At 66.1% G+C, this 115,343-nt stretch carries 98 protein-coding genes and 1 pseudogene (1 of these 99 cut by a window edge); 47 read left to right on the forward strand and 52 right to left on the reverse strand.

Going from position 1 to position 115,343, the window contains the following annotated elements; genetic code table 11:
- Positions 1-592 carry the start of an NAD-dependent succinate-semialdehyde dehydrogenase gene (locus RM463_RS04755; protein ID WP_311429194.1) on the reverse strand. It extends 854 nt beyond the left edge of the window, so only the first 592 of its 1,446 coding nucleotides appear in the window; the start codon lies at positions 590-592; the stop codon falls past the left edge of the window.
- A gap of 280 nt (positions 593-872) precedes the next feature.
- Between RM463_RS04755 and RM463_RS04760 the strand changes: the two genes are divergently transcribed.
- From RM463_RS04760 to RM463_RS04775, 4 genes are all read left to right on the forward strand, one after another.
- Complete coding sequence (locus RM463_RS04760) at positions 873-2,684, forward strand: DUF1266 domain-containing protein (protein WP_311429195.1); 1,812 nt, start codon at positions 873-875, stop codon at positions 2,682-2,684.
- 33 nt (positions 2,685-2,717) lie between these two features.
- On the forward strand, positions 2,718-3,338 hold the full coding sequence (locus RM463_RS04765; protein ID WP_311429196.1) for a DUF1266 domain-containing protein: 621 nt from the start codon (positions 2,718-2,720) through the stop codon (positions 3,336-3,338).
- Between the two features lie 230 nt (positions 3,339-3,568).
- Entirely contained in the window at positions 3,569-4,195 is a 627-nt protein-coding gene (locus tag RM463_RS04770) for an NlpC/P60 family protein (protein WP_311429197.1), read from the forward strand.
- Positions 4,196-4,224: 29 nt separating this feature from the next.
- Positions 4,225-5,418, forward strand: coding sequence for an MFS transporter (locus tag RM463_RS04775; protein ID WP_311429198.1), 1,194 nt, complete (start codon positions 4,225-4,227; stop codon positions 5,416-5,418).
- Between the two features lie 104 nt (positions 5,419-5,522).
- Here RM463_RS04775 and RM463_RS04780 read toward each other — a convergent pair whose 3' ends face one another.
- Positions 5,523-6,005: a peptidylprolyl isomerase gene (locus tag RM463_RS04780; protein ID WP_132044915.1), complete on the reverse strand. Its 483-nt coding sequence runs from the start codon at positions 6,003-6,005 to the stop codon at positions 5,523-5,525.
- A gap of 221 nt (positions 6,006-6,226) precedes the next feature.
- Here RM463_RS04780 and RM463_RS04785 point away from each other — a divergent pair, with 221 nt between their 5' ends.
- A complete protein-coding gene (locus RM463_RS04785) occupies positions 6,227-6,508 on the forward strand; it encodes a hypothetical protein (protein WP_311429199.1) in 282 nt (93 codons plus the stop codon).
- A gap of 150 nt (positions 6,509-6,658) precedes the next feature.
- Here RM463_RS04785 and RM463_RS04790 read toward each other — a convergent pair whose 3' ends face one another.
- The 10 genes from RM463_RS04790 to RM463_RS04835 form a co-directional block, all read right to left on the reverse strand.
- Positions 6,659-7,126 (reverse strand): glycine zipper 2TM domain-containing protein, encoded by a 468-nt coding sequence (locus RM463_RS04790; RefSeq protein ID WP_311429588.1) that lies wholly within the window; start codon positions 7,124-7,126, stop codon positions 6,659-6,661.
- 471 nt (positions 7,127-7,597) lie between these two features.
- On the reverse strand, positions 7,598-9,190 hold the full coding sequence (locus RM463_RS04795) for an isocitrate lyase (RefSeq protein WP_311429200.1): 1,593 nt from the start codon (positions 9,188-9,190) through the stop codon (positions 7,598-7,600).
- A 333-nt stretch (positions 9,191-9,523) separates the two neighbouring features.
- On the reverse strand, positions 9,524-9,964 hold the full coding sequence (locus RM463_RS04800; protein WP_311429201.1) for a GNAT family N-acetyltransferase: 441 nt from the start codon (positions 9,962-9,964) through the stop codon (positions 9,524-9,526).
- Between the two features lie 52 nt (positions 9,965-10,016).
- Positions 10,017-11,207: a cupin domain-containing protein gene (locus tag RM463_RS04805; RefSeq protein ID WP_311429202.1), complete on the reverse strand. Its 1,191-nt coding sequence runs from the start codon at positions 11,205-11,207 to the stop codon at positions 10,017-10,019.
- Positions 11,204-12,568, reverse strand: coding sequence for an adenylosuccinate lyase (gene purB, locus RM463_RS04810; RefSeq protein WP_311429589.1), 1,365 nt, complete (start codon positions 12,566-12,568; stop codon positions 11,204-11,206). The genes RM463_RS04805 and purB overlap by 4 nt, the downstream gene beginning before the upstream one ends.
- Before the next feature lie 68 nt (positions 12,569-12,636).
- Positions 12,637-13,278, reverse strand: coding sequence for a high frequency lysogenization protein HflD (gene hflD / locus RM463_RS04815; protein WP_195687925.1), 642 nt, complete (start codon positions 13,276-13,278; stop codon positions 12,637-12,639).
- Positions 13,275-14,405, reverse strand: coding sequence for a tRNA 2-thiouridine(34) synthase MnmA (gene mnmA, locus RM463_RS04820; protein WP_311429203.1), 1,131 nt, complete (start codon positions 14,403-14,405; stop codon positions 13,275-13,277). Before mnmA ends, hflD begins: the two co-directional genes overlap by 4 nt.
- A 283-nt stretch (positions 14,406-14,688) precedes the next feature.
- Positions 14,689-15,138 carry an NUDIX hydrolase gene (locus RM463_RS04825; protein WP_311429204.1) on the reverse strand — a complete coding sequence of 150 codons (450 nt, stop codon included), beginning with the start codon at positions 15,136-15,138 and terminating at the stop codon, positions 14,689-14,691.
- Positions 15,135-15,791 carry a pseudouridine synthase gene (locus tag RM463_RS04830; RefSeq protein WP_311429205.1) on the reverse strand — a complete coding sequence of 219 codons (657 nt, stop codon included), beginning with the start codon at positions 15,789-15,791 and terminating at the stop codon, positions 15,135-15,137. Before RM463_RS04830 ends, RM463_RS04825 begins: the two co-directional genes overlap by 4 nt.
- 166 nt (positions 15,792-15,957) lie before the next feature.
- Complete coding sequence (locus RM463_RS04835) at positions 15,958-18,195, reverse strand: NADP-dependent isocitrate dehydrogenase (RefSeq protein WP_311429206.1); 2,238 nt, start codon at positions 18,193-18,195, stop codon at positions 15,958-15,960.
- Between the two features lie 235 nt (positions 18,196-18,430).
- Between RM463_RS04835 and icd the strand changes: the two genes are divergently transcribed.
- From icd to clpA, 3 genes are all read left to right on the forward strand, one after another.
- A complete protein-coding gene (gene icd, locus RM463_RS04840) occupies positions 18,431-19,687 on the forward strand; it encodes an NADP-dependent isocitrate dehydrogenase (RefSeq protein WP_311429207.1) in 1,257 nt (418 codons plus the stop codon).
- A 173-nt stretch (positions 19,688-19,860) separates the two neighbouring features.
- Positions 19,861-20,211: an ATP-dependent Clp protease adapter ClpS gene (clpS, locus tag RM463_RS04845; RefSeq protein ID WP_195687939.1), complete on the forward strand. Its 351-nt coding sequence runs from the start codon at positions 19,861-19,863 to the stop codon at positions 20,209-20,211.
- A 144-nt stretch (positions 20,212-20,355) separates the two neighbouring features.
- The gene (gene clpA, locus RM463_RS04850; protein WP_311429208.1) at positions 20,356-22,629 is read left to right on the forward strand and encodes an ATP-dependent Clp protease ATP-binding subunit ClpA; all 2,274 of its coding nucleotides are present in this window, start codon (positions 20,356-20,358) and stop codon (positions 22,627-22,629) included.
- A 115-nt stretch (positions 22,630-22,744) separates the two neighbouring features.
- On the opposite strand, the gene infA is transcribed toward clpA, so the two are convergent.
- From infA to aat, 3 genes are all read right to left on the reverse strand, one after another.
- Positions 22,745-22,963 (reverse strand): translation initiation factor IF-1, encoded by a 219-nt coding sequence (gene infA, locus RM463_RS04855; protein WP_027961652.1) that lies wholly within the window; start codon positions 22,961-22,963, stop codon positions 22,745-22,747.
- Between the two features lie 120 nt (positions 22,964-23,083).
- Positions 23,084-23,821, reverse strand: coding sequence for an arginyltransferase (locus RM463_RS04860; RefSeq protein ID WP_195687932.1), 738 nt, complete (start codon positions 23,819-23,821; stop codon positions 23,084-23,086).
- Between the two features lie 25 nt (positions 23,822-23,846).
- Positions 23,847-24,590: a leucyl/phenylalanyl-tRNA--protein transferase gene (aat, locus tag RM463_RS04865; RefSeq protein ID WP_311429209.1), complete on the reverse strand. Its 744-nt coding sequence runs from the start codon at positions 24,588-24,590 to the stop codon at positions 23,847-23,849.
- 164 nt (positions 24,591-24,754) lie between these two features.
- On the opposite strand from aat, the gene RM463_RS04870 reads away from it, so the two are divergent.
- Positions 24,755-28,042: a DNA translocase FtsK 4TM domain-containing protein gene (locus RM463_RS04870; RefSeq protein ID WP_311429210.1), complete on the forward strand. Its 3,288-nt coding sequence runs from the start codon at positions 24,755-24,757 to the stop codon at positions 28,040-28,042.
- A 132-nt stretch (positions 28,043-28,174) separates the two neighbouring features.
- Entirely contained in the window at positions 28,175-28,804 is a 630-nt protein-coding gene (gene lolA, locus RM463_RS04875) for an outer membrane lipoprotein chaperone LolA (protein ID WP_311429211.1), read from the forward strand.
- 134 nt (positions 28,805-28,938) lie between these two features.
- On the opposite strand, the gene RM463_RS04880 is transcribed toward lolA, so the two are convergent.
- Complete coding sequence (locus RM463_RS04880; RefSeq protein WP_311429212.1) at positions 28,939-30,279, reverse strand: replication-associated recombination protein A; 1,341 nt, start codon at positions 30,277-30,279, stop codon at positions 28,939-28,941.
- Between the two features lie 166 nt (positions 30,280-30,445).
- On the opposite strand from RM463_RS04880, the gene RM463_RS04885 reads away from it, so the two are divergent.
- The 4 genes from RM463_RS04885 (at position 30,446) to RM463_RS04900 (ending at position 38,157) form a co-directional block, all read left to right on the forward strand.
- Positions 30,446-30,991 (forward strand): hemerythrin domain-containing protein, encoded by a 546-nt coding sequence (locus RM463_RS04885; protein WP_195689711.1) that lies wholly within the window; start codon positions 30,446-30,448, stop codon positions 30,989-30,991.
- A gap of 191 nt (positions 30,992-31,182) precedes the next feature.
- The gene (gene murI, locus RM463_RS04890; protein ID WP_311429213.1) at positions 31,183-31,959 is read left to right on the forward strand and encodes a glutamate racemase; all 777 of its coding nucleotides are present in this window, start codon (positions 31,183-31,185) and stop codon (positions 31,957-31,959) included.
- Between the two features lie 63 nt (positions 31,960-32,022).
- Complete coding sequence (trmA, locus tag RM463_RS04895; protein ID WP_311429214.1) at positions 32,023-33,150, forward strand: tRNA (uridine(54)-C5)-methyltransferase TrmA; 1,128 nt, start codon at positions 32,023-32,025, stop codon at positions 33,148-33,150.
- 168 nt (positions 33,151-33,318) lie between these two features.
- Positions 33,319-38,157 (forward strand): NAD-glutamate dehydrogenase, encoded by a 4,839-nt coding sequence (locus RM463_RS04900; RefSeq protein WP_311429215.1) that lies wholly within the window; start codon positions 33,319-33,321, stop codon positions 38,155-38,157.
- Positions 38,158-38,257: 100 nt separating this feature from the next.
- Here RM463_RS04900 and mgtE read toward each other — a convergent pair whose 3' ends face one another.
- A complete protein-coding gene (gene mgtE, locus RM463_RS04905; RefSeq protein ID WP_311429216.1) occupies positions 38,258-39,610 on the reverse strand; it encodes a magnesium transporter in 1,353 nt (450 codons plus the stop codon).
- A gap of 173 nt (positions 39,611-39,783) precedes the next feature.
- Here mgtE and RM463_RS04910 point away from each other — a divergent pair, with 173 nt between their 5' ends.
- Positions 39,784-40,800, forward strand: a complete 1,017-nt coding sequence (locus RM463_RS04910) for a quinone-dependent dihydroorotate dehydrogenase (protein ID WP_311429217.1) — start codon at positions 39,784-39,786, stop codon at positions 40,798-40,800.
- Positions 40,801-40,929: 129 nt separating this feature from the next.
- Here the strand turns inward: RM463_RS04910 and rmf are convergent, their stop codons facing one another.
- Complete coding sequence (gene rmf / locus RM463_RS04915; protein ID WP_132042248.1) at positions 40,930-41,136, reverse strand: ribosome modulation factor; 207 nt, start codon at positions 41,134-41,136, stop codon at positions 40,930-40,932.
- Between the two features lie 243 nt (positions 41,137-41,379).
- Between rmf and rlmKL the strand changes: the two genes are divergently transcribed.
- Positions 41,380-43,578, forward strand: a complete 2,199-nt coding sequence (gene rlmKL, locus RM463_RS04920; protein WP_311429218.1) for a bifunctional 23S rRNA (guanine(2069)-N(7))-methyltransferase RlmK/23S rRNA (guanine(2445)-N(2))-methyltransferase RlmL — start codon at positions 41,380-41,382, stop codon at positions 43,576-43,578.
- Positions 43,575-43,922, forward strand: a complete 348-nt coding sequence (locus tag RM463_RS04925; protein WP_311429219.1) for a glutaredoxin family protein — start codon at positions 43,575-43,577, stop codon at positions 43,920-43,922. The genes rlmKL and RM463_RS04925 overlap by 4 nt, the downstream gene beginning before the upstream one ends.
- 99 nt (positions 43,923-44,021) lie before the next feature.
- Here RM463_RS04925 and RM463_RS04930 read toward each other — a convergent pair whose 3' ends face one another.
- Entirely contained in the window at positions 44,022-44,300 is a 279-nt protein-coding gene (locus RM463_RS04930; protein WP_195689488.1) for a hypothetical protein, read from the reverse strand.
- A gap of 91 nt (positions 44,301-44,391) precedes the next feature.
- Between RM463_RS04930 and pdxB the strand changes: the two genes are divergently transcribed.
- Positions 44,392-45,576, forward strand: coding sequence for a 4-phosphoerythronate dehydrogenase PdxB (gene pdxB, locus RM463_RS04935; protein ID WP_311429220.1), 1,185 nt, complete (start codon positions 44,392-44,394; stop codon positions 45,574-45,576).
- A gap of 229 nt (positions 45,577-45,805) precedes the next feature.
- Here pdxB and htpX read toward each other — a convergent pair whose 3' ends face one another.
- The 11 genes from htpX to RM463_RS04990 form a co-directional block, all read right to left on the reverse strand.
- Complete coding sequence (htpX, locus tag RM463_RS04940; protein WP_311429221.1) at positions 45,806-46,711, reverse strand: protease HtpX; 906 nt, start codon at positions 46,709-46,711, stop codon at positions 45,806-45,808.
- 126 nt (positions 46,712-46,837) lie between these two features.
- Positions 46,838-48,067 carry a pyridoxal phosphate-dependent aminotransferase gene (locus RM463_RS04945; protein ID WP_311429222.1) on the reverse strand — a complete coding sequence of 410 codons (1,230 nt, stop codon included), beginning with the start codon at positions 48,065-48,067 and terminating at the stop codon, positions 46,838-46,840.
- Between the two features lie 35 nt (positions 48,068-48,102).
- Positions 48,103-49,065, reverse strand: a complete 963-nt coding sequence (gene ylqF / locus RM463_RS04950; RefSeq protein ID WP_311429223.1) for a ribosome biogenesis GTPase YlqF — start codon at positions 49,063-49,065, stop codon at positions 48,103-48,105.
- Positions 49,066-49,149: 84 nt separating this feature from the next.
- Positions 49,150-49,551 carry a peptide-methionine (R)-S-oxide reductase MsrB gene (gene msrB, locus RM463_RS04955; RefSeq protein ID WP_311429224.1) on the reverse strand — a complete coding sequence of 134 codons (402 nt, stop codon included), beginning with the start codon at positions 49,549-49,551 and terminating at the stop codon, positions 49,150-49,152.
- Positions 49,552-49,712: 161 nt separating this feature from the next.
- A complete protein-coding gene (gene ychF / locus RM463_RS04960) occupies positions 49,713-50,804 on the reverse strand; it encodes a redox-regulated ATPase YchF (RefSeq protein WP_195689482.1) in 1,092 nt (363 codons plus the stop codon).
- A 151-nt stretch (positions 50,805-50,955) separates the two neighbouring features.
- A complete protein-coding gene (gene pth / locus RM463_RS04965) occupies positions 50,956-51,546 on the reverse strand; it encodes an aminoacyl-tRNA hydrolase (protein WP_161422487.1) in 591 nt (196 codons plus the stop codon).
- Between the two features lie 87 nt (positions 51,547-51,633).
- Positions 51,634-52,281, reverse strand: a complete 648-nt coding sequence (locus RM463_RS04970; protein ID WP_161422488.1) for a 50S ribosomal protein L25/general stress protein Ctc — start codon at positions 52,279-52,281, stop codon at positions 51,634-51,636.
- 129 nt (positions 52,282-52,410) lie between these two features.
- Positions 52,411-53,352 carry a ribose-phosphate pyrophosphokinase gene (locus RM463_RS04975; RefSeq protein WP_195689480.1) on the reverse strand — a complete coding sequence of 314 codons (942 nt, stop codon included), beginning with the start codon at positions 53,350-53,352 and terminating at the stop codon, positions 52,411-52,413.
- A gap of 53 nt (positions 53,353-53,405) precedes the next feature.
- A complete protein-coding gene (gene ispE / locus RM463_RS04980; protein WP_311429225.1) occupies positions 53,406-54,275 on the reverse strand; it encodes a 4-(cytidine 5'-diphospho)-2-C-methyl-D-erythritol kinase in 870 nt (289 codons plus the stop codon).
- Positions 54,268-54,885, reverse strand: coding sequence for a lipoprotein insertase outer membrane protein LolB (gene lolB, locus RM463_RS04985; RefSeq protein WP_311429226.1), 618 nt, complete (start codon positions 54,883-54,885; stop codon positions 54,268-54,270). Before lolB ends, ispE begins: the two co-directional genes overlap by 8 nt.
- Positions 54,886-54,898: 13 nt before the next feature.
- On the reverse strand, positions 54,899-56,665 hold the full coding sequence (locus tag RM463_RS04990) for a tetratricopeptide repeat protein (protein WP_311429227.1): 1,767 nt from the start codon (positions 56,663-56,665) through the stop codon (positions 54,899-54,901).
- Positions 56,666-56,874: 209 nt separating this feature from the next.
- Here RM463_RS04990 and hemA point away from each other — a divergent pair, with 209 nt between their 5' ends.
- The 13 genes from hemA to RM463_RS05055 all read left to right on the forward strand — a co-directional run bounded on the left by hemA (position 56,875) and on the right by RM463_RS05055 (position 71,189).
- A complete protein-coding gene (gene hemA / locus RM463_RS04995) occupies positions 56,875-58,146 on the forward strand; it encodes a glutamyl-tRNA reductase (RefSeq protein ID WP_311429228.1) in 1,272 nt (423 codons plus the stop codon).
- A gap of 9 nt (positions 58,147-58,155) precedes the next feature.
- Positions 58,156-59,247 (forward strand): peptide chain release factor 1, encoded by a 1,092-nt coding sequence (prfA, locus tag RM463_RS05000; RefSeq protein ID WP_311429229.1) that lies wholly within the window; start codon positions 58,156-58,158, stop codon positions 59,245-59,247.
- Between the two features lie 16 nt (positions 59,248-59,263).
- Entirely contained in the window at positions 59,264-60,115 is an 852-nt protein-coding gene (gene prmC / locus RM463_RS05005; protein WP_311429590.1) for a peptide chain release factor N(5)-glutamine methyltransferase, read from the forward strand.
- Between the two features lie 197 nt (positions 60,116-60,312).
- Entirely contained in the window at positions 60,313-60,813 is a 501-nt protein-coding gene (locus tag RM463_RS05010) for an Lrp/AsnC ligand binding domain-containing protein (RefSeq protein WP_311429230.1), read from the forward strand.
- An 8-nt stretch (positions 60,814-60,821) separates the two neighbouring features.
- The gene (locus tag RM463_RS05015) at positions 60,822-61,583 is read left to right on the forward strand and encodes a molybdopterin-synthase adenylyltransferase MoeB (protein ID WP_311429231.1); all 762 of its coding nucleotides are present in this window, start codon (positions 60,822-60,824) and stop codon (positions 61,581-61,583) included.
- 302 nt (positions 61,584-61,885) lie between these two features.
- Entirely contained in the window at positions 61,886-63,172 is a 1,287-nt protein-coding gene (locus RM463_RS05020; RefSeq protein ID WP_311429232.1) for an FAD-binding oxidoreductase, read from the forward strand.
- A gap of 83 nt (positions 63,173-63,255) precedes the next feature.
- Entirely contained in the window at positions 63,256-64,365 is a 1,110-nt protein-coding gene (locus RM463_RS05025; protein WP_311429233.1) for an ABC transporter ATP-binding protein, read from the forward strand.
- A 10-nt stretch (positions 64,366-64,375) separates the two neighbouring features.
- Positions 64,376-65,299, forward strand: a complete 924-nt coding sequence (locus tag RM463_RS05030) for an ABC transporter permease (RefSeq protein ID WP_195689472.1) — start codon at positions 64,376-64,378, stop codon at positions 65,297-65,299.
- Entirely contained in the window at positions 65,296-66,093 is a 798-nt protein-coding gene (locus RM463_RS05035) for an ABC transporter permease (RefSeq protein ID WP_311429234.1), read from the forward strand. The genes RM463_RS05030 and RM463_RS05035 overlap by 4 nt, the downstream gene beginning before the upstream one ends.
- A gap of 39 nt (positions 66,094-66,132) precedes the next feature.
- The gene (locus RM463_RS05040; protein WP_311429235.1) at positions 66,133-67,197 is read left to right on the forward strand and encodes a spermidine/putrescine ABC transporter substrate-binding protein; all 1,065 of its coding nucleotides are present in this window, start codon (positions 66,133-66,135) and stop codon (positions 67,195-67,197) included.
- A 52-nt stretch (positions 67,198-67,249) separates the two neighbouring features.
- Positions 67,250-68,617, forward strand: coding sequence for a glutamine synthetase family protein (locus RM463_RS05045; protein WP_195689469.1), 1,368 nt, complete (start codon positions 67,250-67,252; stop codon positions 68,615-68,617).
- A gap of 52 nt (positions 68,618-68,669) precedes the next feature.
- A complete protein-coding gene (locus tag RM463_RS05050) occupies positions 68,670-69,746 on the forward strand; it encodes a spermidine/putrescine ABC transporter substrate-binding protein (protein WP_311429236.1) in 1,077 nt (358 codons plus the stop codon).
- A gap of 150 nt (positions 69,747-69,896) precedes the next feature.
- Complete coding sequence (locus tag RM463_RS05055) at positions 69,897-71,189, forward strand: FAD-binding oxidoreductase (protein WP_311429237.1); 1,293 nt, start codon at positions 69,897-69,899, stop codon at positions 71,187-71,189.
- A gap of 146 nt (positions 71,190-71,335) precedes the next feature.
- Here the strand turns inward: RM463_RS05055 and RM463_RS05060 are convergent, their stop codons facing one another.
- A complete protein-coding gene (locus tag RM463_RS05060; protein ID WP_311429238.1) occupies positions 71,336-73,075 on the reverse strand; it encodes a formate--tetrahydrofolate ligase in 1,740 nt (579 codons plus the stop codon).
- A 196-nt stretch (positions 73,076-73,271) separates the two neighbouring features.
- On the opposite strand from RM463_RS05060, the gene RM463_RS05065 reads away from it, so the two are divergent.
- Complete coding sequence (locus tag RM463_RS05065) at positions 73,272-74,294, forward strand: GlxA family transcriptional regulator (RefSeq protein ID WP_311429239.1); 1,023 nt, start codon at positions 73,272-73,274, stop codon at positions 74,292-74,294.
- Between the two features lie 5 nt (positions 74,295-74,299).
- Here RM463_RS05065 and RM463_RS05070 read toward each other — a convergent pair whose 3' ends face one another.
- Positions 74,300-75,745, reverse strand: a complete 1,446-nt coding sequence (locus tag RM463_RS05070) for a glycine cleavage T C-terminal barrel domain-containing protein (RefSeq protein ID WP_409230095.1) — start codon at positions 75,743-75,745, stop codon at positions 74,300-74,302.
- Positions 75,734-76,867: pseudogene (locus RM463_RS17505) on the reverse strand (NAD(P)/FAD-dependent oxidoreductase); the annotation flags it as partial. The gene RM463_RS05070 and the pseudogene RM463_RS17505, both read right to left, overlap by 12 nt.
- Positions 76,868-77,103: 236 nt before the next feature.
- Between RM463_RS17505 and RM463_RS05080 the strand changes: the two are divergent.
- The 3 genes from RM463_RS05080 to RM463_RS05090 all read left to right on the forward strand — a co-directional run bounded on the left by RM463_RS05080 (position 77,104) and on the right by RM463_RS05090 (position 80,086).
- On the forward strand, positions 77,104-78,300 hold the full coding sequence (locus RM463_RS05080) for a glycine cleavage T C-terminal barrel domain-containing protein (RefSeq protein WP_311429242.1): 1,197 nt from the start codon (positions 77,104-77,106) through the stop codon (positions 78,298-78,300).
- Positions 78,301-78,306: 6 nt separating this feature from the next.
- Positions 78,307-79,173, forward strand: a complete 867-nt coding sequence (locus RM463_RS05085; RefSeq protein WP_311429243.1) for a methylenetetrahydrofolate reductase — start codon at positions 78,307-78,309, stop codon at positions 79,171-79,173.
- Between the two features lie 214 nt (positions 79,174-79,387).
- Positions 79,388-80,086 (forward strand): glycine zipper 2TM domain-containing protein, encoded by a 699-nt coding sequence (locus RM463_RS05090; protein ID WP_311429244.1) that lies wholly within the window; start codon positions 79,388-79,390, stop codon positions 80,084-80,086.
- A gap of 136 nt (positions 80,087-80,222) precedes the next feature.
- On the opposite strand, the gene RM463_RS05095 is transcribed toward RM463_RS05090, so the two are convergent.
- Together RM463_RS05095 and RM463_RS05100 are read right to left on the reverse strand one after the other, a co-directional pair.
- On the reverse strand, positions 80,223-81,716 hold the full coding sequence (locus RM463_RS05095; protein WP_311429245.1) for a Na+/H+ antiporter NhaC family protein: 1,494 nt from the start codon (positions 81,714-81,716) through the stop codon (positions 80,223-80,225).
- Positions 81,717-81,794: 78 nt separating this feature from the next.
- Positions 81,795-83,171, reverse strand: coding sequence for a glutamine synthetase family protein (locus tag RM463_RS05100; protein ID WP_311429246.1), 1,377 nt, complete (start codon positions 83,169-83,171; stop codon positions 81,795-81,797).
- A 268-nt stretch (positions 83,172-83,439) separates the two neighbouring features.
- On the opposite strand from RM463_RS05100, the gene RM463_RS05105 reads away from it, so the two are divergent.
- Both RM463_RS05105 and RM463_RS05110 read left to right on the forward strand, forming a co-directional pair.
- Positions 83,440-84,753, forward strand: a complete 1,314-nt coding sequence (locus RM463_RS05105) for an FAD-binding oxidoreductase (protein WP_311429247.1) — start codon at positions 83,440-83,442, stop codon at positions 84,751-84,753.
- 94 nt (positions 84,754-84,847) lie between these two features.
- Positions 84,848-85,591 carry a gamma-glutamyl-gamma-aminobutyrate hydrolase family protein gene (locus RM463_RS05110; protein ID WP_311429248.1) on the forward strand — a complete coding sequence of 248 codons (744 nt, stop codon included), beginning with the start codon at positions 84,848-84,850 and terminating at the stop codon, positions 85,589-85,591.
- A 139-nt stretch (positions 85,592-85,730) separates the two neighbouring features.
- On the opposite strand, the gene RM463_RS05115 is transcribed toward RM463_RS05110, so the two are convergent.
- Entirely contained in the window at positions 85,731-87,677 is a 1,947-nt protein-coding gene (locus RM463_RS05115) for a Na+/H+ antiporter NhaC family protein (protein WP_311429249.1), read from the reverse strand.
- 266 nt (positions 87,678-87,943) lie between these two features.
- Between RM463_RS05115 and RM463_RS05120 the strand changes: the two genes are divergently transcribed.
- Together RM463_RS05120 and RM463_RS05125 are read left to right on the forward strand one after the other, a co-directional pair.
- A complete protein-coding gene (locus RM463_RS05120; protein ID WP_311429250.1) occupies positions 87,944-89,344 on the forward strand; it encodes an aspartate aminotransferase family protein in 1,401 nt (466 codons plus the stop codon).
- An 11-nt stretch (positions 89,345-89,355) separates the two neighbouring features.
- A complete protein-coding gene (locus tag RM463_RS05125) occupies positions 89,356-90,858 on the forward strand; it encodes an aldehyde dehydrogenase (protein ID WP_409228423.1) in 1,503 nt (500 codons plus the stop codon).
- Between the two features lie 121 nt (positions 90,859-90,979).
- Here RM463_RS05125 and RM463_RS05130 read toward each other — a convergent pair whose 3' ends face one another.
- The 4 genes from RM463_RS05130 to gatC are packed head-to-tail and all read right to left on the reverse strand — an operon-like array spanning position 90,980 to position 94,796.
- The gene (locus RM463_RS05130; RefSeq protein WP_132042287.1) at positions 90,980-91,531 is read right to left on the reverse strand and encodes a cupin domain-containing protein; all 552 of its coding nucleotides are present in this window, start codon (positions 91,529-91,531) and stop codon (positions 90,980-90,982) included.
- 36 nt (positions 91,532-91,567) lie between these two features.
- Positions 91,568-93,022, reverse strand: coding sequence for an Asp-tRNA(Asn)/Glu-tRNA(Gln) amidotransferase subunit GatB (gene gatB / locus RM463_RS05135; RefSeq protein ID WP_311429251.1), 1,455 nt, complete (start codon positions 93,020-93,022; stop codon positions 91,568-91,570).
- Complete coding sequence (gene gatA / locus RM463_RS05140) at positions 93,022-94,482, reverse strand: Asp-tRNA(Asn)/Glu-tRNA(Gln) amidotransferase subunit GatA (RefSeq protein WP_311429252.1); 1,461 nt, start codon at positions 94,480-94,482, stop codon at positions 93,022-93,024. The genes gatB and gatA overlap by 1 nt, the downstream gene beginning before the upstream one ends.
- A 26-nt stretch (positions 94,483-94,508) precedes the next feature.
- Positions 94,509-94,796 (reverse strand): Asp-tRNA(Asn)/Glu-tRNA(Gln) amidotransferase subunit GatC, encoded by a 288-nt coding sequence (gatC, locus tag RM463_RS05145; RefSeq protein ID WP_195689453.1) that lies wholly within the window; start codon positions 94,794-94,796, stop codon positions 94,509-94,511.
- 173 nt (positions 94,797-94,969) lie between these two features.
- Between gatC and RM463_RS05150 the strand changes: the two genes are divergently transcribed.
- The 7 genes from RM463_RS05150 (at position 94,970) to tldD (ending at position 104,983) form a co-directional block, all read left to right on the forward strand.
- Complete coding sequence (locus RM463_RS05150) at positions 94,970-96,007, forward strand: rod shape-determining protein (RefSeq protein WP_311429253.1); 1,038 nt, start codon at positions 94,970-94,972, stop codon at positions 96,005-96,007.
- A 75-nt stretch (positions 96,008-96,082) separates the two neighbouring features.
- Positions 96,083-96,973: a rod shape-determining protein MreC gene (mreC, locus tag RM463_RS05155; protein WP_409228360.1), complete on the forward strand. Its 891-nt coding sequence runs from the start codon at positions 96,083-96,085 to the stop codon at positions 96,971-96,973.
- Complete coding sequence (mreD, locus tag RM463_RS05160; RefSeq protein ID WP_299230453.1) at positions 96,973-97,467, forward strand: rod shape-determining protein MreD; 495 nt, start codon at positions 96,973-96,975, stop codon at positions 97,465-97,467. Before mreC ends, mreD begins: the two co-directional genes overlap by 1 nt.
- Positions 97,468-97,480: 13 nt before the next feature.
- Positions 97,481-98,080, forward strand: a complete 600-nt coding sequence (locus RM463_RS05165) for a Maf family protein (protein WP_311429254.1) — start codon at positions 97,481-97,483, stop codon at positions 98,078-98,080.
- A gap of 153 nt (positions 98,081-98,233) precedes the next feature.
- A complete protein-coding gene (gene rng / locus RM463_RS05170; RefSeq protein ID WP_195689450.1) occupies positions 98,234-99,697 on the forward strand; it encodes a ribonuclease G in 1,464 nt (487 codons plus the stop codon).
- Between the two features lie 4 nt (positions 99,698-99,701).
- Positions 99,702-103,532: an AsmA-like C-terminal region-containing protein gene (locus RM463_RS05175; RefSeq protein ID WP_311429255.1), complete on the forward strand. Its 3,831-nt coding sequence runs from the start codon at positions 99,702-99,704 to the stop codon at positions 103,530-103,532.
- Complete coding sequence (gene tldD, locus RM463_RS05180; protein WP_311429256.1) at positions 103,529-104,983, forward strand: metalloprotease TldD; 1,455 nt, start codon at positions 103,529-103,531, stop codon at positions 104,981-104,983. The genes RM463_RS05175 and tldD overlap by 4 nt, the downstream gene beginning before the upstream one ends.
- 117 nt (positions 104,984-105,100) lie before the next feature.
- Here the strand turns inward: tldD and yjgA are convergent, their stop codons facing one another.
- Positions 105,101-105,637, reverse strand: coding sequence for a ribosome biogenesis factor YjgA (gene yjgA, locus RM463_RS05185; protein WP_311429257.1), 537 nt, complete (start codon positions 105,635-105,637; stop codon positions 105,101-105,103).
- Positions 105,638-105,749: 112 nt separating this feature from the next.
- On the opposite strand from yjgA, the gene pmbA reads away from it, so the two are divergent.
- Positions 105,750-107,090: a metalloprotease PmbA gene (pmbA, locus tag RM463_RS05190; protein WP_311429258.1), complete on the forward strand. Its 1,341-nt coding sequence runs from the start codon at positions 105,750-105,752 to the stop codon at positions 107,088-107,090.
- Positions 107,091-107,107: 17 nt separating this feature from the next.
- Here pmbA and RM463_RS05195 read toward each other — a convergent pair whose 3' ends face one another.
- From RM463_RS05195 to RM463_RS05245, 11 genes are all read right to left on the reverse strand, one after another.
- Complete coding sequence (locus tag RM463_RS05195) at positions 107,108-107,377, reverse strand: HPr family phosphocarrier protein (protein WP_311429259.1); 270 nt, start codon at positions 107,375-107,377, stop codon at positions 107,108-107,110.
- Between the two features lie 2 nt (positions 107,378-107,379).
- Entirely contained in the window at positions 107,380-108,285 is a 906-nt protein-coding gene (gene rapZ, locus RM463_RS05200) for an RNase adapter RapZ (protein WP_195689444.1), read from the reverse strand.
- 40 nt (positions 108,286-108,325) lie between these two features.
- A complete protein-coding gene (ptsN, locus tag RM463_RS05205) occupies positions 108,326-108,793 on the reverse strand; it encodes a PTS IIA-like nitrogen regulatory protein PtsN (protein ID WP_311429260.1) in 468 nt (155 codons plus the stop codon).
- A 7-nt stretch (positions 108,794-108,800) separates the two neighbouring features.
- A complete protein-coding gene (gene hpf / locus RM463_RS05210; RefSeq protein WP_195689442.1) occupies positions 108,801-109,109 on the reverse strand; it encodes a ribosome hibernation-promoting factor, HPF/YfiA family in 309 nt (102 codons plus the stop codon).
- Between the two features lie 146 nt (positions 109,110-109,255).
- Complete coding sequence (locus tag RM463_RS05215; protein ID WP_195689441.1) at positions 109,256-110,662, reverse strand: RNA polymerase factor sigma-54; 1,407 nt, start codon at positions 110,660-110,662, stop codon at positions 109,256-109,258.
- 164 nt (positions 110,663-110,826) lie between these two features.
- Positions 110,827-111,552, reverse strand: coding sequence for an LPS export ABC transporter ATP-binding protein (gene lptB, locus RM463_RS05220; protein WP_195689440.1), 726 nt, complete (start codon positions 111,550-111,552; stop codon positions 110,827-110,829).
- Positions 111,549-112,094, reverse strand: a complete 546-nt coding sequence (lptA, locus tag RM463_RS05225) for a lipopolysaccharide transport periplasmic protein LptA (protein ID WP_311429261.1) — start codon at positions 112,092-112,094, stop codon at positions 111,549-111,551. The genes lptB and lptA overlap by 4 nt, the downstream gene beginning before the upstream one ends.
- Positions 112,091-112,675, reverse strand: coding sequence for an LPS export ABC transporter periplasmic protein LptC (lptC, locus tag RM463_RS05230; protein ID WP_311429262.1), 585 nt, complete (start codon positions 112,673-112,675; stop codon positions 112,091-112,093). The genes lptA and lptC overlap by 4 nt, the downstream gene beginning before the upstream one ends.
- 4 nt (positions 112,676-112,679) lie before the next feature.
- On the reverse strand, positions 112,680-113,237 hold the full coding sequence (locus RM463_RS05235; RefSeq protein WP_195689437.1) for an HAD family hydrolase: 558 nt from the start codon (positions 113,235-113,237) through the stop codon (positions 112,680-112,682).
- Positions 113,238-113,258: 21 nt separating this feature from the next.
- On the reverse strand, positions 113,259-114,248 hold the full coding sequence (locus RM463_RS05240) for a KpsF/GutQ family sugar-phosphate isomerase (protein WP_311429263.1): 990 nt from the start codon (positions 114,246-114,248) through the stop codon (positions 113,259-113,261).
- 32 nt (positions 114,249-114,280) lie between these two features.
- On the reverse strand, positions 114,281-115,237 hold the full coding sequence (locus RM463_RS05245; protein ID WP_195689435.1) for a calcium/sodium antiporter: 957 nt from the start codon (positions 115,235-115,237) through the stop codon (positions 114,281-114,283).
- Positions 115,238-115,343: the final 106 nt, after the last annotated feature.

The following is a 115,343-nucleotide window of genomic DNA, read 5'->3' on the forward strand; positions in this document are numbered from 1 at the left end:
AGCCGGCCAGCTCGGCCAGGCGCACCACGGCCAGGGCGGTAAGCGGCGTCGCCTCGGCGGGCTTGATGACCACCGGACAGCCGGCGGCCAGGGCCGGGGCACACTTGCGGGTGATCATCGCCAGCGGGAAGTTCCAGGGCGTGATGGCGGCGACCACGCCAATGGGCTCGCGGAACACCAGGATACGCTTGTCGACACCGTGGCTGGGCAGGGTCTCGCCGGCCACGCGCTTGGCCTCCTCGGCATAGAACTCCACGAAGGAGGCGCCGTAGGCCACCTCGCCGCGGGCCTCGGCCAGGGGCTTGCCCTGCTCCAGTGTCATCAGCCGTGCCAGGACCTCCTGGTGGTCCATGATGGCGTCGTACCAGGCGCGCAGCAGATTGGCCCGCTCCTTGGCGGTGCGCTTCTTCCAGGCCGGCCAGGCTGCATCGGCGGCGGCCACGGCCTCACGGGTGGCGTCGGCGCCAAGGTCGGGCACCTCGGCCAGCACCTCGCCACTGGCCGGGTCGGTGACCGCGTAGGATGCTTCACCGTCGCGCCACTCGCCGGCGATAAAGGCCTTAGGAATCAGGATATCGGGCAGCTCTGCCATGGGTCCTCCAGAGGGGTATGTCGACTTATTTTACGCAGTGTGCATTATTTAAAACGCTTCGCCAAGCCTGTCGTGCCCCGGCATCGGGCACCGAGAGGACCGGGGAAGGGGAAAAATGGCACCAGCCATCGGCGTTGGAGACGCTTTCCGTTACACTATGGCGCCTAAAATCATGGCGCCTTAAATCATGGTGCCATGGACCTTATGGCGTCCAATGGCGGGCACGCCGTTTCACTCCGCCGCCGCGTGCGGCCCTTGCGACCCGATTTCGAGGTGAGCCTTGATCGATCTCCTGAACGCCTGGTGGGCCCAGCAGCTGGTGCTGTGTGACTGGGCCTTCGATCCCGACCCGTTCAGCGTGGCACCCGAGGACGCCCGTGCGCGCCTGTCGACCCTGGCGGTGCCGGATCGCGGCGAGCTCGGCTGGCGGCTGCTGGAGTCCCTGGACATCGGCGGTGCCGATGCCGACCCGGCAAGGCTGCTGGCGGCACTGGAACTGGCGGCACTGGCCGGTGCCGCGGGGTGGCTGGAGCGGAGTCAGGCGCGAGCCTGGGCGCACTGGTTGACCGGTGAGATCGTCGCCCACCATCGTGACCTGGATGCCTGGCTGGAGGCGCTGCGTCGAGCGCGCAGTGCCGATGGTTGGGTGCGTGGTGACGATGGTTTCGCGGAGGCCTGTGACGCCCTGGCGGCTCTCGAGCACGAGGGGGATGGCATCACTTGGGAGCGCCTCGGCGAGTGGCTGGCGGTACATGATCGTCCCGAGGTGCTCTGGCCGTGCGACGGTGGTGCCATGGCATGGCGGCTGCGCGCCGGCCTTGCCCCGGTGCTGACACTGCCTGCCGGTGAGCATGACTGGGCGGGCGTGGCCGAGTGGCTCGCCGAGGACTGGCAGGTGCACGGTCGGGACGACCTGATTCGGGTCCTGCTGTGGCTGGGTGCCCAGGGGGATCGACAGGGCTGGGACCTCGATGCCACGCGGCTGCTGGCTCTCGATCCCGATGCACGCCGTGCCTGGTGCGATGGGCTGGAGGCGGGGGAGCGACGCTATGGTCGAACCCTGCTGATGTTCCTGGAGCAGGGAGAGCCGCTGGAGTGGGCCGCCTGGGACTGGTTGCGACTGGTCGACCTGGCCTGGGCGGGGGCTTGTCTAGGCTGGCTGCAGGACGGGGAGGCGGAGGCCTTCGCCCTGCATGCCGCCGACCTGGTGCAGCATCGCTACAGCGACTGGTCGGCGCTGGCCAGGGGCTTCCAGCGTGGTCGCAGCCTGTTCGAGGGGCGCGATCTGCTGGGTGCCTTCGAGGCCGACTGGCGGCTTCTGCTGCAGTCGCCGTTGAGTCCCTGGCGAGTGCCCTTGCAGGGGCTGGTGGATGACACCCTGATGGCATCTGCCCGGGAGGCGATGCGTGGCTGGCGTGCCGATGCCCGGCACTGGGTGCTGGCGCTGGCCTCGGTGCGTGAACCGGAGCTTGCCGTGCGTCAGGGGGTGTCACTGCCCGTCACATCGGCGCGGCGTGCCGATGCGCGCAGCTACCTGGCCGAACATCTCGACCTCTACCCCGACGAGGGGGTCGAGGCGCTGGTGCGCTACTGGCTGCCGGCCGAGGCCCACCACCTGAATCAGCTCGCCGCCGATGCCTCCCACGGGGCACTGCCGCCTGCCGAGACCCCCTTCGGACGACCGGAGCCGGGTGCCCTTGCCCAGCGTAATGCCCTGCGCCAGGCCAGCCGACATGCTGCCACCGTTCATATGGCCGAGAAGTACGCCTTCTATCTGCAGATGGCCTTCGACAGTGAAGCCTTCGACGCCGAGGGCCTGGCGGCACTGGCCGAGGCGCTGCGAGGCTCGCTGTGTCGTTTCTATCCGGATGCCCGGCGCCTGCTGGAGGCCTGGATCTGCTGGGACTCGCTGCTGCCGGAGGAGGGGCAGCCGACACTCGCCCTGGAGATTCGCTGGCACCTGGAGGACCCCGGCAGCCTGTTCCACTGGCTCGACTGGCGGGTCGACGAGTGGCACGAGCCGGGCCCGCGCCCGAGGCTGTCGCAGTTTACCGCGCTGTCGCTGGTGGGACCGCTCAACAGCCCACCCTAGAGCCTGCCCCATCGTGAGAGCGAGCGTGAGGCGGTGGCCATTCGCGAGTGGGTCGATGGTCACTATGCGCTGCACTCCGCCGAGGAGCTGGTCGAGTTCCTGGACTTCCTGCTGGAGAGTGGCGATCGCCAGGAGTATCAGATCAACTATGCCCCATACACCCTCAACGCGGCACGCCTCGCCTCGGAGATCGCCACCCTGGAGAGTGGCGAGTGCAGCGAGGAGGAGCGTACCCATCTGCTGCGTCTGCAGCGGGTTCGCGATAACGAGGATGGCTGCAATGACACCGACCTGATCGCCTGGGATCTGGCCCAGGCGGTGGATCTGGCGGTCGCCGGCCGCCAGTTGGGGTGGCTGGAGGCGGCGGACTTCGGCCGGGTGCTGGAGCGTGCCCATGCTCTCGCGGCGTCTCACTACTCGGGTTGGGAGGCCTACGCCCGGGGATTCTATGCGGGCTTCTCGTTCTTCATGGGAGAGACGCCGGAACGGGAGAGCTTCCTGGCCGGCCTGCGCCAGGCGCTGGTGGCCTGGCTCAGCGCTGCCCCCCCGCTGGCGGGTCCCTGGGCCAGCCTGGAGTTCCCCGGTGCACGGCCACGCCACTGGGCGCCGATGCATATCGATACGCTGCCGGGAGACTCACGCCTGCTGCACTAAAGCGTGAAGCGTGACGCGGGACCGAGGTCGCCAGCTGGGCGTTGCTGGTTTATAGTCGTGGCATCGAATACAGGGCTCTACCTGTCGGGAGCCCCTTTATCACAGTGAGTCGCTGACAGGCTGCTATGGCAGTGCTACCGATACTGGCCGGTGGTACTGCCATAGTGTTGTTTTCCCCTACCGGCCCATGGAAGCCGGCGCAAGCGGCTCAGGGAAGAGGTTGTTATCCTATGGCTGTCACTCCCTATCGTGCCTTGCTGGTTGTCGTGTCATTGGCCGTGCTGACCGGCTGTGCCTCGACGTCTTCGCTGAACGCTTCTCGCGATGCTGGCGACCCCTATTTCGCCCGGGACCTGCCGGGACTGCCTGGCGGGTGGGATCCCATGATGTCACCGGTGGACAACCCGATCCTCGAGGCGCGCCGACTCGGCAATCCGCCTCCCGCCCTGGTTCGTCAGGCCCTGCTGGCTCAGCATGAGCGTTGGGAGGGCACGCCCTACCGCCTGGGTGGCTCCTCCCGGCATGGGGTCGACTGCTCGGCGCTGGTGCAGAATGTCTTCGCCGAGACCTTTCGGCTCTCCCTGCCGCGCACCACCGGTGAGCAGGCGCATGAGGGTCGCCCCGTCTCGCGTGACGAACTGGCCCCGGGGGATCTGGTGTTCTTCCGACCGCCTGGCATCTATCGTCACGTCGGCATCTATATTGGCGATGGCCGCTTCCTGCATGCTTCTTCGTCCCGGGGCGTGATGATCTCGAAGCTGAATAACAGCTACTGGCGTCGTTACTACTGGCAGGCACGGCGTGCCTTGGCGCCGAGCCATCTGGCCCAGCGACTGCTGTCCGACGTCGACGCCTGAGGGGCGGCGCCCGGCGTTCAGGAAACCTCATGATTCAGATACGCAGTGCCGCCTGGTGGCGTGCGACTCTGGCATTGAGCCTGGGCTCTCTGCTGGTCTTCATCAATCTCTATGCCCCTCAGCCACTGCTGCCTGACCTGCGCGAGGCTCATGGTGTCTCGACCATGGTGGTAGGGCTTGTGATGTCGGTGGCGACGCTGTCGCTGGCGGCCTCGCTGCTGGTCTTCGGCCCGCTATCGGATGCCATCGGCCGTGCCGGCATCATGCGGGTCACTCTGCTGGCGGCGGGAGGGCTCTCTCTGGCCCTGGCCCTGGCACCCAGCTTCGAGATCCTGCTGGTACTGCGTCTGTTGCAGGGCTTCGTGCTGGGCGGGCTGCCAGCGGTCGCCATCGCCTGGATGGGGGATGAGTTCGAGCCGGAGGCGATGCTGGCCGCCGTGGGGCTCTATATCGGCGCCAATACCCTGGGCGGCATCAGTGGTCGCGTGGTCGGGGGTGGCATGGCCGAGCTGGGAGGCAGCGCCGCCGCTTTCCTGGCGGTGGGGCTGATCACGTTGGTGGGGGTGGCGGTGTTCTGGAGGCTGTTGCCCCCGGCGCGGGGATTCACGCCGCGGCGCTTCGAATTGAGCGGTGCCCTCGCGGATCTTCGTGCCCATCTGGGCAATCCGCTCCTGCTTTCGGCCTATCTGCTGGGTGGACTCAACTTCCTGATCTTCATCAATCAGTACAGCTACATCACCTTCCGGATGGCCGCGCCCCCCTTCAATCTGGGGTCGACCCTGCTGGGACTGATATTTCTGACCTATCTGGGCGGCACCCTGGGCTCATCGCTCTCCGGACGGCTGGTGCGCCACCTCTCCCAGCCGGCCTGCATGATGGTGGGTATCGCCATCTTCATGGCGGGGACCCTGGTCACCCTGGCCGACAGCCTGCTGCTGATCCTGCTGGGGTTGACCCTCAATGCCTTTGGGTTCTTCGTCGCCCACTCCATGGCCTCCAGCTGGGTGGGGCGCCATGCCCGGCAGGCTCGGGGCAGCGCCTCGGCGCTCTATCTGGTGTTCTACTATACCGGGGCCAGCCTGGGGGTCTTCTGGCTGGAGCCGTTCTGGAACCTGTACGGCTGGAGGGGGGTGGTGCTGGGCTCCTGGCTGGTGCTAGGCGTGACGCTGACCATCGCCGGTTTCCTGTGGCGACGGCGACTGGATGGAGAGGCCGGCCTCTGACATGCCGTTCGCCAGGTAAATTCGCCATGAGCATGTAAATTCGCCATGAAAAAGGGGCAGCCGATCGGCTGCCCCTTGTGATGCGATAACGGTCGTGGATGAGCTTAGTGCTCGTGGCCGCCCTCGCCGTGCACGTGGCCGTGCTCGACTTCCTCTTCGCTGGCTTCACGCACCGAGGCGACCTCGACGTCGAAGTTCAGGGTCTGGCCGGCCAGAGGATGGTTGCCGTCGACGGTGACGGTGTCGCCGCTGACCTGGGTCACGGTGACCATCAGCGGACCGCCCTCGGTCTGGGCCTGGAACTGCATGCCGGGCTCGATGCTCTCGACACCCTGGAAGGCATCACGCGGTACTTCCTGCACCAGCTGCTCCTGCTTCTCGCCGTAGCCCTCTGCGGGTGTCACGGTGGCATTGAGCTTGTCGCCGGCGGCGCGGCCTTCGAGCTCCTTTTCGAGGCCCGGAATGATGTTGCCGGCGCCGTGGAGATAGGTCAGCGGCTCGCGGCCTTCCGAGCTGTCCAGCACTTCACCTGCGTCGTTGGTCAGGGTGTAGTGGAACGCGACAACGGAATTCTGCGCAATTTGCATTATTGAAGAACCTTTCGGTGAGTGCATGTCAGCGGCATGGTAACGCGACAGGCTCGATGCTGTCAGGGGCAATGGGGCATTTTCAGGATTGGCGGCTTCATCCTGAGTCGTGTTCACGCGTGTCGGGGCGCCCCTTGGATGCTTGCGTCACCACGGTGGCGAGGCTAACCTAGCGGCCACCCGAATCCCCCATGTAACTCAATCGATACCCGGAGACCTCCATGGCTCAAGTCGTGATCTGGTTGATTGCCTTTGCTGCGATCCTCTTTCTTTCCCTCAAGCGCTGGCCCTCGCTGAGCGCATCGCTCGACGGCATGCTGCCCCAGCCGATGAAGACCGGCGGTGACAACGGCGTGGTCTGGAGCCTGGCCCTGGCCGTGCTCGGTGCGACCGCCCTGGTGCGCCCCGTGGATGTTCTGATGACCGTCATCCTGCTGGTTCTGCTGGCAGTGATTGGCGTCAAGCTGGGCAGCTGGGCGATGAACAAGGTGGACTTCCACTAAGCGGCCGAGCCAGCCGGCTACACTGGCGACTCGCCAGCTTGCCGGTTGCCCCACGAGCTGGTTGCCCCACGAGAAAGGCCCGCGGTATTGATCCGCGGGCCTTTCTCGTCAGGAGATGTCGATCAGGTCAGAGCCACTGACCAAGAGTCATCAGTAGGGGGCGACGCTGACATTGCGTCCGCTGCCGATCAGACGCACGCGCTGGCCGACCTGAAAGGCCTGGTCGGCCTTCTGCACCACCACGATGTTCATGCCGTCGTCGCGACGAATCTCCATCTCCCAGGCGGTGACCCGGTTGGCAGACTCCTCGATCTTGCTGCCCGCTACGCTGCCGGCGATGGCGCCAGCCGCGGTGGCCAGGGTGCGACCGGAGCCGCCGCCGACCTGGTTGCCCAGCAGGCCACCGATCACGGCACCGCCGCCGGTGCCGAGGATGCCGCCTGCACGGCTGTCGGCCTGCACCTGGACCTGGCGCAGGGCCTGGATGGTGCCGAAGCGCACGGTCTGCTCGGCACCGACCTGATTGCTGCTGTAGACGTTGCCGCCCATGGAGGCGGTGTTGGCGCAACCGGTCAGCGTCAGCGCACCGATGGCAAGTACGGGGAGAAGACGTTTCATGGGAATCATGCTGGACCTCCTGGGGCATTGAGCGGGAATCCACCGTTCGAGACACCCCGTGGTGTAAGGGAACAGTGTTCTATTAGGCCGAAGTCTACCTCGCGTTGCCATACATGGCCAGTGCCGAGCAGGGCTATCGCAGATAGCCTGGCTGCTCGATAGCTCGGGGCTGATCTGGCGACAAGCCTATAAGGGGGCGCTATGAACCCCTCCATGGGCGCTACCGACGCCTTCCCTGGCGTAGGCCCCCCTCTTCGGCTTATCCCCAGAGCCCCTTGGTTCGGTAACTGCGATAGCCCTGCAGTGCCAATCGGGTGCTTGCTGTCAATTCTAGCCCGCCAGAGGATGTGTCGTGTAGTTCCCGGCTGGGGTGACGGCGGCTTGTGGCAGAGCGTCCGGACATGAAAAAGGGGAGGCGTATCGCCTCCCCTGGATTTTCTTCTGTATCAGCCGTTCAGCCGTTAAATTGGGCTAGAACTGGTTCATGGTGTTGTCCTTGCCACCGGCCTTGAGGGCCGCGTCGCCGTGGAAGAACTCCTTGTGGTCATCACCGATGTTGGAGCCTGCCATGTCCTGGTGCCTGACGGTGGCGATGCCCTCGCGGATCTCGCGGCGCTGCACGCCCTCCACGTAGGCCAGCATGCCCTCATCGCCGAAGTAGCCCTTGGCCAGGCTGTCGGTGGAGAGTGCCGCGGTGTGGTAGGTCGGCAGGGTGATGAGGTGGTGGAAGATCCCGGCGTCGCGAGAGGCATCGCGCTGGAAGTTGCGGGTCCACTCGTCGGCCAGCTTGGCGAGTTCGGTGTCGTCGTACTCCGGGCTCATCAGCTTGGCGCGGTCGTAGGCGGAGACGTCCTTGCCCTCTTCCTGCCACGCATCGAACACCTGCTGGCGGAAATTCAGTGTCCAGTTGAAGGACGGCGAGTTGTTATAGACCAGCTTGGCATCGGGCACCGCTTGGCGAATACGGTTCACCATGCCGGCAATTTGGCCGACATGGGGCTTCTCGGTCTCGATCCAGATCAGGTCGGCACCGTTCTGCAGGCTGGTGATGCAGTCCAGCACGACACGGTCTTCGCCGGTACCCGGCTTGAACTGGTAGAGGCCGGAGGCCAGGCGCTTGACCTTGACCAGCCTGCCATTCTGCTTGATGACGACATCGCCGTTGTTGATGTCCTCTGCCTTCTCGATAACGTCGCCATCGAGGAAGCTGTTGTACTGATCGCCCAGGTCGCCCGGTTCGTTGGTCACGGCGATCTTCTGGGTCAGGCCGGCGCCCAGGGAGTCGGTGCGCGCCACGATGACCCCGTCGTCGACGCCGAGCTCCAGGAAGGCATAGCGAACGGCGTTGATCTTGGCCAGGAAGTCCTCATGGGGCACGGTGACCTTGCCGTCCTGGTGGCCGCACTGCTTCTCGTCGGAGACCTGGTTCTCGATCTGGATACAGCAGGCGCCCGCCTCGATCATCTGCTTGGCCAGCAGGTAGGTGGCCTCGGCATTGCCGAAACCGGCGTCGATATCGGCGATGATCGGCACCACATGGGTCTCGTGGTTGTCGATCGCCTTTTCCAGCTCGTTCACCTTGGCGCTGTCACCGGCCTGCTTGGCCTCTTCAAGCGCCCGGAACAGGTGGTTGAGTTCCCAGGCATCGGCCTGGCGCAGGAAGGTGTAGAGCTCCTCGATCAGACCCGAAACCGAGGTCTTCTCGTGCATGGACTGGTCGGGCAGCGGGCCGAACTCGGAGCGCAGGGCGGCGACCATCCAGCCGGAGAGATAGAGATAGCGGCCCTTGGTGGTGCCGAAATGCTTCTTGATGGAGATCATCTTCTGCTGACCGATGAAGCCGTGCCAGCAGCCCAGCGACTGGGTGTACTTGGCGCTGTCGGCGTCGTAGGCCGCCATGTCGTCGCGCATGATCGTCGCGGTGTACCTGGCGATGTCCAGGCCGGTCTTGAAGCGGTTCTGGGCACGCATGCGGGCGGCGTTCTCGGGGCTGATATCCGCCCACTTGCCCTGCATGGCTTCACGAAGCTGGGACAGTGCCTTGATATCTTCCTGGTATGACATGGGGCCATCCTCTCTCAGGGGTGATCGCTGGGGATCGGTCGCTTGCCGATGTTCGATGATGCTGCACCTGCGAAGACATTGCAGAGTCATCGTTCGAAGGCAGTCTGTCTCTGCTGCCTTGGTCCAAGGCTGAGCAAACTGGAGCGAGTGCGAGGGGGCGGCGATGAAGTGCCCCGTCAACAAACGCTCGTTGATTCGCCTTGGTCAGCACTATGGCCCATGACGATGCGCTGCAACAATCGCCCCTTTGGGTAAGGAAGCGTTGTAACCCGACTACACGGCGCCCCCTTGCGGGGGCTTTCCTGTAGTGGTTTTTCGTGTGAAGAGGACGACTCAGCGGTCGCGGAGGGAGAGGCGCATGTTGCGGTGGGGGATGCCGGCGTCGAGAAACTCCGGTCCGTGGGCCTCGAAACCCAGCCGAGTGTAGAAGGCGAGGGCGTGGGTCTGGGCGGCCAGTTCCACGGCGGGCTGGCCTTGACGGCGTGCCGCCTCAATGGCGGCGCGCATCAGCGCGACGCCGACCCCCAGGCCACGGGCGTTCGCAAGCACCGCCACCCGGCCGATATGGGCATCGGGCAGCAGCCGGGCGGTGCCCACGGGCAGATCGTTCCACAAGGCCAGGAAGTGACGGCACTCCTCATCGCGGCCATCCCACTCCTCCTGCCGGGAGACGCCCTGCTCCTCAATAAAGACCACACGGCGAATCTCGGACGCCTCGGGCCCGAGCGTCTCCCAGCTTCCTTCGCGTACCTTCACGACTTCCCGTTGCGTCATGACATCTCCTGGCGAGCCATGGATGGCCTTGTGCCTTGTGGCTCCTTGAGCATTACTCCTCGAGCTCGCTTGCCCAGGCCAGGCTTCCGGCATCGAGGAGGGCGGCGAGGAGTATGGCGGCGCCTTCGTGAGCCAGGACCTCGGCATCCAGCGGCGCCTCCGAGGCGACCAGGCGGGCCAATGGAAGTTCACACTCGGCGCCGTCGCCGTCGGCGAACAGCGTGGCACGACCCTCGCCGAGGTCCCGCCAGGCCAGGCGTGATCCCGGGCTGCGCAGCAGCTCCTCGCCCTGCTGTAGTGCGGCGACAAGCTCGGCCGGGTCGGTGGGCTCCTCATTGGGCACCAGCTGATCGACATACTTCGGTTGGGTCATGACACGACCGAACCACTGGGCGATACGCGCGGGATCGTCCAGGGTGTCGAGGAGGAGATGGCGCATGCGCTCGATGGCGGCATCGTCGAGCTCGCCGGGATCATTGGGTGGCGTCATGCCGGCGTCGGAGTAGCGCAGCGAATCGGGGAGCTTGTCACCCAGGAAGTCGGCGAAGGAGGCCAGCGACTCGTCGGCCGAGGGGGCGCGGAAGCCCACCGAGAGGGTCAGGCAGTCGTCGGACTGGCTGACGCCATGGTGGGCCCAGCCCGGTGGCAGGTAGAGCATGTCGCCGGGCTCCAGCACCCAGTCATCGCCTGGTTCCACCGTGAAGTTCTCGAGAATGCGCAGATCGATGCCGGGGATGATGGAGGCATCGTCGGCGACCCGACCGCCCAGCTGCCAGCGGCGACGCCCCATGCCCTGAAGCAGGAAGACATCATACTGGTCGACGTGGGGGCCGACGCTACCGCCCGGCGGTGCGTAGCTGATCATGATGTCGTCGAGGCGCCAGCGGGGAAGGAAGGTGAAGCGCTCAAGCAGCTCCGCTACCTCGGGCACATAGTGGTCCACCGCCTGCACCAGCAGGCTCCAGTCGCGGTCGGGGAGAGCCGCGAAGGTCGCATCACTGAAGGGGCCATGAGTGACCCGCCAGGGGTGTGCCTGGCCCTGCTCGTCGCGGCCATGCTCCTCGACCAGACGGGCCTCGATGCCCTCCTCGCAGGCGAGCCCGGCCAGCTCGTCGGGCGAGAGCGGGCACTGAAAGTCGGGGAAGGCGCCGCGAATCAGCACCGGCTTCTGCTGCCAGTAGTCGCGCAGGAATTCGGCGCGGGTCAGATCGCCGAGCATGGTGAGCGGGGTCTCGGGGCTCATAGGCTTCTCGCCTGCTCGGCGGCATTGCCGATATAGGTGCCCGGGGTCAGCGCCTTGAGCTCGGCCTTCACGGGGGCGGGCAGCTCCAGTGTATCGATGAAGGCGGCGAAGCCGGCCTGGTCGATGCGCTTGCCGCGGGTCAGCTCCTTGAGCTTCTCGTAGGGCTTTTCGATGCCGTAGCGGCGCATCACCGTCTGGATCGGCTCGGCGAGCACCTCCCAGCTGGCATCGAGATCCTCGGCGAGGCGCGTCGGGTTGGCCTCGAGCTTGCCGATACCCTTGAGCGATGCCTCGTAGGCGATCAGGCCGTAGGCCAGGCCAACGCCAAGGTTCCTGAGTACCGTGGAGTCGGTGAGGTCGCGCTGCCAGCGCGAGATGGGCAGCTTCTGGGCCAGGTGGCCGAGAATCGCATTGGCGAGCCCGAGGTTACCTTCGGAGTTCTCGAAGTCGATGGGGTTGACCTTGTGGGGCATGGTCGAGGAGCCGATCTCGCCCTCGACGGTCTTCTGCTTGAAGTAGCCCAACGAGATATAGCCCCAGATGTCGCGATCGAAGTCGACAAGAATGGTGTTGAAGCGACACACCGCATCGAACAGCTCGGCGATGTAGTCGTGGGGTTCGATCTGGGTGGTGAAGGGGTTGAAGGTCAGCCCCAGGCCCTCGACGAAGGTGCGGGCGTTGGCCTGCCAGTCCACCTCGGGGTAGGTGGTCAGATGGGCGTTGTAGTTGCCCACCGCGCCGTTGATCTTGCCGAGGATCTCGACGCCTTCGATCTGCTTCAGCTGGCGGCGCAGGCGGTAGGCGACGTTGGCCATCTCCTTGCCCAGGGTGGTGGGGCTTGCCGTCTGGCCGTGGGTACGCGAGAGCATCGGCAGGTCGGCATGCTCATGCGCCAGGCGGGCGATCTGGTCGGCCACCTCGTGCATGGTCGGCAGCAGGGTCTCGAGGCCGTCGCTCAGCATCACCCCATGGGAGAGGTTGTTGATATCCTCGCTGGTACAGGCGAAGTGAACGAACTCGCTGACGGCGTGCAGCTCCGGCACCTCGGCGATACGCTCCTTCAGGAAGTACTCCACCGCCTTCACGTCGTGATTGGTGGTGCGCTCGATGGTCTTGATGCGCTCGGCATCCTCAACGGAGAAGTCGCGGATCAGCGCTTCGAGGAAGGCGGTGGCCTGGGCGGAGAGCGGCGGAACCTCGGTGATGCCGGGCTGTTCGGCCAGGCGCTGCAGCCAGCGGATCTCGACGATGACCCGAGCGCGGATCAGGCCGAACTCGCTGAAGTGTTCGCGCAGGCGCTCGGCCTTGGTGCCGTAACGGCCGTCGACGGGGGAGAGGGCGGTGAGAGCGGACAGGGGCAGCTGGGACTGGGCTTGCATGGGCATATTCCGATTCGTGAAGGCGTTGAGCATCGTAGGGGGTAGGCGGCTCAGGCGAGCCGGTCCAGGGATTTCTTCAGGGCGCCGCGCTGAACGATCAGCTTCCAGCGGCGGCCGCCCTGCTGGTGCCACAGCAGGGCGAAGCGGATGCCGGCCAGCAGGCAGGCGCGCACCCGCTCCGGCATCATGCGACTCTGCAGCAGCGAGGGGTCGCCCTGGACAACGATACGGGTCTTGAAGGTGGAGAGGGTCTCCTGGTAGGCCTCGCCGAGGCTGGCGATGACGTTCTCGTGGGTGTCGCCGAAGTGCTCGGCCTGGCCCTGGATACGGGTCAGCTTCTCGCCGAGGGCATCCATCATCGCCGTGTTCTGGCGCAGCTTGTTCATCAGCAGCAGCAGTGTGAAGCCATAGCGCAGAACCACCGGGTTGGCCTGCTTGCGGCCGACCACCCCTTCGAGCGCCTCGAGGCCACGACGCAGGTTGTTGGGGTGGCCGCCGTAGATCGCCTCGAAGCTGTCGGGGTTGGTGTCCAGGGTGGCGCGGATCAGGGTGTCCCAGGCGCGGGGGTCGACCTGACCGGTGCGTGCCAGCTCGTCGACCTGGCCGGCCGCCTGGAAGACCCCGGCCAGGGCCAGGGCCTGACGTGTCGTCGGGTCATTCGGAACGCGGTGGATCGGGGTGGAGGCGCTCATGAGGCCACCTCCGCGGCATTCCAGGCATCACGAATGACGCCACCACCGAGGCAGATCTCGCCATCGTAGAGGACCAGCGACTGCCCCGGCGTCACCGCGCGCTGGGGGTCATCGAATACCACCTCCACGCTGCCATCCTCCCGGCTCTGGAAGGTGCAGGGCACGTCGGCCTGACGATAGCGGGTCTTGGCGGTGAGCCGGCCCCTGGTTGCCGGTGCCACGCCGGCTACCCACTCCATGGGTTCGGTGGCCAGGGTGTCGGTGTAGAGCAGCGGATGATGCTTGCCCTGAACGGCTATCAGCACGTTGCGCTCAAGGTCCTTGGCGGCCACGTACCAGGGCGCGTCGGGGTGATTGGCCAGTCCGCCGATGCCAAGCCCCTGGCGCTGGCCGAGGGTGTAGTACATCAGGCCCATATGCTCGCCGATCACCTCGCCCTCCGGGGTCTCGATTACCCCAGGCTGCGCCGGCAGGTACTGCTGGAGGAAGTCGCGAAAGCGGCGTTCGCCGATAAAGCAGATGCCGGTCGAATCCTTCTTGCGTGCCGTGATCAGGTCGTGGCGCTCGGCGATGGCGCGCACCTCGGGCTTCGCAAGCTCACCCACCGGGAACAGGGTGCGGGCGATGGCGGCCTCGGGCACGGCGTGCAGGAAGTAGCTCTGATCCTTGTTGGGATCGAGCCCCTTGAGCAGCCGCGGCCGGTCGTCGCCGTCGAGATGACCGCGAACCTGCCCCTCACGAACATAGTGGCCGGTGGCGATCTTCTCGGCGCCCAGCATCTCGGCGTACTCCAGGAACACCTTGAACTTGATCTCGCGGTTGCAGAGGATGTCCGGATTGGGTGTCCGCCCGGCCTGGTACTCGGCCAGGAAGTGCTCGAAGACGTTGTCCCAGTACTCGGCGGCGAAGTTGGCGGTGTGCAGGAGGATGCCGAGTTTCTGGCACACGGCCTCGGCGTCCGCCAGGTCCTCCTTGGCGGTGCAGTATTCGGTACCGTCGTCCTCGTCCCAGTTCTTCATGAACAGGCCTTCGACCTGGTAGCCCTGCTCGAGCAGCAGCAGAGCCGATACGGAGGAGTCGACGCCGCCGGACATGCCGACGATCACCTTGTCTGGGGTGGCGGTCATGGGCGCCCTCGAAATCGGTGAGACATAAATGGGGCGAGATTATACCTGAATCGAGCGGGAAGCTCGAAGAGAGGCACTCGGCGCCAGGGATATCGCAGTCACCGAAAGCAAGGGGCGCTGGGGACAAGCCGAAGAGGAGGTCCGAGGACCAGGGACGGCCGAGGTAGCGTACAGGGAGGTATTTACAGCGCCTCCTCGTCGGTCCGGCGCCCCGGGGCTTGTCGCCAGATCAGCCCCGGCTACGGAGCTACCAAGCTAACTGCGATAGCCCTGACTCCGCGGGTCAGCGCTCGTGAATGACGTCCATCGGATAGAACTTGCCGGCCAGGGCGTCACGGATGCGCCGCAGTACCAGGGGGCTTCTGAGTCTTCCCTCGCGCTCCAGCGCCTCGATCTGCTCCAGGGTCAGCCAGTGCACGGCGAGGATGGCGGGGTCGGGCTCATGGCCCATGTATGCCAGTGCCATGCCCAGGAAGGCATGGCTGTGAAAGGTGAGGCCATCCGGGGTCTCGAGGATGTACATGCCCAGGTAGTCGCTGATGCCGACCCGCCAGGCGGTCTCTTCCTCCACCTCGCGCAGGGCGGCATCGCGAATGCGTTCACCGGGTTCCAGGTGGCCGGCGGGCTGGTTGAACAGCGTTTGAGGCCCGCCGCGATCCTCTTCCACCATCAGGAAGGCGCCGGCGCGTTCCACCACGCAGGCCACGGTCACATAGGGGTGCCAGCGGCTCATCGTCTGCCTCCTCGCTTGTCGCCGGGTCGCCGCCCGGGAGGTCCACCGCGTGGGTCGCGGGTTCGCCCATGGCGGTGTCGTTTTGCCGCTGCGGCTGGGGCATGTAACGTCTCGCGGCGCCACTCTCCCGGCGCCAGGTCATCGAGTCGCCAGGGACCGATGGCTACCCGAACCAGGCGCAGGGTGGGGTGGCCGACATGGGCCGTCATCCGGCGTACCTGCCGGTTGCGCCCCTCGTGGATGGTCAGTTCCAGCCAGGTCGTGACGGGGTGGCGCCTGGGGTCCAGCGGTGGATCGCGTTCGGCGAGTCCGCTCTCTGTCAGGCGACGAACCTTGGCGGGCAGCGTCATGCCGTCGCCGAGCTCGACGCCCTGGCGTAGCGCCTGCAGGGCCACATCACCGGGGTCACCCTCTACCTGCACGCGGTAGACCTTGGCCTGCTTGTGGCGTGGATGACTGATGCGGTGGATCAGCTCCCCATCGTCGCTGAGCAGCAGCAATCCCTCCGAATCGTGGTCGAGGCGGCCGGCGGGATAGATCCCGGGCACGTTGATCACGTCGGCCAGGGTGGCGCGACGCTCCCCCGACGGTGGAGCACGGTCGGTGAACTGCGAGAGCATGCGGTAGGGCTTGTGGAGCAGGTACAGGTTCATGGCAGCTCCTCTGAGGCCGAGTGCCTGATGCCGTGGTGACTGCTGCCATAACGCGACGGCTCCCCTCCACCGGAGGGCGGAAGGGAGCCGAAGCGTCATCCGCCCCATCCCTATAGGTTCGTACCGATAGATAGGATAGGGCGGCGAGTCACCGTGTGGCGGTGGCTCAGCCCTTGGCGACCATCGCCAGGGCCTCGTTCAGCGTCTTGCTGGGACGCATGACGGAGCGCGCCAGGTCGGCATCGGGGTGGTAGTAGCCCTTGATATCGACCGGCTGACCCTGCACACCGTTGAGCTCCTCGAGGATGGTCTCCTCGTTGGCCTTGAGGGTCTCGGCCAGGCGGCCGAAGAGCTCCTTGAGGCCGGCGTCCTGGTCCTGGGCGGCCAGGGCCTCGGCCCAGTACAGCGCCAGGTAGAAGTGGCTGCCGCGGTTGTCCAGTTCGCCCACCTTGCGCGAGGGTGACTTGTTGCTCTCGAGGAATTCACCGGTCGCCTTGTCCAGGGCATCGGCCAGCAGCGTCGCACGCTCGTTGCCGAACTGCTTGGCGAGGTGCTCCAGGGAGGCACACAGGGCAAGGAACTCGCCGAGGCTGTCCCAGCGCAGGTGGTTCTCCTCGAGGAGCTGCTGTACATGCTTCGGTGCGGAGCCGCCGGCGCCGGTCTCGAACAGGCCGCCACCCTCCATCAGAGGAACGATGGAGAGCATCTTGGCGCTGGTGCCGAGCTCGAGGATCGGGAAGAGGTCGGTCAGGTAGTCGCGCAGGATGTTGCCGGTCACCGAGATGGTGTCGAGGCCGCGAATGAGGCGCTCGAGGGTGTAGCGCATGGCGCGGACCTGGGACATGATCTGGATATCCAGACCCTCGGTGTCGTGCTCCGCGAGGTAGGTCCTGACCTTCTTGATCAGCTCGTTCTCGTGGGGACGATAGGGGTCGAGCCAGAAGACCGCCGGCATGCCGGAGTCACGGCAGCGCTCCACGGCGAGCTTGACCCAGTCACGGATCGGCGCATCCTTGACCTGGCACATGCGCCAGATGTCACCTTCTTCCACCTGCTGTGACAGCAGCACTTCGCCGGTCTCCAGGTCGGTGATGTTGGCGACGCCCGCCGCCGGGACCTCGAAGGTCTTGTCGTGGGAGCCATACTCCTCCGCCTTCTGGGCCATCAGGCCGACGTTGGGTACGGTGCCCATGGTGGCGGGGTCAAAGGCGCCATGCCACTTGCAGAAGTTGATCATCTCCTGGTAGATGCGGGCGAAGGTGGACTCAGGCATGACCGCCTTGACGTCCTTGAGGCGGCCGTCGGCGCCGTACATCTTGCCGCCGGCGCGGATCATGGCGGGCATCGAGGCATCGACGATCACGTCGCTGGGCGAGTGGAAGTTGGTGATGCCGCGTGCCGAGTCGACCATCGCAAGCTCGGGGCGCTCGTCGTGACAGGCGTGAAGGTCGCGGATGATCTCGTCGCGCTGGGCCTCGGGCAGGGTCTCGATCCTGTCGTAGAGGTTGGCCATGCCGTTGTTGACGTCGACGCCCAGCTTGTCGAACAGCTCACCGTGCTTCTCGAAGGCTTCCTTGTAGAACATCCGCACGCAGTGGCCGAACACGATGGGGTGCGAGACCTTCATCATGGTCGCCTTGACGTGCAGCGAGAACATCACGCCGGTCTTGCGCGCGTCCTCGATCTCCCGCTCGTAGAACGCGAGCAGCGCCTTCTTGCTCATGAACATGCTGTCGATGACCTCGCCCTCGAGCAGCGAGACGTGGGGCTTGAGCACGATGGTCTCGCCGCTCTCGGTGATCAGCTCCATCTTCACATCACGCGCACGGTCCAGCGTCATCGACTTCTCGCCATCGTAGAAGTCGCCTCCATGCATGTGCGAGACGTGGCTGCGCGAGGCCTGGCTCCACTCCCCCATATGGTGGGGGTACTTGCGGGCATACTCCTTGACCGCCTTGGGGGCACGACGGTCCGAGTTGCCCTCGCGCAGCACCGGGTTGACGGCACTGCCCATGACCCTGGCGTAGCGTGCCTTGATGTCCTGCTCTTCTTCGGTGCCGGGCTCGTCCGGGTAGTCCGGAAGGGCGTAGCCCTGGCTCTGCAGCTCCTTGATGGTGGCTCGGAGCTGGGGCATGGAGGCGCTGATGTTGGGCAGCTTGATGATGTTGGCTTCAGGAGTCTTGGCCAGGGCACCCAGTTCGGCCAGGTGATCCTCTACACGCTGGTCCTCTGCCAGGTAGTCGGGGAACTGGGAGAGAACGCGGGCGGCCAGGGAGATGTCGCGGGTTTCCACTTCGATGCCGGCGGCGTCCGTGTAGGCGTCGATGATCGGCAGCAGCGAGTGGGTCGCCAGCGCAGGCGCCTCGTCGGTGAACGTGTAGATAATCTTGGGCGTTTGGGACATAGGGCGTAGATCTCTCAGGTCACTGCGTTGGCGGGAAATGGGGGCATGCATTACAGGGCGCCCTCCAGTGAGGCCGGTACTCTATCATGATTGTCGACAAGTGTCCTGGCAGGCCCCAGGCCGTGCTTCGTCAACTCCCGGGGAGGGGGGGCTGACCGCACAGGCCCTATACGCCTTCCGGGAGGCTCGATGCTATACTGCGCTCTCCACTGAACCGACCAAGCGGGGAGTTCTCATGGAGTTTCAGAAGATTGTCTTGCCTGACGGTGGCCAGAAGATCACCGCCAATGCCGACAACAGCCTGAATGTACCGAACGAGCCGATCATCCCGTACATCGAGGGTGACGGCATCGGCGCCGACGTCACGCCGGCGATGATGATCGCCATCGATGCCGCCGTGCAGAAGGCCTACAGCGGTGAACGCAAGATTCACTGGATGGAGGTCTATGCCGGCGAGAAGGCCACCCGTGTCTATGATGCCGATACCTGGCTGCCGGAAGAGACGCTGGAAGCCGTCAAGGAGTATATCGTCTCCATCAAGGGGCCGCTGACGACTCCAGTGGGGGGCGGTATCCGCTCGTTGAACGTGGCGCTGCGCCAGAAGCTCGACCTCTACGTCTGTCAGCGACCGGTTCGCTGGTTCGAAGGGGTGCCGAGCCCGGTGAAGAAGCCGGGCGATGTCGACATGGTCATCTTCCGCGAGAATTCCGAGGACATCTACGCCGGCATCGAGTGGAAGGCCGGGTCGCCCGAGGCCGACAAGGTGATCAGGTTCCTGCGTGAGGAGATGGGGGTCACCAATATCCGTTTCCCGGAGGAGTGCGGCATCGGGGTCAAGCCGGTCTCTGTCGAAGGCACCAAGCGTCTGGTGCGTCAGGCCCTGCAGTACACCATCGACAATGATCGCGAGTCACTGACGCTGGTGCACAAGGGCAATATCATGAAATTCACCGAGGGCTCCTTCAAGGACTGGGGGTATGAGCTGGCCAGGGAGGAGTTCGGCGCCGAGCTGCTCGACGGCGGCCCCTGGATGACCATGAAGAACCCGAAGACCGGCAGGGATATCGTCATCAAGGACGTGATCGCCGATGCCATGCTGCAGCAGATCCTGCTGCGCCCTGCCGAGTACGATGTGATCGCGACCCTTAACCTCAACGGCGACTACCTCTCCGACGCCCTGGCGGCGGAGGTGGGCGGTATCGGCATCGCGCCGGGCGCCAACATCTCCGACACCACTGCCATGTTCGAGGCGACCCACGGCACCGCGCCGAAGTATGCCGGCCTGGACAAGGTCAACCCCGGATCGCTGATCCTCTCCGCGGAGATGATGTTGCGGCATATGGGCTGGGTCGAGGCCGCCGACCTGGTGCTCAAGGGCATGGAGAAGGCGATCGCCAGAGGTGAGGTGACCTATGATTTCCATCGTCTGATGGATGATGCCAAGCTTCTCAAGTGCTCCGAGTTCGGTCAGGCGGTCGCCGATAACATGTAAGGCGACCCTGCAAGGCTGGCCCCCGTCCGCCGCCTGGTGGGCGGGGGCTTTGCGTTGTGCCTGACGGCTCCAGGAGGCCGATGAACCCCGCCGGCGCGGCGACGTCCAATCGTCAGGACGTCCTGTCAGGTCCGGCACAGTCGAGACAAATGATGCCCCCTATGTTTGCGCAGATGTTGGCAGTAGGAGTGCACGGCGGCATGACCCGGCCGCCGGGTACCGACGAGGGTGGCGATCTGGCGGTGCAGACCGCCGATCCGCAACTGGCGACACCGCCGATGTACAAGGTGGTGTTGCACAACGATGATTTCACCCCCATGGAGTTCGTGGTGGAGGTACTGCAGTCGTTCTTCCATCTGGATAGTGAGAGCGCAGTGCAGGTGATGCTGACGGTCCATACTCAGGGCAAGGCCACCTGCGGCATCTTTACACGCGATATTGCCGAAACCAAAAGTCATCAAGTCAATCAATATGCTAGAGAGTGTCAGCATCCGCTGCTGTCGGATATAGAAGCGGCGGACTGACCACCCCGGACATGGTTGCGACGGGTGTGATACCGCCTGCCGTTGGTGAGCAAGCTTGCAACGGTGGCGATTGTGCCCGATGTTGATGATGCCGGACCGACAAAGATCCGACGCAATGCCCTGGGCGGCAAGAAGGGGACTGCCATGCTGAGCAAAGAACTTGAACTGACCCTGAACACGGCCTTCACCGTGGCGCGCTCGAAGCGCCACGAGTTCATGACCGTGGAGCACCTGCTGCTGGCGCTGCTCGACAACGCCTCGGCGGCCGACGTGCTGCGCGCCTGCGGGGCCAATCTCGACAAGCTGCGGTCCGACCTGCAGGACTTTATCAACTCCACGACGCCACTGATTCCCGAGGATCATGCCGACCGTGAGACCCAGCCGACGCTGGGCTTCCAGCGCGTGCTGCAGCGGGCGGTGTTCCACGTGCAATCCTCCGGCAAGAGCGAGGTGACCGGCGCCAACGTGCTGGTGGCGATCTTTTCCGAGCAGGAGAGCCAGGCGGTCTACTTCCTCAAGCAGCAGAATGTGGCGCGTGTCGACGCCGTCAATTATATCGCTCACGGCATCTCGAAGGTGTCCGGCCATGACCAGACCCCGTCGTCTTCCTCGCCGGAGTCCGAGGAGGCCGAGGAGGGTGGCGAGTCCGCTTCCAACCCATTGACCGACTATGCCACCAACCTCAATGAACAGGCCCGAATGGGCAAGATCGACCCGCTGATCGGTCGCGAGCACGAGCTGGAGAGGGTGGTCCAGATCCTTGCTCGGCGTCGCAAGAACAACCCGCTGCTGGTGGGGGAGGCGGGGGTAGGCAAGACCGCCATCGCCGAGGGGCTGGCCAAGCGAATCGTCGAGGAGGACGTGCCCGAGGTGATCGGTGACGCCGTGGTCTACTCCCTGGACATGGGAGCGCTGCTGGCTGGCACCAAGTATCGCGGCGATTTCGAGAAGCGCCTCAAGGCACTGCTCGCCGAGCTGCGCAAGCAGCCCAACGCCGTTCTCTTCATCGACGAGATTCACACCGTGATCGGTGCCGGTGCCGCCTCGGGCGGGGTGATGGATGCCTCCAACCTGCTCAAGCCGATGCTCTCCTCCGGTGAACTGCGATGCATCGGCTCCACCACCTTCCAGGAGTACCGTGGCATCTTCGAGAAGGATCGTGCCCTGGCCCGCCGCTTCCAGAAGGTGGATGTGCCGGCGCCCTCGGTGGAGGACACCATCCGCATCCTCAAGGGGCTGCGTTCGCGCTTCGAGGAGCATCACCAGCTCAAGTATACCGATGGTGCCCTGGAGAGTGCCGCGCGGCTGGCGGATCGCTATATCAATGACCGCCATCTGCCCGACAAGGCCATCGACGTGATCGACGAGGCGGGGGCTCATCAGCGCCTGCTGCCCCAGGAGGTGAGTGTCGACTGCATCGATACCGATCAGATCGAGGCGGTGGTGGCCTCCATTGCGCGGATTCCGCCGAAGAGTGTCTCCAGTTCCGACCGCAAGCTGCTGGCCAATATCGATCGTGACCTGAAGATGCTGGTGTTCGGCCAGGATGAGGCGATCGACAGCCTCGCCGCGGCGATCAAGCTGTCGCGGGCGGGTCTCAAGTCGCCCGACAAGCCGGTAGGCAGCTTCCTGTTCGCCGGGCCCACCGGCGTGGGCAAGACCGAGGTCGCTCGCCAGCTCTCGCATATCATGGGGATCGAGCTGGTGCGTTTCGACATGTCGGAGTACATGGAGCGCCACACCGTGTCACGGCTGATCGGCGCCCCGCCGGGCTATGTCGGTTACGACCAGGGTGGCTTGCTGACCGAGGCGATCACCAAGCAGCCGCACTGCGTGCTGCTGCTCGATGAGATCGAGAAGGCGCACCCCGAGGTCTTCAACCTTCTGCTCCAGGTGATGGACCATGGTCGGCTGACCGACAACAACGGCCGCGAGGCGGATTTCCGTCACGTTATCCTGATCATGACCTCCAACGCCGGGGTCGAGCAGGCTACCCGGCGCTCCATCGGCTTCCAGACCCAGGATCACTCGACCGACGCCATGGAGGTGATCCGCAAGACCTTCTCGCCGGAGTTCCGCAACCGTCTGGATGGCATCATCCAGTTCCACGCCCTGCCCACCTCAGTGGTGCGCAGTGTGGTCGACAAGTTCCTGGTGGAACTTCAGGCCCAGCTGGACGAGAAGCGTGTCCAGCTCGATGTGGACGAGGAGGCACGGGTGTGGCTGGCGGAGCGGGGCTACGACCCGGATATGGGGGCTCGTCCCATGGCACGCCTGATCCAGGAGAGGCTCAAGAAGCCACTGGCGGAGATGATCCTGTTTGGTGAGCTGTCCGAGCACGGTGGGCTGGTCCACGTCAGCGTGGAGCAGGGGGAGTTGCACCTCGATACCGAGTCGGAAATGGCCGACGCGCCATAGGCAGGATAGACAGGCGGGCTACAGCCCGCCGTTCGTCCACAACGCAGCGCCCTGTCGAGAGACGGGGCGTTGTCATGTCGGCGGCAGGGGAGGTCGAGTCGCTCGACCGCCGGTATCAGCGGGAGCGGTAGACGATGCGACCCTTGGTCAGGTCATAGGGAGTCAGCTCGACCTTGACCTTGTCGCCGGTGAGGATGCGGATGTAGTTCTTGCGCATCTTGCCGGAGATATGAGCGGTGACCACATGCCCGTTCTCGAGCTCGACGCGGAAGGTGGTGTTGGGAAGGGTATCGACGATCACGCCTTCCATCTCGATATGGTCTTCACGTGCCATATAGGCGATTCCTCGCTGTTGGTGGATCATGTCCCAGTGCCCCGGAGGGGCCATGGGAAAAGAATAGCGCGATATTGTGCCGCATGCCGGCCGGCAAGGCAAAGAAAGGGTCGTTAACCCTCAGCTGGGGATCAGCCGCTGCCAGCGACGCCCCTCCAGGCGTTCCAGCGGCTGGAAGGTTTGCTTGTAGGCCATCTTGCGGCACTCGCGAATCCAGTAACCCAGGTAGAGGTGGGGGAGTTCACGACGTCGGGCCAGTTCGACAAGGCACAGGACCGCATGGGTCCCCAGGGAGCGCCGCTCCAGCTCGGGGGCGGGGTCGAAGAAGGTATAGATCGCCGAGAGGCCATGCTCGAGCTGGTCGAAGGCCGCTACTGCTATCAGCCGCCCCGCCAGGCGGAACTCCAGCAGTCTGGCATAGGGCTGGTCGAGGGTCAGGAAGGTGCGATACTGCTCGTGGCTCGGCGGAAACATGTCGCCATCGGCATGACGCGTGCGGATGTAGTCGGCGTAGAGGGCATAGTGCTCGGGGTCGTAGATGGCCGGTCGCAGGTGGAGGCTCAGGTCATCATTGCGCCGCATCAGCCGCCGCTGGGTTCGGTTGGGCGCGAATTCCTCCACCGGAATGCGGACCGAGATGCAGGCGCTGCAGCCCTCGCAATGGGGGCGATAGAGGTGGCGCCCGCTGCGCCGGAAGCCGAGCAGTGCCAGTGCGTCGTATACGCCCTGGCCGGGGGACTCCTGTGGGTCCAGAAACAGCGTGGTTGCCTCGCGCCCCTCCAGATAGCTGCAGGCATGGGGCACGGTAAGGAAGAAACGCAGGTCCCGGGTCGGTTGTTGAGGGGTGTTGCTGCTCACGGCGGCTCTCCCAGGCGCTGGGCGGTCAGTCGGAATCGCTGGCAGGCCCGTCGAGTGCGGCGAAGGACCAGCAGGCGGGCATCCAGTGATCTGGCGAGGCAACATCGCTGTCGGGACTGCCCAGCCACTCTTCAAGATAGCCGATGAATGTTGCCCGAGCGATCTCACGGGCACCCAGTCTGGCCAGGTGGCGAGTATGCATCTGGCAGTCGATCAGTCGACCGCCGCCCGCGGACATCGCGTTGGCCAGCTTCACCAGGGCGACCTTGGAGGCGTCGGCCGTTCGCGAGAACATCGATTCGCCGAAGAACACCGGCCCCAGGCCGACACCATAGAGTCCGCCGACCAGGCTGTGGTCGCGCCACACTTCCACCGAATGAGCCGCGCCGATGGCGTGCAGGCGGGCATAGGCGGCACGCATCTCGTCGTCGATCCAGGTGCCTGGCAGCCCATCTCGAGGGGCTGCACAGGCCTCGATCACGGCGTCGAAGGCGTGGTTGGCGGTCACCGTGAAGCCGGCATTGCGTACCCGCTTGGCCAGGCTGCGAGATACCCGGATCTCGTCCGGAAACAGCACCATGCGCGGGTCCGGGCTCCACCAGAGGATAGGCTGATCGTCGCTATACCAGGGAAAGATGCCGTGTCGATAGGCGCACAGCAGCCACTCGGGAGCGAGGCTGCCGCCGGCTGCCAGCAGGCCGTCGGGATCGTCCAGCGCCTCGCTCACGGGGGGGAAGTGGACGGGAGAGGGGGGCAACCAGGGCAGCATGGGGTCGGCATCCTTGTGATCGAGTGGGCAGTGTGCCGCTCACGCCGGCACCGCTCAAGCCGGCACCTCGCGAGTTGAGCCCACTGTGATGCGGCGCCTTCGCTCGGTATGATTGGTGCCACGCATTCGCACGGCGCCAGGCGTGGCGCAAGGGGGATGATTCGTTGAGTGTCGAGAAGCAGACAGCGTCGCGGGTGGACCGCGCGACCAATGCCAGAGAATCGGCGAAGCGTTTCGGGGTGAAGCTGCAGGGGGTGGCGCGTGAGGGCGTGGTGATCGTGTTGCTGGCGGTCTGCGTGTTCCTGCTGCTGGCGCTGTTCAGCTATGAGGGCAGTGATCCCGGCTGGTCACGCAGCGGGCCCGAGGAGGGCGTCGTGAACTGGATGGGGCCGGTGGGTGCCTGGTTGTCCGACGTGCTCTACTCCCTGTTCGGCGTCAGCGCCCTGTGGTGGCCCGGCATGCTCGGTCTCGCCGCCTGGCGCCTGCTGCGCTCCCGGCAGGCACAGCTCGTCTGGGATGCCACCGCGCTGGCGGTTCGCGGCGGTGGATTGATCCTGCTGCTGCTGGGAACGACCACCCTGGGCGCTCTGCATTTCTATCGCCCGGAAGGTCCCTTGCCCTACTCCACGGGGGGGATCCTCGGCGAAGGGCTGGTGGGTGCGTTGCTGCCCATGGTGGGTGTCGGGGGCAGTGGCCTGCTGGCACTGGTGGCGCTGCTCTGCGGCTTTCCACTGTTCACTGGGCTCTCCTGGTTCAGCGTGATGGATGAGCTGGGGCGTGGGACCCTGCGCCTGTGGGCCTGGCTGGCAGAGCGGTTTGCCTTTACCCGCCAGGGCTCCTCTTCGCCAGGCAAGCCCGAGAAGGAGGTCGCGGCGAAGGACACGGCCGCTTCGGCATCCGATGCCAGTCCTGAGGTGGCGGATGGCAACGCCGAGCGAACGCGCTGGTGGCGCCGCTTGCTGCCGCTGTCGCCTGGTGGTCGAGCCGGTCCGGCCGTCGCCGCCACCTCGCGTCGTGAGCCCGGCTTGGGTGATGATGGCGGCACCGACATTCCCTGGGAGGTGCCCGAGCGGACACCATCGGCCAAGCAGCCCGGCGCCGCCTATACGGCACAGATCGCCACGCCCGCGAGGTCACGCGCCCCCGTGAGCCCTGCATCCGAGGCCCCTTCGCCTGAGCCTTCTTCATCAGGGCCCTCTTCATCTGAGCCCCTGAAATCCCGGCCCTCTTCTCCTGAACCCCATTCGTTCACCGCTTCCGAGGCGGCGAGTGTGGCGAGAAGCGTGCCGAAAACAGACGCCAGAAGTGAGCCGAAAGGCGTGCCGGAGAGCGTGCCCGAGCCCATGTTGCCCGAGGACGGGGAGCCGGCAAGGGCCTGGCAGGGGCCGGCCCTGAGGGCCAGTCGCACCGATGACACGACGCCTGGCGAGTCGGCTCCGGCAACCGAAGGGTCGACAGGAATGGGGCCGGAAAGCCATGATCCGAAAGGCCATGGTCAGAAGGTTCATGGCCCGGAAAACAGTCGACCGGCGGGCACGCCACACCGGCCCGTGCTAGAGAGCCATCAGCGGCGCGAGCCGGTGCTGAGCGGTGGTCATTTCGATGGCGACGGCACGGAGGATGATGAGCCGAGACTGACCTGGGACGAGCCGGCGGTAGCCGAAGAGCCTGGAGAGCGCGAGGACGCCAGGGCGCCTGTGGCGAGTGAGGGTGCCGCTGTCTCGCAGATGACCGAGATGTCGGCTGTGTCCCGGGGTGCAGCGGGTCCGCGCCAGGCAGCACAGCCACCCGAGCCAGAGCCGGCGAGCGGCGATGGTGAGCCGGAAGCGCCACGGGTAGCCACCGCGGAGCAGGCCAGGGATGCCGCCGAGGAGGAGGGCATGCGGCTGTGGACCGTGGAGCACCTGCAGAGCCAGCGCCCGGTGCTGGATGACCTGCCCGAGCCCGATGGTGATCTGCCCAGCCTGCGCCTGCTGACCCCCCCGGAGCCCCAGAAGCAGAACTATACCGTCGAGCAGCTGGAGGAAATGGCCGAACTCCTCGAGGTGAGGCTTCGCGAGTACGGGGTCAAGGCCGAGGTGGTGGAAACCTGGCCGGGGCCGGTAATCACGCGCTTCGAGATCAAGCCGGCCGCCGGAGTCAAGGTTTCCAAGATCAGCAATCTGGCCAAGGACCTGGCGCGCTCGCTGATGGTCAAGAGCGTGCGCGTGGTGGAGGTGATCCCCGGGCGGCCTACCGTCGGCATCGAGATCCCCAACCCCAATCGAGCGATGATTCGCCTGCGCGAGGTGATCGACTCCGATCGTTACCAGCAGGCCGACTCGGCGTTGACCCTGGCCCTGGGGCAGGATATCGGCGGCGGTCCGGTGGTGGCCAACCTGGGCAAGATGCCCCATCTGCTGGTGGCCGGTACCACCGGCTCGGGCAAGTCGGTGGGCGTCAACGCCATGTTGATCTCCATGCTGCTCAAGGCGACGCCCGAGGAGCTGCGCCTGATCATGGTCGACCCCAAGATGCTCGAGCTCTCGGTCTATGATGGCATTCCCCATCTGCTCGCCCCGGTGGTCACCGACATGAAGGAGGCCGCCAACGCCCTGCGCTGGTGCGTGGCCGAGATGGAGCGACGCTACAAGCTGATGGCCTCCATGGGGGTGCGCAATATCGCTGGCTTCAATGCCAAGCTCGACGAGGCGGAGCGGGCCGGTGCCCAGGTGGCGGACCCGCTGTGGGAGCCTCAGCCCTGGGAGATGCACGAGAGTCCACCGGTACTCGAGAAACTGCCCTATATCGTGGTGGTGATCGACGAGTTTGCCGACATGTTCATGATTGTCGGCAAGAAGGTCGAGGAGCTGATCGCACGGCTGGCCCAGAAGGCGCGCGCCGCCGGCATTCACCTGATACTCGCCACCCAGCGCCCCTCGGTGGATGTGGTCACCGGCCTGATCAAGGCCAACGTGCCGACGCGCATGGCCTTCCAGGTCTCCTCGCGGGTCGATTCGCGTACCATCCTCGACCAGGGGGGCGCCGAGAACCTGCTGGGCCATGGCGATATGCTCTATCTGCCGGCGGGCTCGGGCATGCCATCCCGTGTCCACGGCGCCTTCGTCGATGACGATGAGGTCCACCGGGTGGTGGAGGACTGGAAGCGTCGCGGCGAGCCCGTGTATATCGAAGAGATCCTCTCCGGTGGCGTCTCCGCCGACGCCCTGGCCGGCCTTGAGTCCGAAGGCGGCGACGGTGACGACGCCGAGCAGGATGCGCTCTACGACGAGGCGGTGGCCTTCGTCACCGATTCACGGCGCGCCTCCATCTCGGCGGTGCAGCGTCGCTTCAAGATCGGCTATAACCGTGCCGCTCGACTGGTGGAGGCGATGGAGATGGCCGGTGTGGTCTCCACCATGGGGACCAATGGTGCCCGAGAGGTGCTGGCGCCGCCGCCGGCGGGTGATTAATCAGTGTCTGCATATGGAGACGCTGGTATGACACCATGCAGCTACCGTGAAGGCGCCGCCGGGGAGGCAACCCGGCGGCATGCCTGCGGTCTCAATGACAGGAATTCACCGGCACCGTTCAGGGAGATGCCCATGACCGTCAAGAAGAGCCTCGCCACCCTCGTCGTTGGTCTCGCCATACCGCTATCGGCGCTGGCCAGCGAAGACGCCGAGCGTCTCAGTCGTATACTGGAGCCGATGCAGACCTATGCGGCCACCTTCGAGCAACAGATACTCGACGCCGGTGGTGAACGGCTCCAGGAGGCGCGCGGAAGCATGTGGCTGTCGCGACCCGGCAGGTTTCGCTGGGAGGTGGACGCTCCTTACCAGCAGCTGGTGGTCTCCGATGGGGACGACGTGGTGCTCTATGATCCCGACCTGGAGCAGGCCACCGTGCAGGCACTCGACCAGCGTGTGACCCACACCCCGGCGCTGCTGCTCTCCGGTAGCGCCGATGAGCTGGTCGAGAGCTTCAACGTCACGCGGAGCCAGCAGGGCAGCGCAGAGCGTTTCACCCTGCTGCCCAGGGATCCCGATACCCTGTTCGAGGAGCTGGAGATGACCTTCCGCGGCGAGCGTCTTGTCGGCCTGGAGATGACCGACAGCACGGGGCAGCGCACCGCCATTGCCTTTCGTGATGTGCGCATGAATCAGAGCATCGATGATGGCCGCTTCGCCTTCGAGATTCCCGACGGCACCGATGTGATTCGTGACACCCAGTAAAGCGCCGAGTTGAAAGCGCCACGCCGCCAAGTTGTCCGGTAGCGGATGACCATTATGCAGGCTCTGGATAAGCGCCCCGTCGGATCTCAGGTCCGGCGGGGCGCTGTTTTGGGCCAGGTTATTCTGCTTGGCGGCTAAGTATCGTCTTCGTCCACCTCGGCATCGAGCTGCTCCCGCCAGGCCATGATCTGCGCATAGCGCTTCTCCTGACCGTACTCGGTGGGCCGATAGAAGTGTTCGCGAGGCGTCGCATCCGGCCAGCAGTCGTGACTGCTGCCGGCGGGATAGCCGTGGGGTTCGTGGTGGGCATAGCGGTAGCCCTGTCCATGACCCAGGGACTCCATCAGCTTGGTGGGGGCGTTGCGCAGATAACTCGGCACCTCGAGCCGGGGCTGGCTGGCGGCAAAGGCCTTGGCCTGATGCCAGGCCCGGTCGATGGCGTTGCTCTTGGGGGCCACGGCGAGGTGGATGGCGGCATGGGCAATGGCCCGCTGCCCCTCGTAATCCCCCAGGCGCAGATAGGCGTCCCAGGCGGCCATGACCAGCGGCAGGGCGCGGGGGTCGGCGTTTCCCACATCCTCGGAGGCGATGGCGGTCAGCCGGCGGACCACATCAAGGGGGTCGCCGCCCCCCTGGATAAAGCGTGCCATGTAGAGCAGGGCGGCGTCCGGACGTGAGGAGCGCACCGACTTGTGGATCGCCGACAGCAGGTCGTAGAAGTGATCGCCCTGCTTGTCGAAGGCGCTTGCCTGGTGCCCCAGCACCGCTTCCAGTGCTTCCCGGCGAAGTATCTCGCTGCCCTCCGGGCCGGGCTCGGTAAAGTCGCAGGCGCTCTCCAGCAGCCCCAGGGCGCGGCGAGCGTCGCCCGCGGCGGAGCGGGCCAGCACCCTGAGTACATCGGGCTCGGGCCGGATTCGGCGTGCTCCCAGGCCCCTCTCCTCGTCGTCCAGGGCGCGCTGCAGCACCTCCACCAGCTCCTCTTCGGAGAGTGACGTCAGGACGTGTACCCGGGCCCGGGAGAGCAGGGCCGAGTTGACCTCGAAGGAGGGGTTTTCCGTCGTGGCGCCGATCAGCGTCAGCAGTCCCGACTCCACGTGAGGCAGCAGTGCATCCTGCTGGCTCTTGTTGAGACGGTGGATCTCGTCGAGGAACAGCAGGGTCGCCAGCCCCTGTGCCTGGCGAGCCTGGGCGCGCTCCACTACGGCCCGGATCTCCTTGACGCCAGCCATCACCGCGGAGAGGTGCTCCAGATCGGCACCCGACTCGACGGCCAGGATCTCCGCCAGGGTGGTCTTGCCGGTGCCTGGCGGCCCCCACAGGATCATCGAGCGCACAAGGCCACTCTCGGCCATGCGTCGCAGTGGCTTGCCGGGGCCCACCAGGGCCTGCTGGCCTACATAGTCGGCGAGGCCGCGCGGGCGCATGCGCCAGGCGAGGGGGGCGTCGTCGTCGCGGTCGCTTGCGAAGAGGTCCATGGCGTCTCCTTGCGTTGATGGGGAGGGGGCAGGTCGGCGTCACTCCTGCTAGAGTGGGGTTGCGTTGTGAGCGCCGTGGGGGCCTCGAGATGAACTCAGTCCCGAATGGCGTATCCAAGGGAGAGTGCCTTCTCCCATGCTTCCTTCAGGAGGGCCCGACATGCCAATGCTGCCCCAGTTGCGTCAGGATCATGCCAATATGGCGCGCATGTTGCACGTTCTGCAGCTCAAGCAGAAGACCCTGGCTGCCGGCGAGCGTCCCAACTTCCAGCTGGTGCGCGAGGTCGTAGACTATATCCTCGATTACCAGGAGGGCTTCACCCAGCCTCTCGAAAAGGTCTGTACCGAGCGACTCATGGAGCTGGTTCCTTCCAGTGTCGAGGTCACCGAGCGCCTGGCTCGGGACTACCGGGCGCTGCAATCGCGGCTCAAGCGACTTTCCAACGATATCGACATGATCCTGATGGATGCCGTGGTGCCCATGGAGCACTTCGCCGAGGATCTCAATGCCTACCTGAAGAGCCACCGTGCCTATCTGAGAGATGAGCGCGAGCTGCTGTTCCCGCTGATTCGGGAGAACTTCGATGATGCGGACCTCGAGGCCCTGGCGGCGGCGCTGCCCGAAGGCGCCCAGGCACAGGTCAAGCGCCTGGAGGAGGCCTATCCCGAGCTGTATGCCGAGCTGCGCGATGCTCCCGAGCCGGTGACCTGAATCTGGACTTCCCCTCGATAGGCCGGCCCTTGATAGGCCGGTGCTTCGGCTCATCCCCGCTGTGAGGTAGATGTGAGGTAGAATGGCCGGCATTTCAGCGGCCACACCCTTGCCATGCCCAGCCTGTTCCTGATATTCCCGCCATTACTTCGCTCCTGTTGTTTCCCTCCCGGGCCACGGGGGGACGGGTGATGGCGGGACCGATCCTGGTGTTCGACTCTGGCGTGGGCGGACTCTCGGTCGTGGCCGCGTTGCGTGCGCGGTTGCCCCACGCGGCCCTGGCCTACGCCTGTGACAACGCCATGCTGCCTTATGGGCGCCGTCAGGATGCCTGGCTCGTGGAGCGTATCCTGACGGTGTGCGAGGCGGCCGTGGCGGCCAGTCGCTGTGCGGCGCTGGTGGTGGCCTGCAATACCGCCAGCACCCTGGCGCTGGATGCCCTGCGCGAACGCCTGAGGGTGCCGGTGGTGGGTACGGTACCGGCCATCAAGCCGGCAGCCATGAGCAGCCGAAGTCGCCATATCGGGCTGTTGGCGACCAGTGCCACGGTAGCGCGCCCCTATACACTACGCCTGATCGAAACCTTCGCCGCTGACTGTCGCGTCAGGCGAGTCGCGGCCGACCCCCTGGTGCGCGAGGCGGAGCGGCGCCTGGCCGGAGAGTTGCCCGACAGCGCAGTGATCGCCTCGGCCCTGGCCCCCCTGTGGGAGGAGCCCGAGCTCGATACCGTGGTGCTGGGCTGCACCCACTTCCCACTGCTGCGCGATCTCCTGTCGGCCGCCGCACCGCGTGCGGTGACCTGGGTCGACTCCAGCGATGCCATCGCGCGGCGCACCGCCCAGGTGGCATCGGGCGTGGCACTCGGGGCTGGCCCGGGGCAGAGCTTTGCCAGTGCCCCCGATGCGCCGCTGGCCGGGGTCCTGTCGCGCTTCGGTTTCAGCGGCCCGCGGCCGCTCGCGCTGGGCTGATCATCCACGCCCAAAACGTCTATCCCTTTCACTCATTTACATTCCTACTTATCTGGAGGCTTCGTGGCCATTCCTGTCGTCGACCCCGACCGCTACGACCAGCAGCTCGAAGCGAAGCGCGAGCGTATCGTCCGAGACTTTTCCCGCTTCGCGCCGCCGGCACTCGAGGTCTACCCTTCGCCGCCGAGCCACTATCGTCAGCGCTGCGAGTTTCGCATCTGGCACGAGGGCGATGACCTCTTCTACGCCATGTTCGAAATTCAAGCGTCCGAGGAGGACACCGAGGACCCCAAGAAAAAGAAGAAGACGGTCATCCGCCTGGATGACTACCCGGTCGCCAGCCGGCAGATCAACGACCTCATGCCGCGCCTGCTCGATGCCATTCGCGACAACGACACGCTGCGCCGCCGGCTGTTTCAGGTCGAGTTCCTCACCACCCTCTCCGGCGAGGCGCTGGTGACCCTGATCTACCATCGCCAGCTGGACGACGCCTGGGAGGCCGAGGCGCGTAGCCTGCAGGAGCGCCTCGGGGTGATGATCATCGGTCGTGCCCGCAAGCAGCGCTGGGTGCTTGAGCGTGATCATGTCTGGGAGCGTCTCGAGGTGGAGGGGCGTGAGTTCGTCTATCAGCAGGTAGAGAACAGCTTTACCCAGCCCAATGCCCAGATCTGCCGCTCGATGCTGGCCTGGGCGCGGGACGTGACGCGGGGCAGCGAGTCTGCAGACCTGGTGGAGCTCTACTGCGGCAACGGCAACTTCACGGTAGCGCTGGCCAAGAACTTCCGGCGCGTGCTGGCCACTGAGATCTCGCGCACCTCGGTCGCCAGCGCCAGGCAGAACCTGGCCGCCAACGGCATCGACAACGTCACCGTGGGGCGCATGTCGGCCGAGGAGTTCGCCGCGGCCTTGAAGGGAGAGAAGGGGGGGCGCCGGGTCGCCGAGTGGGCGCTAGATGACTATGCCTTCAGCACCGTGCTGGTGGATCCGCCTCGCGCCGGTCTCGATGATGCCAGCTGCCGCCAGCTGAGCGGTTATTCGCGTATCGTCTATATTTCATGCAATCCGGAGACACTGGCGAGCAATCTGGAGTGCCTGACCGAGACCCATCGCATCACGCGCTTCGCGCTGTTCGACCAGTTTCCCTGGACCCACCACTGCGAGTGCGGTGTGCTGCTCGAGCGACGCGACTGACGAACTCGTGACACCTCAGCGTAATGCATTTTCGACATGCTCCATGAGCAGATCATCAAGTGACTAGGTCGCACTCGGGGTGTCGCGTAAGCTGACGACAGGGCCCCACCGGGGTCGTGTCGAACACTTCCCGGCCGCAGGAGCGGCCGTCGGTAGCCGAGGTGATGGATGCAGCACGTTGCGAATGACGAAGCCAGACAGGACCTGCTAAAGCAGCTTGATGAGCGCCTGAACGCCAAGCTGGATGCCGCCAAGGCGGAGGCCGTGGGGGCCTTCGCCAAATATTTCTATGCCGCGATTCCGCTGGATGACCTTGAGGACCGTCGGCTCGATGATATCTACGGCGCGACCCTCTCGATGTGGCACTTCCTGCTGCAGTTCGACCCGGCCGACCCCAAGGTACGGGTCTTCAATCCGGACTTCGAGGAGCATGGCTGGCAGTCGCCGCACACCTTCGTGGCGGTGCTGCACGAGGATATGCCCTTCCTGGTCGACTCGGTGCGCATCGAGCTCAATCGCCGTGGCATGACCGTGCACGCCATCCATAATGCCGTGCTGGCGACGGAGCGGGATCGCGGCCACCGCCTGGTGTCGGTAACCTCTCCCAAGGACAGCGCGGCCCCGGCCCAGCGCGAGTCGCTGATCGTTATCGAGATCGACCGCCACTCCGATAGCGAGGAGCTGCAGGAGATGCAGGCCAGCCTCGAGGAGGTGCTGGTCGATGTGCGCACCGCGGTGGCCGACTTCGATCCGATGCGTGCCAAGGTCGAGGAGGCGCTGTCGGAGCTGCGTACCTGCTGCCCGCCGCAGACGGATCCGGACGATCATGCCGAGGCGATCACCTTTCTGGAGTGGATGCTCGAGGACAACTTCACCTTCCTGGGCTATGACACCTACTCGGTGAAGGGGACGGCGGACAAGGAGACCTTCGAGAAGGAGAAGGGGAGCGAGCTCGGCGTCTTTCGTCTCGACCAGCCACGCTACCGGGAGCGTATCCGCACCGAGCTTGGCATCGAGAATGGCCACTACGTGCTGGTGCCGGAGCTGCTGACCTTCTCCAAGAGCGCCCACCACGCCAGGATTCATCGTCCCACCTATCCCGACTATATCTCCATCGATCGCTATGACGAGCAGGGGCGCCTGATCGGTGAGCATCGCTTCCTGGGGCTGTTCACGGCCAGCGTCTACAACGAGTCGCCGCGCAACGTGCCGATCCTGCGTCGCAAGCTCAAGGCGGTGATGGAGATCGCCGGCTTCAACCCCAAGGGGCACAACGGCAAGCAGCTGTTGCAGATCCTCGAGGTCTACCCCCGCGACGATCTCTTCCAGATCGATACCGAGGAGCTGGCGCAGACGGCGCTGGGGATCCTCAGCATTCGCGAGCGCCGTCGCGTCCGGTTGTTCGTGCGCGAGGACCTTCCCGGCCGCTTCTACTCCTGCCTGATCTTCGTCCCTCGGGATGTGTTCTCCACCGAGCTGCGTCTGCGCATTCAGGAGATGCTGTGCGAGGAGCTCGACGCCACCTTCGGCGATTTCAACACCTATCTCTCCGAGTCGGTGCTGGCACGCATCCAGTTTATCCTGCGCTTCAAGGGCGATCGTCCGGTCGAGTACGAGATCAAGCGTCTCGAGGCCAAGCTGGCCAAGCTGGCGCGCAACTGGCGTGATGATCTGCACAACGCCTGTATCGATGGTTTCGGCGAGGAGCAGGCCAATCGCCTGATGAGCCGATTCCGCGATGCCTTCCCGGCCAGCTATCGCGACGACTTCAGCGCGCGTACCGCCGTCTATGATCTGCACCATATCGGTGAGCTCGACGAGGGACAGCCACTGGCGCTGTCGCTTTACCGGCTGGTGGAGGAGGAGGGCAGCGGGGTCAATCTCAAGCTGTTCCATCGCGACGCCCCGATTCCGCTCTCCGATGTGCTGCCGATGATGGAGAACCTGGGCCTCAGGGTGCTCGGTGAGCGCCCCTACGAGATCGGCGCCCGGGATGCCAGCTACTGGATCCATGACTTCAACCTCGAGCATCACACCAGCACCGAGGTCAACCTCCAGGAGATGCGCGAACCCTTCTGTGAGGCCTTTCAGCGTATCTGGGCGGGAGAGACGGATAACGACGCCTTCAACCGCCTGATCATCGGCGCCAACCTCGACTGGCGTGAGGTGGCGATGCTGCGGGCCTATGCCCGCTACCTCAAGCAGATCCGCTTCGGGGTCTCTCAGGACTACATGGCCAATACCCTGGCCAGCTATCCGGAGATCACCCGCGAGCTGGTGACGCTGTTCGAGCTGCGCTTCGACCCCGCCGACCGTCCCGGCGAGGGCGAAGAGGAGGCCTGCGTGGAGCGCATTCAGCGGCTTCTCGACGATGTGGCCAGTCTCAATGATGACCAGCTGCTGCGTCGTTACATGGAGCTGATTCTGGCCACCCTGCGCACCAACTACTATCAGCGACGCGAGGATGGTGGCGTCAAGGACTATATCGCCGTCAAGCTTGAGCCCTCGAAGGTCACCGGCATGCCCAAGCCGCGTCCCGCCTTCGAAATCTTCGTCTGCTCGCCGCGGGTCGAGGGGGTACACCTGCGCGGTGGCAAGGTGGCGCGGGGCGGACTGCGCTGGTCGGACCGCCACGAGGACTTCCGCACCGAGGTGCTGGGGCTGGTCAAGGCCCAGCAGGTCAAGAACTCGGTGATCGTGCCGGTGGGCGCCAAGGGCGGGTTTGTCTGCAAGCGGCTGCCCGAGGGCGACCGCGAGGCCTTCCAGCGCGAAGGGGTCGAGTGCTACAAGACCTTTATCCGGGCGCTGCTCGATGTGACCGACAATCTCAAGGGCGGTGACGTCGTGCCACCGCGTGACGTAGTGCGTCATGACGCCGATGACGCCTACATGGTGGTGGCCGCCGACAAGGGAACCGCCACCTTCTCGGATATCGCCAACGAGATCTCCGCCGAGTATGACCACTGGCTGGGGGATGCCTTCGCCTCCGGCGGTGCCAATGGCTACGATCACAAGAAGATGGGGATCACCGCCAGAGGGGCCTGGGAGTCGGTCAAGCGCCACTTCCGAGGCCTGGGCGTGAATACCCAGGAGGACGAGTTCAGCGTGGTGGGCATCGGCGACATGGGCGGCGATGTCTTCGGCAACGGCATGCTGCTGTCGGACAGGATCCGGTTGGTGGGCGCCTTCAACCACCTGCATATCTTCGTCGACCCCGAGCCCGACGCGGCGGCCACCTTCGCCGAGCGCAAGCGCCTGTTCGAGATGCCGCGTTCCAGCTGGGCAGACTTCGATGCCTCGCTGATCTCCGAGGGGGGCGGGGTCTTCAAGCGCAGCGCCAAGTCGATCCCCATCTCCAGGCAGATGAAGTCACGGTTCGGCATCCGTGAGGAGAGGCTCTCCCCCAACGAGCTGATCAGCGCCATGCTCAAGTCCGAGGTGGATCTGATCTGGAACGGTGGTATCGGCACCTACGTCAAGGGTAGTGACGAGACCGATGCCCAGGTGGGCGACAAGGCGAACGATGGCCTGCGGATCGATGGCCGTGAGCTCAACTGCCGAGTCGTGGGCGAGGGCGGTAACCTCGGCATGACCCAGCGTGGTCGCATGGAGGCCGCCGCCCGGGGCGTGCGCATCAATACCGACTTCATCGACAACGCCGGCGGGGTCAACTGCTCCGACCACGAGGTCAATATCAAGATCCTGATCGATGAGGTGGTCAAGCGCGGCGACATGACCGAGAAGCAGCGCAATCAGCTGCTCGCCGACATGACCGGCGAGGTCAGTGAGCTGGTACTGCTCGGCAACTACCGCCAGACCCAGGCGCTCGACCTCGCCGAATTGCTTTCGAAGCAGGGCGTGGGCCCCTTCCGGCGCTTTATCAGCGAACTGGAGGCCACCGGACAGCTCGATCGTGAGCTGGAGTTCCTGCCCGCCGACGAGGAGCTTCAGGAGCGGGCCGCCAATCAGCAGGGCATGCTGCTGCCCGAGCTGGCGATGCTGATCTCCTATGCCAAGAGTGTGCTCAAGGATGACCTTATCGTCTCCGATCTTCCCGACGATCCGGTCATCGAGCGCTATGTCGAGCGCATCTTCCCGCGGGTACTGGTGGAGCGCTATCGCGACGAGATGTACGAGCACCGCCTCAAGCGCGAGATCGTTGCCACCCAGCTGGCCAACGACCTGGTCGACCACATGGGTGTCGTCTTCGTGCGTCGGCTGATCGACTCCACCGGGGCCGGCCGTGCCGAGATCGCCCGTGCCTACGTCATCGCGCGAGAAGTGTTCGGGCTGGACGAGACCTGGTCGCAGATCGAGGCGCTGGACAACCGGGTACCCAGCGGCGTGCAGTACGCCATGATGCTCGACCTGATGCGACTGATCCGTCGCGCGACGCGCTGGTTGCTGCGCAGTCGTACCGGCCTCGATACTCGCCAGTGCATCGACTTCTTCGCGCCGCGCCTGGTGGCGATCCGCGAGGGCATCGGTGAACGCCTCAGCGGCGAGGAGCGAGAGTCCTGGGAGGCGCGTCGAGACGAGCTGATGGAGGCCGGAGTGCCGGAATCCCTGGCGGCCAATGTGGCCGCCGCCGGCAGCCTCTATGCCGGGCTTGGCATCATCCAGGCCGCCCGCCAGACCGACGTGGCACCCGAGCAGGTGGCCGAGATCTTCTATGCAATCGGCAACCGTCTGCAACTCCCCTGGATGATCCGCCGGATCACCGAGCTGAAGGTGCGGGACAGCTGGCAGGCCCAGGCCCGCGAGACCTTCCGTGACGATATCGACCGCCAGCAGCTGGCGTTGACCGTCAGTGTGCTGCATATGGAGGAGGGAGCCGATGATCCCTCTGCCCGGGTCGAGCAGTGGCTCGAGCGGCACGATGCCATGCATGCGCGCTGGTGCCGCCTGCTCGAGCAGGTAGGCAGCGGCGGACAGGGCGGCTTCCCGCTGTTTGCCGTGGCGGTCCGCGAGCTGGTGGATCTGGCCGAGAGCAGCCGCGCGGCTTGAGCCATTCCACCCACCGCAACCAAGAGACCCCGCCTTCAGGCGGGGTCTCTCGTTATGGCGGGGCGAGCAGAGGCGGCAGGGCCTTAAGAAGAGAGTGAGTCTAGAGCAGGAAATAGGTGGCCAGGCCCAGAAAGGACATGAAGCCCACCACATCGGTCACCGTGGTCAGAATCACCGAGCCGGACAGCGCCGGGTCGATACCGACACGCTTGAGCAGCAGCGGGACGAGAATGCCGGCGATACCCGCCGCCAGCATGTTGATCGTCAGGGCGGCGGCGATGATCACGCTGATGGCGACACTCTTGAACCACAGCAGTGCCAGTACCGCCACGACCAGGGCCCAGAGCAAGCCGTTGAGGATGGCGATGCCGACCTCCTTGCGCAGCAGCCAGGCGCTGTTGGTAGTGCTGATCTGTCCCAGGGCCAGGCCGCGTATGGCCAGGGTCAGGGTCTGGCTGCCGGCGATGCCGCCCATGCTGGCGACGATCGGCATCAATACCGCCAGGGCGACGATCTGTTCCAGGGCATCCTCGAAGCGCCCGATCACCCAGGCGGCCAGGAAGGCGGTGAGCAGATTGATGCCCAGCCAGACGGCACGACGCTTGGCGCTGGGCAGCACGGGGGCGAACAGGTCCTCCTCCTCGTCGAGGCCGGCCATGTTCATCAGCGCCTGTTCGGAATCCTCGCGGATGACGTCGACGATATCGTCGATGACGATGCGGCCGAGCAGCAGGCTCGACTCATCCACCACGGGCGCCGAGGAGAGGTCGTGGGTCTGGAACAGGGTGGCCACGTCACGCGACTTCATATCGACCCGGATGCTGTCCACCTCATGGTCCATCAGGTCGGCCACCGCCATCTCGGGCGGATGGCTGATCAGGCGTGCCATCGGCAGGGTGCCCTGGAACAGGCCGTCACGGTCGACCACCATCAACAGGTGGGTGTTGTCGGGAATCGACTCCTTCCAGCGCAGGAAGCGGCACACCGTCTCCAGGCTGACATCGCTGCGCACCGCGATGGTGTCGGTGCGCATCAGCCGACCAGCGCTGTCCTCCTCGAAGGAGAGGGTCTCCTCCAGGCGTTCGCGCTGCAGGGCGTCCATGGAGCGCAGCATGTCCTCGGCCACCTGCTGGGGCAGATCCTCGAAGATCTCCGCCAGGTCCGTGGTGTCCATGCTGGTAGCAGCGGCCACGATCTCCTCGTGGTCCATATCATCGAGCAGGGTGCTGCGCACCTCATCATGGACGTGCAGCAGCACTTCGCCGTCGACCTCCCCCGGAACTCGTTTCCAGAGCTGGATACGGGCCACCGGCGGCAGCGACTCCAGCAGCAGGGCAATCTCGGCGGGCTCCAGATCGGCCAGCACGGCGTCGACGGCGTCGAGGCGGTTCTCCCCCAGGGCGCGATGGATCCGGGACAGGCGGTGTTCGAGGGTTTCGGTGGTGTCGGCCATGTCAGTCTCCCTGGCTCCTCGGCGGTGTGGCAGTGATGCCCCATCCCCCGGTATGTCTTGGCGGCCTACAGTAGATCACAAAATTGGTGCTGGCTGTCGGCTGTGACGTCGTTTCTGGCGGAAGGCACTGCTATACTCTCGCCCGCTCGCGACCACCACCCGCCGGAGACGCCATGTATTCCCTCGCTCGTTCGCTGCTCTTTCGCCTGGACGCCGAAACCGCCCATGGCGTGGCCTTGAAGGGGCTGGATCTGGCCGGTCGCCTGGGAGTGGCGGCACGCCTGGGGGGCGAGCGGGTGGAGGACCCGGTGGAGCTGATGGGGCTGCGCTTCCCCAACCGGGTCGGCCTGGCCGCCGGGCTCGACAAGAACGCGGATCATCTCGATGCCCTGGGCGCGCTGGGCTTCGGCTTCGTGGAGGTGGGGACCGTAACGCCCCGGCCACAGTCCGGCAATCCGCGGCCACGGCTGTTTCGCCTGCCGGAGGCGGGCGCCATCATCAATCGCATGGGGTTCAACAACGCGGGGGTCGACCATCTGGTGGCCAGGGTCCGGGCCAGTCGCTTCGACGGCGTGATCGGCATCAATATCGGCAAGAACCTGACGACCCCGGTCGAGCGGGCGGTAGATGACTACCTGGCATGCCTGGAGAAGGTGCACCCTCACGCCCACTACATCACCGTGAACATCTCCTCGCCCAACACCCCCGGGCTGCGTAACCTGCAGTTCGGTGACCACCTCGATGGTCTGCTGTCGGCGCTACGCGAGGCGGGTTCGCGTCTCGATCGCGACAGCGGGCGCCGGGTGCCCCTGGCGGTGAAGATCGCGCCGGACATGGATGCCGACGAGGTGGGGCTGGTCTCCCAGTGTCTGGCGGCGAATGAAATCGACGGGGTGATTGCCACCAATACCACCGTCTCGCGGGAGGCCGTCGAGGGGCTGGCCCATGCCGACGAACAGGGGGGGCTCTCGGGGCGGCCGGTATTCGAGTCCTCCAGTCGCGTTATCCGCGAGCTTCGCCGCCGTCTTCCCGAGATGCCGATCATCGGGGTGGGTGGCATCGACAGCGGCGAGGCGGCGGTGGCCAAGCGTGAGGCCGGCGCCGATCTGGTACAGCTCTATTCGGGGTTCATCTACCGCGGCCCGGCGCTGGTGGCGGAGTGCAGCCGAGCCTTGCGTGAAACGCGCTGAGAGAAAGGTGTGCTGGATAGAGGTGTGCTGGATAGAAGTATGCTGGATAGAGGTGCACGGAACGCAAAAAGCCCACGGCTCGCCGCGGGCTTGAGGAAGCGTGAATCTCGCTTGATTCAGGTTTCGGGTTCACACCACCATGGGGTTCTTGTGGATGCCGGAAATACCGGTCATGCCGTCCCATTGATCCCCACGACCTTCACGCCAACCGCTCATCCAGTATTCACGAAGATTGACGTCCTGACTGGGACAGTCATCACGGGAGCGTCCTGAGACACCTGCCTTGTAGCCATGCGTATAGGCACGCTGGAAGCGATCACGTTTCTGTCGTTTCATTGGACTACCTCTTGATAAGGTATCTAACTGGCTCGGGAGTGACTCGTGCCGAGCCGTAACAGGCCTCGAGCCCAGTAATGTGAAGGGGCGGACTCGATGACAGCAAACGCATGCGTGTTCTTCGTAGCTACTGCCCTATAGATAGCGCAACTCGCTCCGCGTTGTCGACCAACGATTTGTAACAACTCGTTCACCTGCCTGACATGGTGCACATTTACCCTTCTGCCTCCGCGGTGATTGCCGATGAATCCGACTCCATCCGACCCTTCCCTTGATCTACAGGTAACCTGCCCCCGTGGCCTCGAGGAACTGCTGAGCGAGGAGCTGGAAGCCCTCGGTGCCGTGCCCGTCAAGAGCACGGTGGGGGCGGTAAGTGCGCGAGCCGATCGGGTCACCGCCTATCGGGTCTGCCTGTGGTCACGCCTCGCCAACCGGGTGATCCTGTGTCTGGTTCGCGATGAGGGCATCGCCACGCCCGAGCAGCTTCGAGAGGCGATAGCTGCGATTCCCTGGGAGGCGCACCTGCCCCTCTCCGCCAGCCTGGCGGTGGACTTCCATGGTCGCAGCGAGGCGATCCGTCATACCCGCTTCGGCGCCCAGACGGTGAAGGATGGTGTGGTGGATCGCCTGCAGGCCCGAGGCCTCCCGCGTCCTTCGGTGGACCTCAAGCAGCCCGACCTGCGCTGCTACGCCAATCTGCATCGCGGTCGCCTGGTGGTGGGCATCGACCTCTCGGGCGTGAGTCTTCATCGTCGTGGCTATCGCCGCGATGTCGGTCATGCGCCGCTCAAGGAGAACCTGGCCGCGGCACTGCTGTTGCGTGCCGGCTGGCCCGAGCTGGCTCGCCAGGGCGCCCCGCTGGTGGACCCACTGTGTGGTGCCGGGACCCTGTTGATCGAGGCGGCCATGATGGCGGCCGATATGGCCCCCGGTCTGGCGCGTGACCGCTTCGGCTTTCACGGTTGGGCGGGCCATGACGAGGCGGGCTGGCGAGAACTCAGGCGCGAGGCCGAGGCGCGGGCGAGCATCGGCCGCAAGCGCTGTCGCTCGCGATTCTACGGCTTCGACCAGAGCCCGGCGGCGCTTGCCGCCGCCAAGGCCAATGCCATGCGTGCCGGCATCCCGGCGCTGATCGAGCTTCGCGGCGCGGGGCTCGGCGAGCTGGCGAGTCCCCAGGGCCTTGCGGAGGCGTCGCCGGGGCTATTGATCACCAACCCACCCTATGGCGAGCGCCTCGGCGAGCTGCCCGAGCTGGTGACCCTCTATGCCCGGCTGGGCGAGAGGGTGCGCGACGCCTTTCCTGGCTGGCAGCTGGCGGTTTTCACCGCTAACCCCGATCTCGGCCATCGCATCGGCCTGCGCGCCCACAAGCAGTACGCACTGCGCAATGGCCCCCTGGAGGCCAAGCTGCTGCTGATGGCGGTGCCCGAACGGCAGGATGGGCAGGCGGCGGCTACGCCGGCGCGCTCGCAAGGGGCGCAGATGTTCGCCAATCGGTTGGAGAAGAATCGCCGGCGCCTGAAGAAGTGGCTGAAGAAGAGCGGCGAGAGCTGCTACCGCCTCTATGATGCCGATATGCCCGAGTATGCGATGGCGGTGGACGTCTACGCCGACTGGGTGCATGTGCAGGAGTATGCCGCACCGAAGTCGGTGGATGTCGACCAGGCCCAGAAGCGGCTGTTCGAGGCATTGGCGGTGATCCCCGAGGTGCTCGAGGTGGCCCCCACGCGGGTGGTGGTCAAGCGGCGGCAGCGTCAGAGCGGGCGTGCCCAGTATGAGAAGCAGGCCGCCACCGGCGAGCGTTTCGAGGTTCGGGAAGGGCCGGCCAGGCTGTGGATCAACCTGCGCGACTACCTGGACACCGGTCTGTTCCTCGACCACCGCCCGGTTCGCCGGATGCTTGGCGAGATGGCGGCGGGCAGGCGCTTCCTCAACCTCTTCTGCTACACCGGGGCCGCCACCGTGCAGGCGGCGCTGGGCAACGGGGAGGCAGGCGGTGCCACGGAGAGCGTCAGTGTCGATCTCTCCAACACCTACCTGCAGTGGGCGCGGGACAACTTCGCCCTCAACCGCCTCGACCCGGGGCGGCATCGCGTGGTGCGCGAGGATTGCCTGCGCTGGCTCGAGCGTGCCAATGCCGAGTTCGATCTGATCTTCATGGATCCGCCCACCTTTTCCAACTCCAAGAAGATGGAGGAGACCCTGGATATCCAGCGCGACCATGGCCGGCTGGTTCGCCTGGCCATGGCGCGCCTGGCGCCGGGTGGGACGCTGGTGTTCTCCAACAACCAGCGCCGCTTCAAGCTGGATGCCGATCTGGTCGAGCACTACGCGGTGAAGGAGATCTCGGGGCAGACCTTCGACCCCGACTTCGTGCGCAACCCCGATCTGCACCATGTCTTCCTGATCCGTCATCGAGGGGACGGGGAGGCTTCGGCATGATCCAGCTGACCCTCTATACGACGCTGGGGTGTCATCTCTGCCAGCAGCTGGAGGGGCTGCTGGCACAGTTATCTCGTGAGCCGGTGGGGCTCGAGCGAGTCGAGATCAGCGAGGATGATCTCCTGCTGGCTCGCTACGGGGTGCGCATTCCGGTGCTGGTGGATGCCGCAGGCAACGAGCTCGACCGCGGCTTCGAGCCGGAGCGCCTGGCGTCCTGGCTCGAGGCGCGCGGCTGGCTGGATGATGAGGCCTGGCAGGCGCTGCGTCGCCGGCTGAATGGTGAGGACGAGGCACCGGAAACGTGTGGTGCGATAGTGCGCGGTGGGCGGCGCTATCTGAGCTAAGCCGGCTTGAGCTTGAAGAGCGTCGCTTCGCTCCTGGAAGCGAGAAGCTCGAAGAAGGGGCTTGAGACCTTGGTGGGCCGACTCATGCTGCCTTCCAGCTTACGTCTCGAGTAGGGATAGCTGGCTCATCGCTTCTCGTCCCTCGGGGCTGTGATCCTCCACTTCCAGCACCTTGCGAAAGCCCCGTGATGCCTGGATGGTGGCCTCATCGGCCAGCCACATCAGGGTCTGCTCGCGGTCATCGGCCAGCTGGTGCTTCAGCCCGCCGAACTGGGTGCCGATCTGCCCCCAGGCGCGGCTGAAGATCCAGTCGCCAAACATGTCCTGGTGGATATGCACCAGGACATAGTCATGGTCGGTTTCCCAGCGAATGATCATCGAAGCTCCCGAGCTGCTCTGTGCCGGCCTGGACGGCGAGGTGATAAGGTAGGGCGTATTGTAATGCCTTGTCGGAGCTGGACAACGTCTTATGAAGATACTCGTCGATGCCAATGTGCCTGCCGCACAGACGTGCCTCGCGGCACTGGGTGAGGTGGTGCGCCTGCCGGGCCGCGAGATCGATGCCGCGTCCCTGCGGGATATCGATGCCCTGGTGGTTCGCTCCATCACGCGGGTCGACGAGTCGCTGCTCGCCGAGGCATCACGCTTGCGCTTCGTGGGCACCTGCACCATCGGGACCGATCATGTCGATACCCGGCTGCTGGCCGAGCGCGGCATCACCTTCGCCAGCGCCCCGGGCTGCAACGCCGAGGCGGTGGTCGACTACGTGCTGATCAGCCTGCTGACGCTTGCCGAGCGGCAGGGCTGGCGGCTTGCCGAGCGCCGGGTTGGCGTCGTCGGAGCCGGCAATGTAGGCGGGCGGCTGCTGGCGCGTCTCTCGGCCATGGGCGTTGACTGTCTGGCCTGCGACCCGCCCCGGGTCGAGGCGGAGCGTGCCGGGAGGGTGGGTGCCGAGGACGAGGCGTTGGCCGGCTTCGTGAGTCTGGATACCCTGATCGACGAATGCGACGTGTTCTGCCTGCACACCCCTCTGGTTCGTCAGGGTCCCCATGCCACCCACCATCTGCTGGATGCCGAGCGCATCGCCGCCCTGGCACCGGGGTCGTTGCTGCTCAACGCCGGGCGCGGTGATTGTGTCGATGGCCAGTCACTGCGCGCCCGCCTGAGCGGAAAGGGAGATATCAGCGCGATTCTCGATGTCTTCGAGAATGAACCGGGCGTCGACGCCTCGCTGGCCGACCTTGCCGAAGTCGCCACACCGCATATTGCCGGCTACAGCCTCGACGGCAAGCTGCGCGGCACCCACCAGGTCACTCGTGCGCTGTGTCGCGCCTTCGGCCTGCCGTGCCGGGTAACACTGGAGGAGCTGCTGCCGACGCCACCGCTGCGCTCCCTCACGCTTGGTGAAGGGCTCGAGAAGGAGGAGGCGCTGAGCCTTGCCATGCGCGCCGTCTACGACCCGCGCCGTGACCATGACTCCCTGAGGCGCGCTAGCCGCCGGCAGGGCATGGCCAGAGGCTTCGATGCCTGTCGCGCGAACTATCCCCTACGCCGGGAATTCGCCACCCTGGAGGTGGCCCTGGCCGAAGAGGATCGGCACCTGGCCACACTGCTGGCGGGGGCGGGGTTTCGTGTGGGGCGCCGGCTTGAGTGACAGGACGATTTTCGCCTCGTAACGCAGAGGGCCCGCCATTGGCGGGCCCTCTGGTTTTTTGCATTGGGGAAGCTTACTGACGGTAGGCGGCCTCCTTGAGGGCGCGGATGTGGCCGGTACAGAGAGCAGGGGGGCCTACCGCTGATCGATCCTACTGTCGGTAGGCGGCCTCCTTGAGGGCGCGGATGCGGCCGGTACAGAGAGCAGGGGGGGCTACCGCTGATCGATTCTACTGTCGGTAGGCGGCCTCCTTGAGGGCGCGGATGCGGTCATCCAGGGGGGGGTGGCTGGCGAACAGGCGCTCCACCAGCGAGCGGGTCTGCCCCTTGGTGATGGCCATGGCGCGCAGGGTATCGGGCATCTGGTCGGAGAGCTCGGTCTCCGCCTTGAGGCGGGCGAGGGCGTTGATCATCGCGCCGGAGCCGGCCAGCTTGGCACCGGCGGCGTCGGCGCGATACTCGCGGAAGCGCGAGAACCAGGCGACGATGGCCGAGGCGGCGATGCCGAAGACGATCTCGGCGACCATCACCACGGCGAAGTAGCCCATGAAGCCCAGGCCACCCTCGCCGTCGCTGCGGGCGCGCAGGAACTGGTCGACCAGCTGGGCGACCACCCGGGCGAAGAACATCACGAAGGTATTCACCACGCCCTGAATCAGCGCCAGGGTGACCATGTCGCCGTTGGCCACATGGCCGATCTCGTGGGCCAGCACCGCGCGCACCTCTTCCGGACGCATGCGGTTGAGCAGGCCGGCGGAGACCGCCACCAGGGCATCATCCTTGTTCCAGCCGGTGGCGAAGGCGTTGGACTGCTGGGCCGGGAAGATACCGACTTCCGGGGTCTTGATGCCGGCATCCCGGGCCAGCTCCGCCACGGTGTCCACCAGCCACTTCTCGGTGGCGTTGGAGGGTGTCTCGATCACCACGGTGCCGGTACTGCGCTTGGCCATCCACTTGGAGATGAACAGCGAGACCATCGAGCCGGCCATGCCGAAGATGAAGCAGAAGATCAGCAGGCTCTGGAAGTTGATGCCCTGGCCGCTGAGATAGCTGTCCACGCCCAGCAGGCGCAGGGTGACGCTGGCCACCAGCAGTACCGCCAGGTTGGTGGCCAGGAAGAGCAGGATTCGCATCATGTCGGTGGATCTCCATCGATCATCGAAAGGAAGCCGCCCGATGTGGGCGGCAGGAACAGGCTACTGCTTAGATACGACCGGGCGGTGCGGGTTTCAAGCCCCGGGTTCGCCCGGCCCGTGAGGGAGTTACTGGCGATAGCGCGACAGGAAGCGGGCGAAACGGTTCAGGGCATCGCCGAGCTGGTCGGCCCAGGGCAGGGTGACGATCCGCACATGGTCGGGGTCCGGCCAGTTGAAGGCGGTTCCCTGGACCAGCAGGATCTTCTCCTGCAGCAGCAGGTCGAGTACCAGCTGCTGATCGTCCTGGATGTTGTAGACCCTGGGGTCCAGGCGCGGGAAGGCGTAGAGCGCTCCCTTGGGCTTCACGCAGGAGACGCCGGGGATGGCGTTGAGCTTTTCAAAGGTGATATCGCGCTGGGCCCGCAGGCGGCCGCCGGGCAGGATCAGGTCGTTGATCGACTGGTAGCCACCGAGGGCGGTCTGGATGGCATGCTGGGCCGGCACATTGGCGCACAGGCGCATGGAGGCGAGCATGGTCAGCCCCTGGATGAAGTCGGCGGCACGCTGCTTGGCGATGTTGCCGGACAGGATCATCCAGCCCGAGCGGAAACCGGCACAGCGGTAGCTCTTGGAGAGGCCGTTCAGGGTGACGACCAGCTGGTCCTCGCCGGCCAGGGCGCCGGTGGAGACATGTTGCACGTCGTCGTAGAGGATCTTGTCGTAGATCTCGTCGGAGAACACCACCAGATCGTGCTGGCGGGCGATCTCGAGCAGTTCACGCAGCACCTCCGGGGGGTAGACCGCCCCGGTGGGGTTGTTGGGGTTGATGATCACGATCGCCCGGGTGTGAGCGGTGATCTTGGCGCGGATATCGTCGAGGTCCGGGGCCCAGTCCGCCTGCTCATCGCACAGGTAGTGCACGGCATGGCCGCCGGAGAGATTGGCGGCGGCGGTCCACAGCGGGTAGTCGGGCGCCGGTATCAGTACCTCGTCGCCGTCGTTGAGCAGTGCCTGGAGCGTCATCACGATGAGCTCGGAGACGCCGTTGCCGATATAGATATCCTCGATTCCCACGCCCGGGATTTCCCGGCGCTGGCACTCCTGCATGATCGCCTTGCGCGCCGAGTAGAGTCCCTTGGAGTCGCAATACCCCTGGGCCGTGGGCAGGTTGCGCATCACATCCTGGAGGATCTCCTCGGGGGCCTCGAAGCCGAATGGCGCGGGGTTGCCGATGTTGAGCTTGAGGATGCGCTGGCCTTCCTCTTCCAGGCGCTTGGCGTGGTCGAGTACCGGGCCGCGGATGTCATAGCAGACATTATGCAGCTTGTGGGATTTGCGAAGCGGAGGGGTGTCCATGTCGTTCGGTGTCCTGGTCGGCGAGGGCGATAGGATTAGAGGGTGTCTGGATCGGCGTCATCGTCGCCGTCCGGCTCCAGGGCGGGTTCGAGCGGGATATCATCCGGGGTCTCCAGGGTCAGGCGACCGAGCTTACCGTCGCGCAGCTCATGCAGCAGCACCTCGGCGCCACGGTGCAGGTCCACTTCACCGCCGGGACGCAGGCCACCGCGCTTGGCGGCGATCTCGGCCAGGATCGCATGACCGTCGAACCCGGCCACGGCGAGCAGGTCCACTCGTGCCGGACCGTCGGCCTCCACCCGGTCGGCATCGGGGTTGGCCTGGTAGCCGGGCAGCGCCTTGAGTCGGTAGCGTGCCGTGATGGCCTCGGGGTAGCGCCTGGCCAGTTCGGCGGCGGTGACCATGGCGACATCCACGTAGTCGATGGCAGTGTCACGGATGGCACCGCTGGCCGCCAGGCGGTAGGCGCTGGCCTGGTCCTCGATCTTGGGCCAGAGGACCCCGGGTGTGTCGATAAGGGCGACGCGCCCGTTGATGCGAACCTTCTGCTGGCGTTTGGTCACCGCGGGCTCATTGCCGGTCCTGGCGATGCTCTTGCCGGCCAGGCCATTGATCAGGGTCGACTTGCCGACATTGGGGATGCCCATCACCATCACGCGCACGTCTCGGTCGGCGCGAATCTGGCCGGCAAGCTCATGGCAGAGCCTGGGGATGCGCTTGAGCTCCTTGACCCTGGTGGTGGTCACGGCGAGCGCTCGCATATCGGGCTGGGCGTCGAAGTGGGCGGTCCACTCCCGGGTTCGCTCCGGGTCGGCCAGGTCGGCCCGGGAGAGGATCTTGAGCACCGGCTTGTGGCGCGTCAGCTCCGCCAGCATGGGGTTGGCGCTGGAGTAGGGCAGGCGGGCGTCGAGGACCTCGACCACCACGTCGATCTCCGGCAGCGCCTCGGTGATCTGGCGCCGCGCCTTGTGCATGTGTCCCGGGTACCAGCCGAGCATGGGCCTCTCCTGCCTGTAGAAATCGGCCGCCCATGTTAGCAGATACACGGCCCTGTCAGGGGACACCCGGGCCGATTGCGCGGCCTACTCGCCGGCGTGGAAGTCGAGCGCCACGGAGTTGATGCAGTAGCGCAGGCCGGTGGTGTCGCGCGGGCCGTCGGGGAAGACGTGCCCGAGATGGGCGCTGCAGCGCGCGCAGGTCACCTCGGTGCGACGCATGCCGTGGGAGGTGTCGACGTGCTCCTCCACGCAGGAAGGGGTCATGGGACGGTCGAAGCTCGGCCAACCACAGCCGGCGTCGAACTTGTGCTCGTTCTCGAACAGTGGCGCGTTGCAGCAGACACAGTGGTAGATGCCGTGCTCGTCGGTGACCCGGTAGTCGCCGCTGAAGGGAGGCTCGGTACCCTTCTCACGGGTGACGCGGTACTGTTCCGGGGTAAGCGTCTCGCGCCATTCGGCGTCGGGCTTGTCGGTCTTCAGGGGCATGGCGGCTCTCCTTTTCATCGGGCTGATGCCTCCATTGTGGCATGCACGCGGCCGGGCGGGGGAGTCCCCCCTCGACAAGGATTCACGTCCCCTCAACGCAGTCGCCCCCGGTGGTGTGCCGGGGGCGACTGGCGTCGAGCGTGGGCTTGGGCGGTGAAACGTTAGACGTTGAAACGGAAGTGGATCACGTCGCCATCCTTGACGATGTACTCCTTGCCCTCCAGTCGCCACTTGCCGGCGTCCTTGGCACCCTGCTCGCCACCCAGCGTGACGAAGTCCTCGTAGGCGACGACCTCGGCGCGGATGAAGCCCTTCTGGAAATCGGTGTGGATCACGCCGGCGGCCTCGGGGGCGGTGGCACCCACCTTCACGGTCCAGGCGCGCACCTCCTTCACTCCGGCGGTGAAGTAGGTCTGCAGACCGAGGAGGGCGTAGCCGGCACGGATGACGCGATCGAGACCGGGCTCTTCCATGCCCATCTCGTCGAGGAACATGGCGCGCTCCTCGTTGTCCAGCTCGGCGATCTCGGCCTCGAGCTGGTTGCACACCGGTACCACCACGGCCCCTTCCTCTGCCGCGATGTCGCGGACCACGTCCAGGTAGGGGTTGGACTCGAAGCCGTCCTCGTTGACGTTGGCGATGTACATGGTGGGCTTGAGGGTCAGGAAGCCGAAGCCCTTGAGCTGATGCTGCTCCTCCTCGTCCAGCCCGAAGCTTCTCAGCGGCATGCCCTCGGCCAGGTGGGGCTGGATGCGCTCGAGGATCGCCTTGGTGGCGATGGCCTCCTTGTCACCGCCCTTGGCCACGCGGACCAGGCGCTGGATGGCGCGCTCCACGGTGTCGAGGTCGGCCAGCGCCAGCTCCATGTTGATGATCTCGATATCGGCACGCGGGTCGACCTGGTTGGCGACATGGATCACGTTGTCGTTATCGAAGCAGCGCACCACATGGGCGATGGCCTGCGTCTCGCGGATATTGGCCAGGAACTTGTTGCCAAGACCCTCGCCCTTGGAGGCGCCGGCGACCAGACCGGCGATATCGACGAACTCCATCGTGGTCGGCAGCACCTTCTGCGGCTTGACGATCTCCGCCAGCTTGTCGAGTCGCGGGTCGGGCATCGGCACGATGCCCACGTTGGGCTCGATGGTGCAGAAGGGGAAGTTCTCGGCGTCGATGCCGGACTTGGTCAGCGCATTGAAGAGGGTCGACTTGCCGACATTCGGCAGGCCGACGATACCGCAGTTGAAACCCATGGGATCATCCTGGAAAGCGTGTACGCGAGTGAAAAGTAGCGAGTATTCTACTCGACCGAGCAGTAAGCCATAAGCGGTCAGCCGTAAGAAGGCCCATCCGGCCAGCAAAGGGGTGACTGACAGCGTGTACCCTCAGCCTATGGCTGGCCTGTCAGCCGGCGGCTGAAAAGCTGTGCAGCCGGTTCATGGCCTTGGTCCAGTGACCGTCGATGGCATCGGGCAGGGTGGCCAGGCTCTCGTCGATGGCGGCCTCGATGGCGATATGCTCGGCCTTTCCGGGGCGGCCCAGCACATAGTTCGTGACCTGGCGCGAGTCGCCGGGGTGGCCGATGCCGAGGCGCAGGCGGTGGAAGTCCCGCGTGTTGCCCAGGGCGCTGATGATATCGCGCAGGCCGTTATGGCCGCCATGGCCACCGCCGGTCTTGAGCCGGGCACTACCCGGCGGCAGGTCGAGCTCGTCGTGAACGACCAGCAGCTCATCGGGCGCCAGCTTGTAGAATTGACAGAGGGCCGCCACCGCACCGCCGCTGCGGTTCATGAAGGTGGTGGGGTTGAGCAGATGGAGATCACGCCCCTCGAACTGGACCCTGGCATGCAGGCCCAGGAACTTGCGGTCGGCGCGCAGCTCGCCGCCGGCGCGGCGCGCCAGGGCCTCCACCAGCCAGGCCCCGGCATTATGGCGGGTGGCCTCGTAGTCGGCGCCGGGATTGCCCAGCCCGATGATCGCTCTGACCTGACTCATGTGTCACCTCCAAAAAAAATCAAGCGCCGGGGCGCTTGATCATCAGCAGAGGGGCCGCGTCTGGCGCGGCCCCGGAGCGGGTAAGGATTACTCCTCGCCCTGCTCGCCTTCTTCGCCGCCTTCGGCATCTTCCGCGTCATCACCCGCGGAGCGCACCTTGGCCTTGACGATGCTCAGGATCGGACCGTCGTGGTCTTCGCCCAGCGCCAGTGCCGGGATGGTGACGCCGGCCGGCAGGCTCAGGTCGGAGAGGTGCTTGATGGCACCTACCTCGAGATCGCTGATATCGAACTCCAGGTAGTCGGGCAGGTCCTTGGGCAGACAGCTGATCTCGACGTCGGAAGCCAGCTGATGGAGCTCGCCGTCCTGGTCCTTGATGCCCACACAGGCTTCTTCACCGGCGAGGTGCAGCGGCACACGGGTGGTGAACTCCTGGTTGGCTGCCACACGCAGGAAGTCGGCGTGGGTGATCAGCGGCTTGAAGGGGTGACGCTGCAGGTCGCGTACCACGACCTGCTCGCTCTTGCCGTCGACGACCAGGTTGATGATGGAGGAGAAGAACACCTCCTCCTCGATCGCCTTGTAGAAGGCGGCCTTCTCGACGGAGATCGGCTGTGGCTCCTTCTCGCCACCATAGATGATGGCGGGAACCTGCTCGTTCGCACGACGCAGGCGGCGGCTCGCACCTTTCCCCAGGTCGTTACGAACGCTGGCATTAAGAATAAAATCGGACATGGAATTGCCTCTTGCTTGAAGTAGGAAAGCGCCAGGGACCGCGACCAGAGCCCTGACACTTCCGGGTGCCCCGAAGGGCGCTTTCCGGCGCCTGTCGTGCCGAGGTGGAGCTCCTTCAGTGGAGCTCTCTCAGTGGAACATGGCGCTGACGGATTCCTCGTTGCTCACCCGACGGATCGCCTCGGCGATCAGGCCGGCGACGCTCAGCTGGCGGATCCTGCCGCTGCGGCACGCCGTCTCGGAGAGCGGAATGGTATCGGCGACGACGACCTCGTCGAGCACCGAACCGACGATATTGTCCACCGCCGGTCCCGAGAGAATGGGGTGGGTAGCGTAGGCCACCACGCGCTCGGCGCCGTGATCCTTGAGCGCTTCGCCGGCCTTGCACAGGGTGCCGGCGGTATCGATCATGTCATCTACCACGACGCAGTTGCGTCCTTCGATCTCGCCGATGATGTGCATCACCTGGGCCTGGTTGGCCGCGGGGCGACGCTTGTCGATGATGGCAAGATCGGCATTGAGCTGCTTGGCGATGGCGCGGGCACGCACCACGCCGCCGACGTCAGGAGAGACCACCACCAGGTTCTCGTAGTTCTGACGCTCGATGTCATCGAGCAGGATCGGCGAGCCGTAGACGTTGTCGACCGGCACGTCGAAGAAGCCCTGGATCTGGTCGGCGTGGAGGTCCATGGTCATGACACGGTCGACGCCGGCCTTGACCATCATGTCGGCGACGATCTTGGCCGAGATCGGCACACGGGCGGAGCGCACGCGACGGTCCTGACGGGCATAGCCGAAGTAGGGCACCACAGCGGTGATCCGCGATGCAGAGGCCCGGCGCAGGGCATCTATCATCAGGATCAGCTCCATCAGGTTCTCATTGGTCGGCGCACAGGTGGACTGCAGAACGAACACGTCCTTGCCGCGCACGTTCTCGTTGATCTCAACCGCTATCTCGCCGTCGCTGAACTGGCCGACCGTGGCATTGCCCTGGCGGGTGTCCAGACTCTCGGCGATCTTGCGGGCGAGTTCGGGATTGGCATTCCCGGCGAAAACCATCAATTTTGACACGCGCAGCCACCTATGCAGTGTGTTGGGTCATCGGGGGGAAGGATCGTCTGTGATCAGCGATCCAGAACGTCATGCAGCGGAGAACGGTTCAAGCCGCGGGCCTTGAAGGCTTGCCAGCGGCCATCGATCTCACCCAGCAACCGGTCGGCTTCCTGTTCGTCTGCCAGACGGGCGAAGACGCAGGCACCGGTGCCGGTCAGCATGCTGGGGGCACGTCGAGCCAGCCAGTCCAATGCCGAGGATACCGCTGGATAGAGCGACCTGACTGTTGCCTCGCAGTCGTTGCGCCAACTGGACGCTCCCCCCTGCAGGGCGCGCGCCATGGTAATAGGGGGGGTGTGGCGTGTCAATTCGGGAGCCTTGAAGACTGCCGGTGTCGCCACCTCGATGCCGGGGTGAACCACCACGAACCAGGGCGTGTCGAGATCCACCGGGGTGAGGCGTTCGCCGACGCCTTCGGCCCAGGCGGCGTGGCCATACACGAAGACCGGCACATCGGCGCCCAGGGTCAGGCCCAGCTCGGCGAGACTGTCGAGCGACAGCCCCAGGCCCCAGAGGGCATCGAGGCCGAGCAGGGTGGTGGCGGCATCCGAGCTGCCACCGCCCAGGCCACCTCCCATGGGCAGCCGCTTCTCGAGATGAATGTCGGCGCCCAGGGTGCAGCCGCTCCGCTCCTGTAGCAGGCGTGCCGCGCGCACGATCAGGTTCTGATCATGGGGCACACCGGCAATGTCGGGCGTCAGATGGATCTCGCCATCTTGGCGCAGGGTGAACTGCAGGGTGTCATCGTGATCGAGGAACTGAAACAGCGTCTGCAGCTCGTGATAGCCGTCGGGGCGGCGGCCGGTGATATGCAGCATGCGGTTGAGCTTGGCGGGGGCGGGCAGGCGAAGGTTCGCGCCTTGGGCGCTGTGTTCAGGCATCGTCGATCACCGGGCGCCACTCGTTGATCACCAGGGTGACGCGCAGATCCCCATAGTGCATTACCAGCCGGCGTGGCAGCCACAGGTCGTCGGTATGGGTCCAGTCTCGATAGTCGATCTCCCAGCCGGCCTGTCGTAGTCGAGCCGGGAACCCCAGCTCGTCCTTCTCGAGTCGGTAGGGATGACCGTCACCCGGCAGGCCACGCACCCAGTCGGACAGGGCGCCGAGCGGCAGCGACCAGCCCAGCTGCTGCTCCATCAGCGCCTCGGGGGTTTCGGCCTCGAAGCGTCCCTCCGAGGTGGTCATCGAGAAGCGTCCCTCGCGCCCCTCCAGGGTGCTGCGGCCGCTGCCGAAGGGCCCGCTGATCAGCAGTCGGTAGTAATGGGGGTGCTGGCTCCAGTCGAGATTGGCGCTGGTGGAGTCCTCGGGGGTGCGCAGCCCGGCCTTGCCGGCCAGCCGCCAGGTGTCCAGTGATTCGAGGCGTTGCTGCTGGGACTGCCACTGCCCCGAGGTGCGCTGCCCTTCGGGGAGTGGTGTCTGACGTGCGCAGCCGGCGACCAAGGCCAGCAGCAGGGTGGCGATGACAAGCGGCGTGTAGTGACGTTGCATGGTGGTCTCGTGGTCAGTTGGGTGTGGCGGCGGGGGCCAGCTCGGGGATCCGGCGCAGCAGGTCGTCGATCAGTGGGTGCTCATCGAGGCGCTCGAGGGCGTCGCGGATCAGCGCTCGGGCCTCGTTGCGTCTCTCCAGGGTCCATAGCACCTCGGCCAGGTGGGCGGCGATCTCCTGGTCGGGCATGGCGCGATAGGCCCGCTCGAGCCAGGGCAGGGCGCCTTGCGGGTCCCCTTCGCGGTAGTGCACCCAACCCAGGCTATCGAGGATTGCCGGGCTGTCGGGGTCGAGGGCATGGGCTCGCTCGATCAGTTCGCGGGCCTCGTCGAGGCGTGTCCTGGGTCCCTGGTCGACGAGGGTGTAGCCCAGGGCATTGAGTGCCAAGGCGCTATCGGGGTTATGCTCGATGATGCGCCGGAGGTCACGCTCCATGCCGTCCAGGTCACCCGCTTCCCAGGCGCGCATGCCGCGCAGATAAAGCAGCTGCTCGTCGGCAGGCGCGCGTGTCAGTTCGCGGTCGAGCAGGGCATCGGCCGCGTCGCCGAGCCCCTCACGGACGAGCAGCTCCACCTCCAGGGCGACCAGGTCGCCATGGCTGTCGGCATGACGCAGCCGCTCGCTGCGCAGGAAGGCGCGGGCATCGCTCAGTCGGCCATTCTCCATCAGCATCTCGGCGGCACGCAGACGACTGAGCAGAAAGGCCTCCTCTGCCGGTACCTGGCGGTAATAAAGCAGGGCGTCGTCGATCTCGCCCTCGTCGCGGGAAATATCGCCCAGCAGCAGGAGCGCCTCGGCCGGGGGCTCGGGAAGCGCTGCCAGAGGCAGGAGCAGGCGACGCGCCGGCTCTCGGTGTCCCTCCTCCAGGTAGAGGCGCGCCAGGCCGATGCGCAGTGCGTTATCGCCGGTGTGTTTCTCGAGCAGGGCTTCGGTCTGCACCTCGGCGGCGGCGACATTGCCCAGACGCAGCTCGCTTTGCGCCAGCAGAAGGATGAAGCGCGCATCGTCGGGCGAGACCGCGAGGCCGCGGCGCGCGGCGGCACGGGCGGCGTGGGGGTCGTCCGCCTCCTGGGCCAGCCGGGCTCGGGTCAGCCACAGGGCCGGCAGCTCCGGCGCCCGGGCATCGAGGCGCGCCAGGCGTCTCCTGGCGGCGGTGGTCTCCCCGGCGGCCACTTCGAGCATCGCGGTGGCGAGTTCGGCATCATGGCGGCGGGCATCCTCGGGGGCCGTGTCCAGGTGGTCACGCAGCCTGGCCAGCAGGGGGGATGGGTCGGCATTGGTGGCCAGGGCGGCCTCCACGAGCGAAGAGATCTCACTGTCGCCGCCTTCTCGAATCACTGCCAGTCGCTGGCGCAGCGCTTCATCCCAGTCGCCGCGCTGCACGGCGAGGCCGGCCAGCAGCCGGGCCGGGGCGACGCTGTCGGGGGCCAGCCCCTGCCACTCCCTGGCGGCACGGTCGAGCAGCTCGCGCTCATTGCCGAAGCTTGCGGCCAGTGCCGCCCGCTCCGCCAGGCCGGCGCTGCGGTAACGCTGGCTGGCTGTGAGGTAGCCCTCGGCGGCACGCCGGTAGTCGCCGCGCTGGCCGGCCAGCTCCGCGGTAATCAGGCCGGCCAGGCCCTCGGCATCCAGGCCCTGCTCGATAGGCGGGGCACCGACCAGCGGGTCCTCCATCACCGGGGGCGCGCCATCGCCGAGCGGCCACGCCTGGCAGCCGGCCAGCAGCAGCGCCAGTACCGGCGTCGCCAGCGATAGAGGGGGCAGGGGGTAAAGGGCGCGGGCCATGAGTGTCTCGCTTGTGGTGCGGTGGTCTCAGCATAACGGCTCGGCCGGCGTGGGCAAAGGCACGGCCTGTCGTCGGAGCCGCCTTGTGCGGTGCTGTCATCTGGGATAGCCCCGATGGGCCGCCATCGGCTGTCGGATGTGGTAGAATCCATGCGCCTCGATTGCGAGGTCTTAATGGCCGCACACCCCACGTTCAAGATGCCCGACGCATGACGCTGCTTGCCCTTGGAATCAATCACCGTACCGCCACCGTCGAGGTGCGCGAACAGGTGGCCTTTGCCCCCGCAGAGCTCGATGCCGCGCTAGGTGAGCTGCGCGGCCTGCCCGAGGTCAAGGAGGCGGCTGTCCTCTCGACCTGCAATCGCACGGAACTCTACTGCGTGACGGAGTCCGAAGGCGAGGCAGCCGTTCTGGAGTGGCTGGGCCGCTTCCACGGCCTGCCGGTCGAGGATCTCACCCGGTGCGCCTACCATTATCTGGACAACGAGGCCGCCCGTCACCTGATGCGCGTAGCGGTAGGCCTGGACTCCATGGTGCTGGGCGAGCCGCAGATCCTCGGTCAGCTCAAGGACGCCTATCAGGCCAGCCGCCTGGGGAAAGGGCTCGGCAAGGAGCTGGAGTGCCTGTTCCAGCACACCTTCGCCGTGGCCAAGCAGGTGCGAACGGAAACCGGCATCGGCCGCAATCCGGTCTCGGTCGCCTATGCGGCGGTCAGCCTGGCGAGCAGAATCTTCGATGACTTCGGCCGTGCGCGAGCACTGCTGATCGGCGCCGGCGAGACCATCGAGCTGGTGGCCCGCCATCTGAAGGAGGCGGGTGTCAGCCAGCTGACCGTGGCCAACCGTACCCGCGAGCGTGGCGAACAGGTGGCCGCGCCCCTGGGTGGCCAGGCGATCACCCTGGACGCCATCCCCGATGCCTTGGCCGAGGCGGATATCGTCATCTCCTCCACCGCGGCCCCGCTGCCGATTCTCGGCAAGGGCATGGTGGAGCGGGCGCTGAAGAAGCGTCGTCACCGGCCGATCTTCATGGTCGATATCGCCGTTCCCCGGGATATCGAGCCCGAGGTGGGGCAGCTCGCCGACATCTTCCTCTATACGGTGGACGACCTTCAGGAGGTGATCGCCGAGAACCGCCGCCACCGCCAGGTCGCGGCCGACCAGGCGGAATCGCTGATCGAGCACGGCGTGGGCGCCTGGCAACACGACCGACGCATCCGCAGCGGGGGCGAGCTGATTCACGACTATCGCGCCCGGGGTGAGGCGCATCGCGACCACTCCCTGGAGCAGGCGCTGACGCGTCTGGCGCGTGGCGAGGACCCCGAGGCCGTGGTTCGGCGACTGGCCCATCAGCTGACCAACCGGCTGCTGCATGGCCCCACCGTGGCGCTGCGCGAGGCCGCCTCTGCCGAGCGCCACGATCTGCTCGAGGCGGCCAGCGCGCTGCTGCTCGAGGCGACCCCCGATACGACCACCCGATAGGATCGACGAATGAAAGCTTCCCTGCGCCAGCGTCTCGACGACTTCGGCGAGCGCTTCGAGGAGCTCGCCGCCCTGCTGGCGGCGCCCGAGGTGATCGGCGACCAGGCCCGTTTCCGCGACTACTCCCGTGAATACGCCGAGCTCGAGGCTCTGGTGGAGACATGGCGTGAGTATCGTGCCGTGGAGGGCAATATCGAGGAAGCCGAGCTGCTCGCCTCCGACAGCGACCCCGAGATGCGCGAACTCGCCGAGATGGAGCTGAGCGAGAGTCGCGAGAAGCGCGACGCCCTGGAGGGGGAGCTCAAGCGCCTGCTGGTGCCCAAGGACCCCGATGATGGCCGCGGTGTCTTCCTGGAGGTCAGGGCGGGCACCGGGGGTGACGAGGCCGCGCTGTTTGCCGGTGACCTGTTTCGCATGTACTCGCGCTACGCCGAAAAGCACGGCTGGAAGGTGGAGGTGGTCAGCGCCAACCACGGTGAACAGGGGGGCTACAAGGAGGTCATCGCGCGCATCAAGGGGGAGGGGGCCTATGCCCGGCTCAAGTTCGAATCCGGCGCCCACCGCGTGCAGCGCGTGCCGGCCACCGAGTCACAGGGGCGCATCCACACCTCGGCCTGTACCGTGGCGGTGATGCCCGAGGTGGATGCGGTGGGCGACATCGATCTCGACCCCAGCGACCTGCGGGTGGATACCTTCCGCTCCAGCGGCGCCGGCGGCCAGCACGTCAACACCACCGATTCGGCGATTCGCATCACCCACCTCCCGAGCGGTGTGGTGGTGGAGTGCCAGGAGGAGCGTAGCCAACACAAGAATCGCGCCAAGGCGATGTCGCTGCTGGCCGCCCGTCTCAAGCAGCACGCCCTGGATAGCCAGCGTCAGCAGCAGGCCGATACGCGGCGTAGCCTGGTCGGCTCCGGGGATCGCAGTGAGCGCATCCGCACCTACAACTTCCCCCAGGGGCGGGTCACCGATCACCGCATCAACCTGACCCTCTACAAGCTCTCCGAGGTGATCGGTGGTGAACATCTCGACGAGGTGATCGAGCCCCTGGTCCACGAATACCAGGCCGAACAGCTCGCCGCCCTGCAGCAGGAGGCTTGAAGTGCAGGGTGGAGAAGTGACCCTCGATGCCCTGCTGGCCCAGACCTCGGCCAGACTGAGCGCGGCCGGCTCCCCCACGGCGCGCCTCGATGCCGAGGTTCTGCTCTGCCATGTACTGGGCGTCGAGCGTACCTGGCTCTATACCTGGGGCGATCGTCGGGCCGATGTCGAGGCGGCGGCGCGTTTTCGAGCGCTGGTGGCACGTCGCGAGGCGGGGGAGCCGGTGGCCTATCTCACCGGCGAGCGGGAGTTCTGGGGCCTGCGCCTGGCGACCGACCCCAGCACGCTGATCCCACGACCCGACACCGAGACCCTGGTCGAGTCCGCCCTGTCGCTGGCGGAAGAGCCCGAGGGCAGGCTGCTCGACCTGGGCACCGGCAGCGGGGCCATCGCCCTGGCCTTTGCCTGCGAGCGTCCCGCCTGGCGAGTGCTGGGCCTGGATATCCGTCCCGAGGCGGTCGCCCTGGCGCAACACAACGCCGCACGACTGGCCCTTGCCAACGCCGAGTTCCGCGAGAGCGACTGGTTCGCCGTTCTGAAGGACGAGGAGAGCAGAACACGCTTCTCTCTTATCGTCTCCAATCCGCCCTACATCGCCGAGGATGATCCCCACCTGGCCATGGGGGATGTGCGCTTCGAGCCACGCTCGGCGCTGGTGGCCGATGGCGACGGGCTGGCGGACCTGCGCCACCTGGTGACGATGGCGAGGGAGCACCTGCTACCCGGCGGCTGGCTGCTGCTGGAGCATGGCTGGAGCCAGGCCGCGGCGGTGCGCGAGGCACTCGAGGCGGCAGGTTACTGCGAGGTAGCCAGCCGCCGGGATCTCGGCGGCCATGAGCGGGTCAGCCTGGGGCGACGACTGCCGTGATTGGCCGGCTGGCCGTGGAGGGTAGAGTCAGTCGAGGCGCTCTCGGCGAGTCAGACCAAGCGTTGATAGCCGTCGATGCTTTGCTGTGGTACACCTTTTGTAGATGATATTTCCGTTAGCTGCCGCGGAGCAGGGTGAATCCTGGTAGATTCTGCTGTTGCGGCGGCCTGTGCCCCTTCGACGGTGTCCCTCACTCCATGAAAGCCAAGACTCGTACCCTCGATCGCATCGACCTGAAGATCCTGCGCTGCCTGCAGGAAAACGCCCGCATCTCCTATGTCGACCTCGCCAGCCAGGTGGGGCTCTCCACCACGCCCTGCCTGGAGAGGGTCAAGCGGCTGGAACGCTCGGGGGTGATCCGTGGCTACCGCGCCGTGCTCGATCCCCGGGCCCTCAAGGCCAATCTGCTGGTGTTCGTCGAGATCAGCCTGGAGACCCAGTCGCCGGCGGTATTCGACGAGTTCCGTCGCGCCGTGGCGCGCCTGCCGCAGATCCAGGAGTGCCACCTGGTCTCGGGGCAGTTCGACTATATCCTCAAGTGTCGCATTCCCGAGATGTCCGCCTATCGCCAGCTGCTGGGTGACGTGGTGCTGACCCTGCCCGGGGTCAAGGAGTCCAAGAGCTATGTGGTGATGGAGGAGGTCAAGGAGAAGTTCTCCCTTCACATCCCCGATATCGAGGAGCTTGAACACAAGTGAGTCGCGCCATGAATGACCAGGAACTGCTGCGTTACAGCCGCCAGATCATGCTGGAATCCATCGACATCGAGGGCCAGGAGCGTCTGCTCGCCAGCCATGTTCTGATCGTCGGCGCCGGTGGGCTCGGTTCGCCGGTGGCCCTCTATCTGGCGGCTGCCGGGGTCGGGCGGTTGACCCTGGCCGATGCCGATGAAGTCGAGCTCTCCAACCTGCAGCGCCAGATCGCCCATGGCGAAGCGGACCTGGGGCGCAACAAGGCCGATTCTGCGCGCGAAGCGGCACAGGCGCTCAACCCGGGGTGTTGCATCGAGACGCTCACCGACCACCTGCAGGGGGAGAGCATGGCGGCGGCGGTGGCCAGCGTCGATGCGGTACTCGACTGTACCGATCGCTTCTCCAGCCGCTATGCGATCAACGCCGCCTGCCGCGCGGCCGGGGTGCCGCTGATCTCCGGCGCGGCGATCCGCTTCTCCGGCCAGCTGGCGGTATTCGATCCCCGCGACCCCGACAGCCCCTGCTATGCCTGTCTCTATCCGCCCGATGGTCAGGGCGATGAGGCGCTCTCCTGTGCCGAGAGTGGCGTGGTGGCACCGCTGGTGGGACTGGTCGGAAGCTTTCAGGCACTCGAGGCGATCAAGCTGCTGAGCGGCGCCGGCGCGACTCATCAGGGGCTCTCCACCTTCGATGGCCTGAGCGGTGAGTGGCGCCGCTTCGGAATCTCCCGCGACCCCGCCTGCGCCACCTGCGGCGATCGAGCGTCTGCCCCGTGATGGCGGCTTCCTGACGCCGGTGGGGACTCGTCGGGTTCGGGTCTGGTCTCCTGCTGGCGGGTGATCCGGGGCTGAGCTGGAACTGAGATTGAGCTGAGCTTGAGCTGAGATTGAGCTGAGATTGAGCTGAGCAGATGGCCCTCCATATGACGCTCCGAGGGCTTGTGGCGGGGCGGAGTGTTATTGAATACTTGACATCAACGCGTCGCCTGGTATCAAACTGACACCCAGTCAGCACTCTCATGACAACCTCATGACAACAACGACAATATCCCATCAGCGCCCAATCCCGGGGAGCCTGCATGACCGACCACGCCGCATCGCCGAGTTCCTGGTATCGAGATTCCATCGCCGTCGACCCTGGCCCCTGCCCACCCCTCGAGGGGGAGGTGCGTGCCGATGTCTGTGTGGTTGGTGGGGGGATCACCGGCTGCTCGGCGGCCCTGGAACTGGCCGAGCGGGGCTATTCGGTGGTGTTGCTGGAAGCCGGCGAGATCGGGCACGGCGCCTCGGGGCGCAGCGGCGGGCAGATCCTGCCGGGCCTGGGCACCGACATGGCCACGGTGGAGAGGGCGCTGGGGCAGGAGGCCGCCCGTGATATCTGGCGCCTGAGCCGCGAGGCGGTGGCGCTGACCGCCGAGCGTGTCGAGCGTCATGCCATTCCCTGTGATCTCCAGTGGGGCTATCTGCATGCGGCGGTCAAGGAGCGTCATGTGCGCGAGCTGGCCGAGCACCGCGACCGCATGGCCCGCGACTATGACTATCACGACCTGGAGATGCTCGAGGGCGAGGCGCTGCGCGAACGGGTGGTCACCGATGCCTATCCGGCCGCCCTGCATGAATCCGCGGCCGGCCATCTGCATCCGCTCAACTACACCCTGGGCCTGGCCCGCGCCGCACGCGACGCAGGGGTAAGCATTCACCAGCATAGCGCCGCCGTGGCGATCGAGCGCGGCCAGCCGGCCTGCGTACGCACCGCCACCGGCCGGGTCACCGCCGACTTCGTGGTGCTGGGGACCAATGCCTACCAGGCAGGCCTGGTGCCGGAGCTGTCGGGGCGGGTGATGCGCGCCGCCAACTACATGATCGCCACGGCCCCGCTCAGCGAGTCCCAGGCGGCCCGGGTGCTTCCCCGTAATGATGCCCTGTCGGATGCCAACTTCGTGCTCGACTACTATCGCCTCTCCGGCGATCGCCGGCTGATCTACGGCGGCGAGGTCAGCTATGACGGCCGCGAACCCAGGGGCATCCAGGCGCGCATGGATGCCAAGATCGCGCGGCTCTTCCCGGTGCTCGAGGGGATTCCCATCGAGTATCGCTGGGGGGGCGACGTGGCCATCACCTTGAATCGTGCACCGGACTTCGGCCGCCTGGGGGACAACCTCTACTACGCCCAGGGCTACTCAGGTCATGGCATGGCACTCGCGGGGCTGGCCGGGCGGCTGATGGCCGAGGCCATTGCCGGCCAGGCCGAGCGGCTCGATGCCTTCGCCGCCATGCCTCACCGGCGCTTTCCCGGCGGCTCCCTGCTGCGTACCCCTCTGCTGGTGCTGGCCACCACCTTCTACAAGCTTCGCGATCGGCTCTGATGGGGAGGTGCGATGCCAGCACAACCGACTCCGCACCAGCCGATTCCATAACAGCCGATTCCACAAGAACAGAGAGCAAGCCGATGACCGATACCCTGACCCTGGAGGCCGCCGACATCCCTTCAGCCGAGGTGGAGGAGCCGAGTCGCGAGGCCTCTTCCATCGAGATGCAGGGGCTGCACAAACGCTTCGGCCGCAACACCGTGGCGCTGGATGGTGTCGACCTGGTGATCGAGGCGGGGGAGTTCTTCACCCTGCTGGGCCCCTCGGGGTGCGGCAAGACCACCCTGCTGCGCATTCTCGCGGGCCTCGAGGAGGCCGATGACGGGCGCCTGGCCATCGGCGGCCGCGATGTTACCGAGGTGCCGCCCCATCAGCGCAGCGTCAATACCGTCTTTCAGTCCTATGCGCTCTTCCCGCATCTCTCCGTGCGGGAGAACCTGGCCTTCGGGCTCAAGATGCGCGGCATGCCCCCCGAGCAGCGCGAGGCACGGGTCGCCAGGATCGCCGAATTCATCCAGCTGGGTGACCTGGTGGAGCGGCGCGTCGACCAGCTCTCCGGCGGGCAGCGTCAGCGCATCGCCCTGGCCCGGGCACTGGTCAATGAGCCCGACGTGCTGCTGCTCGATGAGCCCCTGTCGGCGCTCGATGCCGGCCTGCGCAGCCAGCTGCAGGTGGAGCTGTTGCGGGTCCAGAAGCGCCTGGGCATGACCTTCGTGTTCGTGACCCATGACCAGGACGAGGCGATGGTGATGTCCGACCGCATCGCGGTGCTCAACGGCGGCGTGATCCAGCAGGTCGGACCACCCCGGGAGGTCTATGAGCATCCGGCCAATGCCTTCGTGGCGCGGTTCATGGGGCATGACAATCTCTACCCCATCGACGCCCGGGATGGTGACCGACTGACCACGCCCCTGGGCGTGCTCAGCGCCGAGGCGGCCGGGGAGGGCGATCTGCTGTTGATTCGTCCCGAGACCCTGGATCTGCTGCCTGGCGAGCAGCCCGGCGACAATCGTCTGCCGGCCACCGTGACCGAGCGGCTCTATCGCGGCAGCCACGCGGAGTACCGGCTGGAGGTGGGGGAGACCACGCTGCAGGCGACCCTGAACAACCGCGGTCGACGCCTGCCCGAGGTAGGCGACCGGGTCACCGTGTCGGTGGCGCCGGAAGACCTGGTCACCCTGAGTGAATAAGGAGCCACCCATGTCCTATGCCGGCGTGACCCCATCGGCCCGCAGCCGGGCCATGGTGCGCGAGAGTCGCCACCTGCTGTTTACCGTGGCACCGGGTGCCATCTGGATCGTCATCTTCCTGGTGCTTCCCAGCGCCTATCTGATGGGGGTGGCCTTCATGACGAACGGCCCCTACGGGCTGCCCGAGATGCCACTGTCGCTGGGGTCCTTCGAGCGCCTGGCCGGTTTCGGTTTTCTCGGCTGGAGCCCGGGTAACCTCTATACCCTGCTGCGCTCGCTCTGGCAGACCCTGGTGTCCACCGGCCTGGTGGTGCTGGTGGCCTACCCCATCGCCTATTACATCAGCACCTGCCGCGAGAGATGGCGACCGATCATGCTGCTGCTGGTGGTGGTGCCCAGCTGGACCAATCAGGTGATCCGTACCTTCGGCTGGATGAACCTGCTGGCACCGGGCACTCCGCTCTCCAGCCTCGCCGAAGGGCTGGGGTTGATCGCGCCCAACATGGGGCTCTATCCCTCCAACTTCGCCGTTACCCTGGGGCTGGTCTACAACTTCCTGCCGTTCATGGTGCTGCCGCTCTACGCCGCCTTCGAGAAGCTCGACACCGCCCAGGTGGAGGCCGCTCAGGATCTCTACGCCTCGCCGGTGCGTGCCTTCTGGCATGCGGTCTTCCCCCAGACCCTGCCGGGGCTGCTGGCCGGCGTCGTGCTGGTGGCGATCCCCGCCTTCGGCATGTACGTGATTCCCGAGCTGCTGGGAGGCGGCAAGGGCATGATGCTCGGCAACCTGGTGGCCAACCAGTTCTCGGGCGGGGCCAACTGGCCGCTCGGTGCGGCCGGCGCGATCCTGATGCTGATCGCCACCTTCATCGGGCTTTACGCCATGCGTCGCATCGGCAAGCGTCTGGGTGGCGGGGAAGAGGTGGTGATATGAGAAAGCGCACACTCAAGCGAAGCCTGACCGGCTTCTGGTGGTTCACCCTGGCCTTCCTCTATCTGCCGCTGGCCGTGGTCGCCCTGTTCTCCTTCAACGCCTCCAACAGTGCCGCGCGCTTCACGGGGTTTTCCTGGCGCTGGTACGAGCGGCTGCTGGGCAACGAGGAGATCCTCTCGGCCTTCGCCAACAGCATGGTGCTGGCGATCGTCTCCTCGACCGTCGCGCTGGTGGTCGGCTGTCTGATCGGCTACGGCATGTATCGCCACCGCCATCGCAAGCTGGGCTGGCTGATCGTGCTGATCTATCTACCCATCGTGCTGCCGGATATCGTCTTCGGCATCTCGGAGATGGCCTTCTTCGTGCAGGTCCACCGCCTGACCGGCTTCCTGCAGCCTGGCCTGGGCACCATGATCATCGCCCACGTCACCTTCCAGATTCCCTTCGTGGCGCTGATCGTCTATTCGCGCTTCGTGGGCCTGGATCCGACGCTGTTCGAGGCGGCCAAGGATCTCTACGCGACGCCTATCAAGCGCGTCATCCACTTCATGCTGCCGACCATCAAGCCGGCGCTGATCTCGGCCTTCTTCCTCTCCTTCACCCTCTCGGTGGATGACTTCGTCATCAGCTTCTTCACCGCGGGACCGGAGAGCGCGACCCTGCCGATCTACATCTGGGGCGCGATCAAGAAGGGAATCTCACCGGAGATCAATGCCATCGCCACCCTGATGATCGCGGCGGTCGCCATCGTCGCCGTCATCAGCCTGATCTTCAGCCGTCGCCGGCAGGCCTGAGCCGGCACTTGCCTTCACAGGGAAACCAGGAGAGTCATCATGACAATCAACAAGAGTGCACTCGCCCTATCCATCGGTGCCGCGCTGCTCGCCGGCAGCGCCCAGGCCCAGGAGAACAAGCTCTACCTGTTCAACTGGACCGAATACATGGACCCCGAGATCATCGAGGCCTTCGAGGCGAAACACGACGTCGAGGTGGTGCAGAACTACTTCAACTCGCTGCCGGAGATGCTCTCCAAGCTTCAGGCGGGTGGTGTCTCGCAGTACGACATCATCGTGCCTTCCAACTACTATGTGCCGAGGCTGATCAAGACCGGGCTGGTGCAGCCGCTGGACAAGTCGAAGATCCCCAACTTCGACAACCTGATGGAACAGTTCAAGGATCCGACCTTCGACCCGGGGGGCGAGTACAGCGCGGCCTATCAGTGGGGCACCACCGGGGTGGTCTACAACAGCGAGACCTTCCCGGATGCACCCAAGAGCTGGTCGCTGCTCTTCGACCCCGAGGTCAATCCCGACCATCCCTTCGCGCTGATGGGCGATGGCCAGGTCAATCTGGGGGGAGCCTGTGCCTATCTGGGGCATGGCTACGACTGCACCGACCCGGAGGGCTGGAAGGAGGCCGCGCGGCTGCTGATCGAGACCAAGAATCGAGAGACCTTCAGTGGCTTCAGCGACGGCACGCCACAGCTGCAGCAACTGGCCCGGGGGGTGACCCATGCCGGCCTCACCTACAACGGCGACTACCTCTACTTCAAGGAGGAGGACCCCGATACCTTCGCGTCGCTGGAGTTCATGATCCCTGATGAAGGTGCCGAGATGTGGGTCGACTCGATGATGATCACCGCCGAGGCCCCGAACCCTGACCTGGCGCATCAGTTCATCGACTTCATTCTCGACGCCGAAGTGGGTGCCCAGCTCTCCAACTTCAACTACTACGCCAGCCCCAACGCCGCGGCGGAGCCCTATCTGGATGAAGTGCTGACCCAGCCCCCGGTGCAGCCCAGCGAGGCGGATATGGAGCGCCTGCGCTTCACCCCGAGCCTCGAGGGCGAGTCGCTGCAGGTGTTCCAGCAGCTGTGGTCGGAAGTGCAGTCGCGCTGAGTGGACGGCCCCGGTATGCGGGGCCGCCTTTCCATAAGCAAGGACATTCCCCATGAGTAACCGACAGGAACAGCCGCTTCTCAACGACTGGTTCCAGAAACATGGCATCACCGAGGTCGAGTGCCTGGTCAGCGACCTGACCGGCATTCTCAAGGGCAAGATCATGCCCGCCGGCAAGTACCTCAACGGTGGACGCCCCCGTCTGCCCGATTCGATCTTTATCCAGACCGTTACCGGAGGCTATCCCGACGACGAGGATATTCGCTTCTGGAACCAGACCGAGCGGGACATGGAGCTGGTACCCGATCCCGGTGCCATCTACCTGGTGCCCTGGGCCGAGGATCCCACCGCGCAGATCATTCATGACTGCTTCTACCTGACCGGCGAGCCGGTGGATCTGGCGCCGCGCCATGTGCTCAAGCGGGTGCTGGGGCTCTACGCCGAGCGGGGCTGGAAACCGGTGATCGCGCCGGAGGTGGAGTTCTATCTGGTCAAGACCAACACCGACTCCGACTACCCGCTGGAGCCGCCCATCGGGCGCACCGGGCGACAGGAGAGCAGTCGCCAGTCGTTCTCCATCGACGCGGTCAACGAGTTCGATCCGCTGTTCGAGGAGATGTATGACTACTGTGACGCCATGAGCCTCGACCTGGACACCCTGATCCACGAGGAGGGAGCGGGGCAGATGGAGGTCAACTTCCAGCATGGGGACCCGCTGGCACTGGCCGACCAGGTGGTAATGTTCAAGCGCACCCTGCGAGAAACCGCGCTGCGTCACGGCATGTATGCCACCTTCATGGCCAAGCCGATGGCCAATGAGCCCGGCAGCTCCATGCATATCCACCAAAGCCTGCTGGATAGCGAACGCGGCCATAACCTGTTCGCCGCCGACGACGGCCAGCCCAGCCGGCTGTTCCACCACTTCATCGGTGGCCTGCAGAAGTACCTGCCGGCGGCGATGCCGCTGCTGGCGCCCAACGTCAACTCCTATCGTCGTCTGATGCGCACCGACAGCAGCGGCTCGGCGCCGATCAACGTGGAGTGGGGCATGGATAACCGCACCGTGGGGTTGCGGGTGCCGGTATCGACGCCCGAGTCGAGCCGCGTGGAGAACCGGCTGGCCGGTGCCGATGCCAACCCGTATCTGGTGATGGCGGCCTCGCTGGCCTGTGGCTATCTGGGCATGTTGAGCCAGCTCGAGCCGCGTCCGCCGATGACCGGTTCGGCCTGGTCAGGCGGCCACAAGCTGCCCGACGATATCGGGCCGGCACTGGATCTGCTGCAGGAGTGCCAGGCCCTCTCCGATATCCTCGGCGAGCGCTTCACGCACAGCTATCTGGCGGTGAAACGGGCCGAGCATCGCGCCTACTTCCAGGTCATCAGCTCCTGGGAGCGGGAGCACCTGCTGCTCAGGGTCTAGGCTAGTGGCCGAGGGCCTGCGCCCTCGGCGATTCGAAACAGGGAGATCGACGATGCTGACACCAAGACACTGGGCGCCGCTTGCGGGGCTGGGCCTGCTGGCCTTGAGCCTTGCCGCGGCGGCCGAGGATGGCAAGCTGCGGCTGTTCAACTGGTCGGACTACATGGACCCTGCGATCATCGAGGGTTTCGAGGCGGAGACCGGTCTCGAGGTGGTGCAGAACTACTACAACTCCAACGCCGAGCTGTTCTCCAAGCTGACTGCCGGCGGTGACGCCCAGTACGACCTGATCGTGCCCTCGGACTACTTCGTGCCGCGACTGATCGAGGCCGGCCTGATCCGACCGCTGACGGCCGAGGGGGAAGGGCTCGAGGGGCACGACAATATCCTCGGCGAGTTCCGCGGGCCGAGCTATGACCCCGAGGGGATCTACACCGTGCCCTACCTGTGGGGCGCCACCGGCATCGTCTACAACACCGAGACCTGGCCTTCGCCCGAGCCTGGTTGGGGGCTGCTCTACGACCCCCAGGTCAATGCCGACTATCCCTTCGCGCTGCTCAAGGGGGACGCCCAGTTCACCTTCGGCACCGCCTGCGCCTTCCAGGGAGCCGGCTTCGACTGTGTGGGCCAGGAGCCCTGGGTGGCGGCCGCCAGGCAGGTCATCGAGACCCGCAATCGCGACAACTTCGTGGGCTTCACGGATGCCACGGCGGCCATCGAGCAGGTGGCCAACGGGGTGATCCACGCCGGCGTGGCCTATAACGGCGACCTGGCCAACAAGCGTGCCGAGGCTCCCGAGACCTACGGCAAGCTGGGGTTCTTCATTCCCGAGGAGGGCTCCCAGCGTTGGGTCGATGTGCTGGCGATCCCGTCGTGGGCACCCAATGTCGAGGCCGCCCGGGCCTTTATCGAATATCTGCTGCGCCCCGAGGTGGCCGCGCGGCTGGCCAACTACAACTTCTACACCACGCCCAACGAGGCGGCGCTGGAGCTGGTCAATGATGCCCTGCGCGAACCGCCGGTGATGCCGGATCCGGCGGCCCGGGAGCGGCTCCACTTCACCCCCTCGGTGAGTGGCGAGGAGCTGGAGCTGCTGCAGGAGCTCTGGAACGAGGCGCGCAGCCGCTGAGATCACCGCCACCCAGTGGGAATGCCGCCGACGGAGTGCCCGTCGGCGGTTTTTTGGTGAGTATCATATGCCTTTCTGGTTGTTGTTCTGCCGTTTTGGCCGGTAATATCGCGACATAGCGTCAAGTAAAGTTTCCAATAAGGGGTCGCCATGTCCGCCTCGTTCGAATCCGGTCACGCCGCATCATGGTATGCCGATACCGCCAACCCGACGCCCGAACGCCCCGCCCTCGAGGGTGATATCGACTGTGATGTATGCGTGGTGGGAGCCGGCTTCACGGGAATCTCCGCCGCCCTGCATCTGGCGGAGCGTGGGCTGTCGGTGGTGGTGCTGGAGGCGGTCAGGGTCGGTTACGGTGCCTCGGGGCGAAATGGCGGCCAGATCGTCAACAGTTACAGCCGCGACATGGACGTGATCGAGGCCAGGTACGGCGCCGAGACCGCCCGGGCCCTGGGCGACATGGCCTTCGAGGGCAACCGCATCATCCGCGAACGCGTGGCCCGGTATGCCATCGACTGTGATCTGCGCGACGGCAACCTCTTCGCCGCCTGTAACGGTCGGCAGCTCAAGGGGCTGCGCGAGCATCAGGCGCTGTGGGAGCGCTACGGCTACCGGGAACTCGAGCTGCTGGAAGGGGAGGCGCTCAAGCGCGAAGTGGTCAGTGACCGCTATACCGGCGTGCTGGTCGATCATGGCGGTGGCCACCTGCATCCACTCAACCTGGTGCTGGGCCAGGCGGCCGCCGTGGAGTCCCTGGGTGGACGTATCTTCGAGCACTCGCCGGTCACGGGGCTGAAGCATGGTGACCCGGCGGTGGTGTCGACCGCCAGGGGGCGTGTGCGTGCCGAGCGGGTGGTCGTGGCCGGCAATGCCTATCTCAAGGGCGTGCTGCCGGAAATCGAGGGCAAGTCGATGCCCTGTGGTACCCAGATCATCACCACCGAACCCCTGGGCGAGGAGAGGGCGCGTGGTCTGCTGCCCAATGGCCTGGCGGTGGAGGACTGCAACTACCTGCTCGACTACTACCGCCTGACCCGGGACAACCGGCTGCTCTATGGGGGAGGGGTCAATTACGGCGGCAGCGACCCGGCAGATATCGAGAGTGTCATCCGGCCCAAGCTGCTCAAGACCTTCCCCGAGCTTGCCGACGCCGGGATCGACTATGCCTGGAGCGGTACCTTCCTGATGACCCTCAACCGGATGCCTCAGTTCGGGGTGATCAACGGCAATGTCTACTATGCCCAGGGCTACTCCGGCCACGGTGTTACCTGTACCCACCTGGCCGGCAAGCTGATCGCCGAAGTGATGCACGGTCAGGGGGAGCGCTTCGACGCCTTTGCCGGGCTGCCGCATCTGCCGTTCCCCGGTGGACGCCTGCTGCGGGTGCCGCTCTCCGCCCTGGGAGCCTGGTATTACCAGGCCCGTGACAAGCTCGGGCTATGAGCCTTGATGTTGTCACGAGGGGCGCCGGGACCGACAGGGGACAGAGCCCCCGGCGGAGATGGTTCACACAGGAGTCGTGCACTGCGACAGGCATCGAGATTTCGCGGGGGGCTGTCCTCGACAGGGATCGATAGGGTGAGAGGGGGTCAATACAGGCCAACGGTATTACCCTCGTCATCGATATCGATTCGGGTGGCAGCCGGTGAGGCGTTGAGCCCGGGCATGGTGCGGATATCGCCGGCCAGGGCGTAGACGAAGCCGGAGCCGGCCGAGAGGCGCACCTCGCGTACCGGCAGGCGCCAGCCGGTGGGGGCACCCAGCAGGCGTGCATCGTGAGTCAGCGACATATGCGTCTTGGCGATGCACACCGGCAGCGCGCCATATCCCCGCGCCTCCCAGCCCGCCAGACGCTCCTGTATGCCCGGGGCGAAGTCGACACCATCCGCGCCATAGAGCCGGGTGGCGATGCGCTCGATCTTGTCCGCCAGGGGCAGCTCATCGGGATAGAGGTAGTGAAAGGCGTCGGTGTCACCGGCCGCCCCCTGCGTCGCCTCGACCAGTGCCTCGGCCAGCGCCACGGCTCCCTCACCACCGTCGCGCACATGGGTGGAGAGTTCGGCGCGTACCCCCACCGAGGCACATAGCTCGCGAATGGCGGCCACCTCGCTCGGATGGTCCCCGGGGAAGGCGTTGATCGCCACGACCGGCGTCAGGCCGTGGGCCCGCACGTTGTCGATCTGCTTGAGCAGGTTGGCGCCTCCCGCCATGACCTCTTCCGGGGCCTCGGCCAGCAGCGAGGCCGGTAGCGGCTGGCCGGGAATCACCCGGTGCTTTCCGCAGTGGTACTTCATGGCGCGCACCGTGACCACCAGCACCGCGGCGTCGGGGGTGAGGCCCGAGGCACGACACTTGATATTGAAGAAGCGCTCCCCCCCCATGTCGGCGCCGAAGCCGGCCTCGGTAACCACGAAGTCGGCGGCGTGGAGGCCGATTTGGTCGGCGACGATGGAAGAATTGCCGTGGGCGATATTGCCGAAGGGGCCGGCGTGGATCAGCGCCGGCGCATGCTCCAGGGTCTGCAGCAGGTTGGGCTTGAGCGCCTCCTTGAGCAGCACCGTCATGGCGCCGGCGGCGCCGATCTGCTCGGCGGTGACCGGCTCGCCGTCGCGGTCGAGCCCCACGATCAATCGCCCCAGTCGTTTCCGCAGGTCGGCCAGCGAGTCGGCCAGCGCCAGCACCGCCATCACCTCCGAGGCGGCGGTGATCTCGAAGCCCCCCTGACGAGGCACGCCGTCGCCGCGCCCGCCGAGGCCCAGCACCAGGTGGCGAAGCGCGCGGTCGTTGAGGTCGATCACCCGCTGCCAGCAGATGTCCCGTGGGCTGAGCTCCGGGGCGAGGCGGTGATGCAGATGGCTGTCGACCATGGCCGCCAGCAGGTTGTGGGCCGCGGCGACGGCATGCAGGTCACCGGTGAGGTGCAGGTTGATGCGCTCCATGGGCAGCACCTGGCTGTGGCCACCGCCGGTGGCGCCACCCTTGAGGCCGAGAGTCGGCCCCATGGAGGGCTGGCGCAGGGCCACCGCCGCGCGATGGCCCAGGCGCTGGAGTCCCTGCACCAGGCCGATGGCGGTGGTGGTCTTGCCTTCGCCGGGGGGCGTCGGTGTCATCGAGGTGACGACCACATAGCGCCCGCGTGGAGACTCGGCCAGTGCCGTCATGGCCGTAAGGTCGATCTTGGCGATGCCGCGCCCGTAGGGCTCCACCGCCTCGCCGGGCAGACCCAGGCGGTGGGCGATCTCCTCGATGGGCCAGAGTCGTGCCGCCCTGGCGATGCTCAGGTTGTCGTTGGGTTGCGCGGGAATGGGGTCGCTCGCTTGGGTCGGCATGGCGGTTGCTCCTGAGAAAACGCCGGTCGTCGGGTTCAGTATCGCCCGCATCGTCCGCCTCTCTTGTCTGGCGACGTCGAGGGTCTATGGCACAGCGACACCCTGAGCGTGATTGTCCCCCACTTGCCTCAAGCAACGAGGATAGGCTATCTCTGATGTCCAAGAGTCATCGCCTGCCTTTCGGGAGCCAGTGAGTATGTCGACCACCGCCGTGGCAGGTTGCCACTACGATATAGGATTCCTGCTGCTGCCGGGCTTCTCGCAGCTGGCCTTCGCCTCGGCCCTGGAGCCGCTGCGGATGGCCAACCATCTGGCCGACCACCGGCTCTATACCTGGCACCTGGTGAGTCGTGATGGGGGTGAGGTGCATGCCAGCAACGGCCTGGCCACGCTGGTGGACCAGGCGCTGGAGCCGATGCCGGCCCTGGACCTGATGCTGGTGTGCAGTGGGGTGGGGGTGCAGGCGCATTGCGAACGCCCGGTACTCGCCTGGTTGCGCCGCCTGGCCGAGCGCGACACGCCGCTGGGGGCGCTGTGCACCGGTAGCTATGTGCTGGCGATGGCGGGGCTGCTCGACGGCTACCGCTGTACCCTGCACTGGGAGCATATCGGCAGCCTCCACGCGGCGCGGCGCTTTCCCGCCGTGACCTTCTCCTCGCAGCTCTTCGTCATGGATCGCGACCGCTTCACCTGCTCGGGAGGGATTGCCCCACTGGACATGATGCTCAACCTGATTGGTCGCCAGCAGGGCCTCGGCCTGGCCGAGGCGATTGCCGAGGAGTTCATTCATGAGCGCATTCGCGGGGTCGACGACCGTCAGCGTACCCCGCTGCGGGTGCGTCTGGGGCATAGTCATCCCAAGCTGGAGGAGGTCGCCACCCTGATGGAGGCCAACCTGCAGGAGCCGCTGGCACTGGATGAGCTGGCGCGTTATGCCGGCCTGTCGCGGCGCCAGCTGGAGCGGCTGTTTCAGCGCTATGTGGAGGTGCCCCCGCTGAAGTACTACCTGGCCCTGCGCCTGGCTCGAGCACGACTCCTGCTGCTGCAGACCCATATGCCGATCACCGAGGTGGCGCTGGCCTGTGGCTTCATTTCGCCGCCTCACTTCACCAAGTGCTATCACGACCACTTCGGCCACTCGCCCAGCGGCGAGCGCAAGCGGCGGGCGCTGCGCCAGGCCGAGCTGACGATATCTCACGAACGGACCCTGGAGGAGTAGGCCGCTCAGCTGCGTGGTCGCTCGCCCAGCGGGTCGTAGAGCGCCCGATAGCCCACCGCGGCCACGCGCATCGAGTAGTGCTCGCCGAAGTACTCCATCAGCAGTCGGCGGTCCTCTTCGGCATAGGCCCCGGGCAGATAGCCCATCGCGATATTGCACTCGAGAGAGGGGCCCCAGGCGATGCTGGTGGTATAGGAGCGCCGTCCCAGGGTGTCCACCGGCACCTCACCGCTCTCGGGGTCGAGCAGTGGTGCCTGGCCGACCGGGAAGCGCGGTATGCCACTGCTGTCGTGGTGATCCTCCATCACCAGGGTGCATAGGGTGGCCGGCTGATGCTCACGACCACGCTGCTCGAGGTGGGCACTCTTGCCGTGGAACTCGGCACTCTTCACCTTGGGGCGGGCCAGGCCCGCCTCCAGGAGGTTGTAGTCGGTGAGCAGGTCGACATTCTGAAGGCGCAGGCTCTTCTCCAGGCGACGGCTGTTGGCGTAGGTGTCGATCCCCACCGGCGTGACGCCGGCCTCGAACAGTCGGTCCCAGAGCGCCAGCCCGTAGCTGAAGGGGACGTATAGCTCCCAACCCTGCTCACCCACATAGGAGATTCGGAAGGCCCAGACCGGCAGGCCCTGGACACGTATCTCGCGGGCGGTGGCGAAGGGGAGGTGGGCATCGTCCAGGGCCTCAGGCACATCGGCGAGTGCCTGCAGGGTGCGGCGGGCGTTGGGGCCCCACAGGCCCAGGGTGGCCAGGCCGTCGGTGCGGTCCTCCAGGTGCCAGCGGGTCAGGCCCCATCCCTCGCCACGGCGGATGATCCACATCAGGTCGCGGTGGCCGGTATCGCCACCACAGATCACCCGCCAGCTGTCCGGCGCCAGGCGCACGATGGTGAGGTCGGAATGCACGCCGCCGGCGTCGTCGAGGAAGTGAGTGTAGACCCCCTTGCCGATGGGGGTGTCGCCACCGATGCGTGCCACCGATAGACGCTCCAGCAGTGCCTCGGCATCGTGGCCCGAGATATCGTAGATGGCGAAGTGGGAGAGATTGACCATGCCCACGTCATCGCTCATGGCGAGCTGCTCGGCATTGGCGACACGCCAGAAGTGGCGGGCATCCCATTCGGCGGGGCGCTCCGGCACCCGTTCCAGATAGGCGGCCAGACGCGTCTCGTTGGCGGCATAGCCGTGGGCGCGCTCCCAGCCGGCGGCCTCCATGAAGTAGCCCCCCAGCTCCTGCTCCCTCGACCAGAAGGGGCCGCGCCTGAGGTTGCGGCCGCTGGCGAAAGGCTCCCGGGGGTGCACCGGCGGGTCGTAGATCTTCTGGGCGATCTCCCGGCAGCGTCCATGGACGTGGTGCGGGGTCTTCTGCACCGGATAGAAGCGAGCGATATCGACGCTGCAGGGGTCCATGTCGGGCCGGCCCCGGGTGATCCAGTCGGCCAGCAGCTTGCCCATGCCAGGGGCGTCCTTGACCCATACCGCCTCGCAGAACCACAGGCCGCGGGTTTCCGGCGACTCGCCCACCAGCGAGCCACCGTCGGAGGTGACCGAGAGCAGGCCGTTGAAGGAGTGCTTCTCGTCCAGCCCCAGTTCGCCGAGCACCGGGGTGAGCGCCATGGCGCGCTCCAGCGCCTCAGCGACCTGGTCGATCTCCAGGTCGCGCATCGAGGGGGAGAGCCGGGCCCGGTGGCGATCGAGGATGGCGTGCGGCTCCACCAGGCGCGGTTCCCGCGGCTCATAGTGGCCCAGTTCGAGCTGTCCGCCCTCGGTGCTGGCCGGGTCACCGGTATCGCGCAGATAGGCGGAGTTGCCCTGGTCGCGCAGCAAGGGGTAGCCGATCTCCTTGCCGCTGCCGGCGAAGGTGTCGAAGGGACCGAAGAAGATCAGCGGGTGTTCCAGTGGCATCAGCGGCAGGGCGGCACCGCCCATGGCGGCGGGAATCGGTCCCCAGATACCGGCGGTAACGATCACCAGAGGCGTCGAGACATAGCCCTTCAGCGTCTCGACGCCGTGAACCCGTCCATCGCGGACATCGATATCCAGCGCCGGGGTCTCGGCGAAGGCGTGCAGATGGCCGCTGGCAACGGCCTTCTCGATCAGCTCGCCGGCAACGCGCTGGGAGCGTGGCACCACCAGCCCGGCGTCGGGATCCCAGAGGGCGCCGAGCACCAGGTCGCGCTCCAGCAGCGGGAAGCGTGCCACCGTCTCGTCGGCATCGATCATGCAGGCGCGGGTACCGAACGCCTTGCCCGAGGCGACCTTGCGCTAGAGCTCGGCCAGGCGCGCGTCGTCGCCGACCCTTGCGATCTCCAGCCCGCCGGACTTGTGGTAGTGGCCCATCGCTTCAAAGAAGCGCTGGCTGTAGGTGGTGGTATAGCAGCTCAGGCGGTCGTGGGAGGTCATGTAGCAGAAGTCGGAGGCGTGAGCGGTGGAGCCGACGTCCGAGGGCAGGGCGGCGGTCTCCAGACCCACCAGGTTGGTCCAGCCCAGCTCGATGAGGTGGTGGGCCACCGAGGCTCCGACGATGCCGCCCAGGCCGATGATCACCGCGTCTGCCTGCGAGGGTAGGGTTGCCATGGTCAACCTCCTGAGAGCACCTGAGTTTCTGCCAGCATAAGGCAGCCCCGGCAGGTCACGCTGTCCCGCGACGACGCCTCCTTGTCCGCTGGCGACAGGCCGTCGTCGGGGCTGTCGCCCACGGCTAAGAGTGGGCCGCCCATGGCGAGATGGGTGGCCCGAGTCGGGTCTAGTGTCGAAGGCATGGGACCGGCGCGGGGCCGGTACCTGTCACAGCGACCCATGAGGTGAGCGTCATGTCCCAGGTCATCGAAAGCGTCGAGCACGCCCGTGAAGCACCGGAGATTCTGCTCTATCCGCGTATTCGCAAGTCACCCTTCTTCTATGCGTCGCGGCGCCATGGGGTGCGCAAATATAGTGTCTACAACCACCACTATCATCCACGGCTCTATACCGACCCCGTGGACGAGTACTGGGCCCTGGTACAGGGTGTAACCCTGTGGGATGTCGGCGTCGAGCGCCAGATCGAGATATCGGGGCCCGATGCCTTCGCCTTCACCCAGCGGCTGGTCCCCCGTGACATGCGCCACTGCCAGGTCGGGCAGTGCAAGTATGTCTTCGTTACCGGCCCCGATGGTGGCATCCTCAACGACCCGGTGCTGCTGCGCATCGAGGAGAACCGCTTCTGGCTGTCGCTGGCCGATAGCGACATCCTGTTGTGGTGCCAGGGGCTAGCCGTCAACTCGGGACTCGATGTCACCCTGCGCGAGGTGGATGTGGCACCGGTGCAGGTTCAGGGGCCCAGGGCCAAGGCGGTGATGGTGGACCTGTTCGGCGAAGCCGTGCTGGCGATGCCCTACTATCACCTGATGGAGGCGGAGCTCGACGGCATGTCGGTGGTGATCTCGCGCACCGGCTACTCGGGCGAGGTCGGCTACGAGATCTATCTGCGCGCGGCCAGTCGCTTCGGCGAGGCCCTGTGGCAGCGCGTGTTCGAGGCCGGCCGTCCCCACGGCATGCAGGTGATCGGCCCCTGCCATATCCGTCGTATCGAGGGGGGGATCCTCGCCTTCGGCTGCGACATCTGGTACGACACCAACCCCTTCGAGGTGGGGATGGGATACGACTGGATGGTGGACCTGCGCGGGGATGATGACTTCATCGGTCGTGCCGCCCTGGAGCGCATCAAGGCCGAGGGAGTATCGCGCAAGCTGGTGGGGGTGGAGATCGACGGGCCCAGCGTGGGCTACTTCACCGATGGCAGCATGATCGACGTCTTCCCGGTATTCACTCCGGGCGGCGAGCGTATCGGTCAGGTCACCTCGGCCACCCGCTCGCCGCGCCAGGAGCGCAATATCGGCTATGCCATGGTACCCATCGAGCATGCCGAGCTGGGCACGGCACTGCGGATCGAGGCCAATACCGGACTGCAGGATGCCGTGGTCGTGGAGAAGCCCTTCCATGATCCGGCCAAGACCATTCCCAAGGAGTGAGAGCATATGACGTCGATCCGCTTCGAGCTGATGCCCCTCGTCGGCATGCAGGAAGCGGCGCTATCCCTGCCCGCAGGCGCCACGGTCACCGTGACCTGCTCACCACGCCACGGCCTCGAGCGGACCCTCGAGGCCACCGAGTGGCTGGTCGAGAGAGGGTTTCGTGTGGTACCGCACCTGGCGGCCCGGCGGGTGCGGGATAGTGCCCATCTGGAGTCGCTGCTGGGGCGCCTGGTGACCCTGGGTGTCGATGATGTCTTCGTGGTGGGTGGCGATGGAGAGAGTCCGCCGGGCGACTACCCCCACGGCCTCGCGCTGCTCGAGGCCATGGCGGGCCTGGCACAGCGACCGTTGCGGGTGGGGGTTCCCGTCTATCCCGAGGGGCATCACGCCATCGACGGAGATCTCCTGGAGCGTGACCTCGTCGCCAAGGCGTCTCTGGCCGACTATGCCGTGACCCAGCTCTGTTTCGAGGCCGAGCCGCTGCTGGCCTGGCGCAGGCGTCAGTCACGGCTGGGGCTCGCCCTGCCGGTCTATGCCGGCGTCCCGGGGCTGATGGAGCCCAGGCGGCTGCTGGCCATCGCCATGCGCCTGGGGCTGGGGCCCTCGATGCGGGCCCTGCGTCGCCAGTCGGGCTGGCTGAGACGGCTGCTGAGGCCCTCGGACTTTCGCCCCGACGCCCTGCTGGAGAGCGTGGAGCCGCTGCTGGATGATGGTGTCGACGGTTTCATCGGCCTGCATGTCTATACCTTCAATCGGGTCGAACCCACCCGGCGCTGGCTGGAGGCGCGTCTGCGCCTGATGTCCGGCCGGCCAGAGTCGGCGTCGTCGGGAGCCGGGCCCGTCACCTCGGCCGGCGAACCCCTGGCCTGAGGTGGAGATGTCACCATCTGGCGACGGGTGGGGAAGCTCTGTGGAAGTCGTCGTCGCTGCCGCCTCGATGCCACTCCTCGCCCTATACTGTGCCTGGTCGGGCAGCACCGGATTGCGCTGCCCCTCTCATCGCCACAAGCCATCAAGGTCACGCTCGTCTTAAGCCCGCAAGTGTTTCAGTGAGTGGTGTTCCGCTCTTATCAGGAGATGACAGATGAGCAAGACGTCGATCGTTGTCGGCGCGACGCTGGCCGTGCTGGGGGTTGGAGGACTGGCGTTCGGGGCCTGGCAGGTCCAGCAGCCGCGTGGGCCGGTATATGCCGAGATCCTGGCGGTAGAGCCCGTGACCCGAACCGTGGAGCGGCCAAGAGAGGTCTGCGAGGACGTTGAGCGGGTAGTGAGCGAGGAAGTCCCGGTCGAGGTGCCGGTTCAGGTTCCGGTGGAGGCGCCGACCCCGTCCGGTCCGGCGGCCAGCCGCGACCCTCACCGCATCGTCGGCAGTGCCGCCGGCGCTCTCGTCGGCGGACTGCTGGGCAACCAGGTCGGGGGTGGCAGCGGCAAGAAGATCGCCACCGTGGCGGGTGCCATCGGCGGCGCCCTGGCCGGACGCGAGGTTCAGGAGCGCGTCGAGGCGCGCCAGCATGCCCAGGCCGGTGGCCAGGTCCAGTACGAGACCCGCTATGAGACGCGTTACGAGACCCGCCAGCGGGTGGTTACCGAGGAGGAGTGCCGGACGGTCGTGGAGCAGCACGAGGAGTCGCAGGGCTATGAGGTCACCTACCGCCTCGATGGCGAGGAGCTCTCCCGGCGCCTGGAGACTCCTCCCCAGGCCGAGCGCCTGCCGGTGATCGATGGCGAGGTGCAGTGGCAGGCCGAGTCCGACGCCACGGCCGAGGCATCCACCGAGGTGTGAAATCCCGGTTCCGCCCGCTGCACGAAGGTTTCGCCCTCGACGGACCCCGTCTGCCCTTCCGTAATGACACCGCCCCCGAGCGAGAGGATCGGGGGCGGTGTGGTGTGGCCAGGTGCCAGGGGGCTGGCCCGAGGGATCAGGTCATCAGCATGCCTAGGGCGAGGAAGCCCAGGGTGGTCACCAGGGCCCCGATCAGGGCGTAGGGGATCTGCGTCAGCGCATGCTGCATCGGCTGACAGCCGCTGCCCTGGGAGGAGAGCACCGAGGAGTCGGAGAAGAAGCAGGCGTGGCTGCCAAAGCTCGAGGCGGAAAGCAGGGCACCGACCACCAGCGGCAACGGGGCACCCATGCTTTGCGCGATGGGGATCACGATGGGGATCGAGATCACGAACACCCCCCATGAGGAGCCGGTGGCGAAGACCACGATGGCCATGGAGAGGAAGACGATGGCCGGCAGCATGGCGACCGTCAGATAGGGGGTAAGGGAGTCGATCATGAAGGCCGTCATGCCGAGCTGGTCGTTGATCTCGCGAAGCACGAAGCCGACGGCGACGATGGCGAGCGGCAGCATCATGGTCCTGAAGCCGTCCATGATGGCATCCATCAGCGTGGCGAAGGTGGCCAGTCGCTGGACCAGGTAGAGCAGGATGGTGAACATGATGGCCACGATCACGCCCTTGAGAAGGTCGATCTCGAACCAGGCGCTGGCGCCGATCAGTACCGCCATCGGCAGCAGGAAGTTCATCACGCCGACCCATGGCCGCGTGATGGGCATATCATCCTCCCCGAGGGCGACCTCCGGGGCGTTGTCGGGGATCGGCTGGCCGTTTCTGGCGCGCTCCTCGGCGGCCTTCATCGGGCCGATATCGGGCATGATGCCGATGGCAACGAGCAGGACCAGCCCCATGGCCACCCAGCCATAGAGCATGAAGGGGATCGACTGGATATAGAGCCACATTCCCGGGCCATCGGTGGCGCCGTTGGTTTCGAGAAGCTCGGCGAAGTAGACCGCCCAGGTGGAGATCGGTACCAGAATACAGATGGGGGCCGCCGTCGAGTCGACGATGTAGGCCAGCTTTTCCCGGGAGACACCGAATCGGTCGGTGAGTCGCTTCATGGCGGCCGAGGTGGCCAGCGCATTGAGGTAGTCGTCGATGAAGATCAGTACGCCCAGCGTGGCGGTGCTGAGCAGCGACTGCCGCCGGGTCTTGACCAGTCGCGTCATGAAGTGACTGAAGCTCAGGGTGCAGCCCGACTTTTCCAGCATGGCAATGAAGCCACCCATCAGGCCGCACACCAGGATCAGCCAGGCGATGGTCTCATCCATCATGACCGCCATGGAGATGTCGGACAGCTCGCCGATGAAGTCGTCGGGTTGCAGCATGATAAGCCCCGAGAGGGCGCCGATGGCCAGCGCCTCCAGGGTGCGGTGGGTCGCGATGGCGACCACCAGCACGATCAACGACGGGACGAGGCTGATCCAGCCGAATGGCGTGCCGGGCTCATGGTTCAGGGTCAGGCCCCCGACCGTGAGCAGCAGGGCGGTGACCAGGGCGAAGGTCTTGCCGGTACCGCGACGGTCCGGCAGGGAAGGGGAGAAGGGGTGGCGCGCGGCCTGGTTGGAGCTCATGGGGTTACCTCCCGGTCGGCAATAGGGCGACGGGTCGACGTTGCTGTTGTGGTTGTCTCTCGTCGGAGCGGAAGAGAGTTAGACGTGACGCAGGTACCAGTCGATCTCCAGCTGGCTGACCTCCTGCATGGTCTGGCTGCGCTCGACACGCCGATTGGCCAGGAAGACCGTCAGGAAGTCCTGGCCCAGCGCCTCGCGCAGCGACTCGCTCTCCTCGAGAAGGTCCAGGGCCTGGCGCCAGCTGTTGGTCAGGCTGGGGGCGAACTGGTCGTAGGCGTTGCCGATCACCGCCGGGGGAGGCGTGAGCTCTCCGGCGATGCCATGCTCGATACCGGCGAGCAGGGCGGCCAGCAGCAGGTAGGGGTTGGCATCGGCACCCGCCACGCGGTGCTCCAGGCGCCGGGCGGCGTTGGGGCCGGAGGGAATGCGAACCGCCACCGAGCGATTGTCGAAGCCCCAGGTGGGGGTCATGGGCACATAGAGCCCCGGCTGGAAGCGTCGGAAGGAGTTCAGGTTCGGGGCGAACAGCGCCACGCTGGCCGGCATCTGCTCGAGTAGCCCGGCAACGGCATGCTTGAGGGTCGTGCTGCCCAGCACATCGCCATCGGCGGCGGCGAAGACGTTGTCGCCTGAGTCGTCGAGCAGGCTGATATGCACGTGGGTGCCGTTGCCCGCCTCCAGGCCATAGGGCTTGGCCATGAAGGTGGCCTCGAAACCGTGATTCTGTGCCACCCCCTTGATCAGACGCTTGAGCAGCACCGCGGCGTCGCAGGCGGCCAGCGCATCGGGGCCGTGCTTCAGGGTGATCTCGAACTGCCCCGGCGCACACTCCTTCAACATGGTGTCCAGCGGCAGCTGCTGCGCCTCGGCGGCAGCCTGTACGGCCTCCAGGAAGTCGGCATATTCGTCGAGCTCGTTCACCGAGTAGAGCTGACTCTGGCTGGCACGCTCACCGGTGACGGGGGAGCGTGGGGGCTGGATCATGCCCCCCTCGGCCCGATCACGGTCGACCAGATAGAACTCCATCTCCACGGCCACGACAGGGGTCAGCCGGCGAGCCTTCAGGCGCCTCAGCTGACGCTCCAGCACATGCCGCGGCTCGGCGAAGAAGCCGCTGCCGTCGGCTTCCTCCATGACCATCAGCAGCTGTGCCTGGCGCCCCTGACGACGCCAGGGCGTGGGCATCAGGGTACCCGGGAGGGGGCGGCAGACGCGGTCGGCGTCGCCGCTGTCCAGGCCCAGGCCGGTCTCCTCGACGGTGTTGCCGAGAATATCCAGAGCGAACACCGAGGCGGGCAGGTTGATGCCCTGGGTATAGGCCTTCTCGAGATTCTCCCGTGACACTCGCTTGCCGCGCAGCACGCCATTGAGGTCGCTGATCAGCAGGTCGATGCTGGTGATCTCGGGATGCTGCTCGAGAAAGGTGTTCGCTTCGTCGGCGTTGGGAGCGGTCATGTTGGCACCTGTTGTGTTGTCGTCGGGTTCATTTTTCAGACCGGCGACCGCTGTTGTCAAATTTTATATACCGTATAGATCAAGCCTTTAGTCGAATAAAACAATGGTGTTCTTTTTAAATATATTTAAAAACATGTAGTTAACTCGAATTTGCGCGCCTGGGTGTTGGGTGGTAGCTTGTTGATGAAAGAGCAACACTCATCCGGCTGGTGAGAATTCTCGACTCCACCTGAATAACACTCAACAAGCATGACGAATCAGAGGTCGCATGATGACGATGAAGAGACACCCCTATGCCGGCGATGGCAGCCATACCACGAGTTATTATGCTGCCTCTGCCAATCCCGCGCCGGAACGCCCCGAGCTGGTCGGTGACCAGCGGATCGATGTCTGTATCGTCGGTGCGGGTTACAGCGGCCTCTCGACCGGGCTGCATCTGGCGGAGAAGGGCTACAAGGTGGCCATCATCGAAGGCGCGCGAGTCGGCTGGGGGGCGTCGGGGCGCAATGGCGGCCAGATCGTCAATGGATTGAACGCCAGTCTGCAGACGATCAGGAAGCGCTACGGCCAGGATACGGCGACCTTCGTTGCCGGCCTGGTGCAGGAGGGGGGCGAGATCATCCGCGAGCGGGTACGCACCTATGACATCCGGTGCGACCTGAAGGAGAAGAACATCTTCACCGGCCTGACCGGCGCCCACATGAAAGAGCTGGAAGAGCGCATGAATCTGTGGGCCAGCTACGGTATCAGAAACCAGGAGATGCTGGACAAGGAACAGCTGCGCCAGCATGTGAACTCCGATCTCTATGCCGGAGGCCTGATCGATCATTCCGGCGGTCATATGCACCCGCTGAACCTGGCTCTGGGTGAGGCGGCGGCGTTCGAGCGTAACGGTGGGGTGATCTACGAGATGTCGCCGGTGGTCGAGGTGGATCACGCCTCGCCACAGCCGGTGGTCAGAACCGCCAAGGGCTCCATGACCTGCCAGACCCTGGTCCTGTGCGGGAATGCGTATCTGGGCAAGGTGGTGCCGACACTGACCTCGCGGGTAATGCCGGTCTCCACCCAGGTGATGGCGACGGAGCCGCTGGGCGAGGAGCGGGCTCACGACCTGCTGCCGACCGATGCATGCGTCGAGGATATCCGCTATATCCTCGACTACTACCGCCTGTCGGGCGACAAGCGGCTGCTGTTCGGTGGTGGCACGGTCTATGGCGGCTCGGACCCCAGCGATATCAAGGCCAAGCTTGAGCGCAACATGGACAAGGTGTTTCCGCAGCTCAAGGGGGTCAGGATCGACTACGCCTGGAGCGGCAACTTTGCCCTCTCGTTCAGCCGCGTGCCGCAGATGGGACGCATCGGCGATAACACCTACTTTGCCCATGGCTACAGCGGACATGGCGTCACCGGGTCGCATACCTTCGGACGTATCCTCTCCGAGGCGATCGACGGCGACCTGACCCGGTTCGATGTCTTCGAGAAGGTGCCATGGCTCCCGTTCCCGGGCGGGCGTCTGCTCCGCGTGCCCTATTCGGTGATGGGGTCATGGTGGTACGGCCTGCGCGACAGGCTCGGTGTCTGATATCCCGGGAGCGCTTCCCGCGTGACCCTGCCGGCCAGCAACCCCCGATCGACGCCGAGTGTCGATGGGGGTCAACAACCCTGAGGAGAGTCTTATGCAAAACCGTCCCCTGGTGGCAGTGATCGCCTGTCGTCGTGAGGTCGAGGGTCATCCGGCCCATATGGTGACCGACAAGTATCTGACGGCACTGCGCACCTACGGGCTGGATCCGGTGGTGTTGCCGGTATGGGAAGACACCGACCCCGACCATGCCCGGCGACTGCTGTCCCACTTCGATGGCCTGCTGCTGACCGGCAGCCATACCAACGTGGAGCCCGCACGCTACGGCGCCGAGAGGGCGCCGGAGAATACCCGTGATGACAAGGACCGCGATGCCGCGGCCATGGCCTGGCTGCCGGCCAGCCTGGAGCGGGGCATGCCCCTGCTGTGTATCTGCCGCGGCTTTCAGGAACTCAATGTGGCCTTCGGAGGCACGCTTTATCAGGCGGTGCAGAATCAGCCAGGCAAGCTCGACCACCGTGAGCCCGAGGGCGATGCCGAGCAGCAGTATGCGCCGTCCCATGAGCTCTCCATCGAGCCGGGTGGGGTGCTGGCCGGCCTCTATCCCGAGCGCAGTGCCCGGGTCAATTCGCTTCATCAGCAGGGCATCGACCGGCTTGGCGATGGCCTGAGCGTCGAGGGCGTCGCGCCGGATGGTCTGATCGAAGCCATCTCCGTGCGTGACGCCAGGGCCTTCGCGCTGGGGGTCCAGTGGCACCCGGAGTGGCAGCCCACCAGTCATCCCCTGTACGACGCCATCTTCCAGGGCTTCGCCGCGGCCTGCGTCGACTCGCGCTAGTCGCTATGAGAAGCAGGCTGGCGTGATGTCGCAAGGCTGGCATGCACCAAGCTAACATGCGCCAAATCACAGAGCCCGCGGCCATGGCCGCGGGCTCTGTGGTTCCATTGGAGGTGCTAGGAGTATGGCGCCAGGGTTGTTATCGGGGCGCCTGGTCCGGGGTGTTGATGGCTGTCCGAGGGGTGACGGGCTGGCGCTCCGGACGCCTGCCGACGACCAGCAGGGTGCCCAGCAGCAGCAGGGCGCCGACCGCCAGCCCCAGCCACCAGCTGATGCCGTACCCGACCGTCAGGTTGCCGAAGATCAGCGCCACCGCCCCCACCAGCAGGGCATAGGGAAGCTGGGTGCGGACATGCTCGACCAGGTCGCAGCCACTGGCCATGGCGGAGAGCAGGGTGGTATCTGCCAGCGGCGAGCAGTGGTCTCCCCAGACCGCGCCGGCGAGCACCGACGCCACCGAGGCGTAGAGGATGGGCATGCCTTCCGCCGTGCCGTTCATGCCGTTCTGCTCAAGCACGGCCCAGGCCAGGGGCACGACCAGCGGCATCATGATGCCCATCACGCCCCAGGAGGAGCCGGTAGCGAAGGCCGTAAAGCCGGCCAGCACGAAGATCACCGCGGGCAGCCATGCCGGGCTGAGGCTCTCCCCGAGGGCCGCCACCAGGAAGTCGCTGGTCTGCAGGGAGGCGTTCACGTTGGCCAGTGCCCACGCCATCATCAGGATGGTGATCGGCAGCAGCATCGACTTGACGCCCTCGAACCAGTAGTGGCTGGTCTCGGTCATGGCCATCAGGCGCTGGGCCTGGGTCATGATGACGGCGACCACGCAGGAGGCCAGGGAGCCCCACATCATCGAGCTGAAGGAGTCGCCCTCGCCGAAGATGTCGCGCAGGGAGTGGGAGCCGGGCCCCAGGGCCTCGAGGCCGGTGGCATAGATGCCGCCGAGGGTAATGGCGGCAAGTACCAGCATCGGCACGATGGCGTTCATGGCCCGAATCGGGATATTGGGCTTGGTGTTGATCTCCGCCTCCTCGACGATCGCCTCGCGGTCGCTGAGGGTGGTGCGTCGGCCGCCCGCGTCGAGGGCCCGGCGCTCGGCGGTGAGCATCGGACCGAAGTCGCGACCCAGCCAGGTGGTCATGAAAACGAAGGCCAGGGCCAGGATCGGGTAGGCGTTGTAGGGAATGGCGTTGACGAATACCGAGTAGGCCGATTCGTTCCAGTCACTGATGTTGCTCATCGCCTCGCTGATCAACCCCACCTGAAAGCCGATCCAGGTGGTCACCAGCATGATGGCGGAGACCGGAGCCGCGGTGCTGTCGATGATATAGGCGAGCTTGGCCCGGGAGACCGCCATCTTGTCGGTGATCGCGCGCATGGTGTTGCCCACGATCAGCGCGTTGGCGTAGTCATCGAAGAAGATCGCGATCCCCAGCAGGAAGGTCGAGGTCTGCGCCTGGCGTCGTCCGCGTATGACCCGGGAGATGCGTTGGGCGATGCCCTGGGTACCGCCGTTGCGGGAGACGATGCCCACCATGCCGCCGATCAGCAGGCAGAACAGCACGATCGACATGTGCTCACTGTCGCTGGCGGCCTCCAGGACATGCACATTGACCGAGTCGCCGAAGGCGCTGGAGAGGGCGCCGAAATCCATGCCGTGCATGATCCAGCCGCCCAGCAGGATGCCGACGAAGAGTGCCAGGATCACCTGGCGAAACGCCAGCGCCAGGACGATCGCCACCAGGGCCGGCAGCAGCGACAGCCAGGCGGGAATTGCCGTCAGCGTCTCGCTGGCCAGCGTGCTCCCGGTGGCATCGGTCAGCTCGAGGCTGGCGGCGCTGTCGTTCAGGATGAGTCCCTCGACCAGCGCGCTGCCGCCATCGACACCGACCACCTCGAAGCTCTGGTCGTCGAGGCGCAGCGTGAGGGAACCTTCGGGGAGCTCTTCCAGGGTCAGATCGAAGGCGACGCCCTGCAGGATCGTGTCGGGCACACCGAGTGTTGCCGCCTGACTGGGCAGTGTGCCGAGACAGAGTGTCAGTAGTAGGGCCAGACGCATCGTCCAGCTGCTCAGGATCGTGGTCATGTTCGCTCCGGATACTTGTTGTTGATGGCGCCGAGAGAGTGTGCAGGGCGTCAATGAAAAATGACCTAGAGGGTTGGGGGCGTCAAGGTGTTTGTCATAACTTTAGTTGAATGTCGATTTTTTAATTTCACAATATTTCTATATGAATCATTAGTTTATCCAAGCATTGTTGCCATGTTCTGGAAAGGGGTTGGCAGATGCCGCAGGGGAGGGTATGTTGATTAAACAATAACATCTTCCACCACCGATTCCGGGAGGGCTTCGTCATGTCAGCCTCGAAGACTGGCCAGCTGCAGCGGCTCGACCGCGCGCATCATCTGCACCCGTTCACCGACTTCAAGTCTCTGGGGGAGGAGGGCAGCCGCATCATCGAGCGCGCCGAGGGCGTCTATATCATCGACTCCGAGGGCAATCGCATCCTCGACGGCATGGCGGGGCTGTGGTGTGTCAATCTCGGCTATGGTCGTGAGGAGCTGGTGGCGGCCGCCGCGGAGCAGATGCATCAGCTGCCCTACTACAACAGCTTCTTCAAGACCACGCACCCACCGGCGGTTCAGCTAGCGGAAAAGCTGGTCTCGCTGGCGCCCGAGCATATGAATCGTGTCTTCTTCACGGGCTCCGGCTCCGAGGCGAATGATACGGTGCTGCGCATGGTGCGCCGCTACTGGGCGCTCAAGGGCAAGCCGGGGAAGCAGTGGGTCATCGGTCGTGAGAATGGCTATCATGGCTCCACCGTGGCCGGCATGAGTCTCGGCGGCATGGCGCCCATGCATGAGCAGGGCGGTCCCTGCGTGCCGGGCATCAGCCATGTGCGACAGCCCTACTGGTTCGGCGAGGGGCGATCGCAGGGGCAGGACCCGGACGCCTTCGGTCTCGAGTGTGCCGCGGCCCTGGAGGCGAAGATCCTCGAGCTGGGCGAGGAGAACGTGGCGGCCTTTATCGCCGAGCCGGTGCAGGGGGCCGGGGGTGCCATCATTCCGCCGCAGAGCTACTGGCCGGCGGTGAAGGCGGTACTCGACAGGTACGACATCCTGCTGGTGGTCGACGAGGTCATCTGTGGCTTCGGCCGTCTGGGGGAGTGGTTCGGTAGCGTCCATTATGATCTCGAGCCCGATCTGATGCCGATCGCCAAGGGGCTCTCCTCGGGCTATCTGCCCATCGGAGGGGTGCTGGTCGGGGATCGCGTGGCCGATACCCTGATCGAAGAGGGGGGCGAGTTCTTCCACGGCTTCACCTACTCGGGACACCCCGCCTGTGCGGCGGTGGCGCTCAGGAATCTGGAATTGATGGAGGCCGAGGGCGTGGTCGAGCGGGTGCGTGACGACCTGGGGCCCTACCTGGCCGAACGCTGGGGAGAGCTGGGCGACCATCCGCTGGTCGGCGAGGCGCGCTCGCTTGGACTGGTGGGGGCCCTGGAGCTGGTGGACCCCGAGACCGGTGAGCGCTTCGACAAGGCGCTGGGGGCAGGCAACCTGTGCCGCGACCTCTCTTTCGCCTCGGGGCTGGTCATGCGCTCTGTGGGCGATACCATGATCATCTCGCCACCCCTGGTGATCAGCCGCGAAGAGATCGACGAGCTGGTCGACAGGGCGCGCGCCGCCCTGGACGCCACCCATCGGCGGCTGGCTGTCACCACACCCGACAAGATCAAGGAGAGCCTGACGTGAGTCATTCCGAGATGCCCAAGAACGAAATGCCCCAGACTCTGGCCGGATGGCGCCAGCGTGCCGCCGACCTGACCTTCGAGTCCCACGCCTTTATCAACGATGTGTTCGTCCCGGCGGCCAGTGGAGAGACCTTCGAGACGGTCAACCCGGCCACCGGCGAGGTGCTGGCGAAGGTGGCGAGCTGTGATGCCGCCGACGCGGACGTGGCCGTCAGCCATGCGCGTGCCGCCTTCGAGGGTGGCGCCTGGTCACGACTGGCCCCCGGCAAGCGCAAGCGGGTGCTGCTGCGCCTGGCCGACCTGATGGAGACCCACAAGGCGGAGCTGGCGCTGCTCGATACCCTCGATATGGGCAAGCCGATCCAGAGCGCCCTGGGTGACATGGCGGGCGCCATCGGCTGCTTCCGTTATCAGGCGGAGTGCATCGACAAGCTCTACGGCGAGGTGGCCCCCACCGGTGAGGAGGCCCTTGCCCTGGTGCTCAGGGAGCCGCTCGGCGTGGTGGCCTCCATCGTGCCCTGGAACTTCCCGCTGATGATGACCGCCTGGAAGGTGGCCCCGGCGCTGGCGGCAGGCAACAGCGTTATCCTCAAGCCCTCGGAGAAGTCGCCGCTGTCGGCCCTGCGCCTGGCCCAGCTGGCTCAGGAGGCGGGGATTCCGCGGGGTGTCTTCCAGGTGCTGCCGGGCTTCGGTCACACCGTGGGCAAGGCGCTGGCGCTCTCCATGGATGTCGACTGCCTGGCCTTCACCGGCTCGACCGGGGTAGGCAAGCAGTTGATGCAGTACGCCGGCGAGTCCAATCTCAAGCGGCTCTATCTGGAGTGCGGTGGCAAGAGCCCGAATATCGTCTTCGCCGACTGCAAGAACCTGGATCGAGTGGCCAAGCACGCCGCCGCGGCGATCTTCCACAACCAGGGCGAGGTCTGCATCGCCGGCTCGCGACTGCTGGTGGAGAACTCGATCCGCGAGACCTTTATCGACAAGGTGGTGGCCTGCGCCGAGACCATGCAGCCGGGCGACCCGCTGGACCCCGACAGCTTCATGGGCGCCATGGTCGACGAGGCCCAGTACCGTCGGGTGCTGGAGTTTATCCGCCAGGGCCAGGAGGAGGGTGCCCGCCTGCGTGCCGGAGGCCAGGCCCTGGACGGCCCCGGGCTCTTCATTACCCCCACGGTGTTCGATGGCGTGACCCCGGAGATGGCCATCGGGCGTGAGGAGATCTTCGGCCCGGTGCTCTCGGTATTCGGCTTCGACAGCGAGGAGGAGGCCGTGCGGCTAGCCAACGACAGCGTCTATGGCCTGGCCGCAGGCCTCTGGAGCCAGGATATCGACCGCATCATGCGCGTGACCCGGCGACTGGAGTCGGGCCAGGTGTTCGTCAACAACTGGGCCGGCGGCGACCAGACCGTGCCCTTCGGCGGGGTCAAGCAGTCGGGCAATGGCCGCGACAAGTCCCACCACTCGCTGCAGGAGTATTCGGAGCTCAAGAGCGTGTGGATGTCGCTCTCCAGCTGACGCGACGCCACGATGAAGTGACAAGCAGGAGGCCGGCACCCGGGTGTCGGCCTCTTTCCTTTTCGAGGCGGAGGCGCTGCGCACGCGGATCGACAAGCTCAAGCAGGAGTGAGCTCGGGCCCTAGAAGGCCCGAGCCGGGGTGGCGCAGCTGACCAGGCGGCAGGGTTCGTCGCCCGGGTTGCGAAAGCGGTGGGGCACGTTGGTCTCGTAGTAGTAGGCCTCGCCGGCCTTGAGCGTGCGGGTCTCTGCGCCGATGGTGATCTCGATCTCGCCCTCCAGTACCACGCCGGCCTCCTCACCCTGATGGGTGATCATCTCGCGGCCGGTATCGGCCCCGGGGGGGTAGGTCTCGACCATGAAGGAGAGCGCACGATCACGACGGTCGGCGCCCACCAGCTTGAACACCACGTCTCCTGAGCCCACATCGGCCAGCTCCTCGGCCGAATAGAAGACGCGTCGTCCCGACTCCAGCTCCAGGGTGAAGAAGTCGCCGACGCTCATGGGGATGGCGTCGAGGATCTTCTTCAGCGAGCTGACCGAGGGACTCACCTTGCCCTGTTCGATCAACGACAGGCTGGAGTGGGTCACGCCGCAGCGCTTGGCCAGCTCGCGCTGGGAGATGCCGCGCAGGGTGCGCAAGGCGCGCAGCCGTTCACCTACATCATCGGCCATGCCGGACCTCCTTGGCTTGCTGGAGCACCCCGGGCATCAGCACAGGGCATCCAGCTTTTCTTTGAGCAGCGCGTTGACCTGCTGTGGGTTGGCGGTGCCGCGAGAGGCCTTCATCACCTGCCCCACGAAGTAGCCGATCATCTTGCCGCGTTTCTCGGGTTCGGCGTCGCGGTACTGGGCCACCTGGGCGGGACTGTCGCCGATCACCTGGTCGATCATCGCCTCGATGGCGCCGCTGTCGGTGACCTGCTTGAGCCCCTTGGCCTCGATTACCTCATCGGCGCTCTCGCCCTGGCCATTCCAGAGCGCCTGGAATACCTGCTTGGCGGCCTTGCCGTTGATGGTGTCGTCCATCACCCGACTGATCAGTTCGCCGAGCCGAGCGGCGCTGACCGGGCTGTCGTGGATCGATAGCCCCTCCCGGTTGAGGGCGCCGGAGAGCTCACCCTGGACCCAGTTGGCGGCCTGCTTGGCATCGCCGCAGGTGTCCTTGACCACTTCGAAGTACTCGGCCATCTCGCGGCTCGCCGCGAGCACTCCGGCGTCGTAGGCGGTGAGCCCCAGCTCGCCCTGGAAGCGGGCGCGCTTCTCGTCGGGCAGTTCCGGCAGGCTTTCGCGCAGATGGTCGACGTAGGCCGCGTCTAGCACCACCGGCAGCAGGTCCGGGCAGGGGAAGTAACGGTAGTCGTTGGCCTCCTCCTTGGTGCGCATGCTGCGGGTCTCGTCGCGCTCGGGGTCGAACAGACGGGTCTCCTGGACCACCTCGCCGCCATCCTCGATCAGCTCGATCTGGCGCTCCACCTCGAACTCGATGGCGCGCTCCACGAAGCGGAAGGAGTTGACGTTCTTGATCTCGGCGCGGGTGCCGAACTCGGCCTGCCCCTTGGGACGCACCGAGACGTTGACGTCGCAGCGCATCGAACCTTCGGCCATATTGCCGTCGCTGATGCCCAGATAGGTCACGATGGAGTGGATCGCCTTGAGGTAGGCGGCGGCCTCCTTCGCCGAGCGCATGTCCGGCTCGGAGACGATCTCCAGCAGGGGCGTGCCGGCACGGTTGAGATCGATGCCGGTCATGCCATGGAAGTCCTCGTGAAGGGACTTGCCGGCATCCTCCTCGAGGTGGGCGTGGTGGACCCGGATGCGCTTGGTCGTGCCATCATCCAGGCCGATCTCGACCTCGCCGGGGCCCACGATGGGGTGATACATCTGGCTGGTCTGGTAGCCCTTGGGCAGGTCGGGGTAGAAGTAGTTCTTGCGGTCGAATACCGAGACCTCGGGGATCTCGGCGTGGATCGCCAGCCCGAACTGCACCGCCATGGCCACCGCCTGCTCGTTGAGTACCGGTAGCACGCCGGGCATGCCCAGATCCACCGCGCAGGCCTGGGTATTGGGGTCGGCGCCGAAGGCGGTGGAGGCGCCGGAGAAGATCTTGGACTGGGTGGCGAGCTGGACGTGAACTTCCAGACCGATCACGGTTTCCCATTGCATCAGGCGTTCTCCTCGGCAAGCTCGGGGCGACGCAGGTGCCAGTCGGTGGCCTGCTGGTAGCGGTGAGCGACATTGAGCAGGCGCTGCTCGGCGAAGTGGGTGCCGAGTATCTGCAGCCCCACCGGGCGCTTGCCCACGAAGCCGGCCGGCACGCTGATGCCGGGAATGCCGGCCAGGTTGACGGCGATGGTGTAGATATCCTGGAGGTACATGGAGACCGGGTCCTTCTGGGCGCCGAGATCGAAGGCCGGGGTGGGAGACGTTGGCCCCATCAGCACATCGACCTCCTCGAAGGCGTCGAGGAAATCCTGGCGTATCAGCCGGCGTACCTGCTGGGCCTTCTTGTAGTAGGCGTCGAAGAAGCCCTCGGAGAGGGTGTGGGTCCCGATCAGGATGCGCCGCTTGACCTCCTCGCCGAAGCCCTCGGCCCGCGACCGCTTGTAGAGGTCGATCAGATCAGAGGGGTTTTCGCAGCGATGGCCGAAGCGTACCCCATCGTAGCGCGACAGGTTGGACGAGGCCTCCGCCGGGGCGATCACGTAGTAGGCGGGGATGGCGTAGTGCGTGTGCGGGAGGCTGACCTCGCGAACCGTGGCGCCCAGTGATTCGTAGACCGCCACCGCCTCGCGCACGGCGGCTTCCACCGCGGGGTCGAGGCCGTCGCCGAAGTACTCTCTGGGCAGGCCGATCTTCAGGCCGGACAGCGGAGCGGCGAGGTCGGCGGTGTAGTCGGGCACACCGCGGGCCACGCAGGTCGAGTCTCTGGGGTCATGGCCGGCGATGGCATTCATCAGCAGCGCACAGTCCTCGGCGGTTCGCGCCATGGGGCCCGCCTGATCAAGGCTCGAGGCGTAGGCGATGATGCCCCAGCGCGAGATGCGCCCATAGGTGGGCTTCAGTCCGGTGATGCCACAGAAGGCGGCGGGCTGGCGGATCGAGCCGCCGGTATCGGTGCCCATGGCGGCAGGCGCCAGGCCCGCGGCTACCGCGGCGGCGCTGCCGCCGGAGGAGCCACCGGGTACGGCGGTGGTGTCCCAGGGGTTGTGCACCGCACCGAAGGCGCTGCTCTCGTTGGAGGAGCCCATGGCGAACTCGTCCAGGTTGGTCTTGCCGAGGCTTACCGTGCCGGCGGCCTTGAGCCTCTCCACCACGCAGGCGTCATAGGGAGCGACGAAGTTGGCCAGCATCTTCGAGCCGGCGGTGGTCAGTACCCCATCGCTGCAGAACAGGTCCTTGATCGCTACCGGCAGGCCGGTCAGCGGGCCGGCCTCGCCACGAGCGCGGGCGGCATCGGCGTGGTCCGCCGCTTCCAGCGCCGAGTCCGGCGTGACGGTGATAAAGCTGTTGAGGGCGCCATCGTGGCGCTCGATGCGGCCGAGCTGGTGTTCGGTCAGCTCGCGGCTGGTGAACTCGCCCGCCGTAAGGCTGGCGGCGAGTTCGGTCAGTGTCTTGTCATGCATGGGCCGGAGGCTCCGTAGGCAGTGGCTTACTCGACGACGCGGGGTACCAGATAGAGGCCATTTTCCACCGCCGGGGCACAGCGCTGGAAATGGTCGCGACGGTCGGTCTCGGTGACCTCGTCGGCGCGCAGCCGCTGGGTCGCATCCAGCGGGTGAGCCAGGGGCGCGATGCCCTCGGTGTCCAGCGCCTGGAGGTGGTCGACCATCTCGAGGATGCGGCCGAGGTCGTCCAGGTAGTGGGTGGCGTCTTCGTCGGAGAGGCCGAGCCGGGCAAGATGCGCGGCCCTGAGCACGTCAGCGTGTTCAAGCGCCATGAGTCGGATGTCCTCGATGAAAAAAATCAGGCCGCTGAAGGTACCATATTCGGCGTCGCGCGGGCAGGGTCTCGGTGCGGCCCTGCCCCGGGGTTTTGCTTGCTGCTGAGGGGGCGCGGTGATACCGTTTGCCTCCGCACAGGGCTCCCGGACTGCACTAGGTAACGACTTCCATGTTCAAACGCTTGAGGGGACTGTTCTCCAGCGATCTTTCGATCGACCTGGGAACGGCCAATACGCTGATTTACGTCCGCGGCCGAGGCATCGTGCTCGACGAGCCATCGGTCGTGGCCATTCGCCAGTCCGGCAACATGCGCAGCGTGGCCGCCGTGGGCTCCGACGCCAAGCGCATGCTGGGCCGCACCCCCGGTAACATCACGGCCATCCGGCCGATGAAGGATGGCGTCATCGCCGACTTCACCGTTACCGAGCAGATGCTGCAGCACTTCATCCGCAAGGTACATCAGAACACCTTCCTGACGCCCAGCCCCCGGGTACTGGTGTGCGTGCCCTGCATGTCGACCCAGGTGGAGCGTCGCGTCATCAAGGAGTCCGCGGAGGGCGCCGGGGCCCGCGAGGTGTTCCTGATCGAGGAGCCGATGGCGGCCGCCATCGGCGCCGGCCTGCCGGTGGAGGAGGCCCAGGGCTCCATGGTCGTGGATATCGGTGGTGGCACCAGCGAGATCGCCATCATCTCCCTGAATGGCGTCGTCTACTCCGAGTCGATCCGCGTCGGCGGCGACCGCTTCGACGAGGCGATCACCGGCTATGTGCGTCGCCACTACGGCAGCCTGATCGGCGAGGCCACCGCCGAGCGCATCAAGGAGGAGATCGGCTGTGCCTATCCGGGCGGCGAGCTTCGCGAGATCGATGTGCGCGGCCGCAATCTGGCCGAGGGCATTCCCCGCAGCTTCACCCTGAACTCCCACGAGATCCTGGATGCGCTTCAGGAGACCCTGGCCTCCATCGTCGCCGCGGTGAAGAATGCCCTGGAGCAGTCGCCCCCGGAACTCGCCTCGGACATCGCCGAGCGTGGACTGGTGCTGACCGGCGGCGGCGCGCTGCTGCGCGACCTCGACAAGCTGATCGCCGAAGAGACCGGGTTGCCGGTGATCGTGGCCGAGGATCCGCTGACCTGCGTGGCGCGGGGGGGCGGCAAGGCCCTCGAGATGATCGACAAGCACACCTTCGAGCTGCTGTCCAGCGACTGATCCGGGAGACGCGTCATCAAGCCGCTGTTCTCGCAGGGATCGCTACCCATCTATCGTCTGCTGATCTGCACGATCATGGCGCTTGCGCTGATGGTTGCCGATCTTCGCCTGACCCGCATGGAGGAGGTGCGTGCCCAGCTCAGCACGGCGGTGGCGCCGATCCAGTGGATCGTCAGCCTGCCCAGTAGCGTGCTGAGCTGGGGGACCCTGGCACTCTCCGATCAGCGTGATCTGGTCGACGAGAATCGGCGACTGCGTGAACAGCTCCTGACGCTATCCCACCGGGTGCAGCGCATGGCGGACCTGACCGCCGAGAACGTGCGCCTGCGCGAGCTGCTCCGCGCCGCTCGCCAGCATGACATGCCCTTCATGACCGCCGAGCTGCTGTCACTGGACCCTGATCCCTTCGCCCATCAGATGGTGCTGGATCGCGGTCGCCGCGATGGGGTCTATGTCGGACAGCCGGTGATGGATGCCGCCGGGCTGGTGGGGCAGGTGACCTCGGTGCTGGCCTACTCCAGTCGGGTGCTGATGGTGGCCGATGCCAGTCATGCGCTGCCGGTACGGGTCAATCGCAATGGGCTTCGCTATATCCTCCAGGGCGGCGGGCGCTATGATCGCCTCAGCGTTCGTCATGTGCCCGACACCGCCGATATCCGCAAGGGCGACCTGCTGGTTACCTCCGGCCTGGCCGGACGCTTCCCCCCGGGCTATCCGGTGGCGAGGGTGGATGGGGTGGTGCATGACCCGGGCGAACCCTTCGCCCGGGTGACCGCCACCCCGGTGGCGCAGCTGCAGCGCTCGCGCCACTTCCTGCTGCTCTTCCCGCCGAGTCGGCCGCGCTTCGATGACCCCGGCTGGGAGGGCGATATCGGCTTGAGCGCCATCCAGGCTGCCCGCGCGGTGAGCGATGAGGCCGATACGCGTCGGGCCACCGCCCGTGATGACCACGAGGAGGCACGCTGATGGCCGTTCCTTCCGCCGCCAACCTGGCGCTTCCCTGGATCTGGTTCTCCCTGCTGCTGGCGCTCTGCCTGCAGGTGATGCCGCTGGCCGAAGGCTGGCAGATCTGGCGGCCCGACTGGCTGGGTCTGATGCTGGTCTACTGGTGCATGAAGACACCCTCTCGGGTGGGCGTGCTTCACGCCTTCGTGCTGGGCATCCTGCTCGACCTGATCGAGGGGGCGGTGCTGGGCCAGAACGCCCTGCTGCTGTCGCTGCTGGCCTTCCTGTGTGCCCTGGTCTATCCGCGATTTCGCGCCTACTCGCTGCTCCAGCAGGCCCTGATGGTGCTGGTGCTGCTGGGGTTTATGCAGCTGGGCGAGCAGTGGCTGCGAACCCTGCTGGGCCCCTTCTCCATTCATCTCTCCTTCCTGACGCCGGCGTTGATCGGCGCGCTGCTCTGGCCCTGGTTCGCCACCCTGTTCAATGCATTGGGGCGGCGGCTGACCGGTGGCTGATCGGAGGTTATCCATGTCCGTCATCACTCCCCCTCTCCTCTGTCTGGCCTCGGCATCACCACGGCGCCGCGACCTGCTGGCCTCCATCGGTGTATCTCTGGAGGTATGTCCGGTGGATATCGACGAGACCCCGGTTCCGGGTGAGGGGGCCGAGGCCTATGTCACCCGCCTGGCCCGCGACAAGGCGCTGGCCGGCGCCGAGCGCTCTCGCCTGCCGACCCTTGGCTCCGATACCGCCGTGGTGCGTGACGGTGAGATACTCGGCAAGCCCGAGGGACCCGAGCACGCCGCCGCCATGCTGCGCTCCCTGGCCGGCCGCGAGCATCGGGTGCTCACGGCGGTGGCAGTGACCGGCCCCGCGGGCCTGCTCGAGCGCTGTGTCGCCACGCGGGTCGTGATGCGTGAGATCTCCGATGCCGAGATCGCCGCCTACTGGGCCACCGGGGAGCCCGCCGACAAGGCGGGTGGCTATGCCATCCAGGGGCGTGCAGCGGTGTTTATCGAGCATATTGCCGGCAGCCACTCCGCGGTGGTGGGGCTGCCGCTATACGAGACCGCCGAGCTTCTGCGCCGTCAGGGGGTGGCACTATGGGACGGGGTGCTCGGGTCGTGATGCGCTGATTGCTGCCGGCAGCCTCTCGCCGGCATTGCCTTGTCGAGTGGTGCTGCCATCGGCGATTGCCCTGTCATGATGAACGGATCAACGCCTTGGAGGCTTGACACTATGTCATAATGGCCGCAAGGCATTCTGGACAAGGATTTCCGCATGAGCGGCGAAGTACTGATCAATCTGACGCCGATGGAGACCCGCGTCGCCGTGGTGGAAAACGGCGTGCTGCAGGAGGCCTTCATCGAGCGCTCCTGCCGTCGCGGCATCGTCGGCAATATCTACAAGGGCCGGGTGGTCAGGGTCCTCCCCGGCATGCAGGCGGCATTCGTGGATATCGGCCTCGATCGAGCCGCCTTCATCCATGCCCATGAGGTGATGCCGGCCGGCACGCCGGCCGAGGAGCAGCTCTCCATCGGGCATCTGCTCCACGAGGGGCAGGCGCTGGTGGTGCAGGTGACCAAGGATCCGATCGGCTCCAAGGGGGCGCGCCTGACCACTCACCTCTCGGTACCCTCGCGTTATCTGGTCTACATGCCGGATGCGCCACACCATGGCGTTTCCCAGCGTATCGAAGACGAACGCGAGCGCGAGCGCCTGCGCAGCCTGATCGAGGAGGCCCAGGCCCAGCAGAGCCTGGAGGTGACCGGCGGCTTTATCGTGCGCACCGCCGCCGAGGGGGTGGGCGTCGAGGAGCTGGCCGCCGATATGCACTTCCTGCTGCGGCTATGTCGCAAGGTCAGCGAGCGCAAGGTCACCTCCTCGGCGCCCAGCGTGATCTACGATGACCTGCCGCTGTTCATGCGCATCCTGCGGGATGTGATGCGTGACGATATCGAGAAGGTGCGCATCGACTCCCGGGAGAACTACGTCAGGCTGGTGGAGTTCGCCGAGGAGTTCATGCCCGATGCGGTGGAGCGTATCGAGCACTATGCCGGCGAGCGACCGGTCTTCGACCTCTACAGCGTCGAGGACGAGCTCCACAAGGCGCTGGGGCGCAAGGTGCAGCTCAAGTCCGGTGGTTACCTGGTGATCGACCCCACCGAGGCGATGACCACCATCGATGTCAATACCGGCGGCTATGTGGGGCATCGCAACCTCGAGGAGACCATCTTCAAGACCAACCTCGAGGCGGCGACCGCCATCGCCCGCCAGCTCCGTCTACGCAACCTGGGCGGCATCATCATCATCGACTTCATCGACATGGAGGATCCCGAGCACCAGCGTCAGGTGCTGCGCATGCTCGAGAAGTCGCTGGAGCGGGATCACGCCAAGACCAAGTGTACCGGTGTCACCGAGCTTGGCCTCGTGCAGCTGACCCGCAAGCGCACCCGCGAAAGCCTGGAGCAGACCCTCTGTGAAGCCTGCCCGACCTGCGGCGGCCGCGGAACGCTCAAGACCCCGGAGACGGTCTGCTACGAGATCTTTCGCGAGATTCTGCGTGAGGAGCGGGCCTACAGCGCCGAGACCTACATGGTGCTGGCGTCCCAGGCGGTGGTGGACCGCCTGCTCGACGAGGAGTCCGCGGCGGTGGCCGATCTGGAAGAGTTCATCGGCAAGCCCATCCGCTTCCAGGTGGAGACCCACTACTCCCAGGAGCAGTACGACATCGTGCTGATGTGAGCCCATGTCCGTGACCCGCCTGGTGATGCGCTGGACCCTGACCCTGCTGGCCCTGGGGCTGGCAACAGTGGCGATGCTGACGCTGTTGGCGCGACTGGCACTGGGGCTGGCCGATGGCCAGCTGCCGCGGCTGGAGGCCCTGCTGTCGGCGCGCTTCGCGGCACAGGTGGAAATTACCTCCCTGGAGGGAGGGCTTGCACGCTTCGACCCTTACGTCACGCTCGATGGCTTGAAACTGCGTACCCGGGAGGGCGGCAGGCCGTTGCTGGAGGTACGGGAGGGGCAGTTGCGCCTGGACACCTGGCAGAGCCTGCGCGAGGGGATACCGGTGGTGGAGGGGGCTCGCCTCGAAGGCATGACCCTGCACCTCTATCAGACTCCAGAGGGGGGCTGGCACTGGCCCGACCCCGCCGAACTCCCTCCCGAACTTCAGCCCGAGGGGGAGTTTAATCTCGAGCGTCTCGATTTCTGGGTCGGGGTGCTGCTGCGCCAACGGGCCTGGGCCGAGGATGTGCGCGTGGTGTTGCATGGGCGTGAGCAGCGCGTCGCCTTCGAGGCGCCGCGGCTGCTGATGACTGGCGATGCCCGCCGCGCCCATCTCGAAGGCAGGTTGCGCCTGGTGAGCGACGCGGATATCGCCATGCAGGTCGCCCTGGAGGTGCTGCCGGGCGAGACCGGGTTTCGTGACTTCAGCGCCGCCCTGCAGGCCGAGATGCGTCTCGATAGCCTGGTCGCATTGGCCGCGGTGCTGGGGCGCAATCAGCCGCTGCGCCTCGATGAGGCGCGGGGCGAGGCCAGCCTGTGGGGACGCTGGCAGCGCGGCCGCCTGGCCGATGCCCGCCTGGCCCTGGATGTCGAGCGGCTGGCCGTCAGCCATCGCGACGCCGAGGGCGAGCGTCATCATCTGACGCTGGATAGCGTGACCGGGAGCGGCCAGTGGTTGAGGGGGGAGAGCGGCTGGCAGGCCTGGTTTCAGGGCGATGCGGAGAGCCCCGAAACGATTGAGCCGGACGAACTGGCGTCACGCTGGGGGCCTGCCTTGCCCTACCGTTGGCATCTGAGCGGCGATGGTGATGAGTGGTGGCTCAACACCAGCGCCTTCGACCTGGGGTCCCTGGCCGCCTGGCGCGATCGGGTGCCGCTGCCCGAGGCGCTGGCCCGGGCGGTGGACAGCCTCGATCCACGCGGCCGAGTGGCCGGTTTCGGGCTTGGCTTCCGGGAGGGGCAGTGGCAGGCGCGGGCGTCCCTGCATGGGGTCGAGGTATCGCCCTGGCAGGAGGCGCCGGGGGGCGGGCCGCTGGATATGTGGGTAGAGGCTCAGGGTGGCAATGGCCGGGTGCGCTTCAGCGGCAACGAGACGTCCACCCTTCACTTCCCCGAGATCTTCGCCGCCCCCATGGTACTCGATCACGCCTCCGGGGAGGTGCGCTGGGTCTACGATGGCCCCCGTAGCATGGTCAGCGGTCGTGATCTGCGGGTGGGATGGAACGGTGCCGAGGTCAGCGGTGGCTTCGGCCTCTCCGCCGGGCAGGGGAATCGGGGAGGCTTCGGCCTGACCCTGGCCCTCGAGGAGGTCGATGCCGTGGAGACACCGCTTGTCGAGTGGCTGCCGGTGGGCGTTCTCGATGACGAGCTGCGCGACTGGCTTGCCGATGGCGTGGCGGGGCGGGTTCCCGAGGGCTCGCTGCGCCTGCATGTGCCGCTCTCCGGAGACGGCGACGAAGATATCATGCCGAGCTTTGGCCTCGACCTCGCCATTCGCGACGGCCGTCTGCCCATCGCCCCGGGCTGGCCGATGCTGGAGGGTGTCGAGGGGCGGATGCGGCTCAACGACACCACCCTGGAGGCCGAGGTGAAGCATGCCGAGAGTCTCGGCGTGACAGCGAGCGACGGCCGGGTACGGCTGGTCGACGAACGCCTGGAGGTAGAAGGCGAACTGTATGCCAGCGCCTCCGCGTTGCGACGCTTCCTGTTGAACATGCCGGTAGAGGGCATGGAGATCATGGAGGAGTGGCAAGCCGAAGGGCATGCCGAGGGCGCCCTGCAACTCGAGCTGCCCCTGGAGCGCCCAGAGGCGCTGGACCTCTCGATCGAGACCCAGGCGAGTCTTGACCTTGTCGAATATCAGCCACTGGGCCTGCGTGCCAGGGAGCTGAGTGGCCCCTTGACATGGCGCCAGCAGGGCGCCGAGGGTGGTCTTACGGGGCGGCTCGAGGGGCGCCTGCTCGGCGGGCCATTGCGTGCCGATATCGATACCCTGAACGGCGGGGTCGAGTTTACTGGTACCGCCGAGGCGAGGCCGTTGCTCGAGCTGGGGGGCGCGTCCGCCCTTGCCGAGCGGCTGACCGGGCGTTTCGACTGGCGTGGTCGGCTGGGCGTCGGCGACGAGGCTTCCCTACTCCTGCAGAGCTCACTCCAAGGGCTGGCCGCCGATCTGCCGGCGCCGCTGGGCAAGCCGGCGGCACAGTCTCGCCCCCTTCGGCTCGACATGAATCTGACGCAGGGGCACCTGGAGGGGCGCCTGGGCGAGGCGCTTAAGCTGCGCTGGCGCTCGCTGCCGGGTGGTGAGCGTAGCCAGGGGCAGGTGTGGCTGGGCCGCCAATCCGCGCCTGCCTGGCCCTCGGGGTCGGGATGGTGGGTCGATGCCTACCTGCCGCGCCTCTCTCCCGCCGCGTGGAGCGAGGCGCTCTCGGGGGTGGCAGGCCGTCGTGGTACAGGGGGGGCAGGCATTGACCTGCGTGAGGTGCGTGTGGCCAGCGACTGTCTGCAGCATGAGGATCGCTGCCTCGGCTCCTTCTATACCACCGCGCGTCCGCAGCCTGGCGGCGGCTGGCACCTGGCCCTGGATGGCAGTCTGCTCGAGGGGCGGCTCGATTATCGGCCCCAGCTCGCCGAGCCACTGGACATCGGCCTGAGTCGCCTCTCGCTGGATGCGTTGATGCCCACCGGTCAGCGGGTCGGCTCGTTGCTCGACGAGATAGCCACGCCCCCGGAGCCTCAGCCGCTTCCCGGCTGGGTCGCCGACCTGCCCGGCGGGCGCCTGCGCATCGCCGATATCGAGCGCCAGGGCCGGCGTCTGGGGCCTCTGACCGCCCGCTGGCAGGCGACGCCCGAGCGACTCAGCATCGCTCCCCTGGGGCTTACCCTGGGGGAGATCAGTGCCCGTGGCGAGCTGGTCTGGGAGGCGGCGGGTCCCGAGGCCAGCCTGACCCGTGCGCGCCTGGAGCTGATCGGACGGGACCTGGGAACGGCGCTGGAACGCCTGGCTCAGGACCCGGTGATCCGTAGCGGCGAGACAAGCGTCAAGAGCCAGCTGGCCTGGCCGGGGACGCCCTGGCAGTTTGCCCTGGAGCGCTCCCGGGGCAGCGTCGAGACGGAGTTGCGTGATGGGCGCTTCGTCAAGCTGGAGTCGACCCCGGCGCGTCTGGTGGGGCTGCTCAATATCGATAACCTGGTGCGCCGTCTGCGGCTGGACTTCTCCGATATGACCGGGCGAGGAACGGCCTTCGACCGTGTCACTGGCGCGGCGACCCTGTATGGTGGCAGTCTCGAGACGCGGGGGCCGGTCCAGATCGTGGGCCCTGCCACTCGCTTCACTCTCGATGGCAGCGTCGCGTTGGCGCGCCGGGAACTCGACATGCGGTTGGGCGTCACACTGCCTGTCAGCCGCAACCTGCCACTGGCGGCGGTCATCGCCGGTGCTCCGGTGGTGGGGGGGGCCCTGTTTATTGCCGATCGCCTGTTTGGTGATGCCATCGACAGTGTTACCCGAATTCATTATCGCGTGCGCGGTCCCTGGACCGCGCCGCGGATTTCAGTGGAAAGCGCCGAATGACCCAAGCGAGACACGCATTGATTGATGAAGCCGCCGGCATCCTGCTGACGCCCGGTGGTCTCTCTCTGGATGACCTGGACACCGGCCTCGGCCACGCGATGGGGTCGGGTATCGACTACGCCGACCTCTACTTCCAGCGCAGCTGGCACGAGGGCTGGGTGCTGGAAGATGGCGAGGTCAAGGAGGCCAGCTACAACATCGACGGCGGGGTGGGCGTGCGCTCCCTGGCCGGCGAGAAGACCGGCTTCGCCTACTCCAATCAGATTACCGCCGATGCGCTTGGCGAGACCGGGCGTACCGCGGCGGGCATCGTGCGCAGCGGCAACCGTCTGCCATTGGGCACGCCGGTTGCCGTCGGTCCCCCGGCGCGCTATGCCGGGGTCGATCCGCTCGCCGGGCTCAGCGCCGAGGAGAAGGTCGCCATGCTCAAGGAGGCGGATCGCGTGGCCCGAGCCGCCGACCCGTCGGTCAGCCAGGTCAGTGCCTCGCTCTCGGGGGTCCATGAGGTGGTGCTGGTGCGTGCCAGCGATGGCACCCTGGCGGCCGACATCCGTCCCCTGGTGCGCTTCAACGTGAGCGTGATCGTGGTGCGCAATGGTCGGCGCGAGCGTGGTAGTGCCGGTGGCGGTGGCCGCTATCCCATGTCGCGCCTGCGCGACGAGGGTGTCGCCGAACGCTTCGCCCAGGAGGCGGTGCGTCAGGCGCTGGTCAACCTGGAGGCCGTCGATGCCCCGGCGGGCCAGTTGCCGGTGGTGCTGGCGCCTGGCTGGCCGGGCATCCTGCTCCATGAGGCGGTAGGTCACGGCCTGGAGGGAGACTTCAATCGCAAGGGAAGCTCAGCCTTCGCCGGCCGCATGGGCGAGCGCGTCGCCGCACCGGGCGTGACCGTGGTCGATGACGCCACCCTGGCCGACCGTCGCGGATCGATGAGCGTCGATGACGAGGGGACCCCGGGTCAGCGTACCCCGCTGATCGAGGATGGCATCCTCACCGGCTATATGCAGGACAAGTTGAACGCGCGGCTGATGGGCATGGCGCCCACCGGCAATGCCCGCCGCGAATCCTTTGCCCACCTGCCGATGCCGCGCATGACCAATACCGTGATGCTCGCCGGACAGGATGACCCCGGCGACATCCTCAAAAGCGTCAAGCGTGGCCTCTATGCGGTGAGCTTTGGCGGTGGCCAGGTGGATATCACCTCCGGCAAGTTCGTGTTCTCGGCGAGTGAAGCCTATCTGATCGAGGATGGCCGGATCACCGCCCCGGTGAAGGGGGCGACGCTGATCGGCAATGGCCCCGAGGCCATGGGGCGAGTCTCGATGATCGGCCATGATATGGCGCTGGATCCCGGTATCGGCGTGTGTGGCAAGGAGGGGCAGGGCGTGCCGGTGGGTGTCGGCCAGCCGACCCTCAAGCTGGACGAGCTGACCGTGGGTGGCACGGCATCCTGACTGAGTGAGGGGCGCCGGGGGCAGGCCGAAGAGGAGGGCCGAGGTAGCGCCCAGGGATGGGTCTACAGCGCCTCCTCGTCGGCCCGGCGCCTGCCGCCGGATCAGCCCCGGGTGGCGTTAAAGCCCGGCGGTATCGCGGATCAGCTTGAACAGCTTGCGTGAACTGGCCGGTGGCTTGTCCTGGGCGCGTTCGCGCTGGGCATTGCGGATCAGCTGGCGCAGGGCCTGGCGGTCGGCGTGGGGGTAGTCGGCCACGAAGGCCTCCACCGCGGCGTCGCCCTCGTCGACGAGTCGATCGCGCCACTTCTCGAGGCGATGAAAGGCGTGATCGCGGCGCAGCGTCTCCTGCTCGATCTCGTCGTGGACGGCACGGATCGCCGCGAGATCCTCGCGACGCATCAACTTGCCGATGTACTGCATGTGCCGCCGCCGCCCCTCGTGGGAGCGGATGCGTGAGGTCTCCTCCACGGCGGCGAGCATGTCGTCGGAGAGGGGAAAGCGCGCTCGCTCGCCGGGTGTCATGGCGATGATCTGTTCGCCCAGCGTCTGCAGCGCCTGCATCTCGCGCTTGAGCTGGGACTTGCTGGGGCGTTCGTCGTTGTCCGATTGCTGAAGGATCTGGTCGAGCAACTCGCGGGGAGATTCCTGGGACATGCCGCTTCCATCGGTTGGGGCTGGGTGTCCCGACAGTATACCAGTCCGTTTCACCGGGCTGAGAATGAACATCACAGGCGTGGCTCGCAGGCCCGCCGAAGGAGGATTAGAGATGACTCAGGCTTTCGATGCCGCCGCCCAGCAGACCCTGCTGGAGAGCCGTTCCCGACAGGCCGTGGAACTGGCCCGGAAGCTGGGGGCCGACGCCTGCGAAGTGGGCGCCAGCGTCGACCAGGGCGTCGGCGTCAGCGTTCGCGAAGGGGAGGTGGAAACCGTCGAGCTCTCGCGCGATCAGGGTATCGCGGTGACGGTCTATCTCGGCCAGCGCAAGGGCAGTGCCTCCTCCACCGATGCCGGCGAAGCCTCCATTCGTGCCGTGGTCGAGAAGGCCATCGCCATTGCTCGCTATACCGGCGAGGATCCCGCCGCCGGCCTGGCCGACGCCGCGCTGATGGCCACCCATCTGCCGGACCTCGATGTGCACCACCCCTGGGCCTTGACCACCGAGGAGGCGGTCGAGCTGGCGCTGGCCTGCGAGGCCGCCGGCCGCGGCAAGGCCGGAATCAAGAGCTCCGACGGCGCCTCGCTCTCCAGCGGCGAGGGGGTAAGGGTCTATGCCAACAGCCACGGCTTCCTGGGCAGCCAGTGCGGCAGTCGCCACTCGCTCTCCTGCATGCTGATCGCCGAAGACGATGCCGGCATGCAGCGTGACTACGACTTCACCAGCGCCCGGGACCCACGCGATCTGCTGGCACCGGAGCGGGTCGGCGAGAGCGCCGCCGAGCACACGCTGCGCCGCCTGGGGGCAAGGCGTCCGGCGACCGGGCGGATGCCGGTACTCTTCGACCCGAACCTGGCCGGCGGGCTGGTCGGCTCGCTGATGAGTGCCATCGCCGGCGGCGCGCTGTTCCGCCAGGCAACCTTCCTCTGCGACCGTCTCGGCGAGGAGCTCTTCCCAGCGTGGTTCAGCCTGCAGGAGAAGCCCATGGAGGTCGGTGCCATGGCGAGTTCCCCCTTCGACAACGATGGCGTCCAGACCCGTGACAACCTCTTTATCGACGGGGGGCGTCTGGCCAGCTACATGCTCTCGGCCTACAGTGCGCGTCGCCTCGGCATGCAGACCACCGCCAATGCCGGCGGGGCTCGCAACCTGCGGATCTCGGCGCCGCTGGCATCGCGCGATGAGCTGCTTGCCCGCATGGACCGGGGGGTGCTGGTCACCGAACTGATGGGGCAGGGGGTCAATGGCGTCACCGGGGACTATTCGCGGGGGGCGGCCGGCTTCTGGGTGGAGAATGGCAAGATTCAGTACCCGGTGGAGGAGTTCACCATTGCGGGAAACCTGGAAGCGATGTTCAGCGGGCTGGCTGGCGTGGGCAGCGATATCGATACCCGAGGTAGCATCCATACCGGCAGTTGGCTGATCGACGAGATGACGGTGGCCGGCGGCTGAGGCGGGCTTACGGCTTTTTACTCATCCTCGTCGAAGCGGGCGTCGAACAGGGCCTCGATGGCGTCGAGGGCCTGTTCGGCGTCCCTGCCCTCGGCACTGACGGTGAGCTCGGTGCCGCAGGGAGCGGCCAGCATCAGCAGCGACATGATGTTGTTGGCTTCCCCTTGCATCGGGCCGTTGGCCACCTGAACGTGGGCAGCGAAGGGCTGGCAGCACTGGACCAGCCTGGTGGCGGCGCGGGCATGGAGCCCGCGCTTGTTGGTAAGGGTCAACCTGCGTTGCGGCACGCTCAACTTCCTTGATGAGGTGGGGTCTCGGGGCCGGGCAAGGTGTCCTGAGTGCCCAGTTCGCGATGGCGCAAGCGTACCCGCGTCTGCTGCTGGGCGAGCTGCCTGGCCAGTCGCTCGGCGAGATAGACCGAACGGTGCTGGCCCCCCGTGCAGCCGATGGCCACGGTGAGATAGCTGCGATGGCTGGCCGCGTACCTCGGCAACCAGCGTGTCAGCCAGTCGTGGATATCGGTGAGCATCTCCTGCACCACCGGGTAGTCCTCGAGAAAGGCGACGATCTCGGCATCCTGGCCGTTGAAGGGCCTGAGGCGTGGGTCCCAGTAGGGGTTGGGAAGGCAGCGGGCATCGAACACCAGATCGGCGTCCAGGGGGACGCCGCGCTTGAAGCCGAAGGACTCCACCGTCAGGGTCAGCTGCTCGGGGCGATGGTGGGCTACCTGGTCGGCGATTCGGGCGCGTAGTTCATGAACCGTCAGTCGTGAGGTGTCGATCACCAGGTCGGCCAGGTCCCGAATCCCGGAGAGTGCCTGCTCCTCGGAGTCGATCGCCTCGGCGAGCGTCATCTCGCTCTCGCGAGTCAGCGGATGTCGGCGCCGGGTGGCGGAGTAGCGCTCGATCAGAATGCGCGCGTCGGTGTTCAGGTAGATCACCTGGCAGTCGATGCCGCGTTCACGCACTTCCTCGAGGAGGCTGGGAAAGCGCTTCAGGGCCTGGGGAAGGTTACGGGCATCGATGCTGACGGCGATCGAGGTGCGCTGGGACTCGGGGTTGCTCAGTTCGTCGACCAGCGAACCCAGCAGCATGGCCGGCAGGTTGTCGATGGCGTAGTAGCTGAGATCCTCCAGCGCCTGCAGGGCGATTGACTTGCCCGAGCCGGAGCGGCCGCTGATGATCACGAGTCGCATGGAGGTCTCCTGGTCGTTCTGGCTGAGGGGGCGCTACCGCTCAACCCTGTCGTCGAATGGCCTCGGTAAGGCTGTCATGGAGGTCGCGCTGACTCGAGCTGCGGCGCAGGCGCATGCGGGTATCGACGTCGTTCATGATGCCGGCCAGCTGGGCCAGCAGGGTCAGGTGGGCCGCATCGGCCTCCTCGGGAACCAGCAGCACGAACACCAGATCGACGGGTTCTCCATCGATGGCGTCGAAGTCCACCGGCTCGGACAGCTTGAGGAAGCCGGCGATGGGCGCCTTGCAGTGCGGGCTGCGGGCATGGGGTATGGCCACGCCGTTGCCGATGCCGGTACTGCCGAGACGCTCGCGGGCGATCAGCCTCGCGAAGACCTCCTGGCTGTCGAGGCTGGGTGTGTTCTGGGCAATGAAGGTGCTGAAGAACTCCAGCACCCGTTTCTTGCTGCCCCCGGGCACATCGAAGAGGGTGCGCTCCGGGGGAAGAATGGTTTCGAGTGAGGACATCGTGGGTTCAGCGGGCGCCGGCGCCCTGGGCGCGAGCCTGGGCCTTTTCCTTGTGCTTGACCAGCTGGCGATCCAGCTTGTCGGCGAGGGCATCGATGGCGGCGTACATGTCGACATCCTGGGCTTCTGCATGCAGCTCGGCACCGGCAACATGCATGGTGCAGGCGGCGGACTGACGCTCCTTCTCGACAGACAGTGTCACCTGCACATTGGTGATGTTGTCATAATGGCGTTCCACGCGAGTCAGCTTCTCGTTGACATAGTCACGCAGGGCATCGGTCAGTTCAACATGAAGGCCGGTGATATTCACTTGCATGACACGCTCCTTGCTCGATGGTTGTGATTCGATTGTAACCCTTTTTCCTGCCTTGCATACCCCCCGGCGGTCCCGGGGCGATTTCCCGCCATGTTCAAGGGGTTGAGCCAGTCGAGCAGGGGGGCATGGTTCCCTGCCAATCGCCCTCAGCGCAGGCGCTTGCGCTCGCTGGAGGAGGGGATGCCCATGGCTTCACGGTACTTGGCGATCGTTCGTCTGGCGACCTGGATGCCGGCCTCGTCGAGCAGCGTGACCAGGCGGCTATCGGATAGCGGCTTGCGCGGCGGCTCCTCCTGAATCAGCTTGCGGATGCGTGCGCGAATGGCAGTGCTGGAGTGGGTGTCGCCCTCGTTGCCGACTTGGCTGGAGAAGAAGAACTTGAGCTCGAAGACCCCGCGGGGGGTGTGGATGAACTTCTGGGTGGTGACCCGCGAGATGGTGGATTCATGCATCTCCACCGTCTGGGCGATATCGGCCAGGGTGAGTGGCTTCATGGCCTCTTCACCCTGCTCCAGGAAGTCGAACTGGCGCGCCATGATCTCGCGGCCCACTCGCAGCAGGGTATCGTTGCGGCTGGTCAGGCTCTTTATCAGCCAGCGCGCCTCCTGGAGGTGCTCCTTGAGGAAGGTGTTGTCGTCACTCTTGTCGGCGCGGCGGATCAGTGCCGCGTAATCGGGCTGGATGCGCAGCCGTGGGATCGCCTCGGGGTTGAGTTCGACGTGCCAGCCACGCTGGTCGTGGAAGGCGACGAGGTCGGGAATCACGTAGTCATCGGTGACGCTTGAGAAGGCGCTGCCAGGGCGGGGGTCCAGGCTGCGCACCAGGGCGATGGAGGCGTCGAGCGCCGTGTCGTCCAGCCCCAGGCGCCGCTTGAGCAGGCGGCGGTCATCGTTGCCGAGGGCCTCCAGGAACTGGCGGACCAGGCGCCGCGCCTGGGGCAGGTGCGGCGTATCGTCGGGCAGGGCGGCGAGCTGAAGCTGCAGGCATTCACTCAGGTCGCGGGCGAAGATCCCCGTGGGCTCGAACTGCTGCAGATGCCGCAGGACTCGCTCCATCTCCTGGCTGCGCAGGTCTGACAGCCCCTGCTGTTGCAGGCCGTCTCGAATCTCGTCGAGGGGGGCCGTGAGGTAGCCGGCATCGTTGACGGCGTCGATCAGGCTCTCGGCGATCTGGCGCTCCCGTGGGTCGAAATCGCTCATCGCCAGCTGCCAGGAGAGGTGGCCGTGCAGGCTCTGGCCTTCCGCCTGGCGCTCGAAATCGGGCCCCTCTCCGCCGCTGGGCGCCGCCAGGTCCTGATAGGTGTCCGACCAGTCGCTGTCGGTGGCGAGCTGCTCGGGAATTTCGCTTGCCCAGTCGTCCTGCACAGGCTCCTGAGTGGCCTGCTCACCGAAGTCATCGTCGAGCTCCAGCAGCGGGTTGCTCTCCACCGCCTGCTGGACCTCCTGGCGCAGGTCGAGAGTGGAGAGCTGCAGGAGGGCGATGGCCTGCTGCAGCTGGGGAGTCATGGTTAGCTGGGTGCCGACCCGTAATTGCAGTGATGCCTTCATGGCCATGGCAGGCGTCCTCCTGGCATGTCGGAAAGCCTTACCCTAGTGCCTGGCAGGGCATCGTGCAATACGATCTTAAGCAATAATCATGCCATTGGTGGGCGCTGTCGCGCTGGCCTGCCGCTGCCAGGGCTGTCGCCATCGCCATCACCAGGCGCGAGGGGCTTGCGTCAGAGGCGGAAGTCGGCACCGAGATAGACCTCACGCACCTTCTGGTTGGCAAGGATCGACTCGGCATCGCCCTCGGCGATGATCTGACCGTCGCCGACGATATAGGCGGTGTCGCAGATGTCGAGGGTCTCGCGGACATTGTGATCGGTGATCAGAACGCCGATGTCGCGAGCCTTCAGCTGACGAATGACGCCCTTGATCTCGCCCACCGAGATGGGGTCGACGCCGGCGAAGGGCTCATCGAGAAGAATGAAGGCGGGTTCGGTCGCCAGGGCCCTGGCGATCTCCACCCGGCGGCGTTCGCCGCCGGACAGGCTCATGCCCAGGTTGTCGCGGATATGGGTGACATGGAACTCCTCGAGCAGCTGCTCCAGGCGTGCTCGACGGCCGTTGCGGTCGAGGTCGCGGCGGGTCTCGAGGATCGCCATGATGTTGTCGGCCACCGACAGCTTGCGGAAGATCGAGGCCTCCTGAGGCAGGTAGCCGATGCCGGCCCGGGCCCTCTCGTGCATGGCGGCGTGGGAGAGGTCCTGCTCGTCGATGGTCACCGTACCTGCATCGGCGCGCACCAGCCCCACGATCATGTAGAAGGAGGTGGTCTTGCCGGCGCCGTTGGGGCCGAGGAGTCCGACGATGCTGCCTTGCCGGATCGACAGGCCGATATCCTGCACCACACGGCGACGCTTGTAGCTCTTGGCGAGGTGGCGGGCGTGAAGGGTCTTCATGGTTCCCCTTGCTGCTGTTCCGGCTGGAGGGTCATGCGAATGCGCTGATTGCCTTCGACCCCCTCGGCATCGGCGCGGGCCTGCACGACCCGGCGATCGAGGAAGTACTCCAGGTAACCGCCCTCGAAGGTGTCGCCCCCCTGATGGAGTTCGGCGCGGTCGATCAGCTCAACACGACGCTCGGCCACATGATAGACAATGGTGCGCCCCCACCCCTTGATGACGGGTTCGGCGGGGTTTGGCTGCTGCTCGAGATAGGCTCGATCGCCGATGGCGGTTGCCCGGGAGAGTTCGCCTGCCGCGTTACGGCGGATCTCCACGCGACTCCCGGTCAGGCGCATGCTGCCCTGGCGAATGTCCACGTTGCCGGTATACACGGCGGTGCCGGCGCGGTCGTCGAGATCGAGGCGGTCCGCCTCCACCAGAATGGGCGCGCTGGCATCCTGATTCTGAGGCTGGCTCTGCGCCAGGCTGGCTGGGGCGAGAGGCAGCAGCGTCAGCAGCAGGGCGCCGGTCAGCAGTGAGGGCAGGGGGCGCTTCATGACGAGGACTCCTCGAAGGTCTCGGGCGGATGGTGGCCGCGCACATTGTCGGTCAGGCGTGCCCGGTTGTCATGGATCCAGGCATCGAAGCGCTCGCCACGCATATGCTGCGGAGGCTGGCGCAGGATGGCAGGGGTGGTGCTCCAGGCATGCCCCGTGTCGGCATCATAGTGCAGGGTGTCGGTCGCCAGTGACCACTGCTCGGCGGGGGCGTGCAGCCGGGCCTCGCCCTCGAGCCGCAGCGGATTGCCCCCGGGCCCCAGCCGGCCGCTGTCGGCCTCGGCAAGCCAGAGTCGGCCGCCACGGTCATGGAGCCTGATATGGGGTGACTCAAGACGCGTCACATCATCCATGGGGGTGTGGGCCAGGCGGGGGGTCGTCACCTGCTGGTGCAGGCGCCCCTCGGCGTCGAAGCGGGTCAGGTGCGCATTCTCGAGATAGAAGTCGGGCTCCCCGGCGGCATCGCGCGGTATCTGCTGGATGATGTCGGGGCCACGTAGATCGAGCAGCGCCAGCCCGCCGCCCAGTGCCAGTAGCAGCAGGGTCAGTCCGGTACGAAAGCCGGGGCGCGGCAGTCGCATGATCCTAGCCGGCTCCGTGCAGGTAAGTGTCGATGACCGCATCCCAGTGGCCCTGGGTGCGCAGCAGGGTATCGGCGATCTCGCGGGCCGCCCCCTGGCCACCGCCGCGCTCGGTGACCCAGTCCGCATGCTTCTGGATATAGGTCGGTGCATTGGGCACGCTGATGCCGATGCCGGCCCGACGAATGGCGCCGACATCGGGCATGTCGTCACCGCAGTAGGCCACCTGCTCGAGCTCCAGCCCCAGACGCTTGGCGAGTTCCCGCAGGACCGGCAGCTTCTTCTCGACGCCCTGGAAGACGTGCTGGATACCCAGTGCCGCGGCGCGGTGACTGACCATGGTCGATTCGCGACCGGTGATCAGCGCCACCTGGAAGCCGGCACGCTTGAGCAGCTTCAGGCCGTGGCCATCCTGAACATTGAACGCCTTGATCTCGATGCCATCGGCCTGAAAGTAGAGCTGCCCGTCGGTGAGCACGCCATCGACGTCCAGCGCAAGCAGGCGAATCTGGCGCAGGCGGGCGATGAGCTGCGGGTCCTGGAGGGGAGAGGTATGGGGCATGAGGGCTCCGTATCGTTGGGGTCAGATCACACCGCTGGCCAGCAGGTCGTGCATATGCAGGGCGCCAACCGGGCGCCCCTCGTCATCGACCACGGCCAGGGCGGAGATGCGGTGGTCTTCCATCAGGCTGACTGCCTCGGCGGCCAGGGTCTCCGGCGTGGTTCGCTTGCCGGGGCAGGTCATCACGTCATCGACGCTCAGGCCGCTGAGGTCGCTGTGCAGGTCCAGGGTCCGCCGCAGATCGCCGTCGGTGTAGACCCCGGCGAGACGGCCGTCGGGTGCCACCACGCAGGTGAAGCCCAGCCCCTGGCGGGTGATCTCCAGCAGGGCGTCGCGCAGCGGGCTCCCCAGGGGGACCCGCGGCAACCGACTACCACTGTGCATCAGGTCGCTGACGCGCAGCAGCAGTCGCTTGCCGAGGCTGCCCCCGGGGTGTGATAGGGCGAAGTCCTCGGCGGTAAAGCCGCGAGACTCGAGCAGCGCCACGGCCAGGGCATCCCCCATGGCCAGAGCGGCGGTAGTGGAGGCGGTGGGCGCCAGGTCGAGGGGGCAGGCCTCGCGCTCGACCCCGGTATCGAGATGGGCGTCGGCGTGGCGGCCAAGGCTCGACGTGGGTCGCCCGGTCATGCTGATCAGCGGTACCTTCATGCGCTTGAGCAGCGGCAGCAGCGCGGTCACTTCGGCGGTTTCGCCGGAGTTCGAGAGGGCCAGCACCACGTCGCCGGGGGTGATCATCCCCAGATCGCCGTGGCTGGCCTCCCCGGGATGGACGAAGAAGGCCGGTGTGCCGGTGCTGGCAAGCGTGGCGGCGATCTTGCCGGCGATATGACCGGACTTGCCCATGCCGGTGACCACCACGCGCCCACGACAGGCCAGGATCAGCTCACAGGCGTGGTCGAAGGCCTCGTCGAGGCGTGCCGCCAGGGCGCCGATGGCTTGCTGCTCGAGGCGCAGGGTGCGTCGGGCGCTGTCGCGAAGGGCCGATCCGGCCCCAGGGGTTTCGGATGTCATGATGCCGATTGTTGCCTGTTGTGAGGGTTCACTCAAGAGCCGGCGCCCAGACTGGCCGTGCCGAGCCAGATCAGGTAACCGGCATAGGTCGCGGCCAGTGCCGCGCCGGGGAGCCGGCCGAGGTGGTTGCGGCGTTGCCAGAGCAGCAGTGCGCCCAGCGCCAGGGTCAGCACCAGCAGCACGGGGTAGTCACGCTCTCCGGCGGCGGGGTCGGCAGCGCCGGGCGCCAGCAGACCCGGGATCGGCAGTACCGCCAGCAGGTTGAAGAGATTGGAGCCGATCACATTGCCGATGGCGAGATCATGGTGACGCTTGAGCGCGCTGGCCACGCAGGCCGCAAGCTCGGGCAGGCTGGTGCCGATGGCGACGATGGTCAGGCCGATGACCAGCTCGCTGACCCCCAGGTCGCGGGCGATCTCGCTGGCGCCCCATACCAGCCCGCGGGAGCCGGCCACCATCACGGCAAGCGTTGCCACCAGCCATGGCAGGGCACGAATCAGCGGCATGTCGGGGATCTCGCCCGCCACCTCCTCCTCGGCATCCGGCGTATCGGCACGGAACAGCCACCACAAGCTGAACAGCAGCAGGGCAATCAGCAGTGCCGCATCCAGACGGCCGAGGTGGCCGTTGGCCAGGGCGTAGCCGGCCAGGCCGGTGGCGCCAAGCAGCAGGGGGAGTTCGCGGCGCACCACGGAGAAGCGTACCGGGATGGGCACGACCAGGGCGGTGACCCCCAGCACCAGGCCGATATTGGCAATGTTGGAGCCCAGGGCGTTGCCGGTGGCCAGGTCGGGAATGCCATCGAGGGAGGCCATCAGCGACACCACGATCTCCGGTGCCGAGGTGCCCAGGGCAACGATGGTCATGCCCACCAGCATGGTGCTCATGCCCGCGCGGCGGGCGGTGGCAGCCGCCGCGCCAACGAAGTGGTCGGCGCTCCACAGCAGGGCCACGAGGCCCAGCAGTATGGCGATCAGGGGGTACAGCATGGCAACTCGGCTCGCTCAGTCGGTAGCGGAAGGTCGCCATTAAACGTGCTGGCCAGGCGGGGTGCAACCCGCCACAGCGCATCGGGCTGGCGTCTGGCAGGATAGT

It is taken from the genome of Halomonas sp. LES1 (genome assembly GCF_031846005.1).
Classification (GTDB): Bacteria; Pseudomonadota; Gammaproteobacteria; order Pseudomonadales; family Halomonadaceae; genus Halomonas.

Excerpts from the sequence above, each read along its gene's own strand:
- RM463_RS04830 (WP_311429205.1), bottom strand. The coding sequence starts at position 15,791 with ATGAACCTGTACCTGCTCCACAAGCCCTACCGCATGCTCTCGCAGTTC.
- hpf (WP_195689442.1), bottom strand. The coding sequence starts at position 109,109 with ATGCAAGTGAATATCACCGGCCTTCATGTTGAACTGACCGATGCCCTG.
- RM463_RS04780 (WP_132044915.1), bottom strand. The coding sequence starts at position 6,005 with ATGCAAATTGCGCAGAATTCCGTTGTCGCGTTCCACTACACCCTGACC.
- RM463_RS04825 (WP_311429204.1), bottom strand. The coding sequence starts at position 15,138 with ATGAGCCGCTGGCACCCCTATGTGACCGTGGCCTGCGTGGTGGAACGC.
- RM463_RS05020 (WP_311429232.1), top strand. The coding sequence starts at position 61,886 with ATGACCGACCACGCCGCATCGCCGAGTTCCTGGTATCGAGATTCCATC.
- RM463_RS04835 (WP_311429206.1), bottom strand. The coding sequence starts at position 18,195 with ATGTCCCAAACGCCCAAGATTATCTACACGTTCACCGACGAGGCGCCT.
- gatB (WP_311429251.1), bottom strand. The coding sequence starts at position 93,022 with ATGCAATGGGAAACCGTGATCGGTCTGGAAGTTCACGTCCAGCTCGCC.
- yjgA (WP_311429257.1), bottom strand. The coding sequence starts at position 105,637 with ATGTCCCAGGAATCTCCCCGCGAGTTGCTCGACCAGATCCTTCAGCAA.
- RM463_RS04930 (WP_195689488.1), bottom strand. The coding sequence starts at position 44,300 with ATGATCATTCGCTGGGAAACCGACCATGACTATGTCCTGGTGCATATC.
- lolA (WP_311429211.1), top strand. The coding sequence starts at position 28,175 with ATGACCGTCAAGAAGAGCCTCGCCACCCTCGTCGTTGGTCTCGCCATA.
- prfA (WP_311429229.1), top strand. The coding sequence starts at position 58,156 with ATGAAAGCTTCCCTGCGCCAGCGTCTCGACGACTTCGGCGAGCGCTTC.
- hflD (WP_195687925.1), bottom strand. The coding sequence starts at position 13,278 with ATGAGCGCCTCCACCCCGATCCACCGCGTTCCGAATGACCCGACGACA.
- ychF (WP_195689482.1), bottom strand. The coding sequence starts at position 50,804 with ATGGGTTTCAACTGCGGTATCGTCGGCCTGCCGAATGTCGGCAAGTCG.
- RM463_RS05015 (WP_311429231.1), top strand. The coding sequence starts at position 60,822 with ATGAATGACCAGGAACTGCTGCGTTACAGCCGCCAGATCATGCTGGAA.
- ispE (WP_311429225.1), bottom strand. The coding sequence starts at position 54,275 with ATGCCTGAACACAGCGCCCAAGGCGCGAACCTTCGCCTGCCCGCCCCC.
- RM463_RS05085 (WP_311429243.1), top strand. The coding sequence starts at position 78,307 with ATGACGTCGATCCGCTTCGAGCTGATGCCCCTCGTCGGCATGCAGGAA.
- RM463_RS05030 (WP_195689472.1), top strand. The coding sequence starts at position 64,376 with ATGTCCTATGCCGGCGTGACCCCATCGGCCCGCAGCCGGGCCATGGTG.
- ptsN (WP_311429260.1), bottom strand. The coding sequence starts at position 108,793 with ATGTCCTCACTCGAAACCATTCTTCCCCCGGAGCGCACCCTCTTCGAT.
- RM463_RS04805 (WP_311429202.1), bottom strand. The coding sequence starts at position 11,207 with ATGAGCCCCGAGACCCCGCTCACCATGCTCGGCGATCTGACCCGCGCC.
- RM463_RS05175 (WP_311429255.1), top strand. The coding sequence starts at position 99,702 with ATGTCCGTGACCCGCCTGGTGATGCGCTGGACCCTGACCCTGCTGGCC.
- infA (WP_027961652.1), bottom strand. The coding sequence starts at position 22,963 with ATGGCACGTGAAGACCATATCGAGATGGAAGGCGTGATCGTCGATACC.
- RM463_RS05060 (WP_311429238.1), bottom strand. The coding sequence starts at position 73,075 with ATGCCGACCCAAGCGAGCGACCCCATTCCCGCGCAACCCAACGACAAC.
- rlmKL (WP_311429218.1), top strand. The coding sequence starts at position 41,380 with ATGAATCCGACTCCATCCGACCCTTCCCTTGATCTACAGGTAACCTGC.
- icd (WP_311429207.1), top strand. The coding sequence starts at position 18,431 with ATGGAGTTTCAGAAGATTGTCTTGCCTGACGGTGGCCAGAAGATCACC.
- htpX (WP_311429221.1), bottom strand. The coding sequence starts at position 46,711 with ATGATGCGAATCCTGCTCTTCCTGGCCACCAACCTGGCGGTACTGCTG.
- pdxB (WP_311429220.1), top strand. The coding sequence starts at position 44,392 with ATGAAGATACTCGTCGATGCCAATGTGCCTGCCGCACAGACGTGCCTC.
- RM463_RS04800 (WP_311429201.1), bottom strand. The coding sequence starts at position 9,964 with ATGACGCAACGGGAAGTCGTGAAGGTACGCGAAGGAAGCTGGGAGACG.
- RM463_RS05130 (WP_132042287.1), bottom strand. The coding sequence starts at position 91,531 with ATGGCCGATGATGTAGGTGAACGGCTGCGCGCCTTGCGCACCCTGCGC.
- RM463_RS05235 (WP_195689437.1), bottom strand. The coding sequence starts at position 113,237 with ATGCCCCATACCTCTCCCCTCCAGGACCCGCAGCTCATCGCCCGCCTG.
- mgtE (WP_311429216.1), bottom strand. The coding sequence starts at position 39,610 with ATGGCCGACACCACCGAAACCCTCGAACACCGCCTGTCCCGGATCCAT.
- RM463_RS04970 (WP_161422488.1), bottom strand. The coding sequence starts at position 52,281 with ATGTCCGATTTTATTCTTAATGCCAGCGTTCGTAACGACCTGGGGAAA.
- RM463_RS05010 (WP_311429230.1), top strand. The coding sequence starts at position 60,313 with ATGAAAGCCAAGACTCGTACCCTCGATCGCATCGACCTGAAGATCCTG.
- RM463_RS05040 (WP_311429235.1), top strand. The coding sequence starts at position 66,133 with ATGACAATCAACAAGAGTGCACTCGCCCTATCCATCGGTGCCGCGCTG.
- RM463_RS05165 (WP_311429254.1), top strand. The coding sequence starts at position 97,481 with ATGTCCGTCATCACTCCCCCTCTCCTCTGTCTGGCCTCGGCATCACCA.
- clpS (WP_195687939.1), top strand. The coding sequence starts at position 19,861 with ATGTTGGCAGTAGGAGTGCACGGCGGCATGACCCGGCCGCCGGGTACC.
- lptA (WP_311429261.1), bottom strand. The coding sequence starts at position 112,094 with ATGAAGCGCCCCCTGCCCTCACTGCTGACCGGCGCCCTGCTGCTGACG.
- murI (WP_311429213.1), top strand. The coding sequence starts at position 31,183 with ATGGCGGGACCGATCCTGGTGTTCGACTCTGGCGTGGGCGGACTCTCG.
- RM463_RS05240 (WP_311429263.1), bottom strand. The coding sequence starts at position 114,248 with ATGACATCCGAAACCCCTGGGGCCGGATCGGCCCTTCGCGACAGCGCC.
- RM463_RS05115 (WP_311429249.1), bottom strand. The coding sequence starts at position 87,677 with ATGACCACGATCCTGAGCAGCTGGACGATGCGTCTGGCCCTACTACTG.
- rmf (WP_132042248.1), bottom strand. The coding sequence starts at position 41,136 with ATGAAACGACAGAAACGTGATCGCTTCCAGCGTGCCTATACGCATGGC.
- tldD (WP_311429256.1), top strand. The coding sequence starts at position 103,529 with ATGACCCAAGCGAGACACGCATTGATTGATGAAGCCGCCGGCATCCTG.
- RM463_RS05025 (WP_311429233.1), top strand. The coding sequence starts at position 63,256 with ATGACCGATACCCTGACCCTGGAGGCCGCCGACATCCCTTCAGCCGAG.
- RM463_RS05150 (WP_311429253.1), top strand. The coding sequence starts at position 94,970 with ATGTTCAAACGCTTGAGGGGACTGTTCTCCAGCGATCTTTCGATCGAC.
- RM463_RS04785 (WP_311429199.1), top strand. The coding sequence starts at position 6,227 with ATGGCTCAAGTCGTGATCTGGTTGATTGCCTTTGCTGCGATCCTCTTT.
- RM463_RS04885 (WP_195689711.1), top strand. The coding sequence starts at position 30,446 with ATGCTGCCCCAGTTGCGTCAGGATCATGCCAATATGGCGCGCATGTTG.
- RM463_RS04770 (WP_311429197.1), top strand. The coding sequence starts at position 3,569 with ATGGCTGTCACTCCCTATCGTGCCTTGCTGGTTGTCGTGTCATTGGCC.
- hemA (WP_311429228.1), top strand. The coding sequence starts at position 56,875 with ATGACGCTGCTTGCCCTTGGAATCAATCACCGTACCGCCACCGTCGAG.
- gatA (WP_311429252.1), bottom strand. The coding sequence starts at position 94,482 with ATGCATGACAAGACACTGACCGAACTCGCCGCCAGCCTTACGGCGGGC.
- mreD (WP_299230453.1), top strand. The coding sequence starts at position 96,973 with ATGGCCGTTCCTTCCGCCGCCAACCTGGCGCTTCCCTGGATCTGGTTC.
- gatC (WP_195689453.1), bottom strand. The coding sequence starts at position 94,796 with ATGGCGCTTGAACACGCTGACGTGCTCAGGGCCGCGCATCTTGCCCGG.
- RM463_RS04945 (WP_311429222.1), bottom strand. The coding sequence starts at position 48,067 with ATGGACACCCCTCCGCTTCGCAAATCCCACAAGCTGCATAATGTCTGC.
- lptC (WP_311429262.1), bottom strand. The coding sequence starts at position 112,675 with ATGCGACTGCCGCGCCCCGGCTTTCGTACCGGACTGACCCTGCTGCTA.
- msrB (WP_311429224.1), bottom strand. The coding sequence starts at position 49,551 with ATGCCCCTGAAGACCGACAAGCCCGACGCCGAATGGCGCGAGACGCTT.
- RM463_RS05045 (WP_195689469.1), top strand. The coding sequence starts at position 67,250 with ATGAGTAACCGACAGGAACAGCCGCTTCTCAACGACTGGTTCCAGAAA.
- RM463_RS05125 (WP_409228423.1), top strand. The coding sequence starts at position 89,356 with ATGCCCAAGAACGAAATGCCCCAGACTCTGGCCGGATGGCGCCAGCGT.
- RM463_RS04790 (WP_311429588.1), bottom strand. The coding sequence starts at position 7,126 with ATGAAACGTCTTCTCCCCGTACTTGCCATCGGTGCGCTGACGCTGACC.
- RM463_RS04925 (WP_311429219.1), top strand. The coding sequence starts at position 43,575 with ATGATCCAGCTGACCCTCTATACGACGCTGGGGTGTCATCTCTGCCAG.
- RM463_RS04990 (WP_311429227.1), bottom strand. The coding sequence starts at position 56,665 with ATGGCCCGCGCCCTTTACCCCCTGCCCCCTCTATCGCTGGCGACGCCG.
- RM463_RS04910 (WP_311429217.1), top strand. The coding sequence starts at position 39,784 with ATGTATTCCCTCGCTCGTTCGCTGCTCTTTCGCCTGGACGCCGAAACC.
- RM463_RS05120 (WP_311429250.1), top strand. The coding sequence starts at position 87,944 with ATGTCAGCCTCGAAGACTGGCCAGCTGCAGCGGCTCGACCGCGCGCAT.
- pth (WP_161422487.1), bottom strand. The coding sequence starts at position 51,546 with ATGAGTCAGGTCAGAGCGATCATCGGGCTGGGCAATCCCGGCGCCGAC.
- rng (WP_195689450.1), top strand. The coding sequence starts at position 98,234 with ATGAGCGGCGAAGTACTGATCAATCTGACGCCGATGGAGACCCGCGTC.
- RM463_RS04775 (WP_311429198.1), top strand. The coding sequence starts at position 4,225 with ATGATTCAGATACGCAGTGCCGCCTGGTGGCGTGCGACTCTGGCATTG.
- RM463_RS04880 (WP_311429212.1), bottom strand. The coding sequence starts at position 30,279 with ATGGACCTCTTCGCAAGCGACCGCGACGACGACGCCCCCCTCGCCTGG.
- RM463_RS04795 (WP_311429200.1), bottom strand. The coding sequence starts at position 9,190 with ATGTCATACCAGGAAGATATCAAGGCACTGTCCCAGCTTCGTGAAGCC.
- RM463_RS05095 (WP_311429245.1), bottom strand. The coding sequence starts at position 81,716 with ATGAGCTCCAACCAGGCCGCGCGCCACCCCTTCTCCCCTTCCCTGCCG.
- RM463_RS05070 (WP_409230095.1), bottom strand. The coding sequence starts at position 75,745 with ATGGGCAAGCTGCTGGCCGACTGGATCACCCGGGGCCGGCCCGACATG.
- RM463_RS04900 (WP_311429215.1), top strand. The coding sequence starts at position 33,319 with ATGCAGCACGTTGCGAATGACGAAGCCAGACAGGACCTGCTAAAGCAG.
- mnmA (WP_311429203.1), bottom strand. The coding sequence starts at position 14,405 with ATGACCGCCACCCCAGACAAGGTGATCGTCGGCATGTCCGGCGGCGTC.
- RM463_RS05055 (WP_311429237.1), top strand. The coding sequence starts at position 69,897 with ATGTCCGCCTCGTTCGAATCCGGTCACGCCGCATCATGGTATGCCGAT.
- aat (WP_311429209.1), bottom strand. The coding sequence starts at position 24,590 with ATGCTGCCCTGGTTGCCCCCCTCTCCCGTCCACTTCCCCCCCGTGAGC.
- RM463_RS05065 (WP_311429239.1), top strand. The coding sequence starts at position 73,272 with ATGTCGACCACCGCCGTGGCAGGTTGCCACTACGATATAGGATTCCTG.
- lptB (WP_195689440.1), bottom strand. The coding sequence starts at position 111,552 with ATGAAGACCCTTCACGCCCGCCACCTCGCCAAGAGCTACAAGCGTCGC.
- rapZ (WP_195689444.1), bottom strand. The coding sequence starts at position 108,285 with ATGCGACTCGTGATCATCAGCGGCCGCTCCGGCTCGGGCAAGTCAATC.
- mreC (WP_409228360.1), top strand. The coding sequence starts at position 96,083 with ATGGCGCTTGCGCTGATGGTTGCCGATCTTCGCCTGACCCGCATGGAG.
- RM463_RS05215 (WP_195689441.1), bottom strand. The coding sequence starts at position 110,662 with ATGGCCATGAAGGCATCACTGCAATTACGGGTCGGCACCCAGCTAACC.
- RM463_RS05100 (WP_311429246.1), bottom strand. The coding sequence starts at position 83,171 with ATGACCGCTCCCAACGCCGACGAAGCGAACACCTTTCTCGAGCAGCAT.
- clpA (WP_311429208.1), top strand. The coding sequence starts at position 20,356 with ATGCTGAGCAAAGAACTTGAACTGACCCTGAACACGGCCTTCACCGTG.
- RM463_RS05080 (WP_311429242.1), top strand. The coding sequence starts at position 77,104 with ATGTCCCAGGTCATCGAAAGCGTCGAGCACGCCCGTGAAGCACCGGAG.
- pmbA (WP_311429258.1), top strand. The coding sequence starts at position 105,750 with ATGACTCAGGCTTTCGATGCCGCCGCCCAGCAGACCCTGCTGGAGAGC.
- RM463_RS05110 (WP_311429248.1), top strand. The coding sequence starts at position 84,848 with ATGCAAAACCGTCCCCTGGTGGCAGTGATCGCCTGTCGTCGTGAGGTC.
- RM463_RS05245 (WP_195689435.1), bottom strand. The coding sequence starts at position 115,237 with ATGCTGTACCCCCTGATCGCCATACTGCTGGGCCTCGTGGCCCTGCTG.
- RM463_RS05035 (WP_311429234.1), top strand. The coding sequence starts at position 65,296 with ATGAGAAAGCGCACACTCAAGCGAAGCCTGACCGGCTTCTGGTGGTTC.
- ylqF (WP_311429223.1), bottom strand. The coding sequence starts at position 49,065 with ATGCTCGGCTGGTACCCGGGACACATGCACAAGGCGCGGCGCCAGATC.
- RM463_RS05105 (WP_311429247.1), top strand. The coding sequence starts at position 83,440 with ATGATGACGATGAAGAGACACCCCTATGCCGGCGATGGCAGCCATACC.
- RM463_RS05090 (WP_311429244.1), top strand. The coding sequence starts at position 79,388 with ATGAGCAAGACGTCGATCGTTGTCGGCGCGACGCTGGCCGTGCTGGGG.
- lolB (WP_311429226.1), bottom strand. The coding sequence starts at position 54,885 with ATGCAACGTCACTACACGCCGCTTGTCATCGCCACCCTGCTGCTGGCC.
- RM463_RS05050 (WP_311429236.1), top strand. The coding sequence starts at position 68,670 with ATGCTGACACCAAGACACTGGGCGCCGCTTGCGGGGCTGGGCCTGCTG.